This window comes from Flavobacterium sp. ZE23DGlu08, from assembly GCF_030505335.1.
GTDB lineage: Bacteria > Bacteroidota > Bacteroidia > Flavobacteriales > Flavobacteriaceae > Flavobacterium > Flavobacterium algoritolerans.
The window spans coordinates 115,343-230,685 of the sequence record NZ_CP130045.1; the positions used below are offsets into that span (position 1 = coordinate 115,343).

103 protein-coding genes, 1 tRNA gene and 1 other RNA gene (2 of these 105 running past the window's edge) are annotated in these 115,343 nt (G+C 33.5%); 71 read left to right on the forward strand and 34 right to left on the reverse strand.

Annotated elements, in window-relative coordinates; all coding sequences use genetic code 11:
• Positions 1-161: the 5' end (the start) of a nucleotidyl transferase AbiEii/AbiGii toxin family protein gene (locus Q1W72_RS00530; RefSeq protein ID WP_302136723.1), read on the reverse strand. 475 nt of this gene lie to the left of the window's left edge; only the first 161 of its 636 coding nucleotides appear in the window; the start codon lies at positions 159-161; its stop codon lies beyond the left edge, outside the window.
• Positions 162-431: 270 nt separating this feature from the next.
• Here Q1W72_RS00530 and mobA point away from each other — a divergent pair, with 270 nt between their 5' ends.
• From mobA to Q1W72_RS00550, 4 genes are all read left to right on the forward strand, one after another.
• On the forward strand, positions 432-863 hold the full coding sequence (mobA, locus tag Q1W72_RS00535) for a conjugal transfer protein MobA (RefSeq protein WP_302137964.1): 432 nt from the start codon (positions 432-434) through the stop codon (positions 861-863).
• Complete coding sequence (gene mobB, locus Q1W72_RS00540) at positions 860-2,149, forward strand: conjugal transfer protein MobB (protein WP_302136724.1); 1,290 nt, start codon at positions 860-862, stop codon at positions 2,147-2,149. The genes mobA and mobB overlap by 4 nt, the downstream gene beginning before the upstream one ends.
• Positions 2,150-2,428: 279 nt before the next feature.
• Positions 2,429-2,584, forward strand: a complete 156-nt coding sequence (locus tag Q1W72_RS00545; protein WP_158234581.1) for a hypothetical protein — start codon at positions 2,429-2,431, stop codon at positions 2,582-2,584.
• Positions 2,568-4,091 carry a recombinase family protein gene (locus Q1W72_RS00550; RefSeq protein ID WP_302136726.1) on the forward strand — a complete coding sequence of 508 codons (1,524 nt, stop codon included), beginning with the start codon at positions 2,568-2,570 and terminating at the stop codon, positions 4,089-4,091. Before Q1W72_RS00545 ends, Q1W72_RS00550 begins: the two co-directional genes overlap by 17 nt.
• Here Q1W72_RS00550 and Q1W72_RS00555 read toward each other — a convergent pair.
• Positions 4,082-4,156, reverse strand: a tRNA-Val gene (locus Q1W72_RS00555). The two genes, Q1W72_RS00550 and Q1W72_RS00555, sit on opposite strands and share 10 nt — an antisense overlap.
• A gap of 211 nt (positions 4,157-4,367) precedes the next feature.
• Between Q1W72_RS00555 and Q1W72_RS00560 the strand changes: the two genes are divergently transcribed.
• A complete protein-coding gene (locus Q1W72_RS00560) occupies positions 4,368-6,155 on the forward strand; it encodes an ABC transporter ATP-binding protein (protein WP_302136727.1) in 1,788 nt (595 codons plus the stop codon).
• Positions 6,156-6,254: 99 nt separating this feature from the next.
• Here Q1W72_RS00560 and Q1W72_RS00565 read toward each other — a convergent pair whose 3' ends face one another.
• Entirely contained in the window at positions 6,255-7,424 is a 1,170-nt protein-coding gene (locus Q1W72_RS00565) for a proline dehydrogenase family protein (RefSeq protein ID WP_099715596.1), read from the reverse strand.
• A gap of 92 nt (positions 7,425-7,516) precedes the next feature.
• Here Q1W72_RS00565 and aroB point away from each other — a divergent pair, with 92 nt between their 5' ends.
• From aroB to recQ, 5 genes are all read left to right on the forward strand, one after another.
• Positions 7,517-8,584, forward strand: a complete 1,068-nt coding sequence (gene aroB, locus Q1W72_RS00570; protein ID WP_099715597.1) for a 3-dehydroquinate synthase — start codon at positions 7,517-7,519, stop codon at positions 8,582-8,584.
• A 286-nt stretch (positions 8,585-8,870) separates the two neighbouring features.
• Positions 8,871-10,274: an arginine decarboxylase gene (locus Q1W72_RS00575; protein ID WP_099715599.1), complete on the forward strand. Its 1,404-nt coding sequence runs from the start codon at positions 8,871-8,873 to the stop codon at positions 10,272-10,274.
• A 93-nt stretch (positions 10,275-10,367) separates the two neighbouring features.
• Complete coding sequence (locus Q1W72_RS00580; RefSeq protein ID WP_099715600.1) at positions 10,368-11,339, forward strand: deoxyhypusine synthase family protein; 972 nt, start codon at positions 10,368-10,370, stop codon at positions 11,337-11,339.
• 9 nt (positions 11,340-11,348) lie between these two features.
• On the forward strand, positions 11,349-11,756 hold the full coding sequence (locus Q1W72_RS00585) for a DNA primase (protein WP_099715601.1): 408 nt from the start codon (positions 11,349-11,351) through the stop codon (positions 11,754-11,756).
• Between the two features lie 87 nt (positions 11,757-11,843).
• Complete coding sequence (gene recQ / locus Q1W72_RS00590) at positions 11,844-13,955, forward strand: DNA helicase RecQ (protein ID WP_099715602.1); 2,112 nt, start codon at positions 11,844-11,846, stop codon at positions 13,953-13,955.
• 24 nt (positions 13,956-13,979) lie between these two features.
• Here the strand turns inward: recQ and Q1W72_RS00595 are convergent, their stop codons facing one another.
• Positions 13,980-15,866: an IS1634 family transposase gene (locus Q1W72_RS00595; protein ID WP_302134830.1), complete on the reverse strand. Its 1,887-nt coding sequence runs from the start codon at positions 15,864-15,866 to the stop codon at positions 13,980-13,982.
• A gap of 197 nt (positions 15,867-16,063) precedes the next feature.
• On the opposite strand from Q1W72_RS00595, the gene Q1W72_RS00600 reads away from it, so the two are divergent.
• Complete coding sequence (locus Q1W72_RS00600; protein WP_099715603.1) at positions 16,064-16,537, forward strand: DNA-deoxyinosine glycosylase; 474 nt, start codon at positions 16,064-16,066, stop codon at positions 16,535-16,537.
• A 4-nt stretch (positions 16,538-16,541) separates the two neighbouring features.
• On the opposite strand, the gene Q1W72_RS00605 is transcribed toward Q1W72_RS00600, so the two are convergent.
• From Q1W72_RS00605 to Q1W72_RS00620, 4 genes are all read right to left on the reverse strand, one after another.
• Positions 16,542-17,057: a DinB family protein gene (locus Q1W72_RS00605; protein ID WP_099716347.1), complete on the reverse strand. Its 516-nt coding sequence runs from the start codon at positions 17,055-17,057 to the stop codon at positions 16,542-16,544.
• Positions 17,058-17,067: 10 nt separating this feature from the next.
• Positions 17,068-19,653: a phosphoenolpyruvate carboxylase gene (locus Q1W72_RS00610; protein WP_099715604.1), complete on the reverse strand. Its 2,586-nt coding sequence runs from the start codon at positions 19,651-19,653 to the stop codon at positions 17,068-17,070.
• A 96-nt stretch (positions 19,654-19,749) separates the two neighbouring features.
• A complete protein-coding gene (locus Q1W72_RS00615) occupies positions 19,750-20,229 on the reverse strand; it encodes an Lrp/AsnC family transcriptional regulator (RefSeq protein ID WP_072943262.1) in 480 nt (159 codons plus the stop codon).
• Between the two features lie 76 nt (positions 20,230-20,305).
• Complete coding sequence (locus Q1W72_RS00620) at positions 20,306-21,460, reverse strand: M14 metallopeptidase family protein (protein WP_099715605.1); 1,155 nt, start codon at positions 21,458-21,460, stop codon at positions 20,306-20,308.
• Between the two features lie 311 nt (positions 21,461-21,771).
• Between Q1W72_RS00620 and Q1W72_RS00625 the strand changes: the two genes are divergently transcribed.
• A complete protein-coding gene (locus Q1W72_RS00625) occupies positions 21,772-22,248 on the forward strand; it encodes a helix-turn-helix transcriptional regulator (RefSeq protein ID WP_099715606.1) in 477 nt (158 codons plus the stop codon).
• 254 nt (positions 22,249-22,502) lie between these two features.
• Here the strand turns inward: Q1W72_RS00625 and Q1W72_RS00630 are convergent, their stop codons facing one another.
• On the reverse strand, positions 22,503-23,054 hold the full coding sequence (locus Q1W72_RS00630; protein WP_099715607.1) for a 1-acyl-sn-glycerol-3-phosphate acyltransferase: 552 nt from the start codon (positions 23,052-23,054) through the stop codon (positions 22,503-22,505).
• 61 nt (positions 23,055-23,115) lie between these two features.
• Here Q1W72_RS00630 and Q1W72_RS00635 point away from each other — a divergent pair, with 61 nt between their 5' ends.
• On the forward strand, positions 23,116-23,781 hold the full coding sequence (locus Q1W72_RS00635; RefSeq protein WP_302136746.1) for a spermidine synthase: 666 nt from the start codon (positions 23,116-23,118) through the stop codon (positions 23,779-23,781).
• Positions 23,782-23,794: 13 nt separating this feature from the next.
• Here the strand turns inward: Q1W72_RS00635 and kdsB are convergent, their stop codons facing one another.
• From kdsB to Q1W72_RS00660, 5 genes are all read right to left on the reverse strand, one after another.
• Positions 23,795-24,523 carry a 3-deoxy-manno-octulosonate cytidylyltransferase gene (gene kdsB, locus Q1W72_RS00640; protein WP_302136748.1) on the reverse strand — a complete coding sequence of 243 codons (729 nt, stop codon included), beginning with the start codon at positions 24,521-24,523 and terminating at the stop codon, positions 23,795-23,797.
• 73 nt (positions 24,524-24,596) lie between these two features.
• Complete coding sequence (locus tag Q1W72_RS00645; RefSeq protein WP_302136749.1) at positions 24,597-25,277, reverse strand: GNAT family N-acetyltransferase; 681 nt, start codon at positions 25,275-25,277, stop codon at positions 24,597-24,599.
• A 43-nt stretch (positions 25,278-25,320) separates the two neighbouring features.
• Positions 25,321-25,821, reverse strand: coding sequence for a hypothetical protein (locus Q1W72_RS00650; RefSeq protein WP_143394898.1), 501 nt, complete (start codon positions 25,819-25,821; stop codon positions 25,321-25,323).
• Positions 25,822-25,901: 80 nt separating this feature from the next.
• The gene (gene ygiD / locus Q1W72_RS00655; protein ID WP_302136750.1) at positions 25,902-26,732 is read right to left on the reverse strand and encodes a 4,5-DOPA dioxygenase extradiol; all 831 of its coding nucleotides are present in this window, start codon (positions 26,730-26,732) and stop codon (positions 25,902-25,904) included.
• A 98-nt stretch (positions 26,733-26,830) separates the two neighbouring features.
• A complete protein-coding gene (locus Q1W72_RS00660; RefSeq protein ID WP_099715613.1) occupies positions 26,831-28,252 on the reverse strand; it encodes an ATP-dependent RecD-like DNA helicase in 1,422 nt (473 codons plus the stop codon).
• Between the two features lie 166 nt (positions 28,253-28,418).
• Between Q1W72_RS00660 and Q1W72_RS00665 the strand changes: the two genes are divergently transcribed.
• A complete protein-coding gene (locus Q1W72_RS00665) occupies positions 28,419-29,225 on the forward strand; it encodes a DUF3822 family protein (protein WP_099715614.1) in 807 nt (268 codons plus the stop codon).
• Positions 29,222-29,818 carry an RsmD family RNA methyltransferase gene (locus tag Q1W72_RS00670; RefSeq protein WP_302136751.1) on the forward strand — a complete coding sequence of 199 codons (597 nt, stop codon included), beginning with the start codon at positions 29,222-29,224 and terminating at the stop codon, positions 29,816-29,818. The genes Q1W72_RS00665 and Q1W72_RS00670 overlap by 4 nt, the downstream gene beginning before the upstream one ends.
• A gap of 76 nt (positions 29,819-29,894) precedes the next feature.
• Here the strand turns inward: Q1W72_RS00670 and Q1W72_RS00675 are convergent, their stop codons facing one another.
• The 3 genes from Q1W72_RS00675 to rnpB form a co-directional block, all read right to left on the reverse strand.
• Entirely contained in the window at positions 29,895-30,452 is a 558-nt protein-coding gene (locus tag Q1W72_RS00675; protein WP_302136752.1) for a hypothetical protein, read from the reverse strand.
• A 95-nt stretch (positions 30,453-30,547) separates the two neighbouring features.
• A complete protein-coding gene (locus Q1W72_RS00680) occupies positions 30,548-31,477 on the reverse strand; it encodes a ketopantoate reductase family protein (RefSeq protein WP_302136754.1) in 930 nt (309 codons plus the stop codon).
• Positions 31,478-31,604: 127 nt separating this feature from the next.
• An RNA gene (gene rnpB, locus Q1W72_RS00685) (RNase P RNA component class A) lies at positions 31,605-31,922 on the reverse strand.
• 121 nt (positions 31,923-32,043) lie between these two features.
• On the opposite strand from rnpB, the gene Q1W72_RS00690 reads away from it, so the two are divergent.
• The 3 genes from Q1W72_RS00690 to dnaX all read left to right on the forward strand — a co-directional run bounded on the left by Q1W72_RS00690 (position 32,044) and on the right by dnaX (position 34,836).
• Positions 32,044-32,352 (forward strand): hypothetical protein, encoded by a 309-nt coding sequence (locus tag Q1W72_RS00690; protein WP_282713065.1) that lies wholly within the window; start codon positions 32,044-32,046, stop codon positions 32,350-32,352.
• Positions 32,353-32,413: 61 nt separating this feature from the next.
• Positions 32,414-33,526, forward strand: coding sequence for a class I SAM-dependent methyltransferase (locus Q1W72_RS00695; RefSeq protein WP_302136755.1), 1,113 nt, complete (start codon positions 32,414-32,416; stop codon positions 33,524-33,526).
• A gap of 224 nt (positions 33,527-33,750) precedes the next feature.
• The gene (gene dnaX / locus Q1W72_RS00700) at positions 33,751-34,836 is read left to right on the forward strand and encodes a DNA polymerase III subunit gamma/tau (RefSeq protein ID WP_302136756.1); all 1,086 of its coding nucleotides are present in this window, start codon (positions 33,751-33,753) and stop codon (positions 34,834-34,836) included.
• A 97-nt stretch (positions 34,837-34,933) separates the two neighbouring features.
• Here dnaX and Q1W72_RS00705 read toward each other — a convergent pair whose 3' ends face one another.
• Positions 34,934-35,065 carry a hypothetical protein gene (locus tag Q1W72_RS00705; protein WP_302136758.1) on the reverse strand — a complete coding sequence of 44 codons (132 nt, stop codon included), beginning with the start codon at positions 35,063-35,065 and terminating at the stop codon, positions 34,934-34,936.
• Between the two features lie 7 nt (positions 35,066-35,072).
• Between Q1W72_RS00705 and Q1W72_RS00710 the strand changes: the two genes are divergently transcribed.
• The gene (locus Q1W72_RS00710; protein WP_233206906.1) at positions 35,073-35,489 is read left to right on the forward strand and encodes a DNA polymerase III subunit gamma/tau; all 417 of its coding nucleotides are present in this window, start codon (positions 35,073-35,075) and stop codon (positions 35,487-35,489) included.
• 21 nt (positions 35,490-35,510) lie between these two features.
• Here Q1W72_RS00710 and Q1W72_RS00715 read toward each other — a convergent pair whose 3' ends face one another.
• From Q1W72_RS00715 to Q1W72_RS00730, 4 genes are all read right to left on the reverse strand, one after another.
• Positions 35,511-36,092, reverse strand: coding sequence for a TMEM175 family protein (locus Q1W72_RS00715; protein WP_099715621.1), 582 nt, complete (start codon positions 36,090-36,092; stop codon positions 35,511-35,513).
• A gap of 9 nt (positions 36,093-36,101) precedes the next feature.
• On the reverse strand, positions 36,102-36,992 hold the full coding sequence (locus Q1W72_RS00720; protein WP_282713070.1) for a Ppx/GppA phosphatase family protein: 891 nt from the start codon (positions 36,990-36,992) through the stop codon (positions 36,102-36,104).
• Positions 36,993-37,093: 101 nt separating this feature from the next.
• The gene (gene ppk1, locus Q1W72_RS00725; RefSeq protein ID WP_099715623.1) at positions 37,094-39,181 is read right to left on the reverse strand and encodes a polyphosphate kinase 1; all 2,088 of its coding nucleotides are present in this window, start codon (positions 39,179-39,181) and stop codon (positions 37,094-37,096) included.
• Complete coding sequence (locus Q1W72_RS00730) at positions 39,178-39,663, reverse strand: histidine phosphatase family protein (protein ID WP_099715624.1); 486 nt, start codon at positions 39,661-39,663, stop codon at positions 39,178-39,180. Before Q1W72_RS00730 ends, ppk1 begins: the two co-directional genes overlap by 4 nt.
• 538 nt (positions 39,664-40,201) lie before the next feature.
• Between Q1W72_RS00730 and Q1W72_RS00735 the strand changes: the two genes are divergently transcribed.
• The 8 genes from Q1W72_RS00735 (at position 40,202) to Q1W72_RS00770 (ending at position 52,423) form a co-directional block, all read left to right on the forward strand.
• A complete protein-coding gene (locus tag Q1W72_RS00735; RefSeq protein ID WP_302136759.1) occupies positions 40,202-41,311 on the forward strand; it encodes a PKD domain-containing protein in 1,110 nt (369 codons plus the stop codon).
• Positions 41,312-41,424: 113 nt separating this feature from the next.
• Positions 41,425-42,972, forward strand: a complete 1,548-nt coding sequence (gene istA / locus Q1W72_RS00740; protein ID WP_158730039.1) for an IS21 family transposase — start codon at positions 41,425-41,427, stop codon at positions 42,970-42,972.
• Between the two features lie 17 nt (positions 42,973-42,989).
• On the forward strand, positions 42,990-43,727 hold the full coding sequence (gene istB, locus Q1W72_RS00745; RefSeq protein ID WP_113667236.1) for an IS21-like element helper ATPase IstB: 738 nt from the start codon (positions 42,990-42,992) through the stop codon (positions 43,725-43,727).
• Between the two features lie 187 nt (positions 43,728-43,914).
• A complete protein-coding gene (locus Q1W72_RS00750; RefSeq protein ID WP_302136762.1) occupies positions 43,915-45,069 on the forward strand; it encodes a hypothetical protein in 1,155 nt (384 codons plus the stop codon).
• 125 nt (positions 45,070-45,194) lie between these two features.
• The gene (locus tag Q1W72_RS00755) at positions 45,195-45,803 is read left to right on the forward strand and encodes a SatD family protein (RefSeq protein ID WP_302136764.1); all 609 of its coding nucleotides are present in this window, start codon (positions 45,195-45,197) and stop codon (positions 45,801-45,803) included.
• Positions 45,791-46,507, forward strand: a complete 717-nt coding sequence (locus tag Q1W72_RS00760) for a DUF3307 domain-containing protein (RefSeq protein WP_302136765.1) — start codon at positions 45,791-45,793, stop codon at positions 46,505-46,507. The genes Q1W72_RS00755 and Q1W72_RS00760 overlap by 13 nt, the downstream gene beginning before the upstream one ends.
• Before the next feature lie 6 nt (positions 46,508-46,513).
• Positions 46,514-49,702, forward strand: coding sequence for a type I restriction endonuclease subunit R (locus Q1W72_RS00765; protein ID WP_302136767.1), 3,189 nt, complete (start codon positions 46,514-46,516; stop codon positions 49,700-49,702).
• Positions 49,703-49,810: 108 nt separating this feature from the next.
• On the forward strand, positions 49,811-52,423 hold the full coding sequence (locus Q1W72_RS00770) for a DUF262 domain-containing protein (RefSeq protein WP_302136769.1): 2,613 nt from the start codon (positions 49,811-49,813) through the stop codon (positions 52,421-52,423).
• An 89-nt stretch (positions 52,424-52,512) separates the two neighbouring features.
• On the opposite strand, the gene Q1W72_RS00775 is transcribed toward Q1W72_RS00770, so the two are convergent.
• A complete protein-coding gene (locus Q1W72_RS00775; protein WP_302136771.1) occupies positions 52,513-53,277 on the reverse strand; it encodes a LexA family transcriptional regulator in 765 nt (254 codons plus the stop codon).
• A gap of 88 nt (positions 53,278-53,365) precedes the next feature.
• Between Q1W72_RS00775 and dinB the strand changes: the two genes are divergently transcribed.
• The 10 genes from dinB (at position 53,366) to Q1W72_RS00825 (ending at position 67,698) form a co-directional block, all read left to right on the forward strand.
• Entirely contained in the window at positions 53,366-54,547 is a 1,182-nt protein-coding gene (gene dinB / locus Q1W72_RS00780; protein ID WP_302136773.1) for a DNA polymerase IV, read from the forward strand.
• Between the two features lie 3 nt (positions 54,548-54,550).
• Positions 54,551-57,610, forward strand: coding sequence for a DNA polymerase III subunit alpha (locus Q1W72_RS00785; RefSeq protein ID WP_302136775.1), 3,060 nt, complete (start codon positions 54,551-54,553; stop codon positions 57,608-57,610).
• Positions 57,611-57,824: 214 nt separating this feature from the next.
• Positions 57,825-59,204: an exonuclease domain-containing protein gene (locus tag Q1W72_RS00790; protein ID WP_302136777.1), complete on the forward strand. Its 1,380-nt coding sequence runs from the start codon at positions 57,825-57,827 to the stop codon at positions 59,202-59,204.
• A 143-nt stretch (positions 59,205-59,347) separates the two neighbouring features.
• Positions 59,348-60,418: a hypothetical protein gene (locus tag Q1W72_RS00795; RefSeq protein WP_302136780.1), complete on the forward strand. Its 1,071-nt coding sequence runs from the start codon at positions 59,348-59,350 to the stop codon at positions 60,416-60,418.
• Positions 60,419-60,503: 85 nt separating this feature from the next.
• A complete protein-coding gene (locus Q1W72_RS00800; protein ID WP_302136781.1) occupies positions 60,504-61,715 on the forward strand; it encodes a site-specific integrase in 1,212 nt (403 codons plus the stop codon).
• 541 nt (positions 61,716-62,256) lie between these two features.
• On the forward strand, positions 62,257-63,153 hold the full coding sequence (locus Q1W72_RS00805) for a YafY family protein (protein WP_302136782.1): 897 nt from the start codon (positions 62,257-62,259) through the stop codon (positions 63,151-63,153).
• Positions 63,154-63,345: 192 nt separating this feature from the next.
• Positions 63,346-65,181: a DUF262 domain-containing protein gene (locus Q1W72_RS00810; RefSeq protein WP_302136784.1), complete on the forward strand. Its 1,836-nt coding sequence runs from the start codon at positions 63,346-63,348 to the stop codon at positions 65,179-65,181.
• A gap of 177 nt (positions 65,182-65,358) precedes the next feature.
• Positions 65,359-66,162: a hypothetical protein gene (locus Q1W72_RS00815; protein WP_121342187.1), complete on the forward strand. Its 804-nt coding sequence runs from the start codon at positions 65,359-65,361 to the stop codon at positions 66,160-66,162.
• Positions 66,163-66,317: 155 nt separating this feature from the next.
• Positions 66,318-67,238, forward strand: coding sequence for a hypothetical protein (locus Q1W72_RS00820; RefSeq protein ID WP_302136786.1), 921 nt, complete (start codon positions 66,318-66,320; stop codon positions 67,236-67,238).
• A 49-nt stretch (positions 67,239-67,287) separates the two neighbouring features.
• Positions 67,288-67,698 carry a hypothetical protein gene (locus Q1W72_RS00825; RefSeq protein WP_121342189.1) on the forward strand — a complete coding sequence of 137 codons (411 nt, stop codon included), beginning with the start codon at positions 67,288-67,290 and terminating at the stop codon, positions 67,696-67,698.
• A gap of 329 nt (positions 67,699-68,027) precedes the next feature.
• On the opposite strand, the gene Q1W72_RS00830 is transcribed toward Q1W72_RS00825, so the two are convergent.
• The gene (locus tag Q1W72_RS00830) at positions 68,028-68,234 is read right to left on the reverse strand and encodes a hypothetical protein (RefSeq protein WP_302136788.1); all 207 of its coding nucleotides are present in this window, start codon (positions 68,232-68,234) and stop codon (positions 68,028-68,030) included.
• 368 nt (positions 68,235-68,602) lie between these two features.
• Here Q1W72_RS00830 and Q1W72_RS00835 point away from each other — a divergent pair, with 368 nt between their 5' ends.
• Together Q1W72_RS00835 and Q1W72_RS00840 are read left to right on the forward strand one after the other, a co-directional pair.
• Positions 68,603-69,025: a hypothetical protein gene (locus Q1W72_RS00835; RefSeq protein WP_302136791.1), complete on the forward strand. Its 423-nt coding sequence runs from the start codon at positions 68,603-68,605 to the stop codon at positions 69,023-69,025.
• A 22-nt stretch (positions 69,026-69,047) separates the two neighbouring features.
• Entirely contained in the window at positions 69,048-69,227 is a 180-nt protein-coding gene (locus Q1W72_RS00840; protein ID WP_091169215.1) for a hypothetical protein, read from the forward strand.
• Between the two features lie 237 nt (positions 69,228-69,464).
• On the opposite strand, the gene Q1W72_RS00845 is transcribed toward Q1W72_RS00840, so the two are convergent.
• The 5 genes from Q1W72_RS00845 to Q1W72_RS00870 form a co-directional block, all read right to left on the reverse strand.
• Complete coding sequence (locus Q1W72_RS00845) at positions 69,465-69,689, reverse strand: hypothetical protein (RefSeq protein ID WP_302136796.1); 225 nt, start codon at positions 69,687-69,689, stop codon at positions 69,465-69,467.
• 10 nt (positions 69,690-69,699) lie between these two features.
• Positions 69,700-70,095, reverse strand: a complete 396-nt coding sequence (locus tag Q1W72_RS00850) for a DUF5675 family protein (protein WP_302136798.1) — start codon at positions 70,093-70,095, stop codon at positions 69,700-69,702.
• Positions 70,095-70,853 (reverse strand): hypothetical protein, encoded by a 759-nt coding sequence (locus tag Q1W72_RS00855; RefSeq protein WP_121342193.1) that lies wholly within the window; start codon positions 70,851-70,853, stop codon positions 70,095-70,097. The genes Q1W72_RS00850 and Q1W72_RS00855 overlap by 1 nt, the downstream gene beginning before the upstream one ends.
• 1,260 nt (positions 70,854-72,113) lie before the next feature.
• A complete protein-coding gene (locus tag Q1W72_RS00865; protein ID WP_302136801.1) occupies positions 72,114-72,803 on the reverse strand; it encodes an SIMPL domain-containing protein in 690 nt (229 codons plus the stop codon).
• 50 nt (positions 72,804-72,853) lie between these two features.
• Positions 72,854-73,492 carry a rhomboid family intramembrane serine protease gene (locus tag Q1W72_RS00870; RefSeq protein ID WP_302136804.1) on the reverse strand — a complete coding sequence of 213 codons (639 nt, stop codon included), beginning with the start codon at positions 73,490-73,492 and terminating at the stop codon, positions 72,854-72,856.
• A 115-nt stretch (positions 73,493-73,607) separates the two neighbouring features.
• Between Q1W72_RS00870 and Q1W72_RS00875 the strand changes: the two genes are divergently transcribed.
• Positions 73,608-74,477: a lysophospholipid acyltransferase family protein gene (locus Q1W72_RS00875; RefSeq protein ID WP_099715344.1), complete on the forward strand. Its 870-nt coding sequence runs from the start codon at positions 73,608-73,610 to the stop codon at positions 74,475-74,477.
• Positions 74,478-74,567: 90 nt separating this feature from the next.
• On the opposite strand, the gene Q1W72_RS00880 is transcribed toward Q1W72_RS00875, so the two are convergent.
• Positions 74,568-76,055, reverse strand: coding sequence for an aminotransferase class V-fold PLP-dependent enzyme (locus Q1W72_RS00880; RefSeq protein ID WP_099715343.1), 1,488 nt, complete (start codon positions 76,053-76,055; stop codon positions 74,568-74,570).
• A gap of 174 nt (positions 76,056-76,229) precedes the next feature.
• Here Q1W72_RS00880 and Q1W72_RS00885 point away from each other — a divergent pair, with 174 nt between their 5' ends.
• Both Q1W72_RS00885 and Q1W72_RS00890 read left to right on the forward strand, forming a co-directional pair.
• Positions 76,230-76,649: a DM13 domain-containing protein gene (locus tag Q1W72_RS00885; RefSeq protein ID WP_302136809.1), complete on the forward strand. Its 420-nt coding sequence runs from the start codon at positions 76,230-76,232 to the stop codon at positions 76,647-76,649.
• Positions 76,650-76,659: 10 nt separating this feature from the next.
• Positions 76,660-77,556 carry a hypothetical protein gene (locus tag Q1W72_RS00890; RefSeq protein WP_302136810.1) on the forward strand — a complete coding sequence of 299 codons (897 nt, stop codon included), beginning with the start codon at positions 76,660-76,662 and terminating at the stop codon, positions 77,554-77,556.
• 90 nt (positions 77,557-77,646) lie between these two features.
• Here Q1W72_RS00890 and Q1W72_RS00895 read toward each other — a convergent pair whose 3' ends face one another.
• The 3 genes from Q1W72_RS00895 to Q1W72_RS00905 all read right to left on the reverse strand — a co-directional run bounded on the left by Q1W72_RS00895 (position 77,647) and on the right by Q1W72_RS00905 (position 80,169).
• A complete protein-coding gene (locus tag Q1W72_RS00895) occupies positions 77,647-78,228 on the reverse strand; it encodes a porin family protein (RefSeq protein ID WP_302136811.1) in 582 nt (193 codons plus the stop codon).
• Positions 78,229-78,260: 32 nt separating this feature from the next.
• Complete coding sequence (locus Q1W72_RS00900) at positions 78,261-79,037, reverse strand: membrane metalloprotease (protein ID WP_302136813.1); 777 nt, start codon at positions 79,035-79,037, stop codon at positions 78,261-78,263.
• A gap of 88 nt (positions 79,038-79,125) precedes the next feature.
• Positions 79,126-80,169 carry a hypothetical protein gene (locus tag Q1W72_RS00905; RefSeq protein WP_099715339.1) on the reverse strand — a complete coding sequence of 348 codons (1,044 nt, stop codon included), beginning with the start codon at positions 80,167-80,169 and terminating at the stop codon, positions 79,126-79,128.
• Between the two features lie 258 nt (positions 80,170-80,427).
• Between Q1W72_RS00905 and Q1W72_RS00910 the strand changes: the two genes are divergently transcribed.
• The 3 genes from Q1W72_RS00910 to Q1W72_RS00920 all read left to right on the forward strand — a co-directional run bounded on the left by Q1W72_RS00910 (position 80,428) and on the right by Q1W72_RS00920 (position 84,440).
• The gene (locus Q1W72_RS00910; protein WP_302136816.1) at positions 80,428-80,943 is read left to right on the forward strand and encodes an RNA polymerase sigma factor; all 516 of its coding nucleotides are present in this window, start codon (positions 80,428-80,430) and stop codon (positions 80,941-80,943) included.
• Positions 80,944-81,004: 61 nt separating this feature from the next.
• Positions 81,005-81,919 carry a FecR family protein gene (locus tag Q1W72_RS00915; protein WP_302136818.1) on the forward strand — a complete coding sequence of 305 codons (915 nt, stop codon included), beginning with the start codon at positions 81,005-81,007 and terminating at the stop codon, positions 81,917-81,919.
• Complete coding sequence (locus Q1W72_RS00920) at positions 81,906-84,440, forward strand: carboxypeptidase-like regulatory domain-containing protein (RefSeq protein ID WP_302136820.1); 2,535 nt, start codon at positions 81,906-81,908, stop codon at positions 84,438-84,440. The genes Q1W72_RS00915 and Q1W72_RS00920 overlap by 14 nt, the downstream gene beginning before the upstream one ends.
• Positions 84,441-84,521: 81 nt before the next feature.
• On the opposite strand, the gene glmM is transcribed toward Q1W72_RS00920, so the two are convergent.
• Positions 84,522-85,910: a phosphoglucosamine mutase gene (gene glmM, locus Q1W72_RS00925; RefSeq protein ID WP_099715335.1), complete on the reverse strand. Its 1,389-nt coding sequence runs from the start codon at positions 85,908-85,910 to the stop codon at positions 84,522-84,524.
• 119 nt (positions 85,911-86,029) lie between these two features.
• On the opposite strand from glmM, the gene Q1W72_RS00930 reads away from it, so the two are divergent.
• The 26 genes from Q1W72_RS00930 to Q1W72_RS01055 form a co-directional block, all read left to right on the forward strand.
• Positions 86,030-86,614: an ACP phosphodiesterase gene (locus Q1W72_RS00930; RefSeq protein WP_302136824.1), complete on the forward strand. Its 585-nt coding sequence runs from the start codon at positions 86,030-86,032 to the stop codon at positions 86,612-86,614.
• Positions 86,611-88,296 (forward strand): gamma-glutamyltransferase, encoded by a 1,686-nt coding sequence (gene ggt / locus Q1W72_RS00935; RefSeq protein WP_099715333.1) that lies wholly within the window; start codon positions 86,611-86,613, stop codon positions 88,294-88,296. The genes Q1W72_RS00930 and ggt (Q1W72_RS00935) overlap by 4 nt, the downstream gene beginning before the upstream one ends.
• Positions 88,297-88,310: 14 nt before the next feature.
• Complete coding sequence (gene ggt / locus Q1W72_RS00940) at positions 88,311-89,996, forward strand: gamma-glutamyltransferase (RefSeq protein WP_099715332.1); 1,686 nt, start codon at positions 88,311-88,313, stop codon at positions 89,994-89,996.
• Between the two features lie 13 nt (positions 89,997-90,009).
• The gene (locus Q1W72_RS00945; RefSeq protein ID WP_099715331.1) at positions 90,010-90,678 is read left to right on the forward strand and encodes a DNA alkylation repair protein; all 669 of its coding nucleotides are present in this window, start codon (positions 90,010-90,012) and stop codon (positions 90,676-90,678) included.
• Positions 90,679-90,720: 42 nt separating this feature from the next.
• Positions 90,721-92,505 carry a chloride channel protein gene (locus tag Q1W72_RS00950; RefSeq protein WP_302136827.1) on the forward strand — a complete coding sequence of 595 codons (1,785 nt, stop codon included), beginning with the start codon at positions 90,721-90,723 and terminating at the stop codon, positions 92,503-92,505.
• 61 nt (positions 92,506-92,566) lie between these two features.
• Complete coding sequence (locus tag Q1W72_RS00955; RefSeq protein WP_302136829.1) at positions 92,567-93,520, forward strand: Fic family protein; 954 nt, start codon at positions 92,567-92,569, stop codon at positions 93,518-93,520.
• A gap of 100 nt (positions 93,521-93,620) precedes the next feature.
• Positions 93,621-96,452: an excinuclease ABC subunit UvrA gene (gene uvrA, locus Q1W72_RS00960; protein ID WP_099715328.1), complete on the forward strand. Its 2,832-nt coding sequence runs from the start codon at positions 93,621-93,623 to the stop codon at positions 96,450-96,452.
• 34 nt (positions 96,453-96,486) lie between these two features.
• Positions 96,487-96,846 (forward strand): cupin domain-containing protein, encoded by a 360-nt coding sequence (locus Q1W72_RS00965; RefSeq protein ID WP_099715327.1) that lies wholly within the window; start codon positions 96,487-96,489, stop codon positions 96,844-96,846.
• A gap of 112 nt (positions 96,847-96,958) precedes the next feature.
• Positions 96,959-97,687 carry a TIGR00730 family Rossman fold protein gene (locus Q1W72_RS00970; RefSeq protein ID WP_099715326.1) on the forward strand — a complete coding sequence of 243 codons (729 nt, stop codon included), beginning with the start codon at positions 96,959-96,961 and terminating at the stop codon, positions 97,685-97,687.
• A 190-nt stretch (positions 97,688-97,877) separates the two neighbouring features.
• The gene (locus Q1W72_RS00975; protein ID WP_302137908.1) at positions 97,878-100,625 is read left to right on the forward strand and encodes an aminopeptidase; all 2,748 of its coding nucleotides are present in this window, start codon (positions 97,878-97,880) and stop codon (positions 100,623-100,625) included.
• A 186-nt stretch (positions 100,626-100,811) separates the two neighbouring features.
• A complete protein-coding gene (locus tag Q1W72_RS00980) occupies positions 100,812-103,220 on the forward strand; it encodes a thiamine pyrophosphate-dependent enzyme (RefSeq protein ID WP_099715325.1) in 2,409 nt (802 codons plus the stop codon).
• A 140-nt stretch (positions 103,221-103,360) separates the two neighbouring features.
• Positions 103,361-103,618, forward strand: coding sequence for a hypothetical protein (locus tag Q1W72_RS00985; RefSeq protein WP_302136832.1), 258 nt, complete (start codon positions 103,361-103,363; stop codon positions 103,616-103,618).
• 165 nt (positions 103,619-103,783) lie between these two features.
• Positions 103,784-104,461 carry a peptidoglycan DD-metalloendopeptidase family protein gene (locus Q1W72_RS00990; RefSeq protein ID WP_302136834.1) on the forward strand — a complete coding sequence of 226 codons (678 nt, stop codon included), beginning with the start codon at positions 103,784-103,786 and terminating at the stop codon, positions 104,459-104,461.
• A gap of 2 nt (positions 104,462-104,463) precedes the next feature.
• Positions 104,464-104,940: a hypothetical protein gene (locus tag Q1W72_RS00995; protein WP_099715322.1), complete on the forward strand. Its 477-nt coding sequence runs from the start codon at positions 104,464-104,466 to the stop codon at positions 104,938-104,940.
• A gap of 284 nt (positions 104,941-105,224) precedes the next feature.
• A complete protein-coding gene (locus Q1W72_RS01000; protein ID WP_099715321.1) occupies positions 105,225-105,587 on the forward strand; it encodes a cupin domain-containing protein in 363 nt (120 codons plus the stop codon).
• Between the two features lie 217 nt (positions 105,588-105,804).
• Entirely contained in the window at positions 105,805-106,356 is a 552-nt protein-coding gene (locus Q1W72_RS01005) for an AraC family transcriptional regulator (RefSeq protein ID WP_099715320.1), read from the forward strand.
• Between the two features lie 86 nt (positions 106,357-106,442).
• Positions 106,443-109,244 carry an ATP-binding protein gene (locus Q1W72_RS01010; protein ID WP_302136836.1) on the forward strand — a complete coding sequence of 934 codons (2,802 nt, stop codon included), beginning with the start codon at positions 106,443-106,445 and terminating at the stop codon, positions 109,242-109,244.
• Complete coding sequence (locus tag Q1W72_RS01015) at positions 109,244-109,678, forward strand: response regulator (RefSeq protein WP_099715318.1); 435 nt, start codon at positions 109,244-109,246, stop codon at positions 109,676-109,678. The genes Q1W72_RS01010 and Q1W72_RS01015 overlap by 1 nt, the downstream gene beginning before the upstream one ends.
• 205 nt (positions 109,679-109,883) lie before the next feature.
• Complete coding sequence (locus Q1W72_RS01020; RefSeq protein ID WP_099716318.1) at positions 109,884-110,078, forward strand: hypothetical protein; 195 nt, start codon at positions 109,884-109,886, stop codon at positions 110,076-110,078.
• A 431-nt stretch (positions 110,079-110,509) separates the two neighbouring features.
• The gene (locus Q1W72_RS01025; protein WP_302136837.1) at positions 110,510-111,571 is read left to right on the forward strand and encodes a class I fructose-bisphosphate aldolase; all 1,062 of its coding nucleotides are present in this window, start codon (positions 110,510-110,512) and stop codon (positions 111,569-111,571) included.
• Positions 111,572-111,824: 253 nt separating this feature from the next.
• Positions 111,825-112,298 (forward strand): Dps family protein, encoded by a 474-nt coding sequence (locus Q1W72_RS01030; protein ID WP_099715316.1) that lies wholly within the window; start codon positions 111,825-111,827, stop codon positions 112,296-112,298.
• A 407-nt stretch (positions 112,299-112,705) separates the two neighbouring features.
• Positions 112,706-113,089, forward strand: coding sequence for a hypothetical protein (locus Q1W72_RS01035; RefSeq protein ID WP_099715315.1), 384 nt, complete (start codon positions 112,706-112,708; stop codon positions 113,087-113,089).
• Between the two features lie 44 nt (positions 113,090-113,133).
• Entirely contained in the window at positions 113,134-113,355 is a 222-nt protein-coding gene (locus Q1W72_RS01040; protein ID WP_099715314.1) for a hypothetical protein, read from the forward strand.
• Positions 113,356-113,520: 165 nt separating this feature from the next.
• On the forward strand, positions 113,521-113,976 hold the full coding sequence (locus Q1W72_RS01045; RefSeq protein ID WP_302136839.1) for a PA2169 family four-helix-bundle protein: 456 nt from the start codon (positions 113,521-113,523) through the stop codon (positions 113,974-113,976).
• Between the two features lie 102 nt (positions 113,977-114,078).
• On the forward strand, positions 114,079-114,837 hold the full coding sequence (locus tag Q1W72_RS01050; RefSeq protein WP_099716317.1) for an ABC transporter permease: 759 nt from the start codon (positions 114,079-114,081) through the stop codon (positions 114,835-114,837).
• A gap of 1 nt (position 114,838) precedes the next feature.
• A protein-coding gene (locus Q1W72_RS01055; protein ID WP_099715312.1) for an ABC transporter ATP-binding protein crosses the window boundary here: on the forward strand, positions 114,839-115,343 show its 5' portion. Its footprint extends 272 nt past the window's final position; only the first 505 of its 777 coding nucleotides appear in the window; its start codon is at positions 114,839-114,841; the stop codon falls past the right edge of the window.

Sequence of the window (115,343 nt, forward strand, 5' to 3'; positions counted from 1 at the left end):
TCATTTACATCGTAAGTGTCATGCAGATATTTGAGCATCATCTGCGAATTAAAAGTTTTTGTTGTAAAAAGATCTAGATCCACTGATAAGCGATGTCCCAGTCGTAAGGCTAACGCCGTACCGCCGACCAATATATAGTCTTTCAATTTTTCATCTTTCATAAGCCTTTGGAGAAGTTCCCACATCTCCTTGCTAACTGTTTCTTTGCAGAGCATAATTTCACGTTTCTCATGAAATTAATCCCGAAAGCGAGGCACTCTTAGAAAGGGTCCAGTCGTGGCTTTGTTTGACGGAAGTTGTCCTTAAGGCGAAAATCAACATGCGGAAATAGTAAGCCAAATGCTTCCATATTCTCCAATATCCAGAGGCCATTACCAATGATAAAGTATATTGGTTTTAAAATTCTTTAGACGAAACCAGTAAAAATGGTTATGGAAGACAACGGCAGAACCACCCCGCATAAAGGAGGCAGGCATCCCAAGAAAGATCCCGCCGTTCACCGCTATTCTATAAGCCTTAGTGCTGAGGAAAATGCACGATTCCTTTCTCTCTATGAAGCTTCACGAATGGATGTAATGGCCCATTTTATTACGGCATGTGTCTTCCAAAAAGGCATTAGAATCGTAACGGTTGACAAGGCAACCATGGATTACTATATGCGCCTGACTACCCTATTCGGACAGTTCAGGGCTGTAGGAACCAATTATAACCAAGTGGTAAAAATACTGTACCGCAATTTTTCTGAAAAGAAAGCCGCAGCCTATCTCTATAAATTGGAAAAACAGACAGCAGAAATGGCGGTATTGTGTCAAAAAATCATTCAGCTAACGGAGGATTTTGAAGCAAAATACCTAAAAAAATGATAGCGAAAATCGGAAGAGGAAACAATTTGTATGGCGCATTGGCATACAATCAGCTCAAAGTGGAAAAGGAAAATGGGCAGGTTTTGTATACCAATAAGATAATTGAAACTCCTGATGGCATTTACGCCACTAGTCAACTGTTGCGTTCTTTTGAACCGTACCTGCTGGCCAATCGAAAGACTGAAAAACCAATATTACATATCTCTCTCAATCCTGATCCGAAGGATAAAGTAAGTGATGAACAATTTGAAAAGCTGGCGCAAAAGTATATGCAGAAAATGGGTTACGCTGAACAGCCTTTTGTGGTATTCAAGCATACAGATATTGAGCGTACCCATATTCATATCGTATCAGTTTGTGTGGATGAAAATGGCAGGAAAATATCGGATAAATTTGAAAAAAGACATTCGATGAATGTCTGTCGGGAATTGGAAAAACAATTCTGCTTGATATCTGCTATCGAGAAAAAGCAAAATCCACAAAATCAAATATTCAAACCAGTTGATTATGAGGCTGGAGATATAAAGAGCCAGATGGCTTCGGTAATCCGTAATTTGCCAAAGTATTACAAATTTGAGGGTTTCGGCACCTACAATGCCCTGCTTTCCCTTTTCAATATTACCGCTGAAGAAGTCAAGGGTGAATTTAATGGAATCCCAAAACAAGGACTGGTATATTTTGCATTAAATGAAAAGGGAGAAAAAGCAAGCAATCCCTTTAAGGCTTCGCTGTTCGGTAAACAGGCAGGATATGTTCACCTTCAACAACGCTATGCCCAGTCCAAAGAGTTGTTGAAAAATGAGCCATCCAAAGCTTTGCTTAAGACAGCCATTGAGATGTGCTTGCAGACGGCATCGGATGAAAAAGAATTCAAAAAAAGGTTGTTGGAACGAGGTATTAATACCGTTGTAAGACGAAATATTGAAGGCAGAGTTTATGGAATAACTTTTGTTGACCATAGTTCAAAATCCGTGTGGAATGGTTCGCAATTAGGCAAAAACCTTTCGGCTAACGTATTCAATGACTGGTGGAATAATGGCACTAAAATGGAGCAGCCTGTGCAGGGAAATGGTGCCTCAAAGAAAAATGCGACTATAAATGAAGATATCAAACAATCACACAAGCTGTTTGACTTTTTGGTTAAGGAAGATCTGTGCAATAGCCACGAAGAAAACAACCTTATTGAAGTCTTTGGAGGCTTATTATCCAATGGAAAAGCAGAAGACTATGATGAAGAATTATTTGTCAACCAAATGAAAAAGAAAGCCAGACGCAAAAAAAGATAGTGCATACTATCAATTTTAATCGCCAGCCTTTTTGTTGATTCACGACAAAGGAGTGATTCATCAAATTGGCTGTACCAACTTTTTTTAAAAACAAAGACTGTCCCGACGATAAGGAGGGATTGTCTTTGTTTTTTTACAACTGTTTCTAATATTGCTTTGAGACTAATGCAGCCAAAGAGTTCCTCGGTGAGACTGTAATTACTCCTAAGCTGTCAGATGGTTTAAATTCATTGGCTCATTAAAAAATATTGTTTTACCAAAAGGCAAAGGAGGTACAAAATGAAGCAGGAATTTATCAAACAGACTGATGTAGAAGAATATATCTCAAAAAATTATGAAGATATAGAACGGGAAAAAGAACAAAAATTCGTAGATTTAATGATTGAAATTATTGTATCATTAACATTGAAAGAATTATATGAAGAGGGCGATTAGATATTTGAGATTTAGTCAATTAGGGCAAAGTAATGGCTCGATTGAAAGACAGGAATTGTATACCGATCAATACCTGCAATATAATAATATAAAGTTGGTGGATTCCTTCATTGACAGGGGTAAAAGTGCCAAGACTTTTGACCGTCCAGATTTTATAAAATTACAGGCATTCATTGCCAAGCATTATAAATCGGTGGATTACCTACTTGTAGACCAGCTTGACCGTTTCAGCAGGGATGCGGGTGAAGCTATGAGTTTGGTCAAACAATTTCAAAAAAAATACAGTATTCAAATTATCAGCGTGACTGAAGGGATCGTTTTTGATTATGATACACCGGGAAGCTTTTTCCGAGCAGGCTTACAATTGTTGCTAGCTGAAGAAGACAATATCAACAGGAGTATAAAAGTGCGTGGCGGACTCTATACAGCCCGTGCAAAAGAAGGTCGTTTCCTTACTAGAGAAAAACCTTTCGGCTACAGCAAGGTTGGAGAAGGAAAACAGCGCCATCTTGAAGTAAATGAGATAGAAGCTAAAATTGTCAAAACAATTTATGATATGTATCTGCGTGATGTGCCGTTATATAAAATCAAAGAAATAGCTTATCAATCAGGTTTTGACAGGAAAGGCAACATGGCTATTGATCGTGTGCTTGCAAATCCTGTTTATGCAGGGCTTGTAAGGGTTGAGCCGTTCAAAGATCTGCCGGGAGGTCTTTTTCCAGCCATTCATGAGCCAATAGTTGATAAGACAACATGGACAATGGTACAGTCCAAAATGAAGAAAGTTGATAAAGTAAAGGTAGTTATCGATGATGAAATACCGCTACGCGGCGTTGTAAAATGCCATTGTGGAACTCCGCTTACTGGTGCGCCTTCTCGTGGTAAATCTGGAAAATACTTCTACTATTATAAATGCAAGCATTCAAAGCATAACAACATTAGTGCTGTCAAAGCACATGAGCAATTCTTGAACGTCTGCGATTTCATGAGCGTTCCTGAAAGACAGATTAAAGAGATAAGAGATGGCAGTTACGCCTCAATTGAACAGGAAGTAAAGGCAAACAAGAAAAAAGTAGCAGACAAAAAACATGAGCTGGAGGAAGTACAGCAGCTATTAAATGCAGTAGAAGAAAAATGGTTTAGGGACGAGATAAACAAGGATACCTACGAAAGATGGTATTCTACTTACAGTGACCATATATTGACCATTACAGCAGCAATAGAAAGGCTTAGCCCAAATCAAGGGAAGGCCTTCGAGATTTTAGACCGTAATCTGGATTTATTGGGTGATATCAAACATGTCTACACAAAGTCAGATACTTTGCAAAAGCGTGAGTTTGTAAAGATGGTGTTCAATGGTAACTTATACTACCAAGAGGGTATATATCGAACACCTACAATTTTAGATATATTTTCTCATAATGCCAGTAAAATGGAGGAAAAAGGATGTCTTATATACAAAAAAAAGAGGGAAAACCTTTCGGTAATCCCTCACAGTGGGCGATGAGGGGTTCGAACCCCCGACCCCCTCGGTGTAAACGAGGTGCTCTGAACCAGCTGAGCTAATCGCCCTAAACAATGCAGTCATTTTTATTTCCTTATTGCGAGTGCAAATATACAGCTAGAAATCGTATCTGCAAGCAAAACTGTAAAAAAAATGAATAAAATATTGAGCCTATTTGCTTTCACGCTCTATCATAGTACTTTATGTTTCGCATGAAACACTACTATTTTTTTGTATTGATTCGTTATAGTCTTACATTTGTGACATAAACAATACATAATGGCAAGGTTCAAAGAAAATGATTTACCAAAATCAAAAATAACTGCAAGTTCTCTCAATAAAGCAATTCTAATATTTCAATATGCTGGAAATCATCGTTGGAAATTTTATGTAGGTTTAATTTTTTTATTATTTACCGGTGCTACTGCTTTAGCTTTTCCAAAATTGATGGGGATGCTTATCGATTGCGTGAAAAATAAGGATAACGATCAGGCAAACATGATTGCAGGAGGTTTAATAATAATCTTATTTCTTCAATCAATATTTTCGTTTTTCAGATTGTATTTATTTGTCAATTTCACTGAAAACACCTTAGCTAATCTTAGATTATCGCTTTACAGTAATTTGGTAAAACTACCCATGTCTTTCTTCTCGCAAAAGCGTGTTGGAGAATTAAACAGTAGAATCAGTTCTGATATAACACAAATACAAGACACTTTAACGTCTACAATTGCCGAATTCTTAAGACAATTTATTCTAATTATTGGAGGTGTTCTTTTATTAGCAAACGAAAGCATCAAACTGACTTTGTTGATGTTATCAGTAGTTCCGCTTGTGGCTGTTGCTGCCGTTATTTTTGGACGATTTATCAGGAAATATTCTAAAAAAGTACAAGATCAAGTTGCCGAAAGCCAGGTAATTGTTGAAGAAACCATGCAAGGAATCAGTATTGTTAAGGCTTTCGCCAATGAATGGTATGAAATTGCCCGCTATAATGGTAAAATTAAAGAAGTTGTAAAATTAGCTATCAAAGGTGGAAAATACCGAGGATACTTTGCTTCATTCATTATTTTCTGTCTTTTTGGAGCTATTGTAGCCGTAGTTTGGTTTGGTGTTCGATTGAGCATCAGTGGTGAAATGAGCGTGGGACAATTAATTTCTTTCGTATTGTATTCTACATTTGTAGGAGCTTCTTTTGGAGGAATCGCTGAACTTTATGCCCAAATCCAAAAAGCGATTGGTGCCACGGAAAGAGTTTTTGAATTATTGGATGAAACTCCTGAAAAAATTAATTCAGTTCAAGAGGCTGCTGAAACCCAGAAAATAAAAGGTAATGTTACGTTCAACAATGTAGCGTTCAGTTACCATTCCAGAAAAGAAATTAAAGTATTGAAAGACGTCAGTTTTACGGCTAATTTTGGCCAAAAAATTGCTATTGTAGGTCCAAGTGGAACTGGAAAATCGACTATTGCTTCCCTATTATTACGTTTTTATAATATTGATGAAGGAGAAATATTAGTTGACGGAAAAAATATTTATGGTTTTGATTTAGAAAACCTTCGCGGAAACATGAGTATTGTACCGCAAGATGTTATTCTATTTGGAGGAACCATCAGAGAAAATATTGCGTATGGTAAACCAAATGCAACCGAAGAAGAAATTCTTACAGCTGCAAAACAAGCAAATGCTTATAATTTTATCGAAAGTTTTCCTGAAAAATTTGAAACTATTGTGGGAGAAAGAGGAATTAAACTTTCCGGAGGACAAAGACAACGTATTGCAATTGCGAGAGCTTTATTGAAAAACCCAAGTATATTGATTCTGGATGAAGCCACATCATCATTAGACAGTGAAAGTGAAAAACTAGTTCAAGAAGCGTTGGAAATTTTGATGGAAGGAAGAACCAGCATCATTATAGCACACCGTCTTTCGACCATTCGAAGTGCCGATCAAATTTTGGTTTTGGATAAAGGAAAAATTACTGAACAAGGAACGCATCAAGAATTAATAGCTTTAGAAAATGGTATTTATAAAAATTTAAGCAATTTACAATTTAGCAATTCTTAAATTTTAATTCCAATAAAAAACTCCATTAATCAAAGGACTAATGGAGTTTTTTTATAGATTTTAATATAACCGAATACTAAAAACTGAACACTGAGAACTTTATTTCCCTTTTCTTCTGTTACGTTCTGTTTTAATTAATGTCAATTCTCGACTGGTTTGTCCCGCTACCGAAGTATTTTCTTCAGCACGACGAATCAAGTACGGCATCACATCTTTTACAGGACCAAAAGGCAGGTATTTAGCAACATTATAGCCATGAGCGGCCAAATTGTAGCTTATATTGTCACTCATTCCATACAATTGACCAAACCAAATTCTATCATCGTTTGTTTTAATCCCTTTTTGCTGCATCAATTCCATCAACGTATAGGTACTTAACTCATTGTGGGTTCCTGCAAAAATAGACATTGTATCTAAGTGTTCAATCATATAGCGAACTGCAGCGTCATAATTTTCATCGGTAGCTTCTTTTGAAGCGCATATTGGCGATGGATATCCTTTTTCTTCTGCACGTGCAATTTCTTTTTCCATGTAAGCACCACGAACTAATTTCATACCAATGAAGAATCCCTCTTTTTTGGCTTGCTCGTGTAATTTTTTCAGGTAATCCAAACGATCCCAGCGATACATTTGCAACGTATTGAAAACAATGGCTTTTTCTTTATTGTATTTGCGCATCATTTCGGTCACTAAATCATCCGCCGCATCTTGCATCCAACTTTCTTCACCATCAATGAGTAAGGCAACATTTTTTGCATGAGCATCTTTACAAACCAAATCAAAACGAGCCACTACTCTATTCCATTCTGCCTGCTCTTCAGGAGTTAACGTTTGTTTTTCGCCCAATTTCTCATACAATTCAAAACGACCGAAACCGGTTGGTTTAAAAACTGCAAAAGGAATTGCTTGACGTTCTTTGGCAAATTCAATGGTTTTTAAAGTCATTTCAAGTGCAGCATCAAACTGATCTTCTTCCTCTTTTCCTTCTACAGAATAATCCAAAACAGATGAAACTCCTTTAGTGTACATTTTATCAACAACCGAAAGACAGTCCACTTCGTTTACTCCGCCACAAAAATGGTCAAAAACCGTAGCACGTATCAAACCTTCCACAGGAAGATTCGCTTTTAGGGCAAAATTAGTAACCGCAGTTCCTATTCGAACTAGAGGTTGATTATCAATCATTTTGAAAAGAAAATAAGCTCTATCAAGTTCCGTATCACTTTTTAATGAAAAGGCAACTTGCGTATTATTGAATATTTTTTCCATTATTTGTTAAATTTTTGTACAAATATAGACAGAGTTTTGAATATTATTTAGCAAAAATTGCCTTATTTTGCGGTTCCAATTAATCAATACAGATGCAATCAATTCAAGCCAACAGTTATCCGATTCATTTCAACGAAAAAGGATATGAAGCCTTAAACCTTCATTTGACAGAAAATAAGTATTCCAAACTTTTTATTATTGTAGACAGTAATACAAATGAATTTTGCATACCAAAATTTCTCCCTTTTTTAGAAACGGATCTTACTATTGAAATCATTGAATTTGATGCCGGTGAAGAGAATAAAAATATTGAGACTTGCGTCCAAATTTGGAATGTATTAACAGAACTAGGTGCTGACAGAAAAAGTCTTGTAATTAATCTGGGTGGCGGTGTTGTTACTGATTTAGGCGGATTTGTTGCTTCAACATTCAAGCGAGGAGTTGATTTTATTCACATTCCTACCACGCTACTATCCATGGTTGATGCTTCTGTAGGCGGAAAAAATGGGGTTGATTTAGGAAATTTAAAAAACCAAATTGGTGTTATTAATGTTCCAATAATGGTGCTTATCGATACCCAATATCTTGAAACAGTACCACAAAACGAAATGCGTTCCGGTCTTGCCGAAATGCTAAAACACGGTTTAATATATGATAAGGAATATTGGGAGCAATTTTTAGATTTAAAATCTATAGATTTTGCTGATTTTGATGCATTAATTTACCGTTCTGTCGAAATAAAGAATGAAATTGTAATTCAAGATCCTACTGAGAAAAACATTCGGAAATCATTGAATTTTGGTCATACTTTAGGTCATGCCATTGAAAGTTATTTTCTAGAAAATGAAAATAAAACCACTTTATTGCACGGAGAAGCTATTGCCGTTGGGATGATATTGGAAAGCTACATTTCATTACATAAAAAACTCATCAGTCAAGAAGAGTATTTTCAGATAAAATCAAGCATAAAGTCTATATATGACGACATTATTTTTGATGAAAATGACATCGAACCTATCATGGAATTACTCATACACGACAAAAAAAACGAGTACGGAAACATACAGTTTGCTTTAATAGAAGGTATCGGAAAAATAAAAATCAATCAATCTGTTGAAAATGAATTAATTCTTGAAGCGTTTCAAGATTATAAATCTTAATTATTTTTTATAAAAAGGATTGCATTGCGTATATAATATTTTTTACATTTGCATCGATGAAAAAAAGTCAAAACAAGCGAAATTATAGTTCTAATAAAACCCGAAACAATATGTCTTTTCTAAGAATATTGAAACGGTTTTATTCTATTAAAGGAAACTTTAGTTTTGATATTTTCCAATACATGAAGGCAGAAAACGAGAAGCTTCAGATTGTTTATGCAAATATCAGAGTTTGAATTTTAGATTAAGTTATACACACTATTTTAATCTATAATTCTAAAATATAATGAATACAAAATATTCTGATTTAATCAATCAAACCTATTACTTTCCTCAAGAAGAATTTACTTTAAACAAAGATAATCTTCAGTTTCACAATATTGATTTGATGAAACTAGTAGAAAAATATGGTACGCCTTTAAAATTTACTTATTTACCTCAAATTTCCAATAATATCAACAAAGCCAAAAGCTGGTTTCGTAAATCAATGGAAAAAAATAAGTATGAGGCAAAATATTATTATTGCTATTGTACTAAAAGCTCTCATTTTGAATACATTATGAATGAGGCTTTCAAGAATAACATCCATATTGAAACATCGTCTGCTTTCGACATTAATATTGTTGAGAATTTATTGGCAAACGGAAAAATCAATAAAAGCACGTATGTAATTTGTAATGGTTTCAAAAGAGACCAATATATTGAGAATATAGCGCGACTTATTAATACTGGTCATAAAAACACAATTCCAATTATTGACAATTATGAAGAACTTGATTTACTTCAAGGTCAGATAAAAAACAAATTCAAGATTGGAATTAGAATTGCTGCAGAAGAAGAGCCTAAATTTGAGTTTTATACTTCTAGATTGGGAATTGGATACAAAAACATTGTTCCGTTTTACAAAAAGGAAATCAAAGAAAACAAGAAATTGGAACTGAAAATGTTGCACTTTTTTATCAATACAGGTATCAATGACAATGCCTATTACTGGAATGAATTAGTAAAATGTATCAAGGTTTACGTAGCATTAAAAAAGGAATGCCCTACTCTTGACGGATTAAATATTGGTGGAGGTTTTCCAATAAAAAACTCATTGGCATTTGAGTACGATTATCAATATATGATTGACGAAATCATCAATCAGATTAAAATAGCTTGTGATGAAGCCGAAGTCGATGTTCCAAATATTTTCACTGAATTTGGTTCGTATACTGTAGGTGAAAGTGGTGGAGCCATTTACCAGATATTGTATCAAAAACAACAAAATGACAGAGAAAAGTGGAACATGATTGATTCATCTTTCATCACTACTTTACCGGATACTTGGGCAATCAACAAACGTTTCATCATGCTGGCAGTCAATCGCTGGAATGATACATACGAAAGGGTTTTATTGGGTGGAATGACTTGTGACAGCGATGATTATTACAACTCAGAACAAAACATGAATGCCATCTATTTACCAAAATACAATAAAGAAAAACCATTATACATTGGATTCTTTAATACTGGAGCCTATCAGGAAACAATTGGGGGTTACGGCGGTTTACATCACTGTTTGATTCCACAGCCTAAACACATATTGATTGACAGAGACGAAAACGGATTTTTGGCAACTGAGGTATTCTCAGAGCAACAAACCTCTGAAGACGTTCTGAAAATATTAGGGTACGATAAGAAAAAATAAATTCACAATAATTCAATTAGTCAATTTAAAAATTCGTTAAATTTGAAATAGTATTTTTAACATAGTGATTTTTAAGTATTTAAATTTTAAAAAATGAGCAAAGGACCAATCAGTCAGTTTATTGAAAAGCATTATTTGCATTTTAATTCTGCATCTTTAGTTGACGCAGCTAAGGCTTACGAACAACAATTAGCCAATGGTGCAAAAATGATGGTGAGCATGGCTGGAGCTATGAGTACAGCAGAGATTGGAAAGATTTTTTCCGAAATAATTCGTCAGGACAAAGTGCAAATTATTTCTTGTACTGGTGCAAATCTTGAAGAAGATATCATGAATTTGGTAGCGCATTCTCACTACGAAAGAGTGCCTAATTATCGTGATTTGACTCCTCAAGACGAATGGGATTTACTGGAGAGAGGTTTAAATCGTGTTACAGATACTTGTATACCGGAGCACGAAGCATTCCGTCGTTTGCAAAAGCATATTTACAAGATCTGGAAAGATGCTGATGATAAAGGTGAAAGATACTTTCCGCATGAATTTATGTACAAAATGTTACTTTCAGGTGTTCTTGAAGAATATTACGAAATTGACTTAAAAGACAGTTGGATGTATGCAGCTGCTGAGAAAAATTTGCCTATTATTGTACCGGGTTGGGAAGACAGTACTATGGGAAATATATTTGCATCGTATGTAATTAAGGGAGATTTGAAAGCTTCTACAATGAAATCCGGTATCGAATATATGGTTTTCTTGTCAGACTGGTATCCAAAAAACAGTACAAACGGCGTAGGTTTCTTTCAAATTGGTGGTGGTATTGCTGGAGATTTTCCAATATGTGTTGTACCAATGTTATACCAAGATATGGAAATGCATGACATTCCGTTTTGGAGTTATTTCTGTCAGATTTCAGATTCAACGACCAGTTATGGTTCGTATTCTGGAGCGGTGCCAAATGAAAAAATTACTTGGGGTAAATTAGACATTAAAACTCCAAAGTTTATTATTGAGTCCGATGCTACCATTGTAGCACCTTTAATTTTCGCTTATTTATTAGACTTATAGAATATTTTTATGAAAAGAGTAATTGTTGATTACGCAAAACTTACCAATGAAATTTTAAACCTATTGGTGGATAAATTTCCAGATGGTTATGATGATTCAAACATTATTAGTTTTAGAAACGCTAAAAATGAATTAGTTGAAGCAGTTGAAGTACGAACTGAAGACACTATTTATTTAGTAAAAGTGAGCACTAAACTTGCTGATAGAATTGAAAATTATGATGAAGATGATGAAATAATCATAGACGATGTTGTTGAACCAATCAAAGGTTTAGATTTAGATGACGATATTGATGATGACGATGATGAAGATGCTATCGATAAACCAGATTCTGATTCAGGAGATGATGAAGACGATGACGATTCAGACGAAAAAGACTTTTCAGATGAAGATGATGACGAAGAAGATGAGGATTAATTAATCTCATTTTTAAAAATACATTTATAAAGGAACTCACCACGAGTTCCTTTTTTTATTACTTTAGACCTCTAAATACACGCCACAATGACCCATGAAATTTTACACGCCAAACTGAAAGAGAGCTTTGGTTTTGAAAAATTCAGACCCAATCAAGAAGACATTATAAATTGTATTCTTTCCGGCCAAGATACACTAGCGATTATGCCAACGGGTGGTGGAAAATCAATTTGCTTTCAATTGCCTGCACTGATTTTTTCAGGAATTACAATCGTAATTTCTCCGTTAATTGCTTTGATGAAAGATCAAGTCGATGGCTTGAAAGCAAACGGAATTGAAGCCTGTTACATCAACAGCAGCCAAACCGAAGAGGAACGACAGTTTTATTTGGAACGTTTAAAATCTAATACAATTAAGTTAGTTTACATTGCTCCCGAAAGTTTATCTTTTCTGGATTCTATCTTCAACAGTTTAAGCATAAGCCTTATTGCAATTGACGAAGCGCATTGTATTTCGTCTTGGGGACACGATTTTCGTCCAGCGTATACTAACTTGGGTTATCTAAAAAACCGCTTCCCTTCCACTCCAATTTTAGCTTTAACTGCCACAGCCGATAAAGCTACACGCAAAGACATTAGCGAACAATTAAATTTAAAAAACCCTAGATTATTTGTAGCTTCTTTTGATCGAAAAAATTTAAGTTTAGAAGTGCGTCCCGCTTTAGACAGAGTCAAACAAATTATAGATTTCATTCAAGAAAAACCAAATGAATCTGGAATTATTTACTGCTTAAGCAGAAAAACAACAGAAGAACTTGCAGATAAACTACAAAAAATTGGTATTAGTGCAAAAGCCTATCATGCTGGTTTAGACACTAAAATTCGCTCTAAAACACAAGACGAATTTATCAACGATGATTGTAAAGTGGTTTGTGCAACCATTGCTTTTGGAATGGGAATTGACAAATCAAATGTGCGCTGGGTCATTCATTATAATTTGCCGAAAAATATCGAAGGCTATTACCAGGAAATCGGTCGTGCCGGTCGAGATGGTTTGCCATCAGAAACAGTATTGTTTGAGAGTTATGGCGATGTGATTCAATTGCAGAAATTTGCCTCCGAAGGCTTAAATGCCGAAGTGCAACTGGCTAAACTGGAGCGAATGAAACAATATGCAGACGCCTTAAGTTGCCGCAGAAAGATATTACTTTCCTATTTTGGGGAACTCATTACTGAAAATTGCGGGAATTGTGATATTTGCAAAAATCCGCCGCTGTTTTTTGATGGAACGGTGATTGCTCAAAAAGCATTATCGGCAATTATTCGTTTGCAGGAAACGGAACCTTTACCTGTAATCATTGACTTTCTGCGCGGCTCAAAAAATGCCTATATCTACGAAAAACAGTATCAAAATCTAAAAACATACGGCGTTGGAGTTGATCTTTCGTGGTTTGATTGGAATCAATATCTAATCCAACTCATCAATCTGGGCTATTGCGAAATTGCTTTTCATAAACAAAACAAAATCAGATTAACGGCTCTTGCCAAAAAAGTATTGTTTGAAGGAGAAAAAGTACAACTAACCACGGTTCAGAAAATCAACATTGAGAAGCACGAAGTCAAAGAAACGAAAAGTAAATCGGTTGCAAATTCACTTTTTGAAACCTTACGAAAATTACGTTATGAGATTTCCAAAGAAGAAGAAGTTCCTGCTTATGTAATTTTTAGCGATGCGGCTTTACGCCAAATGGAAACTGAAAGACCAATGAGTGATACCGAATTATTAGCAATTGATGGCGTTGGTAGAGCAAAACTGGAAAAATATGGTGATGCTTTTATCAAAGCAATTATTGATTTTCAAAAATCTAAAGTTGTCAGAAAAAAGAAAGAAGCCACTACCTACAAAGAAACATTAGAACTTTATAAAAATGGATTATCAGTAGAGGAAATTGCTCAAAAAAGAAAATTAGGTTTAAGTACGATTATGTCCCATTTAGCGAAACTTTATGTTGATGGAGCTGAAGTAGATTTGAATCCGTTTATCTCAAAAAAAGAAGTTTCTCAAATTGCTGAAGCGCAAATAAAACTGGAATCGCCAAATGCCTTAAAACCTTATTTTGATTATTTAGAAGAAAAAATAGATTATGGAAAAATCCGTTTGGCATTAGCAATACTAGAAAAAGAAAATACAGCACTTTAAAAAACTTAACCCAACTTGCAGACTTTAGCTTGTAAACCTTTGTTTAAAAAGGAAATCTTGTTTTAGGATTTCAGATTTGGGGACTACAAATTTTTTCCTGGTAAAGGGACATTTTTTATAGTTTAGGGCTAAGTAAATTTCCTTTAGTTTAGGGCTTGGCTCTGAACATTTCTTAATTTCGATTGTGTTTTCAAGTACATCTTTTATCTCTGTTGTAACTAACTTTTGAGTATTTGCAATTCTCATAATTTCTTGCCAATCGTGATTTATTTTTTTTACTTTTAGTTGATATCTAATCGTATTTACGATCCAATAGGCTAACAATCCAAGGTTTAAATGTGCCATAGTTGACTCATCGTTCTGATGATAAATAGGTCGTAAATCCAAGTCTGTTTTTAACGTTCTAAAAGTACTTTCAATTTCTCGTATGCAATTGTATATTCTCCAAATTGTTTGCTCATCCCTTTCTTTTAGAGACGTTTTTATAAAATAAACGCCATGTTCTTTTTTCTGATTTATTTGACTTTCTTTGACCTCCCATTTCATAGAAGTTACCTTGCTCGTTTTTTGGTCAACCAATAAATCAATTTGGTAATGCTTGGCTATTGAGGGATATTTTTGTTGCAATCGCCCTATTTTTTGATTTATAATTTCTTGCTTTTTTATCCCCGATTTTTTGGCTAATCCATTGGCAAGTTTGGTTAATGTGTCTTCATAAAGGGTTTTAAATTTGCGATTCATTGAACGTTCTTTCATTGCTTTCATGTCGCTTTTCACCTTGAAAACACACTGATTTTGTTCTTCACCTTCAATTTCATTCAGCTCTATTTTCTGATTTTTTTTGTCATAAACTATTGTAGGGATTTCATTTTTTAAGGCATATTTTTTGGGTTTAGTACGGCTTACACATAAATAATCATATCCTTTTTCTGTCACCAATTTCAAGTTTTCGTCAGTGGCAATACCAGCATCCATAATCACCAAAGCCTTTTTTGTGGACTCACTCGTAGCCTCACGAAGGCTATCAATCATATCGGACAAGGTCTTGCAATCGGCCATATTCCCTTGGTAGATATTGGAATATTTCAAAAAGCCTTCTACATTTACAACAGCTGCCAAAACAACTAGTTTGGCATCGGTTCGCTTTTCCTTGCTACGTCCGTACTGAGCTAAATCACTGTTCTTTTTCTGACCTTCAAAATAGGTATTGGTTAGGTCATACAAATAAAATTTATCTTCAATATCAAATAATTCATTGGTCTTTTGAGACAAATATTTTTCCATCTCATCTTTAACTTGATACAAATTTAAGGCAGATTGATATAATTTATCCTTTGTTATTTTTTTGATAGGATAAGCGGTTAATTCACAAATAGCCGAATTTTCTTTTATCCATTTACTGGTTCTGTTTTCGCTCGCGGGATAAACGGCTCTGCTTATAATTTGAGTGAGTGCCAATTGAACTTGTTCTTCCGGCCAATTTTTATCCAATAAAAACTGGTCTATTTTTAGTTGCTTCAATGTTTGCAAACTCATCCATTCACCTCCTAGTTCACGTGCTTCAGTGTGTTTTAGTGTGTTCAAATCTACACTGTGAATGTCTTTTTGGGAAGAATGAGAATTATCTATTTTGTTTGATTTTAGTATTTTGGAATACAATTCATCAATATACTCCCAAAGATGTTCTTGAAAATCATCTTCAAACAAGCTGTTTTTTCCATTGAGTTTTTCAGTCAATTTTTTCTGGATATAATTCAATTCCTCAGCCGTTAAATGGTCTATAAATCCAGCAGTTACAATAGTTCTGTTTCTAACAATATCGTTTTGATCACGAAAACTCTCTACCAATCGGTAGTAGGATTCCATTTTGCCTGTTTCAGGATTTCGACGAAAAGTAGATTTGAAATACATTTAGTAAAAATCGGAAATATCCCCATTAAAGACAAGATTTGCTGGGGACTACAAAACGGAATTTACCTAAAAAACACCTGTTTTGAATACAAAAAATACCAATTTTTAAATAAAAACTTACAGAAATGATTGTTAAAATGATGTAATTAACAATTAATTAACTTTTATCGTCATTCAACCCTGCAAGTTGGGTTAAAATGATCAATTCATTCCCTCCTTTTGTAAATTCTCAAACCGAAATTTTGATTTTGGGAACAATGCCTGGAATCGCCTCTCTGGAAAAGCAGGAATATTATGCACATCAAAGAAATCATTTTTGGAAAATAATGTATACGCTATTGCATAATTTACCAATATCTGAAAAATTCGAGGAAAAAATACAATTACTCCAAGCGAATAAAATAGGACTTTGGGATGTTTTAGAAAATTGCGAAAGAAAAGGAAGTCTGGATATTCATATCAAAAATCAAAAGGAAAATGATTTTAAAACCTTGTTTAGAGAATTCCCAGGAATCACTAAAATCATTTTTAACGGAAAAGAAAGCCATAAATACTTTCTGAAAAAATTTGGACAAATAGAAGACATCACGTATTATGTGATGCCTTCCACTAGTCCTGCTAATACCATGTCATTTGAAAACAAGCTGAAAAATTGGTCAACTTGCTTCTAATAAATTATAAATATCTTTCTTGAAAAACTTTTTGATGGTGCTTTAAATGACCTATAATTATAAAAGCAATTGCACGAACTGAGACAACTGTATTAGATGCTGTTCCGGTTCTTTTCATTTGCTCTTCTGAAAAGCTTTTAAAAAGAAATAAATTAGAATGTCTAACCGCTGAGAATTCTGCTAATAAATCTTGAATATTTCTACTATTAGCGTCCGTATTATCTACATAATGATTCTCATCAAAACCCGGTAAAGGCGTTTCATCATTTCTGGAAATTCGCAATGCTCTATAGGCAAAAATGCGCTCTGTGTCTATGATGTGCTGAATAATATCTTTGATTGTCCATTTCCCTTCAGCATATCTATAATCAAATTTATCCATTGGAATATTTTGTACAAAACGAATAAAATCGTGAAGAGAAATTTCTAATTCTTCAATCATTTCAACATTTCCGGCAGCTTGAATATAAGTTGCATTAAAACTTGAATACTCGTTTACAGGCAATTGATATGTTTTCATTTTTTTATAATTAAGCTGAATTTCTACTGGCATTAGTGTTTCCAAAAAGAGAACGGGTAACGATTTTTTCGTATACTTTTATTAAAGCTTCATCTGGCTTATCCTCTTTGTTTAATTCATTTATACGAAGTAATGCATATTGTTGTATTGTCAACAATGGCAATACTATACGCTCTCTTATTTGTATTGATGCTTTACCGTCAGGATAATTTTCCATAAGCTCTTTATGACCTGCAATTTTCAAAAGTAATCTTTTTGTTTCTAAAAATTCGTCATAAATTATTTGCCAAAAAGCCCCAAATTGAGGATCTTTTTTCATGTAAGCCGTTAATGGAAAAAATGATTTTGCCAATGACATCATACTGTTTTCTAACAAGGTTTTAAAGAACAAAGAATTATCATATAAATCTTGAACTTTATTCCATTGATCCGTATCTTCAAAATGCTTTAAAGCAGTACCTACTCCAAAAAATCCGGGTACATTTTGCTTCAACTGACTCCAAGAACCCACAAAAGGAATCGCACGTAAATCAGCAAAATCTAAATGCTCCGATTTACTTCTTTTAGATGGGCGGCTTCCAATATTTGTTTTAGCATAATACTTCAACGTACTCATTTGCTCTAAATACGGAATGAATTTAGGATGATTTTTAAAACTCAAATACTTTTCATATCCTAAACCTGCTAATTGATCTAAAATATCTTTTTCATTAACAGTCAACTCATTTTGCCCTTTACTAAAGACCTGATTGGTTACACCAGCGCTTAACAAATTCTCCAAGTTATAACGACAAGAATCTAAAGTCCCAAAATTAGAACTAATCGTTTGTCCCTGTACCGTAACCTGAATCTCGTTGTTTTCAATGTTTGGACCTAATGAAGCATAGAATTTATGTGTTTTTCCACCACCACGAGCTGGCGGTCCACCACGACCATCAAAGAAAATTGCTTTTATACCATATTTTCTTGAGATTTCAGTAAGCTCCTCTTTTGCCTTGTAAATGCTCCAATTCGCCATTAAATACCCACCATCTTTAGTCCCATCAGAAAAACCAAGCATGATTGTTTGCTTGTTGTTTCTATTGGTCAAATGCTTCGCATAAGCAGGATTCGTATATAATTTCTCCATGATTTCATGCGCGTTTTGTAAATCATCAACAGATTCAAAAAGCGGAATAATATCAACGGATGGATTTTCCCAATTACTCAAACGGAATAACGCAAAAGTCTCCATCACATTAAGCGCACTTTCGTTATTACTTATTATATAACGGTTTGCACCAAATTCCCCATTGTTTTCTTGAATAGTTTTTATGGCTTGAATCGACTCAATTGTAGATCTTGTCATCTCATTTTCAAATACAATCGGGTCAAGATTACCTTTAACCTTAGACAATACTGAAAATTTCTCTTCTTCAGAAAGCTCATAATAATTTTTAGGAAAAACTAATGTATTCGAATTTGAATATAATCCTACTACGTCTTTAAAAACGGTATCGTGTATTTTGCTGTTTTGACGAATATCTAAAGACGCAAAGTGAAAACCAAACAGATTAACTTTTATCAAAAGCGCATCTAATTCATCCAGATATAAAGACTGGTGTTGGTCTATAACAATTTGTTTTATTTTATTCAATTGCGATTTAAATTCATTCAAAGTGATAAAAATTTCACCTTTAGAATAAAAAACAGACCTGTAAAGTTTTTGTTCCAATTCGGTCACCAAAGTATCTACACCTGAGAAAGTTAATTTTCTTTTTAAATTTCTCATTTCTACGTAATAGCACTTTAAAATAGACGTTCGCAAACGTTCCGCTACTTTCAAAGTTATCTCCGTTGTCACAAAAGGATTTCCATCACGATCACCACCTGGCCAAAATCCAAGCTTAATCAATGGATTTTTTATGGAGTCACCATTATATATATTCTTTTGAAGGTAATGCACCATCTCACCAGAAGTTTGATAAAACACATTTTCAAGATACCAGATTAAACTAACTGCTTCATCAAAAGGATTTGGTTTTTCGTTTTGAATAAAAGGCGTCTTACCTAATTGAGCCAACAATTGCTTAATATCCAGTAAGTTATTTTTTCGAATAGCTTCTGTCAAATCATTGATAATCCCAAGAACAGCACCAGGATAAAATTGCGTAGGATGCGCAGTCAAAACGGTTCTCACATTGAAATCTTCCAGAAAATCAATCAATTCTTCTTTCTTGTCTTTTGCATCTGACTTTTCCTTGATATCTCTCAACGAACCTCTTCCTTCCATGTTATTAACAACCGGAAAAGCAGCGTCCTCAATGGCATCAAACAATACAATTTGACGCTCGATATATTGAATAAATCGAAACATTAAATCAATTTTCTCTGTCTCTGAAGCACTTTGCAAATATCTTTTGGCAAAAAAATCGACAATTTCCTTAGGTGTTTCCTGTTTTTTGAAACCGATTTCACAAACATCTGTAAATAAAGGCAGCAAAACCCCAGTATTATCAATAGAATCAAAGGGTAATGTTATAAAAACACTATTATAAATGTGGTATTTAGAAAGAACGTCCTGATTGAAACGTTCAATTTTTGGTAGCGTGTACATAATCAGTTGTAGTTGGTTTAGTTAGTTAATTTGTCATAAAAAAACCCCAAGAATTAACTTGAGGTTATATTTATAATATAGCGTATTCAAGATTAATTACATATTTTTAAAAATAGTATGCATCAAGCGCTTCTTATCATTTATGCTTTCCTCAAGTGAGATCATAGTTTCAGTTCTGTAAACACCGTCAATATCATCAATCATAAAGATAACGTCCTTTGCATGCTTAGTATCTTTAGCTCTAATTTTACAAAAGATATTGAATTTCCCTGTAGTAACAGAAGCTACTGTCACAAAAGGAATCTCATTAATCCGCTCTAAAACAAATTTTGTTTGAGAGGTATTGTTTAGAAAAACACCAACATAAGCGATAAAAGAATATCCTAATTTATCATAATCAAGAACTAATGAAGATCCCATGATAATTCCGGCATCCTCCATTTTTTTTACTCTGACATGAACAGTTCCTGCAGAAATCAATAATTTTTTTGCAATATCCGTAAAAGGGACTCTTGTATTGTCTATCAACATATCTAAAATCTGGTGATCTACTTCATCTAAACGAAATTTACTCATAATTCTTAAATTAATATTATTAATTGCTATAACAAAGTATAAAAATATACATAAAAACAACAAAAAGACATAAATATTATATTTTTATCATTCCGTTAACAACTTTTATGTTATTATCTAAATAAAAATCAGCTTTTTGATTCAATTTAGGAATATTATCAAAATCATCTTTATATAAAGCTCCTTTAGCATCGTATTCAAAATGACCGAAATAATTTTCTAAATCCCCTATTTGTGAAACATAGGCATTAAAACAAACCCGATTTTCAATTAACTCCTCTTTGTATTGTGATGCAAAATTGGTGATTATTTCGATACCATCATAATTTATTTTGATGTTTTTATACATAAAATCATAAAAAACGACTTTATTTTGAGGAATATTCAAATATTTATTAATTCCGTTGCTAACTATAACGTTTTCGCAAAGTGACATAAAACTCGAAATTAGCGCCATAAAAACATATTTACGCGTTTCTTCTCTTTCATAATCATTTGCAAAATGTCCGGCTTCAAACAATAAAGTAGGCACTCCTAAATACTGAAACGTATCTCCAATACAGTTTATATTAAACGAATCATCAAAACGACCAATTTGATTTGGTAAATATTCCTGAAGTACTTCATTTATACTCGCAATCAAATTGATAGCTTTCAATCTAGACTCGTTTATTTCCCGTTCTTCATTATAAGAAGGCGCCAAAAACGACAATGTAGCAGGTTTACCCGTATCGCTTACACCAAAAATAGTACGCTGATCATGAAGATTAAAGCAATAATCCGGCTTAAAAGTCTCGAAAGTCTCTCTTAAAAGCTTGCTTTCTGGCTGCGTGAGATCTTGCGAATCGCGATTTAAATCTATTTTATTAGCATTCTCCCTTGTATATAATGTTGCGCCATCAGGATTCAACATAGGAATACTGCAAAAAGTAAATATATTTAGTAATTTTTGAGCCAATTCTGAACCACTATGCAATACATTTAAAAAGTCAAACAACGCTTTTGTAGTTGTACTTTCATTTCCATGCATTTGTGACCAAAGAAAAATTCTAGTTTTACCTGCTCCGATTTCATACGAATAAATAGATTTTCCAAGAACTGATTTTCCAATAATACTTAGTTGATTATTGGTGTTTAATTTTTGTAATAATGGCTCAATCGAATCTAAAGTTATGTAACGACCTCGAATAGATTCTTCTTTATATTGACTGAATAACTGTTCTAAATTCATGCTGTTTTATTTGATTTACAAAAGTAAACATCTTTGTATTTACATTTGTAAACTATTTATAATTCATAAATTTCAATGATGTAAACAGTATTTAGCGTTTAGCCGTAGTAAACCTAGTTCCTATAATTGACAATTGTTACCTGTTTTTAGAATATGAATTATGTATTTATTTATCAAATAGTTAAGCGCACTTATATCGATTTAAACTTTACATTATTTACTGTAATAAATACTATTTACACTTGTAATTTTGGTGTTTCAATCTATTTTGATTACATTTGTAAATAGTTAATTTTTAATATTAATTTACAATGGTAAACATAGAGGATTTTATAAAAAGATTAGAAATTATACTGGATTACTACAGTTTGAATGCTTCTTCTTTTGCTGATAAAATTGGCGTACAGCGTTCCAGTTTGTCTCACCTACTTTCAGGAAGAAACAAACCCAGCTTGGATTTTATACTTAAAATATTGGAGGTTTTCCCCGATGTGGATTTGTATTGGATTTTGAATGGAAAAGGAAACTTTCCCAAAAATTCAGAACAGTTTGATAAAAAAGAAAACAGCGTTGAGCAAATAGTAAAACAAAATATTGCTACTCCTCCGCTTACTGAAATAATTCCTGAGAATTTATTTTCGGAAATAAAAATTCCAAATCCAATTCCTGCATTGGAAACAAAAAAAATAGAAAATCAAAATAGCTCCAAAGAATCGCATTCTGATGAAATTGATAAAATCGTAATTTTTTATAAAAATGGAACTTTTAAAAGTTATATCCCCGATTAAAAAAATAACCCCAATTCAGATTTCCAAATTGGGGTCATTCAAAAAAAAACTAAATTGTAATTTTATTTTCTAAAAACAAAAAACTGAAATTCCACTAGCTTCAACTCTTACATATTATCGCACGAAGCGAAAAGCAACATCAAAAAAGCGCAACTAACAATAAACTTTTCGTGTGAATCATTTTTAGAATATAATTCTATATACGGAAAATTCAAAGTTTTGGTTTTAACCTTTTAATCCTATTATAACTTTTGCTAAAATAAATATCCTTTTTCTGGAATTTTACCTTCAACACCTATAAAATGTTTTTTCAAAATAGTCATATCGCTTTCGATATTGCCAGAAGGAAAAACTGGATTTCCTAAATTTACTTCTTTCTTACCAAAATTAAAAGCTACAGGAATAATAGGAACATTTGCTTTCAAAGCAATATAATAAAATCCGGTTTTTAGTTCCGTAACTTTTTCACGGGTTCCTTCCGGAGCAACAGCCAAACGAAAAATTTCCTTTCTTTGGAAAATTGCCGCAATAGAATCGACTTTGTTCAAACCTCCAGAACGATCCAATGGTTCGCCGCCCATATATCTAAAATAAAATCCGAAAGGAAAACGAAACAATTCCTTTTTACCAACCCAGTTCATTTCTAATCCAGTTATTCCTCTGGTAAAAATTCCCAAATAAAAATCATGCGCACTTGTATGCGGCATCACCATCATGACACATTTTTTGATATCCGCATCAATTGTCCCAACTATTTTCCAACCCATAAGCTTGAAAAATATCCATTTGTAAAATTGTTTCTTCATTCTTTATTATTTCGCACAAAATAAATAATTTAAATCTTATTTTTGAGTAAAACTGCCACCAATGATTAAAAAAATATTAAGTTATCTAATTCCAATAAAAATTTATGAGACCAAATCTTCGTTGAGTAAATCAATAGAGGTGACTTGGGCAAATGGGGAATTGGTTTTGGATTCTGAAAATGCAAATTATTCATATGGCAGTTTGCAGCGCATCTTAAGATTAGGATTAAAAAACATTGGCTATGAAAAAATAGTTCCAATGAATCATATTTTAGTTTTGGGAGTTGCCGGTGGAAGCGTTATAAAAACTTTGGTCGATGAAATAAAATATAAGGGGAAAATCACTGGAGTAGAAATTGACCCGGAAATAATAAATATAGCCAACACCTATTTTAAATTAAATAAAGTAAAAAATCTTGAAATTGTAATTGATGATGCTTTCGAATTTGTTTTAAAAACCAAAACCAAATACGATTTAATTATTATCGATATTTTTCAAGATACGACAATGCCTAATTTTCTATTTGAAACTTTTTTTATCAATAGAATTTGTTCTCTTTTAAAAAGTCGCGGTTTTATTCTTTTCAATACAATGTTATTGAACGAAAGCCAAAATCTAAGAAATAAAAAATACGTTTCTGAATTTTACAAAAACCAATTTAAAATAAGAACCATTCCTAGAGTTGAAGTTCATAATGAGTTGATTGTTATTGAAAAAATAGCCTGAAATAAAAGCCTTTTTATTTTATCATTCTCCTGGCTTTTTCTAAATCTTCCGGAGTATCAATTCCGATTCCGACATGAGTGGTTTCAATCATTTTGATTCTTTTTCCAAATTCCAGATAACGCAATTGTTCCAGTTTTTCGGATGCCTCCAAAGATTGCATTGGTAAACTATAAAAATCTAATAAAGCTTGTTTTCTAAAAGCATAAATCCCGATGTGTTGCATGTAGCGAACGCCCACATTTTTCTCTCTTGGATATGGAATTACCGAACGTGAAAAGTACAATGCAAATCCGTTTTGATCCACCACCACTTTTACATTATTAGGATTATTGATGTCGTCTTCATTTGTGATTTCGCGCATCAAAGAAGCTAAATCCACTTTTTTATCCAAATCATTTTTAAAAACTTCAATCACTTTTGCCAAAGGTTCCGCATCAATAAATGGTTCGTCACCTTGTACATTAATCACAATATCAACGTCCAGATTTTCGACTGCTTCCGCAATTCGATCACTCCCCGATTCATGTTCTTTGATGCTTCGAATGGCTTTTCCACCGTGAGAAACAATTTCTTCATAAATTAAATCGGAATCCGTTACCACAAAAACATCATCAAATAATTGCGTGTTTATAGCTGCTTCATAAGTTCTTAAAATGACCGTTTTACCTCCCAAATCCTGCATCAGTTTTGCGGGAAATCGTGTCGAAGCGTAACGGGCGGGAATGACTGCTATTATTTTCATTTTTATATGGAATTGCTAAAGCGCTAAGTTAGTATGTTTTTAGGATTTACAAAATTGTTCTCAATCCTTAAATTTACTTTGTGATATTCCAAAAACTAATTTTACGCCTGATTGTAAAACCCAATTTCTCGTACAATTGTATTGCACCTTTATTGTCTTCAATCACATGTAAATAAGGCGTTTTATTTTGCTTGAAAATTTCATTTACGGTATGGACAACTAATTGTTTGGCATATCCTTTTCCGGTATGATTGGGATGCGTGACTACTGCGCTGACTTCAATAAAGTCATTCATTTGCATGCGCTCACCAGTTACGGCAACAAGCTCCTCATTTTTGAAAATGCCGTAATAATTGCCTAATAAAGCGGTTTTCTTTTTAAAATATCCCGGTTGCACCAAGTTCACCAACTCATATAAAGCATCAATATGTTCGTCAGTCAATTTTACGATTGGATCATTAATGGCAATATCGATTGGATTATAAACAATCATTTGAAGACAAACCAATTCTTTGTTTAACTGCAATAGATTTGAAAGTTCTGGTTTTTCTCCAACAATAAAAAAACTATCAACCATCTCAGAATATTCATCGATAGATTTTTCAGTTGCATTGGCATTTTCAAAACCACCAAACGGACAATAATCAGGATGATAAAATTTTACACTGCCGTAATCTACCACAAAACTTTGATGCGTTTCCGATAACGAAAACAAAACCGGATTATCTAATTTTTTATCGTCTTGTGTTTTCACAATAATTGGTTTTGAGGATTTGTTTTAGTGTTAATAGGAGTATTTAGTTTATCATTTTTCTTTCATTCAATAATTTAATCATATTTTTTCCACAAGTAATTATTTGTTCATCGGAATAAGTAATTATTTTTTCTTTCTTAAAATTCTTTTTAATAAATATTTTAGGAGTAAAGTAAAACTCTTTTTTCTCTATAATTTTTTTTGTCTTAGATGTGTCAGTATTTGAATTATTATTCATAAATATATAATCTTCCAAATTCTCAATTTTTATTATTTTGTTGTTCTCAACATAATATTTATTTGTTATTGTTCCAGTCTCTCCACCATTTTGAGAAATTAAAAGTAGTAATTTGTTATTATAAAAATACCCTATTAAATTTCCACCGCAAGTTTTCATATCATCAATTCCTAAAATCTCTAATTTACTTTGTTGTTGTAATTTATCGATTTTCAAAATTTTAATTTCTATATCATTCGGTTTTATATTTTGACAGTAAGATATTTTCAAAGAGATTAGAAACAGTAAACAAATTATTTTCTTCATTTTATTTTTTTTAACTAACCACTAATTCATTATTATCATATCAGTAAATTAATACGTAAGATTTGTTTTAAAAAACAATCCTACATAATCTTCACCGAAGTCATACTCAAAGAACCCGCCAATAATTTATCATTAAACAAACTCAGTTCTTCGGATTTTCCTTTTAATCCCAAGGTATATAGTAAAGGTAAATAATGTTCCGGTGTAGGAATCGCTAATTGAAACGCTTTGCTTTGTTTCTCAAAATCAATCAAGGGTTGGAAATTTCCATCCAGTAAATAATTGTTTACTGATTCCCTAGCTTCAATTGCCCAATCGTAACCATAATTGTCTTTATCGAAATTGTGATAATCGACCAACCTTAAATTATGCACAATATTTCCGCTGCCTACAATCAGAATTCCTTTGGTACGCAACTCGCTTAGTTTTTGAGCCAACTCAAAATGGTATTGCCCTGATTTTGTATAATCAATACTCAACTGAATCACTGGAACATTCGCTTCGGGATATAAATGTTTAATGACACTCCAAGCACCGTGATCTAAACCCCAATGTTCGTCCAGCTCTACTTCTAGCGGAGTCAACAATTGTTTGGTTTCGATCGCTAGTTCCGGACTTCCTTTTGCAGGATATTGCACGTCAAACAATGCTTGCGGAAAACCGCCAAAGTCGTGAATCGTTCGTGGCATTTCCATTGCGGTAACCTTTGTCCCTTTGGTAAACCAATGCGCCGAAATACATAAAATGGCGTTTGGCTGTGGTAACGTTTTAGCCAAGTTTCGAAAGCCTGTCACAAACTGATTTTCTTCAATGGCGTTCATCGGGCTTCCATGTCCTAGAAACAACACTGGCATTCTTTCGGTATTCGAAAAAGAACCTGAAATTTTATGTAAGTCGTTTAAAGTTTTCATTACCAAACTATTTTAAAATTATTGAACCATATAAGTCATATAAGGTCATTTAAGTTTTTCTTTGATTTTAGCTTATATGACTTATATGTTTATCAAATTTACTCTACAAAATTCTCATCCTTAAATCCTATCAAATATAATTTATTTTTTGCTCGGGTCATTGCAGTGTACAACCAGCGAATGTAATCTCGATTGATGCCATCCGGCAAATACGGTTGTTCTATAAAAACAGTATTCCATTGCCCACCTTGTGATTTATGACAGGTTATGGCATACGAGAATTTCACTTGCAAGCCATTGAAATATTCGTTGGCTTTCACTTTCTGGAATTGTTTGTACTTCGTTTCACCTTCATAATCTTTCAATACTTCCTGATACAATCGATTGGATTCTTCATAGGTTAAAGATGGCGATTCACTTTTTATAGTATCCATTAACAATACCGTTTCAAATGGAATCTGATTGGGGTAATCAATCATTCGAATTTTTACTTTGGCAAACTTAAAACCGTACAATTCTTTGATATTGAAAATTTCTAATATTTCTATAATATCACCATTGGCAATAAAACCAGCTTCATCAGAATCTTTCAACCAAAAATAATTGTTTTTTACCACCATCAGAAAATCACCTGTGGAAAGTTCGCTTTCTTTATCGAGGATTTTAGTTCTGATTTGCTCATTATATTGATTCGCCCTTTTATTGGAACGAACAATAAACGCGGTGTCTTCTATACTATAATTACTGTAGGCGGAATTGATGGCATCTTGAATATCATACCCATCGGTCAACCGAACAATATCTTTGAATTTCTTGACATCAAATTTGAATTCATCTATAAAGGAATCCTTCAATAATTCCCGAAGTTCAGTTGCGTTATGCAAAATTCCGGAATTTTCTTCTTGACGCATGACTTCGTCCAATTCTATATGTTCTACTTCCTTATCATAATTCATTCCCAAAGTACGAATGTCCAAAGCCGGGCTGATATCTAAATTCACAGGAGGCAACTGAGCGGTATCTCCCAATAAAATCATTTTGCAATTGGTTCCTGAATATACATACGAAATCAAATCATCTAATAAGGAACCGTTTTCATATAACTTAGAATCGGAATTCGTATCCGAAATCATCGAAGCTTCATCGACTATGAAAATCGTATTCTTATGTTTGTTTTGTTGCAACGTAAACGAAACGCCACCACCGGAAGATTTCTTGGGGAAATATATTTTTTTATGAATTGTAAAAGCCGGTTTGTTCGAATAATTAGCAATTACTTTTGCCGCACGACCTGTCGGCGCCAGCAAAACATATTTTTTATTGATGTCCAATAAACTGTTTACAATCGTAGAAATTACGGTTGTTTTTCCCGTTCCTGCATATCCTTTTAATACGAAGATGGTTTTATTATCCGTTTCGGTTAAAAAAATAGCAATTTTTTGAAAAAAAATATCCTGTTTATACGTGGGTTGAAAAGGGAACTTTTTTTGTAAAAGACTATAAAACAGGGAGGAATTCATTTCGTATTATTTGACTGCAAAGTAAAGAATGTTTTTTCAATTTCAATGCCAATAGCAATTTCAATTTTCAATTACTACTATTGATTTTTGCCATTGCCATTGCAATTGATATTGTTATTGATTTTAAAATTTGTAAGTTTGCGTTGTTGAAAAAATCAATAGTATTATGAACATAGCCGAAAAAAAATATAAAAAACTTTCCATTCAAGTTTCCTTGACGGGACTTTCTTTTTGTTGTTTTGACACGCTAAATAATACAGTAACTTCCTTTAACGAAGTGCATTTTGAAACCTTCCACAAAGCCACAAAAATTGAAGATTTGTTTGCCGATGCTTTTAGAGATTATCCAGAATTAAAGGATTCATATGATGAAATTTTGGTAATTCACAATAACAACCTTTCTACTTTTGTTCCGGAACCGTTATTTGACGAAAACTTTTTAGGCAGTTATCTGCAATACAACACTAAAGTTTTTGAAACCGATTTTTTCGCTTTTGATGAAATTCCGAACTATCAAATGAATGCGGTTTATATTCCGTATGTGAATATCAATAATTTTTTCATTGACCAATTTGGTGCTTTCGATTACAAACATGCCAACAGTATTTTGGTTTCAAAACTTTTAATTGCTTCCAAAAATAAGGATGAGAAAAAAATGTTTGTACATATTAATACCGGTCATTTTGAAATCATTGTGGTTCAGAACCAAAAGTTATTACTTTTCAATTCTTTTGATTACAACACGCCGGAAGATTTCTTGTATTACATTTTATTTACTGCCGAACAATTGAATTTAAATCCCGAAAACTTCCCATTGGAACTAATCGGAAATATTGATACCGAAAGTGATTATTATAAAATCGCTTACAAATACATTCGTAACGTTTCCCTCATAGATGTGGAAGATTTGCGATGGAACAATTATTTTTCTGAGGCCGAAAACAGAAATCATTTTATACTTTTCAACTCATGAGAATCATTTCAGGAAAATACAAAGGAAGACGCATTTTTCCACCAAAAGGATTGCCCGTTCGTCCCACAACCGATATGTCTAAAGAAGCATTATTCAATGTTTTGAACAACCATTTCAGTTTTGAAGGACTTAAAATATTAGATTTATTCGCCGGAACCGGAAATATCAGTTACGAATTTGCCTCAAGAGGAAGCACGCCAATCACTTCTGTTGATGGTGATTTTGGTTGTGTAAAATTTATCAAGCAAGTCGCAGCCGAATATGATTTTAATATTGCCGCCACAAAAAGTGATGTTTTTACCTATTTAGAAAGATGCAAAACCTCGTACGATATTATTTTTGCAGATCCACCTTATGCTTTGGACCAAAAAACTTTCGAGAAAATTATCTTATTAGTTTTCGAAAAAGAATTGCTTAATGAAGAAGGAATGATGGTAATCGAGCATTCGAAATATACCAAACTGGATCACATGATTCACTTTTCGTTCCAAAAAAGTTACGGAGGTTCTATTTTTAGTTTCTTCGAAATAGGCTCTGGTGAAAAAGAAGATTCTGAAAACGAATCAGACCAAAACGATGGCGAAGAAGAATAATCTTGATAGAATATAAAACAGAAAAGCTCTTGTAAATTATAAGAGCTTTTCTGTTTTTAATAACCATTTAAAGCAACTATTTTCCAATTACCCAACCCAAAGTAAAGTTTAAAACTACAGCTAATTCACTGTCGTTTTTGTCAAAATTATAACCAACACCCATATTCAAATCAAGATTAAAATTGCCTTTGTACGTTCGTTGAAAACCCCAAACCGGCGCTACAGTAATCGATGCATTTTCAGGTAAAAAATTATCATTCGTCGAAATCGATCTGAAATTATATAAAGCGGCCATAGCAACAAATCCTCCGGAATTATGGGAAGTAACTTTTCCCTTTTCGGCCCTTTTCTCTAAATTATAATAATGACGAAACTGCTCATTAATATAAGGATAGAAGGTCCAGGTTTTCCCAAAACTATTAGATGTGTATCCGTACCCTGAACTCAATTCAGAGTAAAGTGTGTTTTTATCGCTTAAGCCATGTTCGTAAACAAATCCCGGAAGTAATACATTAATTTTAAATTGACTTTTTTCTACGGCTGGTTTTTCTTGTGCGTAAGTGTGTGAAATTGTTATTAAAATAAAAAGAGCTACAAGAGCTACTTTGCCATTTATAAATACTGATAATTGCATGTGTAATTATTATTAAGTTGTCGATATATCATTTGATTTATATCGGGAGCAAACATAATAATTAAATTCTAATTTGTCAGAATTTTATTTTAAAATTAAGCTTTATTTCTACTTAATTCATCTAAAATAATCTGATACATCGGAGTTGCAATACCATGTTTTACACCTGCTTTTACCACATATTCAGTCAAGGAAACTACTTCGGTATTTCTTCCTGCCAATAAATCTCTGTGCATAGATGAGGTAGCATCTTTTGGAGTTTTTTCGAGTTTGATAATTGTTTGAGCAACAATATCATTGGGCAACGCTAGCCCTTTTGCAAAAGCGACAGCAGTTATCTCGTTTAACAGTGAACTATAAACTGCTTTATTTTCAGGATGATTCAGAATCCCTCCTATGTTTTGGTTTAAATACGAAGTTGCTGAAGCCAAAGCGGAAATAAAAATGAACTTTTCCCAAACCGTTTCCTCTATATTTCCTACAAGATAACTTTCGATATTAGCATTTTCGAAAATGGATTGCAATTCATTCAACTTAGAAACCGGAGCATTTTTAGAACCAAAAAATAGTTTTTCGTAAAGGCCTATTTTCTTGATAATTCCCGGAGATTCAATCATCGAAACAATATACACACAACCTTGCAAAACCGTATTTTCAGGAAATAGTATTTGTATGCGTTCCGTGGCATCGACACCATTATATAAAGGTAGGATTATCGTGTTTTTGGTAATACAATTTTTTATGGATTCAAAACTGGTTTCGATATCATAGGTTTTAGTCGCACAAATAAGGTAATCGAGTTTCCCAATTTCATCTGGATTATTGGAAACCAAACTAGGGAAAACAATTAGTTCTTTAGTATCAGCAATAATTTTCAATCCATTTTGGGCTATTGCTTTTTGGGTTTCCCCACGAGCAATAAATACAATTTCAATAGCATCTGATTCAAAATAAGCTTTAGCCAATAATCCTCCAAAATAACCGCCTACTCCTCCGAGTCCTAAAATCCCAATTCTTGTTTTCATACCTGCTATTTAAAAATTAAACCATTAAGAAATTTAGAAAATTAAGCATTGCGACTTAATGAAACTTAATTTCTTAATGGTTCTCTTTTAGATTTCACAATCCTTACTTTTATTAAATGGTTTAATAAAAAAATGCAGACCTATAAGCCGGATTCTGTCTCCGATAAATCAGAGCCTTATCATTTATCTAGATCCCGAATTACTTCGGGACTCAAGCTATCTACCCTTCAGCAACGAACGAGACGCCCTTAAATGCTGATATACTTGATATTTCACCGCATAGAGTTTACCTGGTTTCACTACAGCATTACCTGTACATACTTTCTGTTGCACTTGTCCTAATCCGATTGCTCGAACCGACGGGAGTTACCCGCTATGCTTCCCTATGGTGTCCGGACTTTCCTCCCTTCTGATTGCTCAAAACGGCGATAAGGCGGTCTGCGGTGCGAAATTACAACAATTTTTCATGTATCTCAATTTTAGATTATTTACTTTAACAACCATTTCACAATGACTTAGTAATAAAATAGTTATCTTTATAAATAACCATTAATCTTCCATTAATCATGAAACCAACGTACCATTATACCACCGTTATAGAAGCTTTAGAAGATTTAAAAGAAAAAGGTTTTACCTATGATTTTAATATTCATCAGGATGATATTAAAGCAAATCCACATAAATTTGAAGTAAATCACGTATATCGCTATGAAGGAGATACTGACCCCGGAGAAGAATCTGTGGTTTATGGTATCAGTGCTGCTTCTGGAGAAAAAGGAGTTTTTGTAGCTGGTTTTTCCGCAAATTCAGATAATGAAGCTGCGCTTGTTCTGGAAAAATTATGCATTGAATCCAGTGGACAATGCAAACTCTAATTATCCTATAATTTCATATTTTAAGAAATAGAACTTCAAGAAATTTAATTATTTAAGTTCGATGCTACTTTCCGAAATCATAATAGAGCGGATCAAGAAAGAAGGACCAATCTCTTTTCGGGATTTTATGGAGATGGCATTGTATTACCCCGAATTAGGATATTATAATTCGGCCCAAAACAAGATTGGAGCAGATGGTGATTTTTACACCAGTGCAAATCTTACTGCTGATTTTGGCGCAATGATAGGACGCCAAATCGAAGAAATGTGGCAAAACTTAGAAAAAAAACCTTTTAAAATTATTGAATATGGTGCCGGAACCGGTTTATTGTGTCATGATATTTTAGATTATCTCGAAAATAATATTCCTTTATATGAGAACCTAACCTACTGCATTATCGAGAAAAGTACCAGTATGCGGGTGATTCAAAAGAAACATTTACGCAAAAAAGTAAACTGGTACAACTCCATTAAAGATATCCCTGAAATTAATGGCTGTGTGTTATCAAATGAATTGATTGATAATTTTTCTGTTCATCAGGTAATTATGGAAGAACAGCTTAAAGAAGTGTTCGTTGATTACAAAGAAGGTTTTATTGAAATTTTAAAACCTGCAAAGACTGAACTTATCCAATATTTCGAAACATTAAAAGTACAATTGCCTAAAGGATTTCGAACAGAAGTCAATTTGGAAGCCGTATCTTGGATAAAACAAGTTTCCCAATCTTTACAAAAAGGCTATGTAATCACCATCGATTATGGTTCATTATCGGCTGAATTATATAACAATCGGAGAAGTTTCGGGACACTCCTGTGTTATTATAAACATCATAAAAGCGATAATCCGTATCAGTTTATTGGCCAACAAGACATCACAACTCATATTAACTTTTCAGCTTTATCTCATTGGGGTTTACAATACGGGATAGAGCCTTGTGGAATTGTGAATCAAGCCGAATTTTTGTTGGCATTGGGTATAAAAGAATATCAAAATTCAATATTAAATAATAATCCAAATAATGTAGCATTAGCCATGCAAGAATCACTTATAAATTATAGATTATTGGTAGATATGGGAATGAAATTTAAAGTATTGATACAACAAAAAGGTGTACCAAAGCACCCACTTTTAGGATTGAAATTTTTGAATACCCAGGAAACTGTATATGCATGAAATTACAATTTATCAGGAGCAATTTATTCTTCCGTTCGCTTCGCTCTTGTCCAGCTATCCGTTACAATCTTATTCGCCGAACCACGACTCATAATGATTTCTACTTTTATCTGGGCTAGGAAATTTGGTATATAAAAACCATTTGAAAATTTATAAAATCTTTCAATCCTTAAATTTTTTCATCATTAAATTAAAACCTATATTTGCTTTCGAATAAAAATTCTATGGAACAATTTGTTGTATCGGCTCGTAAATATCGTCCTCAAACATTTAAAGATGTTGTAGGACAAAAAGCCATTACCAATACTTTATTGAATGCCATAGAAAGCAATCACTTAGCTTCGGCATTATTATTCACTGGACCTCGTGGCGTTGGTAAAACAACTTGCGCCCGTATTTTGGCTCGAAAGATAAATCAACCGGGATATGATGATCCAAATGAAGATTTTGCTTTTAATGTTTTCGAATTAGATGCTGCTTCAAACAATTCTGTTGATGATATCCGTAATCTAATTGACCAAGTTCGTATTCCGCCACAAACGGGACAATACAAAGTGTATATTATTGATGAGGTTCACATGTTGTCTTCGGCAGCTTTTAATGCTTTCTTGAAAACATTAGAAGAACCACCAAAACATGCCATTTTTATATTGGCTACGACCGAAAAACATAAAATTATTCCAACGATACTTTCTCGTTGCCAAATATTTGATTTCAAAAGAATTACTGTAAAAGATGCTAAAGAGCATCTTGCCGAAGTGGCCACCAGTCAAGGTGTGAACTTTGAAGATGACGCTTTGCATATCATAGCTCAAAAAGCTGATGGTGCGATGCGAGATGCTTTGTCTATTTTTGACCGAGTAGTTTCTTTTTGTGGAAAAGATTTAACACGTCAGGCCGTTACGGAAAACTTGAATGTGTTGGATTATGAAACATATATTAATACCACCGATTTGATTCTGGAAAACAAAATTCCAGATTTACTAATCGCTTTCAACGATATTCTTGCCAAAGGATTTGATGCTCATCATTTTGTAACCGGATTGGCTTCGCATTTTAGAGATTTATTAGTTTCTAAAACGCCCGCAACTTTATCTTTATTAGAAGTTGGGGAACAAGCACAACAAATGTATGGCGTGCAAGCGCAAAAATGCAGTCAAGACTTTCTTTTGAAAGGAATTGAAATTGCAAATGATTGTGATTTAAAGTATAAACTCAGCCAAAATCAACGACTTCTTGTTGAACTTTGCCTGATGCAACTTGCCTCTATCACTTTTGATGGAGAAAAAAAAAAGTTGAGCAATATATAATTCCACCTACTTATTTTAGAAAGAGCGATTACTCAATTGTAGAAAGTCCAAAAGCTAAAATAGAAAGTATTGCAAACACTCCAATTGCAGCGACAGTTCAAGAAAAAGAACCGGAAGCTATAGTTAGTGCTCCTTCAATTCCTGTTTCAACTCCTACAGTAAAAATCGAGATTCCACAATCTAACGAACCTAAGGTTTCTGCGTTTTCATTATCGAGTATCCGTGCCAAAAAAGCATTGGAAGAAAGTACTAGAGGAATTGTAAAAGAAGTGGCACATTTGCCAACAGAATCTTTTACTGAAACAGAAATGTTACTGCATTGGAACAAATATGCCCAACGTTTAGGAGATAAAGGTTATAAAATTATGGAGTCGTTATTGCTTATTAACGATCCTAAACTAAATGGAACTGCTATCACAATTGAATTGCCAAATGAAGGTTCTAAATTAGATTTTGAAAAAGAATTGAATGGACTTTTAGGACATTTAAAAGGGCATTTGCACAATCACGACATCACAATTGAGGTTATTGTGAATGAAAGTATTGAAAGTAAAAGGAGCTTTAACGACCAAGATCGCTACAACAGACTTCATGAAATAAATCCAAATATTGAACTTTTACGAACAACATTTGGATTAGATTTAGATGCTTAATTTATAAAATAAGGATTGTAATTATTCTTTAGAGTTAATCACTTTTTCAATTCTTTTATCAGGTACAAGCCAAATTATTGCAACGATAATATAAATTGCCGCTGCTATGAATTCATAGAAAAAAGAAATAACTATTCCGATTAAGTATAAAAGATTCGATATTTTCCCTTTAAAATTGTTTCCAAGCGCTTTTGCCAATATAGATTTTTGTCCTTCACTGGCAATAATTATATTTTGCAATAACCAGAAAGCTATTGCTGAAAAAAACAGAATAACTCCATAAAAAGTAATCGTGGCTTTAGCAAAATTGTGTTCTCCCATCCATCCCGATGATAGCGGAATTAATGACAACCAAAATAACAAATGAAGATTTGCCCAAAGAATTTTACCATTTACTTTAGTTACACTTTGAAGCATATGATGGTGATTATTCCAATAAATTCCCACGTAAACAAAACTTAATATGTAGCTTAAAAATTTAGGAGCAAGCATCATTAAATCACTGAAATTTGCTCCTTCCGGAACTTTTATTTCAAGTATCATTATAGTAATTATGATAGCCAAAACTCCATCGCTAAATGCTTCAAGTCTGTTTTTGTTCATATCTATAAATTATATTTTACCGTAATACATCGCTTTTACAATACCATCAGAAAGTCCAATTTTAGGAACATAAATATTTCTTGCTCCACTCCATTTCATGGCATTCAGATAAATTCTTGTAGCAGGAATAATAACATCGGCACGATCCGGATTCAAACCTAATTCTGAGATTCTTTGTTCATACGAAAGTGAATTCAAGAAAGCGTATTGAGAATTCATATAAATATACGACAATGGTTTTTCTTGTATTTTTCCGGACATCTTGAACAGCTTATTAATATTTCCGCCAGATCCTATTAAAATAACTTCATCGTATTCTTCTGTATTTGTCTTAATCCATTTTTCAATTTCATCCCATACAACATCACAAACCATATCATTTAGTAAACGTACGGTTCCTGCTTTGAATGATCTTGAATTTATCATTTTACCATTAGAAAATAAGGTAAACTCTGTACTTCCACCACCAACATCTACAAAAAGATAAGTCTGGTCCGTTTTTAATAAATGATGCAAATCAGTTGAAGCAATTATTGCTGCTTCTTTTTTACCATCTATAATTTCTATTTTTATATCGGCTTTTTTCTTAATCAGTGCTACAACTTCCTTACCATTATAAGCTTCACGCATAGCTGAGGTTGCAAATGCCATATAACGTTCCACTTTATGCACCTTCATCAAAAGATTAAAAGCTTTCATAGCATCACACATTCTTTCTAAATTCTCTTCAGAAATTTCACCTACAGTAAAGGCATCTTGGCCAAGACGAATTGGAACACGCACTAATGAACTTTTATTAAACTGCGGCTCTTTTCCTTCTTGTTCTACAATATTCACAATCAATAAACGCATGGCATTAGAGCCAATATCGATTGCTGCATATTTTTTTATTTTAATCATTTTGGATTTGATTCGTTTATTCTTTTAGTAATTAATTAGTCTATTTATTAATTCTAAAATCAAAAAATTATTGAAATATTAAACTAAACTTGAATAAATAATTATACTATTTTTTCCGTTTTTGACTCTAATTCAACTTTACTCTGATAGTATTTGTAAGTTTCTAATTGCGCTCTAAAAACAGGATTATGATTTCGGACTCTGTATTTATTATCTAATTTATAAGAATGAAAACGGGCTTTTACATTGCCTTTCCAACCTATATCGAAGTTGTCAATTAACTCATTTTTTATTTCCTGATCGTATATTGGACAGGTAACTTCAACACGCCCATCGAGATTTCTGGTCATAAAATCAGCTGAAGAAATGTAAACTTCAGTTTGTCCTGCATTACCAAAAATATAAATCCTAGAATGTTCTAAATAATTATCTACTATACTTATAGCTTCAATATTATCGCTCATTCCTGGAATTCCTGGTATCAAAGAACAAATTCCTCTGACTTCAAGTTGAATTTTCACTCCTGCTCTACTCGCTTCGTACAGTTTATCTATCATTTCAAAATCAGATAAACTATTCATTTTTAGCTTTATATGTGTTTTTCTTCCTGCTAATGCATGCGTAATCTCTCTATCAATTAATTTTATAAATCGGCTTCTGGTGTAATGCGGGGAAACAATAAGATGTTTGTAGCGATGCACTCTATAATTGATGTCAAAAAACTCAAATATTCGCATGATATCTTTCAGAATTTGTTGATGACTCGTAAAAAGAGTTACGTCAGTATACACTTTTGCAGTAGATTCATTGAAATTCCCTGTCGAAATAAAGCCGTATCGTCTTATTTTATTATTCTCATTTCTTTCAATAACACATATTTTACTGTGTACTTTTAGTCCTTTTATTCCAAAAATTAACTCGATGCCTTCTGTTTGCATTTGCTCAGCATACGAAATATTGGAAGCTTCATCAAAACGAGCTTGCAATTCGATTTGAACGGTTACTTTTTTTCCGTTTTTGGCTGCATTTATAAGAGAACTAATGATTTGAGAATTTTTGGCCAATCGATACAAAGTAATTTTAATTGAAGTTACTTTTGGGTCTAATGCCGCTTCACGCAAAAACTTTGTCAGATATGAAAAGGATTGATATGGAGCATTTAGCAAATAATCTCTTTCGCTTATTTTTTCTAACATACTGCCTTCAAGACTCAATCCAGGAATTGGCAAAGGATCATTGGTTTTGTATAATAAATCGAATCTACCCAGATTTGGAAAATTCATGTAATCGCGTCTGTTATGGTATCTTCCGCCAGGAATAATACTGTCAGTAGAAACGATTTTCATTTTATCAAGAAAAAATTGCAAGGTATCTTCTTCTATTAATTGGTCGTAAATAAAGCGAACCGGTTCACCAATTCTACGATCTTTAACACTCAATGATATTTTTTCAATCATACTTTTGCTTAAATCACTATCGATGTCTAATTGAGCATCTCTGGTAATTTTTATCATGTGTGCAGAAACACTTTTGTAGTCAAAAATATTGAAAATACTACTCAAATTATGTCTAATTACATCATCCAGAAGTATGATATAATGCTTTTCATTATTGGATGGTAAAACAACAAAACGGTTAATTGTTTTTGGAATTTCGATTACGGCATAACGAACTTCAGAATTTTTATTCATAACCAGTTTAATGGCTAAATATCCCGAAGTGTCTTTCAACACGGGAAATTCTGCTAAATCATTCAAAATTATGGTTACTAATTCAGGACTTAGTTTTTGAATAAAAAAGTCTTTCAAAAAGATTTCCTGCTCAATTGTAATATCATTTTCAGTAATAATAAATATATTTTCAGTCTCAAGTTCAGCTTCAATAATATTTAATATTCGTAAACTTTCTGATTGTTGTTGGATTACAATTTCAGTTATATCTTTTACTAATTGCTGAGCAGAAATCCCTCCGAGATACTTTTCTCCAGTGATTCCTGTAAGACTTAATCGTCTTATAGCGGCGAAACGAACTCTGAAAAATTCATCTAAATTATTCGAAAATATACCTAAAAATCGTAGTCTGTCTAATAGTGGAACTGAATTATCACCAGCTTCTTGAAGTACTCTGGCATTGAAAGCTAACCAACTTTTTTCTCTATCAATGTATTTATATTCTAATACTTTATTCATCTTAAATCTTTGGGAAATATTGTTTTTTTTATTTTACCTTTTTTAATTTTTTTCCAATCATCGGTATCAAACTTCAAGGATACAAAACCGCTTGTAGGAATATTATCAAAATAATCATCCCCAAATTTATTAACAAAATTTGTAATGGCACCATTATGTCCGAAAACAATAACACTTTCGAAAAGATTACTGCATGATTTAATAATTTCCTCCAGTTTTTTTTCATCAAAGGTATAAAGGTCGTCTTTGTAAACGATACTTTCAATAGGATAGGCCAAATTTTGAGCAAAAATTAACGCTGTGTCTGTTGCTCTTTTTGCAGAACTGGCCCAAATAATATACGTTTTGGGGATAAAATCTTTAGCATGAGCAGAAACAAGATGCGCATCTTTCATTCCCTGACAAGTCAAACCACGATCTTTATCATGCATTGGGACTTCCCAACTTGATTTTGCATGCCGAACTAAAATTAGATTTTTCATACTATCAATATTTATTTATCAATGGCATTGTTTCAATTTATTTGAGCTTACAAATTACAAAAATAAATTTTAAATGCAATTGCTTATTTAAATTCAAATGATGAAAATTAAATTTTATGAATTATTTTTCTTTTATAAATAAAAACACATTTATACAGAAACTATTCTTACAAAGAAAAGAGATAGTATTCGTAAATTATTAAGTTTTATCTTGTTTTTTATTTCATAACAAGAATTGCAATAAAAATTTAAAAATGTTAAAAAGATGAAAAAAAACATTAACAAACATAGTAAACAAGTGCTTTTATTTAATATTTAATTAACAAGAAATGTCGTTTCAACGAGTATTTAGGTAGTTGATAGGAAAAAAAATTAGAATTAAATCATTCTAATTAGTTTAGCATAGAAATCAAGGATTTGAATAAGAAAAAGAATCATTTAAATTAATTCAGTTGTGATTAAAATGATAATTTTTATAAAAATGCCCATAATCTATCAATAAAATTAATTACAAACAGCATATAAAAAATTTGATTGTATGAAAACAAAAATTACCCTTCTTTTACTGGCTTTGTTTATGTTTGCTGGTAATATATATTCACAAATTGATGCTCAACATCCAGATTTAAGATCATGTAATTATTCATGCCCATCCGGAAATGTAACTGCCAAAAATGTTTATCTAAGCGCAACTATTAATGACGGGACTCCTTTAGAAGATGTTTATCCTACTTGCATCGCTGGTGTAGACACTTATAGCGTAACTATTTGGCTAAATTATACCCAAAATCAAAATAATGACATTCCAAATACAAGAGTATTTGCTACATTATCAATAGGTGGCGGTACACCAATGCAGATTAATACATATGTTGGGACTTTAGCCTCAACAAAAGGAACATCTGGGGGGAAAATTAAATTGACAACAGTTCCAGTAAACTGGGTTTGCGGTCAAACCTTATCGTTTACTAACGTATTGGTGGTTTGGAAACCTGGTAATGGAGATTCTGAACTTAACGCAAACAGTACTTATGATTGTCAAACCTATTCGAACTCGCAATGTGAATTTGGCACAACTACAGTTTTTACAGCTCCTTTAGCTGTTCAATATGATTATTCTACCTCTTGTGCAACTAATAGTGGTGTAGCTGTGCAATTTTCTAATAAAACAAATGGTGGAAAAGCTCCATTCACATATTTATGGAATTTTGGAGACGGAACAACCTCTACAGCTATAAGTCCACTTCATAATTACACTACCACTGGAGTAAATGTTACTGCCACATTAACTGTTACTGATTCAAGAACACCAATACCAGCCACTAATACAGTATCTAAAACTATAAATCTTCCTAACAAACTTATTACTTCTATTTCTCAACAAACTAATGTATCTTGTAACGGAGGAAATAACGGATCTTTAACTACTATGCCATCAGGCGGAACATTACCTTATACCTATTTATGGAATAGTACTCCCATTCAGACTTCAGCAACAGCTACTGGTCTTGCCTCTGGAACTTATACAATTACAGTTACAGATGCAAAGGGTTGTATTACAACTTCGTCAGCAACTATAATGGAAAAACCAGTCAAATTGACCATCCTATTCCAGTGCAAATTGACCACCAGTTTCGGAGCAAACTGACCACCACTTTCCAGTTCAAATTGACCACCTAATTTTGGGGTACAATTGATCATCAAAAACTACTTACTTTTTCATGTTGTTAGCACCATACATTCGTTAAAAAAAGACGGATTATGGCAAACAAAATAACAGACATGAGTAAAATTAGAAAAGCAATTAAGTTCTACTGTAACGGAAAAAGTAAGTTATTCATAAGTAAGTACTTATCTCTTTCTAGAAATACGGTAAAGAAGTATATTTCTTTATTTGAAGTGCTAGGATTAAGTTTTGAAGTAATTAGTGAAAAAACTGATGCTGAGTTAGAACTTTTGTTCTCACACACTACCGTGGAATCAATCAGTCCCAAACTGCAGCTTCTTTATGATTTTTTTCCTAAAATGGAACGCGAACTAAAAAAAGTTGGCGTTACCATACAGCACATGTGGGAGCAATATATTGTCCTAAATCCTAATGGTTACCGAAGCTCGCAATTTGGACATCATTATAAAATATGGAGCAAACGAGTCAATCCAGTGATGCACATGAATCACAAAGCGGGTGATAAAATGTATGTGGATTATGCTGGAAAAACACTCTCCATCATTGATAAAGACACGGGAGAAATTAAAGAAGTACAATTTTTTGTAGCCATATTAGGAGCCAGTCAATACACCTATGCCGAAGCTTCCATGAGCCAACAAAAGGAAGATTTTGTTACATCGGTAGAAAATGCTATGCGTTTTTTTGAAGGTACTCCTGCGGCAATTGTTCCGGATAATTTAAAATCTGCAGTGATAAAAAGCAGTCGTTTTGAACCCACCATTAATGAAACCTTGGCTGATTTAGCCGAACATTACCAAACTACAATCTTGCCTGCCAGGGCTTATAAACCCCGAGACAAATCATTGGTTGAAGGAGCTGTTAAGATCTTGTATCGAAGGATTTATGTAAATCTAAAAGAAACTAAATTCTTTTCTCTGGAAGAATTAAACCAGCAAATATGGGATTTATTGGATGCTCATAACAGTCGAAAACTCACAGGACGTCCGTACTCTCGGATAGAATTATTTTTAGAAGATGAACAACAAAAACTAAGTCCATTACCACAAGAACGTTTTGAAATCAAATACCAATCCTTTGCAACAGTAATGCAAAATGGGCATGTTCAATTAAGTCAGGACAAAAATTACTATAGCGTTCCGTATCAATATGTCAAGAAAAAAGCGAAACTATTGTATACCAAATCAACGGTAGAGATCTATCACAAATACAATCGAATAGCCATCCATCCAAGGAATTACAAACCTTATATCTATACCACAATCCCGGAACATATGGCTAGCACGCATCAATTTGTAGCTCAGTGGAGTGCTGCCCGCTTCATTGATTGGGCCAGTAGTATTGACGAGTCAGTAGCAGAATATATTATGCAAATAATTGAAAGTAGAAACCATCCTGAACAGGCTTATAAAAGTTGTTTGGGAATATTAAACTTCGAGAAAAAGGTAGGGAAAGAGCGATTAATAAATGCCTGTAAGCGGGCACTTGATTTTAAAATTTACAATTTTAAGACCATTCAAAATATTTTAGAAAACAACTTAGATCATATCGAATTTGAACAAGAACCTGAGCAGGAACTTCCAATTCACGCTAACATAAGAGGAAAACAGTATTATAATTAAATTAAAACACAGTAATCATGAATGAATCCACAGTAACAAAAATGAAACAAATGAAGCTTTACGGCATGCACAATGCTTTTAAAACAGCCATTGAAAGCGGAAAAACAGACCATTACACGCTCGATCAGTTTGTATCGATGCTTATTGATGCCGAATGGGATGAAAGGCACAATCGGCGTATTGCCCGCAGTATCACCAACGCCCGATTCCATTACAAATCAAATATTGAAAGTATCAATTTTGACCAAACCCGTAATCTGGATCGAAATACCATACTGCGTCTGGCAGAATGTGAATTTGTCGAAAAAAATGAAAACATTTTAATAACGGGAAGCACTGGTGTAGGCAAAAGTTATTTAGGCACAGCATTAGGTTATCAAGCCTGTATCCAAGGTTTTAAAGTAAGTTATTTTAATACTTCGAAGCTGTTTGCTAAATTAAAAATGGCCAAAGCAGATGGTTCTTACCTGAGAGAATTGGCCAAAATAGAACGGCAAGATGTTATTATATTAGACGATTTTGGACTCCAAGCTTTGGATAGCAGTAACCGAATTACCCTTTTAGAGATCATTGAAGACAGGCATAATAACGGTTCTATCATTGTAACCTCACAAATCCCAGTGCAAGGCTGGTATGACATCATTGGAGAAAAAACCATAGCTGATGCAATTTTGGATAGGCTGATACATCAATCTCATCGACTCGAATTACATGGAGAATCTATGAGAAAAAAAAGAGGGATAAACAAAGGATAATATTTAAGTATATTTGAACACTAATTAACAGATGAAAAAGAGTAGTTTTTAATGAAAAATGGGGTGGTCATTTTGCCCCGGAATTGGGTGGTCATTTTGAATTGGAATCAGGTGCTCACTTTAAATTGGAATTGGGTGGTCAATATCACTGGAATTTGCAGTTGTATTGAGTAACGCCGATTTTGTAATGTCTAAAATCGCTTCCGATGAAAAATATGGCGGCAACACCATGCGCAAAATGGTGGATTACTTTTGCCGTTTGTTAGTCGATAAAGGATTCATTAAACACATACAAGACAACGACAATACTTTTACACATACTGATTACTACAAAGAGATCAAATGGATGGCTACAGGCAGCGATGATTTGTACGTGCCTGATTATATCGATATGTTACGAGTTGCTTTTACATATAAATTCAGCAGAGGAAAGTTTAGTGATTTAGTAGCCTTATTATCGGGTCGTAATTTTGAAACAAGAAGTTACGAAGGTAGTATTGCCGAAGCAAGTTATGCTAAACTATCCGAAGGTTTATCTGCCTTTGTTAATAAGACTAATTACCAGCGCTTTGTAATGATTATTAAATCTACGGGTTTAATCAGCAAGAAATTAATATCCTCTCAAAACAGTTTGAATTTTGCCTATGCATTGTATTTAAAATTGCGTGAAGATGGTATGGGTGAAGCGGAAACACAAGGATATGTTAAGCGTTGGCTGGTCATGAGTATGTTCATTGGTCGTTATTCCGGTTCAGCAGAATCAAAAATAGATGAGGACATTAAACAAATCAATGAAAAAGGAATAGCAGCTTACTTAATCCAAATGGAACAGGCAAATTTGGGTGCCGGTTTTTGGGATTTCGGAATCATAAACGATTTGGAATCTTCCAGTGTCAATAACAATGCATACAACTTATATTTAGCGGCACAAGTAAACAATAATTCGGTAGCTTTTTTATCTAAAAGTATGAAAATTAGTAGCCTGATAGAACAGCGTGGTGATGTACACCATATTTTTCCAAAAAAATACTTGATGAATAATGGTTACCCTCAAAAGGCATACAATCAGGTAGCCAATTTTGTATTCACAGAACAAGCTACCAATATAAAAGTGGGTATGCTAACGCCTAAAGATTATTTGGATAAGGTAAAAGCTCAAATACAAGCAGGTACTAATGGAATAAGTACTTTAGATTCTGAAAGTAGCCTGCAAGAAAACTTGATTAATAATGACATTCCAAGTATTCTAGAGGAAGCAAATCATTTGGTATATGAGGGATTTTTAGAAGAACGCAGAAGATTGATGTCGAATAAATTAAAAGTGTATTACGCGCAGTTATAAAAACAATAGTAGAATATGCATTCAGTTTTATATGACAAAAAGCATATATTTTAAATTATATGATAAAAAGCATATATTATGATTTATATGACAAAAAGCATATATTTACATAAAAAGTAAGAAATATGGAAGCTGTAATTACTGCCGATATAATCAATTCAAGAGAAGTATCTCCTGATATATGGCTCAATTTGTTAAAAGACACTTTGCAAAACATAGGTGCGGAATATAGTACTTGGGAGCTGTATCGTGGTGATAGTATACAGTTAATCACCAGTCCAATAAATGCATTGCGCTTAGGAATATTATTAAAAGCGGTTACCAAACAAGTTCCTAATTTAGATATTAGAATGGCTATAGGGATAGGAGAAATAACATACCGTTCGGAAAAAGTATCTTCTTCAAATGGTCCGGCATTTATCAATTCTGGAGAGGCATTTGATGCGCTGAATAAAAACACCTTAGCTATCAAAACCCCTTGGAAAGAATTTGACGAGATATTGAATATCATGTTAGATTTAGCCACATTAACTATGGATAATTGGAAACCTGCAATGGCTGAAATTTTTAAAAAGCAATTAGAAAACCCCAATTTAAAACAGGTAGAAATTGCAGAATCATTAAATAAAAAACAAAGCAACGTAAGTTATAGCTTGAAAAAGGCCGGCTATGATGAAATTATGAACTGTGTAGAATACTACAAACGAGAAATAGAAAAACTATGTTATTCATAAAATTATTGTTAGCTCATTTTATAGGTGATTTTGTAATGCAATCCAACAAATGGGTAAAGCATAAAGAGAAAAACAAGTTTAAATCCAAATACCTATATATCCACACCTTAATTCATGCGGTTTTATTGCTGGTAGTGTTAGGTTTTAAAAAACAATATTTATTACCCATAGCTTTTATAACCATTACGCATTTCGTAATAGATGGAGTAAAACTTTTAAAACCTATAAAGAATGACAGAATATTATTTTTCTTAGACCAATTAGCACATATAGCAATACTATTTTGGGTAGCTAATGACTGGAGTTTAAACTTAGATATTCAAACATATGTTACAGAAAAAAACCTACTATTTCTATTAGCAATTGTACTCTTAACTTCGGTTACCTCCATCGTATTAAAAGTTATTTTTAGCATTTGGAAAAAAGAAATAGAAGAAATAAGTAAAAAAGACAGTTCGTTAGAAAATGCAGGTAAATATATCGGAATGTTGGAACGATTATTAGTGTTTTCATTTATTTTATTAAATCAATGGGAAGCCATAGGTTTTTTGCTCGCAGCAAAATCAGTCTTTAGATTTGGAGATTTAACCAACGCAAAAGATCGCCAACTCACAGAATACATATTAATTGGAACATTACTAAGTTTTGGTATTGCCATAATAATTGGTTTAACATACCTAAAACTACTATCCTTTTTTGCTTAAAAACTTATGAAATTCACCGAAGCACAATTAGAACAGGCCTTTATCAGCTTACTTCAAGAAGAGGAAATGACTTATCTTGTAGGAAGTGAAGTCCGTAAAATAGAATTCAAAGGAATGGCTGAACCACCATCCACTTACGGACATATAGTAAGTGAAAAAGTACTGCTTACTGATGACTTGAAAAACTATTTGCGATCTAATTATGCATCAGTAAACATTTCTGAAAGTGAAATTGAGTCTATTGTTAGAGATTTAGAACGCTTGCCTTCTTCAGATTTGTATGAAAGTAACAAAGCGATCATGAAAATGGTGTCTGATGGATTTTTGATAAAAAGAGAAGACCGTAAACAAAAAGACTTTTATGTCCAATTAATTGACTATTCAGAAGAAGATAATAATACGTATAAAATTGTCAATCAACTAGCGATCAAAGGATACGAAATGCGTATTCCAGATTTGATTTTATACATCAACGGATTGCCTTTAGTAGTATTTGAATTCAAAACCGCTATTCAGGAAAATACAACCATTCATGATGCCTATGTACAATTAACTACTCGATATAAAAGAGACATTCCGGATTTGTTCAAATACAATGCCTTTTGTGTCATTAGCGACGGAGTGAATACCAAAGCAGGCTCATTCTTTGGGCCCTATGAATTCTTTTATGCCTGGCGAAAAATTGAAGGAATGATAAAAGAAGTAGATGGAATAGATGCGATGTTTACCTTAATCAAAGGAATGTTTAACAAGAATCGTTTACGAGATATTATTCAAAACTTCATCTATTTACCGGATAGCACTAAGAAAAATGAAAAAATTGTATGCCGCTACCCGCAATATTATGCTGCAACAAAACTTTTTGAAAACATAAAAATCCACCAACGTCCAGAAGGTGATGGTAAAGGAGGAACTTATTTTGGAACCACTGGTTGTGGTAAAAGCTATACCATGCTATTCTTGAGCCGCTTATTGATGAAAAGCACTCATTTTGGTAGCCCAACAATTATACTTATTACAGACAGAACAGATCTAGACGACCAATTATCAGGACAATTTACAAATGCCAAAGGTTTTGTAGGTGATGATACTATTGTCAGTGTAGAAAGTCGATCTAATCTCCGTGAACTAGTTCAGGGAAGAAACAGTGGCGGCGTATTCTTAACTACCATTCATAAGTTTACTGAAGACACTAAACTTTTAACCACTAGGAATAATGTGATTTGTATTTCAGATGAAGCACATCGGAGCCAAACGAATTTAGATCAAAAAGTAAAAGTGACTGAAAAAGGCGTGGTTAAAACTTTTGGTTTTGCTAAATACCTTCACGATTCATTACCAAATGCAACTTACGTAGGCTTTACAGGAACCCCAATTGATGCTACGATTGATGTTTTTGGAGATATTGTTGATGCCTACACAATGAAAGAATCAGTTATAGATGAAATTACGGTGCGAATCGTTTATGAAGGACGTGCTGCTAAAGTTTTATTGAACAACAGCAAATTGCATGAAATTGAAAACTATTACAATTTATGTGCAGAAGAAGGCAGTAATGAACATCAAATAGAAGAGAGTAAAAAAGCGATGGCGCAAATGAACGCTATAATTGGTGATCCAAAGCGATTAAAAGATTTAGCTCAGGACTTTGTGACTCATTATGAAAATAGAATAACAGAAGGGGCTACCGTAAAAGGGAAAGCCATGTTTGTTTGTAGCAGCAGGCCCATTGCCTATGAATTTTATAAAAATGTTCTGGAACTAAGACCAGAATGGGGTGAAATAAAAGTTTGTGATGATGGAGTTTTCCTGACTGATAAAGAGAAAAAGGAAATCAAACCGATGGAGCGCATGAAAATGGTCATGACTCGGGGAAAAGATGATCCAGAGGACATGTATTATTTATTAGGCACAAAAGACGATCGAAAAGAAATGGACCGTCAATTCAAAAACGAAAAATCTAATTTCAAAATAGCTATAGTCGTTGATATGTGGCTAACAGGTTTCGATGTTCCATTTCTCGATACCATGTATATTGATAAACCTATCCAGCGCCACAATCTAATTCAAACCATTTCGAGAGTGAATCGAAAATTCGAAGGAAAAAACAAAGGTTTGATTGTGGATTATATTGGTATAAAAAAGCAAATGAATTTAGCTTTAGCCCATTATAACAAAAAGGATTCTGACATTTTTGAAGATATCGAGCAATCTATTTTAGTAGTAAAAGACCAATTGGATTTACTACATAAACTGTTTCATAAATTTGATAATAGTAAGTATTTCAATGGGACACCTCTGGAACAACTGAACACTTTAAATAAAGGCGCTGAATTTGCCCAAATAACACAAGATATAGAAAAACGTTTTATGTACATCGTAAAGCGTTTAAAAGCGGCCTATGATATTTGTTCTGGTAGTGATGCTTTCACGAATCACGTTAGAGATGAAATTCATTTCTTCTTGGCGGTCAGATCAATCGTATTTAAACTAACTAAAGGTGTAGCACCTGATACAGCCCAAATGAACAATAAGGTTCGAAATATGATTCAGGAAGCAATTGAGAGTGAAGGGATAGAAGAAATCTTTAAGTTAGGAGAGACAGGTGAGAAAGAGGTTGACATATTCTCAGAAGATTATTTGGCAAAACTGGATAAGATTAAACTTCCTAATACCAAAATTAAATTACTGCAAAAATTGCTAGCAAAAGCCATTGAAGACGTACAAAAAATCAATAAAATTATGGGAATTGATTTTTCAAAACGCCTGCAATTTATTGTAGACAAATACAATGAAAGGAAAGAAAGCGATGTATTAAACAGTATTGTATTAGAAGATTTTACCGATGAAATTATTGATTTATATTTTGCCTTAAAAAAAGAGAAAGACTCCTTCAAAGATTTAGGAATAGATATAGAAGAAAAAGCCTTTTACGATATTTTAAAAGCATTGGCAATTAAGTATGATTTTGATTATCCCGAAGACAAACTTATTATTCTTGCACAAAAAGTCAAAGAAGTAGTTGATGACAAAGCTAAATATACCGACTGGAGTAAACGAGAAGACATTAAAGCCGAATTGAAAGTTGGATTGATTATCCTATTAGCTGACAATGGGTATCCACCAGTTGATAGAGACGAAGTTTACAAAGAAATCTTTGAGCAAGCGGAGAACTTTAAGAAGTACAGAGCGTAAAATTAGAATTAGAATTAGAATTAGTATCTATAAATATTTACTAGGCTCTATGAAACGGTTTAGATTTATAAAGGTTAAAAAATAGTGCTTAAATAACATAATAAACAAATGCTAAACAAACCCATTTATACCTTACAAGAAGTCGCCGATTGGGCAGAAACAAATCAGGTTTCATTACCTACAGTACAGCGAGGTTTTGTGTGGAGACCCAATCAAATTGAAAATTTGTGGGATTCACTCCTACGTGGCTATCCTGTAGGTGCTTTTGTATTGGCAAATAATGGAGCATTAGGCTGCGAAATTTTAGACGGCCAACAAAGAGCTACTGCCATTTGTTTGGGTTTTTCTAAAGATACCTTTAGAGATTCACAAGACCATATCAAAGTATTCATCGATTTAGAAAAACCGGGAGCTGAAGACAATAGAAAATTTATTTTTAGAGTAATCACACGCTCACATCCTTGGGGGTATCGTAAAAGCGAAAACAACAAAACCTTAACTTCTGATAATATCCGCAAAGCAATGGATTTGTACGATACAACCGACCCTTTGATTACAGACTTATCACACTTTTTCCCATTTGATGCAGATTTTCCGTTGCCGTTCCATTTCTTTATCAACGAAGTTTTAAATTATGGAGATTTAGATCAATTATATACAAAATTGAAAACCTGGGAACATTGGAATAAAATTCTTAACAATTGGAAAAGCAAAACTGCAAACGCAGATATAAAGGAAGAAGATATTGAAGCAGTTATTAAACAAAAAATAGAAGTTATTTTTAAGGCTGTTTTCGAAATGTTGGATGATGAAACAGGACAAAGAATTCCTGCCTTATACATGGAATTAAATAAATTCAACAAAGACGAAGAAAACCAAAAAGAAGAAACAGCAGACGAAATAGAAAATTTGTTTGTCCGTCTTAATTCAGGAGGAACGCAACTTTCAGGAGAGGAATTGAACTACTCCATTTTAAAAGCGCACCTTAGCCGGGAAACACAAGATATTATTGAAAATGCCTGTAAAGTTTTGTTCAGACCGTCACGTTTCATAACAGTGGCATACAGACTTTTTCAGCAAACGCAAAAAAGCGATCAGCAATCAGATGCGCTATCCATGCGCATCAAACCAAAACAATTTCAACGTAGCATTGCCAAACAAGAACAAGTTCAAGATTTTGAAAAATTCTTAATAGAAATTTCAACTGATAAACTATATAATAAAAAAACATTATTAGAATATACCAAAGAAGTACTCGCGTATGATGACAAAAATAATAGCTTCGGTTTACCTTTCGTAATATATTCCAAAATCGCCAATGGTGCGCCAGAAGTGATGTTTCTATTAATGTTCCGCATACTTATTAAAAAGGACACATTTTCAAACATAACAGTTCCGGAAATAGAACTACATAAAAAAGCATTGGGTATAATCACCCTTTTTTATTGGTTCGGTAAAGGAGAAAATTATAAAGACCATTCCAAATTATTAAACAACATTTGGGCAGCGGCATCCAGATTAAATTCGCAACGGTTTTGGTCATCAGAAACGATTGAAAGAGCTCATATCAACAAAGCCTTACTTCCTTTTCCATTGTATTTCAGTAATTCTAATAATTTAGGTATAGATACAATTGTTAAATACAAAATCACTGACACAACAAATATTATGGACAAATTTGCATCAGAGGTCGGACAAGAATACCGCCCTTTTTTACAAAAAATAATTAAAGACAGCGATTTGATTTTATTTGCACAACGAAACTTTTTAGAAAATTACTTTAAACAAGTGCAATACCGTTTAGAGGACACGAGTGTGCCTTTTGATTGGGATCATATCTCACCAAATAATTGGATAAAAAACAGAAATAATATACCAAAAATTTTAAAAGATTGGTACCAATCCAACGGCAATTTTAGAGCTTGGCCGTATGCATTAAACAGAATGGATAGTGACAACAGTCCTGGTCACAAATTAAAACCTTTAATTGCAAAAAATTATAACAATCCAGAACATTTCAATGCTAAAAAAGAAAAATGGGAAACTTTCATTAATTCAAATATGCATCTGATTTCAAATACCGATGAAGTAAATACGAAATTACTACAATGGTCTTTTTGCGATCCCAAATGGGGAAATTGTAATATAAGTGATATTAAAAAAGAATGGAAACCAGTTACCGAACTTATTGTAAAACGAAATTGTTCAATTATAGAAGAGTGGTACACAGAATTATTAATTGAAAATCTCAAAGGACAATCACAGTTTTCTTTTCATGACATTCTTTTAAAAAGCAAATGGAATTTAATACCAATAAATAATGATGAAATTGATGAAACATTCAATTCAGATTCTTTAGTAACTTGGATAAGTAATCCATTCCAGATTAGAAATGCTAAACTGAGATTTTATTTTTATTATTTTAATCAGGATTTTGCCTGTTTTCAGGAAAATGGATTGCGTTTTGGTATTTATGAAAAACAAGGTGATGACTTTATTATACATATGAAAGATTCTAAAACGGAATATATGGATGCTGTAAATTTTACGTGGATAGAAAAAGCATTTACCTTGATATCAAGCAATAAAGAGGCTATAAATTCTTTAATTAATGAAGTTTTGTTATGGTTAAATCAATTGAATTATAGTGATATTGAAAAAGAACTGTTGTGCAATAATTTGAATGAAATGATTCAAAAAAAATACAGAATATATAGTTAAATAGAGAAATACATTACTTGTAGTGTCCCAGCTCCCCAGCTCCACAAAATCTCCTGACTTCGATATTCCTTTATAACAATTGCTTAAATCTAAAGCTTAATTTTCAAATCGTTAATATCTCTTTTTAACTCCAAAAACATATCTTTTACACTTGCAGTTTCAGAGATTTCCGGCTTTCTGTCATTTCTCCCGATATTACACTCGTATTCCCAAATTTCAAGTATAGCGGAAACCTTGACTTCATAAGGAGGATAAAAACTGTTGTCTGACGCTACAACGAGTGCATTCATTTTGTTTTTATTCAATCGCTTGTACACCATACCTTCATTCTTAGTGATCAGTATGTAGGTCTTGCCATCCTTGACATCTCCCAACTTTTCAATGTACTTCCCTACGATGATACTGCCATCCTCATGCGGTGGCATAGAATCTCCTTCCACCGGAAACCCCCTGTGCTTTCCGGGTCCCAAAAACGGCAATGAAATTTGCTGAAGACTTTCAATATATTCAGGATCGGCATACCCATTCAAATAACCTGCTTTTACTTTTTGTGTAACAACTTCTATAAAGTTATCTCCTTTATTATCTACCGTAATTGGTAACACCAATCTGTTATTTTCCAATTGCAACAAATCATCTACCGGTATTTTTCGAACATCCACAGATAACAACAAGTCTATACTGATATGGTAATAATACGCAATTTTCTTCAGAATTTCATACGGGGCTTCCGAGGTTCCATCTTCATATTTGACGTACCTGCCCCTAGTTATCCCTAAGGATTCCGCCAGCTTTTCTTGCGAAATTTTATGTTGCACCCTAAGGTTCCTGATGTTGTCGGAAAATAAAGACATAAGTATTTTGTTATAATTTGTAACAACAAATATAATAAAATTTGTTACTACCTGTACTAATTTTGTAAAGTATAAATACGAGAGGAAAATGGAAAGAGCAATTGTACACATGGATTTAGATACTTTTTTTGTGTCCTGTGAAAGACTGGGGAATTCAAAACTGGAAGGAATCCCTTTGATTATTGGTGGTGGAGACCGTGGTGTCGTGGCTTCTTGTTCTTATGAAGCCCGCACCTTCGGAGTACGTTCCGCCATGCCTATTAAAATGGCACTCCGCCTCTGCCCTCAAGCTAAAGTGATGAAGGGCAATATGGAATTGTATTCCAAATTATCGCATGATGTAACCGAAGTGATCCAAGAAAAAGCACCAATTGTAGAAAAAGCCAGCATCGATGAATTTTACCTCGATATTACCGGTATGGATAAATTCTATGGGGGGTACAAATGGACCAACGAGCTGGCAAATTGCGTTACTAAAGAAACTGGACTACCAATAAGTTTTGCTTTATCGGTCAATAAAACCGTTTCTAAAATTGGTACTGGTGAAGCAAAACCCAAAGGAAACTTAGAAATCCCAGAGAATCAAGTGCGCTCGTTCTTAAATCCACTTTCTATTCAAAAAATACCCATGGTGGGCGATGTGACGTTTCAGCTGTTATCCCGAATTGGAATCCGTACAATCCAGACACTTTCAGAAATGCCTGCCGAAGTTTTGCAACGAATGATCGGCAAGAATGGTATTGACATTTGGAAGAAAGCCAATGGTATCGATAACAACCCTGTAGAACCTTATACGGAACGAAAATCCATTTCGACGGAACATACTTTTACTCAAGATACCATTGACATTCCAAAATTAAAATCAATACTGATTGGAATGGTAGAGAAATTAGCCTTCCAGTTGCGGTCCGAAGAATGGCTGACGTCCACAGTGGTGATCAAAATTAGATATTCCAATTTTGATACGGAAACTAAGCAATGCAAAATTGCCTATACCTCAGCCGATCACATGCTAACCAAAACAGTTACTGATTTATTTGATAAAGTGTACCAACGTCGCATGCGATTAAGACTAATTGGAATTCGTTTTAGTGGGTTGGTTCGTGGCACCTATCAAATTAACTTGTTTGAAGATACCGAAGAAATGTTGTCGTTGTACCAAGCCATGGACAAAATGAAAAGCCGCTATGGATTTGATGCGGTAATGCGGTGCGCCGGAGCCACCTTTAAACCCAATAACAAATCGGAAATTTTAAAACGTAAAACATAATCCATGTACCTCAACTGTCATTCTTTTCATTCCTTGCGCTATGGTACCATTCCGCTGTTGGATCTTATCCAGCAAGCTGTTGTTTGTGGGGTAAAAACAATGGCATTAACGGACATCAACACGGTTACTGGTATCTATGATTTTACAAAGGCCTGTAACGAAGTTGGGATTAAACCAATCGTCGGAATAGAATTTCGCTGCAACCATCAATTGCGGTACATCGGTCTGGCTAAAAATGCTAATGGGCTCGCCGAAATGAACCGCTTTCTGACCCACCATAATTTTGAAGGTACTTCCTTGCCTTTGACTGCTCCTTCATTTAATAACGTCTGTATTATTTATCCTTTCGAAAATAAGCCAACAGAATTAAAAGACCATGAATTTATAGGGATTGCTCCCGATCAACTTCCCAAATTGTTTCTTCAAGAATGGAATTCTTGGCTTAGCAAAATGGTGATTTTACAATCTGTTACCTTTCGAACTAAAAGAGAATTCAACCTGCATAAAATTCTTCGAGCTATTGATACCAATGTGATTTTGTCCAAATTGACTGTGGACGATTATTGCAAGACCTTAGAAGTAATGATTCCTTTGGAAGAACTGCTTTCGAAATTTGAAGAGTATCCACAGATTATCGAAAACACACAAAAGCTGATGGATCAGTGTCATTTTGAATTTGACTTCAAAACGCCCAAAAACAAAAAATACTATTCCGGAAGTAAGGAAAGCGACATGGAACTTCTAACGAAGTTAGCACACGAAGGATTAATCAAAAAGTACGGTGCCGATAATCCGCAAGCGTTAGCAAGAGTCGAAAAGGAATTAAAGGTGATTGATCAATTGGAATTCAGTGGCTATTTCCTGATTACGTGGGATATCATTCAATACAGCATGAGTCAGGGATTTTTACATATCGGTCGAGGTAGCGGTGCCAACAGTATCGTGAGTTATTGTCTAGGAATAACGGACATCTGCCCTATTGAATTGGATTTGTATTTTGAACGGTTCCTCAATGTGAACCGCAAGAGTCCTCCCGATTTTGACATTGACTGGTCCTGGAAAGAACGCGATACCATTCTCCGATATATTTTTGATACTTATGGTGCCGATCATGTGGCTTTTTGTGGAACTAATGTGGAATTTAAGTACCGCTCCATATTTCGGGAAGTGGGTAAGGTTTTCGGTTTGCCAAAGGAAGAATTAGATGCATTGGCTAAAAACCCAATGGCGTTACATGATAAAAACCAAATCGTAAAGCTAGTGCAGGAATACGGCATGTTACTCGAAAAATACCCCAACCAACGCAGCATGCATTCTTGTGGTATCTTGATTTCAGAAGAACCTATTACCAATTACACACCATTAGAAATGCCGCCAAAAGGGTTTCCAATAGTGTTGTTCGATATGCACATTGCAGAGGATATTGGTTTTGAAAAGTTTGATATCCTAAGCCAGCGAGGGATTGGTCATATCGATGACAGTGTGAAGTTGATTGAGAAAAATCAGGGGATTAAAGTCGATATCCGAGATACCGCTATATCAAAAAATGAGGCGAAGGCGAATCATTTTCTAAGCCACGGAAAAACCATTGGATGCTTTTATATCGAAAGCCCCGCCATGCGTGGCTTGTTGCGCCGACTGAAATGTGATAATTATAAGACTCTCGTAGCTGCCTCATCCATAATCCGTCCGGGTGTCGCCCAATCGGGTATGATGAAAGAATACATTTTCAGGCACAACCATCCTGATCGTTTTGAATATTTTCATGACGTTTTTAAGGAACAACTCGGAGAAACATATGGGGTGATGGTCTATCAGGAAGACGTAATCAAGATTGCTTTGCATTATGCAGGACTTCCCGCAGCCGATGGTGATATTCTGCGACGTGCCATGAGTGGGAAAGGACGCTCCAAAGCAGCATTGCAAAAAGTAAAAGACAATTACTTTGCCTGCTGTGCCCAAAAAGGACATCCGGTAAAGTTGAGCGAAGAAATATACAGACAAATCGAATCTTTCGCTGGCTACTCTTTTTGTAAGGCGCACTCCGCTTCTTACGCTGTCGAGAGTTATCAAAGCCTTTACCTAAAGGTCTACTACCCTATTGAATTCATGGTAGCCGTGATCAATAATCAAGGTGGTTTTTACCGTACCGAAGTATATGTTCATGAAGCCAAAATGTCGGGTGCAACCATTCAGAATCCTTGTGTCAATAAGAGCGATTATGAAACTACGGTATACGGTATCGACGTCTATCTCGGTTTCATGCATTTGGAAGGGTTGGAAAGTAGACTAGCGCATTTTATAGTTAAAGAACGTCAGGAACGGGGCGAATTCATCTCGTTGGAAGATTTTATCAACCGCATTCCAATAGGTATTGAAGGGATACAGATTTTGATTTTTATCGGAGCATTCCGCTTTACAGCGAAAACAAAAAATCAATTGCTGGTGATTGCCAGACTTATTCTGGTCAACTTCAAACCCGAAAACAGAAACCTAATGCTGATACAAGAACCAATCAAGGAATATACGTTACCAGTATTGGAACGCTCTCCTTTTGAAGATGCTTTTGATGAAATCGAACTACTGAGTTTTCCGGTTTCCTGTACTCCTTTCGATTTATTGCAGACAAAATATCGAGGGGACGTAATGGCGAAAGATTTATTAAAGCACCATAAAAAAACGGTGAAGATGCTCGCCTATCTCATTTCCAGAAAGCACGTGCCCACCAAAATGGGTGCCATGTATTTTGGAACTTGGGTCGACATCGAAGGCGAATATTTTGACACGGCGCATTTTACTAAAAGTTTGGAGAAATATCCGTTCCAAGGCGGTGGCTGTTATTTGCTATTAGGAACTGTAGAAGTGGACTACCACTTTCCTACTATTACCATTTCCAAAATGGCTAAAATGCCATTCATCCCCGATCCAAGATATTCCAACACTTCTGACCGGCAGTATAAAGTACACGAACAGATTCGGGAAGATGTCAGCATGACACATCGAGCACCGTATCCTCAGGAGCATGAAATTAATTTACCAAGAAATAAGATGATCAATGACTAACAAAATGGTATTAGAATGTTTTCAGGCCTTAAATCAAAAGTGTTAGAAAACAACGAAGAAGCATAGTGGCAGCGCTCCACGAGTTGAGCCTGCAAGGCGAACGGCTTGGGGCGCGGAACGACGCTTCAAGGTAGTTTTCAAGCTTTTGATTTGCCAGCCTTGACTTTTTGCTTCTTTTGTGTCAAGACAAAAGAAGATAAATTATATAAATCACATGAAAAATCAGGAATACGCAATAGTAGATATAGAAACCACAGGCGGTAATGCTAGTGGCAGCTGCATTACAGAAATTGCCATAATTATCCATAACGGAACTAGAATAATCGACCGTTGGGAAACGCTCGTCAACCCAGAAAAGGAAATACCGCTTGCCATTTTTTCGCTAACCGGAATTAACAATGAAATGGTACGGGACGCACCCATTTTTGATGCCATTTCTGAAAAAGTTTTAGAAATGCTTACCGGACGTATTTTCGTTGCCCATAATGTGAACTTTGATTATTCGTTTGTTCGGCACCAACTCGAAGCAAGCGGATTCAAATGGACTGCACCAAAATTGTGTACCGTTCGCGCCGCTAGAAAGATTAAGTCCGGACTAGCTTCATACAGCTTAGGCAGACTTTGCCAATCCTTAGATATTCCTTTGACAAACCAACACCGGGCAGGCGGTGATGCAGATGCCACAGCCATCCTATTTTCTCGTTTGCTGGAATGGGACGTTGAAGGAGTAATTGAAAAAATGATGAAAAAAACTTCTCAAGACCAACGCTTGCCTCCCAACCTACCGCCTGCTGATTTTGAGCAGTTACCGGAAAAAGCAGGGGTATATTATTTTTACGATCAGACAAGAAAAGTCATTTACGTAGGAAAGGCAATCAACTTAAAAAAACGGGTCGCTTCACATTTCAGTGGTCATAATATCACGCCACAAAGGCAAAACTTTCTGAGAGACATACATGGTATTTCCTTTGAAGTCTGTGCTACCGAATTAATGGCGCTATTGCTGGAATGTACTGAAATTAAGAAACTGTGGCCCACCTACAACAGGGCATTAAAACGCTTTGACCCTAAATATGGACTGTATGAGTATGAAGCCCGCAGCGGTTACCGATATTTGGCCATTGGAAAGCTGGGCAAATTTCAGACGTGCATTGAATCTTTCAATAGTTTATACAAAGGCATCAATGTATTGCGCAGCTTATCCGAACAATTTGGTATTGATAATCGATTCTGCAATTACGGCATGGACGACCATGGAGAATTTATCCCTAAACCGGACCGGAACGATTTACCTGACATGGAACAACACAACGAACAAGTCGAAAACGCTATTGATTTTTTAGTAAAAAACAGACCCAGCTTTGCCATTATAGACAAAGGAAGATCTCCCGAAGAACGCAGTTGCATTTGGGTAGAAAACGGTCACTTTTATGGCATGGGATATATTGCTTCGGATGTTGGAATTACAGATCCCTCTGAGATAAAAGATCATGTCACTACTCATAAAAGCAATCAATACAGTGTGGATTTAATCCTTGCGTATGCAGAGAAATATCCCGGTAAAGTACTTTTTAAACAGAACCAGAAGGAATGATAGTTTATCGCAACTGCATCTAAATATTTACGAGAAGTGGTGGTAGCGGAAAAAAATTTATTGACATTCCGGAAACGAAACTTGCACTGTTTTTTACTCAACATATTGTATCTTTAATTGTAATTTTTAAAGAAGTATATTTTATGGAAACCATCGAATTAACTAGAAAAGAATTATACGATATAGTATGGTCAACAACACTTACAAAGTTGACACAGCAATATGCATATACGAATGACGGAATAAAGAAATTGTGCAAACAATTTGAAATCCCAATGCCTGATGCTAGTTACTGGTCCAAACTCAAATTCAATAAAAAGTTCAAAAAAGAAAAACTGAATCCAGTCTTTGGTGGAGTTGATAAAATCGTTTTAACGATAAGGAAAGAAGGTAATCCAATTAATGTGGACCAAACACCGTTAACCGTAAGAACCAAAGAAATTGAGAATGATCCTAATGCACCTTTAATTGTTGCTGATAAAATCATAAAACCAGATATTCTGACCATACAAACCAAACAATATTGGCAAGGCAAAATTTCTTTCACTTCATATCGCGAGGACAATCGAATTACATACCCAATTAGAGTTGAAAAAAACAATAGAGAAAGAGCGTTGAGGTTTATGGATACTCTTACCAAATTGCTTCGGTATAGAGGACATACTTTATCAAAACAGTACGGTTATGATTGTGTACTTATAGATAATATTTATATCGAAATTGATTTAAGGGAAGCATCAAAACGAATCCCGCCAACAACCAAATATGGTTCCTCAGAATACATTCCAACTGGCGAATTTATTTTTAAAGTAGGTAAATATTCAGGAGAAAGAGAATGGCGTGATGGAAAGGTTAAATTAGAAGGTATGTTAGCCAGAATAGTGGCCAAACTAGAAATCATAGCACAAAGAGAAAAAGAGTGGGAAGAGCGTTCTCGAATAGCGAATTTAAAACGAGAAGAAGAGGAAAAACATAAAGCAGAAATTAAAAAACGCAGGGACAAAGAAGTGGAAAAATTTAATAGATTAGTTAAACTTTCAGAACAATATGAAAAAACCCTTATAATTAGACAATATATTGAAGCTGCAAAACAAAAGGCAATCAATACCAATAATCTAACTCCTGAAAAACTAGAATGGATTAATTGGGCCACTAACAAAGCTGATTGGATTGATCCCTTGATAAATAAACCTGATGATATTTTAGATTCTTAAATTTCGTATTACAAATAAACGTGTTGTATTCCAATATTTTAATATTTATAAGTAAACAAATACTTTAACTTAAATCAATTGGAATATGAACCGGGAAAAAATTACAATTCTGTTTGTAATAAATACAAACAAAACCAATCAAAAGCGATTATGTCCACTCAGTTGCAGAATAACACTCAACAGAGTACGAAAACAATTTGCTACTGGACTTTTTGTAAATCCAAGTTACTGGGAAAGTAAACTACAAAAAGTAACTGTTCAAGATTCAAATCACAAATATATAAATACTCAATTAGAGCGAATTCAAGTCAAGATTTATAATATTGCTTTGGTATTTCAACTGCAGGGAATAGAATTAAAAATAGAAAATATCTTTAATGAATACAAAGGAATACCACTCAAAAAAGAAGAATATATATTATCCTGTTACCGGAAATATGTTTCAAGAATCCACAAACTGGTAGGCATAGAAATAAAACAAAACACTTATGAAAAATTCGTTTATGTTGGAAACCATTTAGAAACTTTTATAAAGTGGAAGTTTAAAAAATCAGATTTCCCTTTAAAGGAATTAAACTTGCGGTTTCTGGATGATTTTGACTATTATCTGAAGACAGAAAAAAACATAAAGCAAATCACTATTAATAAAATCATCCAAAGGCTTAGAACCCCCATAAAACAAGCTATTTCAGAAGGTTATTTAGACAGAGACCCATTTATATTATATAAATCAAAAAAGGTACTTAAAGAAGTCATATTCCTCACTACAGAAGAACTTAAAATTATTGAAGAATCCACTTTCCAATTAAAAAGATTAAGCATAGTCCAAGACTTATTCATTTTCTGTTGTTACACAGGATTAGCCTATAATGAAATGGCGAATCTCAAAATAAAAAATATTCAAGTAGGTTTCGACAATATGAACTGGATTCAGATGAAGCGAGAAAAAACCCAACGTCAAATCTCCATACCAGTGCTTCCAAAAGCACAAGAAATCATCGATAAATATTCATTGGCTAGTAATAACATATTCCCTGCCGTAAGCAATCAAAAATTCAATGCCTACCTAAAAGAAATTGCCATAATTACAGAAATAGATAAAAGAATTACACACCACACGGCCAGAAAAACATTTGCCTCCACTGTTTTACTATATAATGATGTCCCAATGGAAATCGTGTCAGAATTATTAGGTCATTCCAACATGACAATCACTCAAGAAAGCTATGGAAAAGTGGTCCAAAAGAAAGTAAGCGAGGAAATGCAAAAATTAAAATTAAGAATAGATAACGTTTAAAAATATTTTCGCTGCTAAACAAAGGATAAAAACACTGTTACGAAATAATCTTTTTTTGGAGTAAAATAGTAAAATGATTGGTGTCCATATATTACTAAAATTCACCATCTAATTCTTAATGTGAGGTTTCATCGCCTCTCAGCATGTAATAAACTAACAGTCTGATGTTTCATACTCACTTCTTATCTAATAACACAGTTGATTTTGAGAACTACTTAAGTACTTATAATTCCGCTTTTAAGTTATTTTCACCCTTTACGGTTTCCCGTAAGGATTTAATTTGACAACCTATTAATTTTACGTCTTTATGTAACATTATATTCTGTAAACAAAGTATTAATTTACTGTTGATTATTTTAGAAATAACAAAAGATAAAAAATGGACACCAATAAGTACATTTGATTATTGTGGAAGTAATGTTAATCTGCTTCCTTAATATTTATATCAGAATAGGCATAAAATAAAAAGTATATCGATTTTTTTATCCGTCACATTTTGTCGGACTAAAATAATACTTTAGCATAATTAAAAAATAAACCTATGGCAAAAGTAATATTTTACAAACGCTATCTATACATCGTTGATCGATTAAAATCGGTTCCTAGCAATTTTCAGGATTTACATAAACTGGTGATGACTAAACTTGAAAATGAGGATTTGAGTGCTAATTTTGAATTTTCAGCTCGTACTTTCGATAGAGATAAAAAAGACATACTGGATTTGTTCGGTATTCTTATCCAGTACAATCGAAAAGATAAGGTGTATTATATAGATGAAGACGTTGAAGATCCTTCAGTATCAAGAATGATGGAGGCATTTTCCATTCATCAGGCACTTAAAGAAGGAAATAAAATCGCGCCAAGTATTTATTTGGAAAACAGAAAATCTTCAGGAACTCACCTTATAAATGGCATTTTACATGCTATTCAAAACAATTTACAAATCACATTTACCCATACCAAATTTTGGGAAATGGAAATCAGCAAAAGAACGGTAAAACCGATAGCGATAAAAGAATCCCAACACCGCTGGTACCTGATAGCGGAGGACAATAGAGATGACAGAGTGAAAAATTTCGGATTTGACCGAATTTCGGATTTAAAAATTTTGGATGACAAATTTAAACCCATCGTTTTCAACGTGGAAAAAGATTACCAGCACGCCTTCGGGATTGAAACGTATGAGCCGGCGCAAAAAGTGATTTTAGAATTTTCTTGGCAACAGGGCAATTACATCAAATCGTTTCCGCTACATGCTTCACAAAAAATCATTTCTGATACAGATGATGCCTTGAAAATTGAATTGTACATCCACCCTACCACTGATATTGTCATGGAGTTGATGAAATATGGTTCAGAAGTTAAAATTTTAGAACCCAAATCGCTTCAAAAGAAAATTAAAGACCGAATAGTAGAAATGACACAACTATATCAATAATAATGGAATCTCAACTCCGACTTACAATAACTTTCACACATATAATATTTGTAAAACAAATTTTATTAACCTGTGCCAAGAACATAGTATTCCACTGAATCACTACATGCCGTGAGCCTACGCCAAGACTTATGCTGAGGAGATTATAAAAAAAAGATCAGTTTAAAAAATATTTATAAAAAACAAAAACCTATGGAACAACAAAAAACATTTGGAGAGATTATCAAACCTTATTCGTTTACAATTCCTGATTATCAAAGAGCTTACTCGTGGGGTGAAAAGCAACTTATCCCTTTTATGAATGACATTTTAGAGTATTATGATAGAACTGACGATGATAAATCAGATGACAAAAACTATTATCTCGGTCATTATATTTTAGAAGGAAAAATTGGATCCAATGAATATGAAATAATAGACGGGCAACAGCGTATCAGTACTGTTTATTTATTTTTGTTAGTATGTAAACATCTGAAAAAAGATTGTGAATACTACAAACAGATTAATTTATCACCTGTCTCTTATGACAAAGAGGGATTAAATATTATTATTAATATTCTAGAAGCAAGTGGTGGAAATATAAATAAAAAGCTAACAGAATTATTAGACAATACGAGCACAAAGACAATGTCTTTCATAAGAATGATAGAAGCTGTCAAGTTATTTATTGATGCTTTTTCGGGAGAAAAAAAGTTACCAAAATTGGAAATTGATAAGATTGATAAATACATAGATGTAATAGACAAAGCTCATTGTTCTGTTGCATGCTACAATGACAAAGCGGTCGCTTCTCAGATTTTTGAATTACATAATACGCGAGGGATAGCACTTTCTGAGACAGAAAAAGTAAAAGCTCTGTTAATGAAGAATGTTTATATTAATTCAGAAAATCCTAATGCAGAAATCGAAAAGATTCAAAATGCTTTTGCAGGCATTTTTGAAATGGAAGAAAAAGCAAGTGATGTATGGCTACGTGGTGACTTATCATTAGACAATATTTTAATGTATCATTTACAAGCTGTTGAAGACGGTTATAAAAATGAAAATTTTAGTTTACCACAATGGGGGGCTGGAGATAATGGTTCTTTTGAATATGTTAAAAAAGCTTTATTAGAAAAAAGGGACAAGAGTGAAATTGTTAATTATGCAATAAATGTTGCTGAGCAATTTGAGAAATCAATGGATATCCTTGTAAATAAAATACCAAAAGCTGATTCAGAAAACCATCTAATTGGTGATGTTTTGCTATTAGATAAAAGCCGAAGTATTATATTCTTGCTTCGAGCTTTCAGATCTGGAAATCCAATTGAAAATAAACTAATCGAGCGTTGGGAAAATTTTCTAATTTGTTATGAAATAATATATTGGAATGGTTATTATTACAATGCAAAAGCATACCGAAGTAAATTTCAAAGTATTTATAAATCAATTGAAAACGGTTTAAACTTGACTAAATGCAACGATTTGCTATCTCGCTTTTATAAGGGAGAAAAAAACTTTTCATATCATTGGGAGCATTTAGGAAATAATACAAATAAGTTGTTTGAAGTAGAGAAAAAGAAATGGATTAAACATGCATATGGTTGGAACAAAACTGCCTATTTTTTATATAAATATGAAATAGAACATGGAGCAAATTACGAAATTATAAGAAAGAAAATTTATAAAAATGATTCTATTTCAATAGACCATATCGTTGCTAGAAGTATCGAATGGAAAGATCTAGGGATTGAAAATTATTCTGAAAACAAAGAACAAGCGGATGTAATATGGAAAGAAATTACGAGTGTTATTAATGGCATCGGAAATCTATCTTTATCTACATCAAGTGCCAATTCGTCTGATTCAAATGGATTGCCAAGTAAGCATTTAAATTCTTTCGAAAAATTTGGGTTGGTCAAAACTGTTGAACAAGTGAAATTTTGGAATAAACCGGAAGAATTTGCTTCTAAAATTTCAGAAAGAAGTGAATCCATTCGAACTTTTATTAACGATAAAATCATAAACAAAAAAGATATTTGGAATTAGATTTTTCAACACTTTTTAAATTCATTTCTAAAAAACCTTTGTCAAAGTTCAAACTTTCACAAAGGTTTTTTTATGTCTTTTCTCAAGCTAAAAACTAAGAATGAAAACTTTTTCCACGGCCGTCTTTTGGCACTCTCCCCATTTAGATTTGCGATTAACAATCAAAACAAAATTAGTATGAAAATTTTATTTTTGGGCAGTACAGATACAGGATTTGCAAACGCTATTAGAAGCTCGAAACCGATTTTATTGTTGTTTTTTATTTTTATTATAGGTTGCAAGAACAAACCAGCAAATAAAACGATTCAAATTGAATTTGCGAAACCAGTGAATGGCTTTAGGGCTAAAATTTATTGGACACCACAGTACATCATAACTAATCTTGACGAAAAAGAAAGGAAATGGGTAGTTGGGAAAGCAATTTTAGAATTAGAAAGAATTGCAGATAAAGTGAAGTATAGAATAGATTATAATCTTTCGATAGGCACTCTCGTTGATTCTGATTTTAAAAAATCTGTTTATGAAAGTTTTATGAATCACGATCTTCCGGGAGTTATAACTGTCCAAAATAAAACAGAAAAAGGAATTATAAATAAAGAGGATGCTCTCTTTTATGAAAGAAATGAAGCGTTCTTTTTCTTTAAGGATGTGAATTTTGATGGCAAAGATGATTTATTGATTGTTGAAGAAAGCTTAGAAGCTAATGATAAAAACAAAGTACATCGTGTTTATGAATTTCAAGATAACGAACTAGTAGAATTTCAATATTTTCCTTCTCTTGTTTTTACTTACAGCAGAAATTATATCGGAAAAATCGATTATAGTAAAAAAGAAATTAGTGTTAGTTCGTATTACTCTTGTTGTGAGTACGATATTGATTTTTATAGACTTGATGGCAATACCACGAATAAGTTTATTCTTTATAAAAAAGAAAAAATCAATTTGAACAAACCGATTATCACAAAATATTACAAAGAGTAATTCTATCGTCAGTCAGGCGGAATTCGATACTGATTTTATTTCCACCGCCGTCTTTTGGCACACTCTCCATTTAGATTTGCGCTATAAATGATTTACTTAAAAAAATTTCAGTGATGAAAATTTTCAAACCTTAACTATAAATAATCAAATAAAAAATGAATTCAAACGAAATTAAAATTATCGGAGTTGGTGGAGGCGCACATAATGTATTGATTTCTATTTCGTTAAATGCTATCGAAAATGTAGATTACATCGATTGCAATACAGATAACAATAGTTTGAAAAATAGTCAACTGGAAAATAAACTACAGATAGGAGTTGCGATGACTAAGGGCATCGGAGCTAACGGAAATGTTGAACTAGGAAGGCTTTCGGCAATAGAAAGTAAAGATCAAATAGAACAATTGTTTGACAAAAATTCAAAAACGGCAATTTTTATTGCTGCTTTGGGAGGCGGAACTGGAACTGGAGCAACTCCGGTAATGGTAGAAATAGCTAAAGAAAGAGGATTATTTACAATAGTTATTACTCTTATTCCATTCGAATTCGAAGGTGAAACACGATACAAAACAGCGCAAAAAGCAGTTGCTGCACTCCAAAAAAAAGCTGATTTTATTTTGGTAATTGATAATAATAAAATCCGTCAAGCCTTTGGGAACTTTGGTCTTAAATCAGGATTCGGAAAAGCGGATAGGGCAATTGGACAATTTATTAAAATGTTGATACCAACATATTCATCGCAAATTGGTAGCATTGGAATAAAAAACATACTAGGAAAAATACAACAAGGTAGCTCTGTTTTTTTTGGATTTGGAGAAGCGGAAGGCAAATTTAGGGATCGAAAAGCAATTGAAGATGTTTTGAAAAACGCTTTATCTGACAGAGAAGACATTGATGGAGTTCAGCATGTGTTTTTGCATATTAGTTTTGGTGATACCTTAATCTCAAATGATGAGATTGCACAAATCAATAATTCTGTTTTACAAAATGCTGGTAGTAATGCCACGATTATAATATCGTCTGACTACAATAGTAGCCTTGGCGACTCACTTTCAGTTGTACTTATCGCTTACTGATGTTTAAAACTACGTAACTAATTTAATTGTAACAATCAAAACTAATATTATGGATAATGTATTTTATGAGAAAAAAGAGCACCAAATCTTGTTTTGGTTATTGAGCAATGCTGAGTTCACCGCTATTTTGATCTATTTGATAACCCGCAAAGAACATCAAAATTTGCAGGTAATAAACTATAACCAATCAATTGAGATTTGGAATGATCACTTGACAATTGTTATTCTATTATCTGTAGGAATTCAAAACAGAGAATATCTGGATATTCGGAACAACCGGAATTTGCATTTCATTACATTTTCGGGCTTCTATGCAGATGAATCTATATTTAAAGATGTTTACATCAAGATTATCGATCTAAAAGAATGGTTTAATGAAATAATGAAACGCTCGAAAAACGAAGAGATAAAAAGATTGTATGAATTGAGTAAATTGAAAATTAGTATGGTTCAGGAATAACAGATTGAATAACTAAGAGAAAACTGCGAACGTAAACTTGAAAATATTTAAATACCACAATACATTCGTCATCACGTGCAATCAAGCGGTCTCTCTCCGGTCGTTCTCTTTGTTCCGTTCGGCAGCTCCAGTCAGTAAACCTTACCTTTTCATAAGAACCTTTTAGTAAATAAGCAATTTATTATTTCAGTTCATTAGTTAGGTTTCCCTCCATTCCGCAGACACTTCACAGCACTAAAAAAAACAGTAGCTTGAAAATAAGCAGCTGTTTTTTTGCACTGTTGCGTTCCTCATCTTCACACGTTCACTTCCTGCGTTCGACAGGGCTATTACATCCACAATACCGCTTCATTCCGTTGCACTCCGCAGGCTCTGTTCCACTGCATTCCAGCAGTATCATGTCTGTCGCCCTTTACTTTTTCAGCGGTTGCTCCTTCGCACAGCCATCGGGGTTGGCGCCGTTCCGTAAAAACGTCACTTTGCCCTAAATCAAGGAACGCCTTCGGCTGTCTTATGTTTTTTCCCCGCCGTTTCACGCTCTTTCTCCTTCATTTTGCGTCTCGTACCTCGCCAGCTGCAATTCTCGGCTTCAGGTGGCTGTTCGATTGCCGCAACCCCGCCACTGCGCTCCTCGTCTTGTCCGAAAAGGACAAGACTGCGGTGCTTGGGGGTGTTTGATTGCCGTTTTCATAATAACGTCCCCCGAAGAACCTCAGCAAGACGATGGTGCAATTTCTTGAAAAGAAAAAGAAAAAAATCCAGCAAACATAGCATCCATTCCTCACTTTCAGTCGGTCGATCCTCCCTCCATTTTCGTTCGTCATTTCTGCTGTTTTAGTGGCTTTCTTTTTTTCTCTTTTTTCTTTTCAAAAAATTAATGTTTAATTTTTAATACCAATCCACCATGCCGAATTTCATTATTAAAACACACCAAAAAAATGCAGTTTACAGAGCAAACCAAATCTTTATACTCAATAAAGGGATGAATAGCGGAAAGCCTCAAAAAGAACCTTTTACAAATAGTTTTGTAATCCTTTTTCAAGACGAAAAAGATGCTGAAACAGTGTATTGGTTAGCTTATAGTTTGTGGAAATCTAAATTTTGGCACCAATCTTTAGTTGGGTCCGTAATTCCATTTTTACGACTTCCTGATTTCAGAAACGAGTTCTATATAAAAGCGAGATTGATGATGCAAGAACATGATGAACATATTAAAAATGTTGCAGCTCTTAAAATTTTAGAGCAAAAAGAAAAGCAATCTCACGAAAACATAAATCTTATAAATGAATTACGTAGAGTCATTTTACACCGGTATTGCATTAAATAATTTAAACTTAAAGCCATTAAAAATGAAACTTTTTATTTTATATCAAACCGATAATTGGAAAAGCAAAGCTTCTAGAATATGCTTTGGAGTTTTTGACACTAGAGCTAAAGCGAATGAAAGCGCAAAATGGCAGGAGCTTTCCAACTCCAATTCTAAAGTTGTTGTTCTGGAGATAACATTGAATATTTTTGAAGAAATTTAAAACCAAAAAAGCCCATTCCTTTCGGACTGGGCTCAGTATGATCTAATTCAAAGGTCACCACAACGAGAATTAGACTATTTTTTGTGCTTCTTAATGAAAAATTTGAGAATCAAAGATATTGTAAAACTAACAAACGCACCAACAGAAGCTAGTACAACCGTTTTTAAAACATCTTCCGAATGCAAATTCGGTAATACACTTAAAAATGTACCGCCAGCGGTCCCCATTAATGTATGATTACTTGCTTGCATTACTTTTTTCCTCCGTTGTAGTCAATTGGCTAACTGCCGATATCACACCTCCTGCTACAGCTAAATAACCTCCTGCCGTGGTTATCAGAATTGGCAATGCAATTGGTGCAGCTAAAATAGTTCCGCCGACAGCGACCAGTGCCAAACCAATATTTCGAAGCACTTTGAAAAATTTTGGTGTTGGAGTCTTCACTCTTTTTATAATATTCATAATTTGATTTTTAAGATAAAACAATCAATCCTATACTTTCTCTGGTCTCCAATGATCTATACACAAGGTCTTTTAACTTTTTAAAAGCTTTTCGAGACATCAAACCTAAACCAGGTCCAGAAATTTTAGTTACGGTAGCAATACATCCATTTAATTCTTTTTGAGCATTGTTGGCGGGATGAAATAAAATCAAACTTCTATTTTTTACATCCAAAATCTCCAAATGCCATTGGAATTTTTTGCTGTATCGCTTTTTTATAAAATATTTCCCTTCCGGAATGCAGGAAACCTTCGTTTCGTTATCCTTCCAAGGTAATTCAATGGTATTACAGATGAATTTACCCTCGCATTCGAGTTTACCATTAGTTCCATCGGGGAAATAAGTTCTGGTTATCGTGATAACCATTATACGCCACTATCTACCTTCACAATTGATAATGGGTTGTAAGAGCCATTTTTTAATGGATACATTTGCCCATTTACCTCTTGGTAAAACTCAATACCCAAAGCCAAAAACAAAGGCTTTGTACTTGCCGGAGTAACCGGATTGGAATGGTTTATAGCTTCCGACGGGTTTATATCCCAAGGTACAATGTCACTTTCTGAATTTGAAACTACAAAAGTTTCTGCTTCAAAATCAATTTCTGCCCCAGCTGAAATGACTTTAAAATGGGTAGTTCCACTTGGTGCAGCAATCATTTTCGATGGGATAAATGAAACTAAATCAACAATAATATCACCAGCAACACGATCAATTGATGCAACAAAAGGAGCAAATAAACTGGTACCCAATTTACCTCGAATGTTAAATTCAAACCCCGCTAAAAGTTCCGCTTCACCATCAAGAACATTTCGCAATCCTCTTACACTTACAGCGTCAGCTTGAATAACTTTAATCATTTGTTGCGTCAATCGACTTACCATTCTTCCATCAGCTGAATTTATTAAAACAGCTCTCAATGCCGTTCTTAAAATTTTACCGGCCTTCCCTGCTCTACCAAATTCGGATCCGTTCTCACGCGTTCTTTGAAACGCTGGATCATTGGCAATTCTATTGGCGTCAATACCGCCTTTTTCTCTTGCCAAATGACCATCTTGCGTTTTGTAAAAAGTAATATCTCCGATTGTACCTTTTAATTTGATTATGCCTTTCTGTCTTGCCATAATTCCTTAACTTTTTTGATTAATAATCGTTTTCATATTTCACTTTCATTTCGATAATCGTTGCAACTAAATCCCAAATGATTTAAACAAAGTTTCAGGTATTAAAATCACAATTCAAACACAAGACATTAGAAACCAAATAAAAACATATAAAATCGACTAAAATAACATGCGATATTTATCAGAAATTATTTAGATTTGTAATAACTCCCAAAGGTTAGGCAAACCCTAGTCAAAGGCATAGTTAAAGCATTAAAACTTAAAAAAGTGATACCAAGCAACACGAGGGTATGTATATATCCAAAAGACGTGCAGCGCATCATGGGAAAAGAATATGCTCAGGCAAGATTATATTTATTGAAGATAAAAAAACATCTAAATAAAGAACCTTATCAGTTAATCGCGATAGAGGAATTTTGTGAGTATACAGGGCTTAAAATCGAACATGTGGTGCGATGTATAGTTGGATAACAATTGAACAGCTAAAAGTCTGTAATCCCTTCGAAACCAATCAAAACTAGTTCAAAATTTAGTATGATTTTCAAGGTAATAATTTGGTAACATTCTCAATAATCATTAAATTTACATCATAAGATTAGATGTTTTTTGCAGTTCAGATGCAAAATCGAGACCCTGTTTTTCAAAATAACACAATGCGTTATATATCAACGGATTAGCAAGATGGTTCGAATCCTGCTCTCCCCACTAAAACGTTTCAAGCAATTGAAACGTTTTTTTTTGCAAACAATTTAGCAGGTTCTCCCGAAGCTTCGGGACTGCTCTCCCCACTAAAACGTTTCAAGCAATTGAAACGTTTTTTTTGCAAACAATTTAGCAGGTTCTCCCGAAGCTTCGGGACTGCTCTCCCCACTAAAACGTTTCAAGCAATTGAAACGTTTTTTTTGCAAACAATTTAGCAGGTTCTCCCGAAGCTTCGGGACTGCTCTCCCCACTAAAACGTTTCAAGCAATTGAAACGTTTTTTTTTGCAAACAATTTAGCAGGTTCTCCCGAAGCTTCGGGACTGCTCTCCCCACTAAAACGTTTCAAGCAATTGAAACGTTTTTTTTGCAAACAATTTAGCAGGTTCTCCCGAAGCTTCGGGACTGCTCTCCCCACTAAAACGTTTCAAGCAATTGAAAAGTTTTTTTATTTACACTAATTGATACTCTTATCACACTTAGGATATAGTTAATTCAAAAAAAAATCCCATCTCATTTTTATCTGAGATGGGATTTCTAAAATATAATTTTTAGCTTCTTTATTCTAAAATAAAACTCACTGTCACATTAGCCGTAATATTGATTTCTCCTACCGCTAACGTTTCTCTAGGAGCACTAGCATCACTACTTTCCATTGTTTTCATTGCTGCATACATCGGTTGCGGATAATAGGTTTGTGAATTATCAGATATAGTCATGGCACGCCCTACTTTTTGTCCTAAAACAGAAACATAATCTTCGGCTTTCAATTTTGCATCTTTCATCGCTAATTTTCTAGCTTCAGATTGATATTGTGCTAATTTTGAAGATTGGAAAGTAACATTATCAATTCTATTAATTCCTTGGTCTACCAAACCTTCCATCAATTCATCATATTTAGATAAATCTCTCAATAGAATTTCAATTGTTTGAGTGGCATTATAACTGTGTTTCTTTTTTTCATAATCGTATTGTGGATTCAATGAAACACGTTGTGTCTTATAATCTGCCGGCGCCAAATTCATTTTTTTGATAAACTTTAGAACAGCATCTATCTTTTCATCATTTTGTTTTTTTACATCTTTGGTATTATTCCCTTTTGTTTCAACTGTTACTGCTATTGTAGCCTGATCCGGAATAACTTTTACTTTTCCTTCTCCACTTACATTTATTTGAGGAACTTGCTTAACTTCTTGTCCATAAGACATCGAAATAAATAGAACAGACAGAATTAATAGTGCTTTTTTCATTTTTATATAATTTAATTGTTTGTACTAATTCCTTTTCAAAAGTTGTGCCATTATAGTTTTCCCATTTTTTCCATCACGAAAAGAATGACTATTGGAATAGCTAATAATATCACCATTAAAGTATGATCTACTAACAAAGTAGGTTCTTTTAGTAAAGTAATCAAATAACCTCCTACAGCGCCTCCAAAATGGGCAGTATGACCAATATTATCATTCTTAGCCTTCATTCCGTAAATAGAATACAATAAATAAAGGATTCCAAAAATGTATGCAGGCATTGGAATAACAAAAAAGATTCCCAACATCATGTCTGGCTGCAATAATATTGCCGAATATAAAACTCCCGTTACTGCTCCAGATGCTCCTACAGCTCTGTAACCATAATCATTTTTATGAAAAACCATCGTTAGTAAACTTCCAAAAATCAAACTCCCTAAATAAACCAATATAAAGGAAAAATCACCCAAATAACTTATGACAACCGGAGCAAAAAACCAAAGTGTCAGCATATTAAAAATCAAATGGGTCATATCTGCATGAAGAAAACCAGAGGATAACATCCTAATTTGTTCTCCGGAACGAATACTTCCAACATGGAATTCATATTTTCTAAAAAAAGAAAGGTCATTAAACCCTTTGTAACTAATTAAAACATTTACTACAATTATTGCTATTAAAACGGTATTCATAAAGTATATTTATTGTGAATTGTAAAGATAGTCATTCTCAAATACCGATACAGTAAGCTGTCAAAATTTATATCAGTCTATATTTTTGGCTTATATTTGCAAGAAAAATAACGGCATGCAATTTCTTGTTTTTATCTTAACTTTTCCGTTTTTATGGGTTATTTCCATTCTTCCATTCCGGATTTTCTATTGGTTTTCTGACTTCATCTATGTAATTGTTTATTATATCATTGGCTACCGCAAAAAAACTGTAAAGGAAAATTTAGCTCTGGCATTACCTCATCTTAGTGATAAGGAACGTCTTGTAATCGAGAAAAAATCGTACCACCATTTGTGTGATATGTTTTTGGAAATGATTAAAACGATGACTATTTCTGCTGATGAGATGAATAAAAGATTTGTGATTACCAATATCGAATTGGTAAAAGAATTCGAGAATAAAAACAAAAGCACCGTTTTATTAGCCTCTCATTATGCGAGTTGGGAGTGGCTATTATCTTTCAATGCAAAAACAAATTTTAAAGGAATTGGCGTTTATAAAAAAATTGCCAATAAATATTTTGATAAACTAATACGAGACATTCGATCCAAATACAACGCTGAATTAGTAGAAACTAAAAAAGCGATTCCGTTGATGGCCGAAAACCAAAAAAATGGAATTCTCAGCATGTACGGACTTGCCAGTGATCAATCTCCTAAATTAAACAGAGCTTTTCATTGGGATAAATTCATGGGTGTAGAAGTTCCCGTTCATACAGGTGCTGAAATGCTTGCCAAAAAATACGATTTGACTGTTCTTTTTGTAAAAGTAAAAAAAGTAAAAAGAGGTTTTTATGAAGCTACTTTTGTTCCCATTACAGATAATCCCAGATCAATTCCTGATTTTGAAATTACCAACACCTTTTTACGAGAAGTAGAAAAACAAATTCTGGAAGCTCCTGAATATTATTTCTGGACGCATAAAAGATGGAAGCACAGAAGATAATATTAGTGTTTAGTAAAAATAAAAATCCCACATTATAAATGCTATTGTTTATAATGTGGGATTTTTTAGTTTATTAAAATATCAACTCTCTTATACAGAAAACCAGTTTTTCACCAATTCATCCTCTAAAGGTTGCGCGTTCTTATTTACAAATTCATTAGTCGCCGAATTATAATCATAATCCAAAGCCCATGTTTTATGGTTTTCAGCCAATGCTTTTATTCCGTTACAAACAAATTCAATTTCAGCATTTGTAGTTGTAGGATGAATCGACATTCTAATCCAACCCGGTTTTCTGATTAGATCTCCAAGACTAATTTCATCAATTAATTTATGGGATGTTTCTTGATCTACGTGTAATAAAAAGTGACCGTAAGTTCCAGCACAACTGCAACCGCCACGAGTTTGAATTCCGAATTTATCATTCAGTAATTTCACGCCTAAGTTAAAATGCAAATCTTCCACAAAGAAAGAAATCACTCCTAACCTATCATGATGTTGTCCGGCAAGAATTTTAATATTGGAAATAGTTCCTAATTCTGAGAAAATATAATCCACTATTTCGTGCTCTCTTTTCAAGATATTTTCAATTCCCATTTGCTCTTTCAACTGAATCGCCAATGCTGTTTTAATTACCTGAAGAAAACCCGGAGTACCGCCATCTTCCCTATCTTCGATATTATCAATGTATTTATGTTCTCCCCAAGGATTCGTCCAACTCACCGTTCCTCCCCCCGGATTATCAGGAACTAAATTTTGATATAATTTTTTATTAAAGACCAAAACGCCACAAGTCCCGGGTCCGCCAAGGAATTTATGCGGTGAAAAGAAAATGGCATCCAAATAACTTTCGGCATCTTCAGGATGCATATCAATTTTTACATAAGGGCCTGAACAAGCAAAGTCTACGAAACAAAGTCCGTTGTTTTGATGCATTATTTTTGCCACTTCATGATACGGAGTTCTAATTCCCGTAACATTCGAACACGATGTAATCGAAGCAATTTTAAAAGGTCTTTCTTTATATTTTTCCAATAATAATTCCAGATTTTCTATGCTGAACAATCCGTCTTCAGAAGAAGGAATAACCTCAACATCGGCAATAGTTTCTAGCCAAGATGTTTGATTAGAATGGTGTTCCATGTGCGAAATAAAAACAATTGGTTTCTTTTCGGCTGGAATAGTGATGAAATTTTTTAAGTTTTCGGGTACTTTTAAACCTAAGATTCGTTGGAATTTATTGACAACGCCTGTCATTCCAGTACCATCGGTAATCAGAACATCGTCAGCACTTGCATTCACATGATGTTTAATAATATGACGCGCCTGATGATACGCTTTAGTCATTGCAGTACCAGAGACTGTAGTTTCAGTATGGGTATTGGCCACAAAAGGACCAAATTGATTCATTAATTTTTCTTCAATAGGACGATACAAACGACCACTGGCTGTCCAATCCGTGTAAATAATTTGTTTATGACCGTAAGGAGATTCAAACCCTTGATCTATTCCGATTATGTTATCGCGAAACTGCTGAAAGTATTGCTCTAATTGTGTTGGCGCTTCTTTGGTAATCATTGTATGTCTAATTTGAGTTCAAAGATATTGATTTTTACTAAATAGTCTTTTTCAAATTTTGTTAATACTGATTTTTAAATAAATTTATAAACATGGTCCAAATGTAAAGTAGCTGACAAACTGTGATTTTCATTCGGTTTATATTTGATTAACGAATTAAAAAACATTTTAGCCATGAAAAAAATTGTTTTTCTACTACCTGTTTTATTGCTTTTTATTTCTTGTGAAGTTGAAGGTGATTTGACCCGTGATGCTGAGTTAAGCACCCCAATTCCTGAAAATACTCCTCCTGTGGCTACCGGTAATTTCATGCCAACCTCAGGAATTAAAGTTACCGGTTCTGCTAAAATTTATTTGAATGGAAATCAAAATGAAGTTCGATTAGAAAACTTTAGTGTTTCCAGTGGTCCCGATTTGAAAGTATACCTGTCGAAAAATGCCACCCCTACAGATTTTGTAAATCTGGGAAATTTGACATCTTCCACAGTGTATGCAATTCCAACTCAGGTTAATGTTTCTGCCTATAAATATGTACTGATTCACTGCCAACAATACAGTCATCTTTTTGCAGTGGCACAATTATCTCAAAATTAAAATCTGATTTATGAAAAAACTACTGCTAATCATCGCTATTGGAATATGCTCTAACTCGTTTGCACAAGGCTGCAGCGATGCCGGAATTTGTTCCATAGGAAACGGTTTTCAAACTACTGATAAGGAATTAAAAAACGGAATTGAAGTAGGAAGTATTTTTGGTGCAGGTGAAGCTGATGTCACTTATTTTTCACCTTACATCACCTATACCAGAACTATAAACGAACGATTGTCGTTAAGTTCTAAAATCACATATTCCGTTGCTAGTGGAAGCTTTGGCCAACGAGGTGCTTTTGGTGATGCCTATTTGATAGGAAATTACAATTGGAAACCAAAAACAAATACACAATGGAGTTCACTTGTGGGTTTTAAAATACCTTTTACGAGTTCAAATCTTAAAATAAATGAGTTTTCTCTTCCTTTAGACTATCAATCCAGTTTGGGAACTTTTGATTTGATTGCAGGATTGAATCTTAACTATAAAAAATGGGATTTTAATACGGCAGTCCAAATTCCCGTTTTCAATAACAATAAAAATTCGTATTTTAAGGAGTTTTCTGATACGGATGATTTTCCTTCCACTAATTTATTCGAAAGAAAATCAGATGCTTTGTTTCGAACAACATATACGTTTCAAACCGCTAATAAAAAATTCACTTTTAAACCCAATGTATTATTCATTTATCATCTAGGAGAAGATAGTTTTGAAAATGCTTTTGGAAATAGAGAAACGATAAAAAACTCTGATGGATTGACCATTAATGGAAATATAATTGGCGCGTATGCCATTAATACTAAAAACAGCATCGAATTATCTTTAGCCACACCGTTTGTAGTTCGAGAAGTTTGTCCAGACGGATTAACCCGGGAATTCACCGCAGGAATAATTTACAAAGTGTCTTTTTAAAAGATAAATCAGAAATTTCACTTTCGAAAACACATAAAAAAATGCCCAAGAAAATTTCTTGGGCATTCTGCTTTTGATAACTATTTACGATTATAAATCAAATCCTAATGAGAATTGCAGCACTCTATTTTGAGCTTTGCCTTCATCGTATAAATCTCCTAAACCTAAATGATAGCGCACTCCAAAGCTGATACCGGAATCCGTTTTAAATCCTCCTCCAAAGTTCATTCCCCAATCAAAATTATTAGGATCATATTCTTGTGAACCGCTAAAAAGTCCATCGTATTCTTCTTTGTGTGAAACTGCTAATCCAATTTGTGGACCCGCTTCCAAAAAGAAATTTTTAGAAGGATAGGCTTTAAGCATTAATGGCAAGTTTATGTAATCTAATTTTTGGGTAAAAGTCCCACTGCTATTTGTTATTTCGTATCCTTGTTGTGAATACATTAATTCAGGTTGAATAGAAAAGCTATCGCTAATAAAGGATTCGCCATAAACTCCTATATGAAAACCATGTCGTTGCTCCGTTTCTCCATCTCCGTCAAAACTTACGGCTGCTAAATTATAACCTCCTTTTATTCCTCCACTCGATTTAGGAATAGTATTGTCCTGTGCATTCATTGATGTTATTACACCAAAGAGTAAAGCTATTGTTATCTGTTTTATTTTCATCCTTTTTGTTTTTGATTAATCAAATTCTACTTTTATTTCCCTCCATTGGCACGAAGATCTGCAATACATTGCGCATCTAATTGTGGAGCTGCACCGCCTGAAACCATATTAGAAATACCGCCTCCTGTTTCTGAAGACCAATACATTAAACATGTTTTTTCAATACAATGTTTTGGATGTTCTGCATCTTCGTGATTGCTTTGCAAGGCTGTACCAAGATTTGTCAACCCTAATATATGTCCAAATTCATGGGTAATTACTGTTGTTTCTAATAAACTTCTGTTTGGTTCAAATGGACTGTCACTCAAACTATGAATAGTTTGTTCGTAAATAACAAAAGAAGTATTTCTATAAGCCGTTCCAAGAATAACTGATGTATCAGTGTCTTTTGAAGATTTCCCATCTGTAAAAAAAGCCCAAACCGCTATTTGATCCGAAGTATTGTATTTTGTTCTGTTCGCATCTTCAATACTTACAATCTCCTCATTCGTATAAGGCGAAACTCCTGGAGATGGTATGGAACGTTTTATAACACTAATGCCGTTTGGTTTATACGTTCTTGCTGTAAGAAAGTTTACAAAATTATTGATAGCAGTACTGCTTGGCTCAAAACCCGCTACATACACCACTTCAATAACCATACTTTTGAACTTTTTATCAGATAACAAATCGTTCGAAGAACTTCCCGTTTGCTGTTTATTAGTGTTGGGGTTTACTGCAACTGAATTATCTAAAGGATCATCTTCTTTTGAACAGGATGCTACTGAGAGGAACAAACCAATCGTTAGTAGAGAAATTACTTTTTTCATTATTATATTTATTATTAAGTTTATTTATATAAGAACAGCTACACTATTTTAGGCAGCTGTTCTTACTAAACTACCAACTTAAATCCAGCTATATTTGTTTCAATACTAATGTTACTGCTGCATTAGTAGAACTTTGTAATGTGATTGTCGAAGCAGTAAAACTTGTTACTTTCCATGAATTATTCAATAAAGTAAATGAAGCATTACCTGAAAAATTTAGTTTTAGAAAAACATCTAATTCCGAGCTTACCGCATAAGTTCCATTTACAGTTGTATTCACTAGATTCACAGCAGTTATCGATAAATTATTTGCAAAATCAATCGTAAAATCTTTATAACTCGTTGCTGAATTTACTCCTGCATTTATATAGGAATCTACCTTAAACTTTCCGTTAACTAAAATAGTTTCCAACTTTTTTCCGTTTTGAACAGCTGCTGCTATCGCTGCTTCTGTTTTTAAAGATGCACTGATGGCTGCTTGCAATTCAGCGTCACTGGAAATCGTCATTTTTGTTCCGTCCGCAATTGTCACTGAAATTGGATAGTTTACTGAAAATAATTCCGTGCTGCTTACATTAGACATATACGCATATAATTGTTGTTCGGATGTGATGACAACACTTCCTGTTTGTTGTAAACTTAAATTATACGTTAAAATTGTAATTGGGAAGCTGATATTTACTGAAGAAATAGCATCTTGACTAGAAGCTTCTGCTGATGTACATGCATTAAGAATCGCATTATACTCCGTTTGATTATTAACAGTCACCTCTGTATAATTACTTAATTTAACTTTTAAAGGAAATTGTAATACAACAGTATCTTGATCATTGTTAAGCTGTCCAAAAATAGAAATAACTTGTTGATAGTCTAATTGACTTAGAATAGAAACCTGAACACCGTTAACTTTTGCAGTAGCTGGCAATACAATAGAGGAACAAGATGCTCCATCCAAGAAATCATCAAATGAACCATCGTACATCGAAGTACGTTTCAAGTTAGTTGTTGTAGTTGAATTAGCCGAATTCGTATTTGGATTTTCTCCTTGTACGTCATCAATTTCACTTTGGCATGATGTAAAACCTAAGATAGCCATCAATGCAATTCCTGTAACAATTTTTAATTTTTTCATAATTTTCAAATTTAATGTATTTTTATATTTACAAGCGATGTTTTTAGCGCCTTTCTATTAGTAAGACAACTACGCTTATTTTTACCCTACGGAAATTTTAAAAAAAATATAAAATTTTACAAATTAGTTTATAAAATACTACAAATCAATAAATTAAAATTTAAAATATTTTTCATAAAAAAGCAATTATAATTAACACAACTGCTTTTTGAAAAAATAATTTACATTTACAACCTACAAAAAATGAATTAACACTCCATGAGCGACGAAAAAAGTACCCTTTGCGAAGAAAATCACTTTAGAGACTTTTACTTAAAGCACGTGCAATCAGCAAATAATTTTGCGTATTACAAATGTGGTGATGATGAAGCTGCATTAGATTTGGTGCAAGATGCGTTTACCAAAATTTGGGAGAATTGTTCCAAAATTGACTTTAGTAAAGTCAAAACGTATTTGTTTACCAGCATTAATAATTTATTCCTGAATAATATAAAGCATCAAAAAGTGGTATTGAGGTATGCTAAAGATGCGCCTAACTTAGATACAAATAATCAAAGTCCCGAATATTTATTTGAAGAAGATGAATTCAAACAAAAACTAACAAAAGCAATCGCATCATTAAGCGAAGTGCAACGGGAAGTCTTTTTATTGAATCGAATAGAGGGAAAAAAGTACCGGGAAATAGCTGAATTACTCGATATTTCTCAAAAGACGGTAGAAAAACGAATGTCTGGAGCACTCCAAGTTTTAAAAGCTCAAATAGAAAATATATAATTAATCATTTAGCTGTAGGGTAATTTAAAAGTTAGTTGTCTTATAAACATAGAGATATAAAATGAAAAACGAAAAAGAGATATTAAAATGGTTAAATAATGAGCTTTCAAGCCAAGAAATTGAAGATTTAAAACAATCTGAAGATTTGCAAACACTTGAAAAAATTGCTCATTATGCATCACAATTGGAAGCTCCAAAAGTAGATGCACACGCTGCTTTGGAAGCTTTTAAAGCCCGAAACCATTCTAAAAAGAAAACAAAAGTAAGAACTTTAAACTTCAAAACATTTTATAGAGTAGCCGCAGTTCTTGCAGTCATGTTAACCTCTGCTTATTTCTTGTTTTTTAATAACATTACCTCTTTTGAAACCCAAATAGCGCAAACAAAATCAGTAACGTTACCAGACAATTCTGAAGTGATATTAAACTCCGCTTCAAAATTAAGTTTTAATGAAAAAAAATGGGCGGACAAAAGAGCTTTAACGTTAGAAGGAGAAGCTTTTTTCAAAGTGCAGAAAGGGCAAACTTTTAGTGTAAACACAACTGCGGGAGTCGTTACCGTTTTAGGGACGCAATTTAACGTAAAAGAACGCAAAAACTATTTTGAAGTAAATTGTTACGAAGGTTTAGTGAGTGTAACATATAATAACGAAACCATTAAATTACCTCCCGGAAAAACCTTCCGAGTTATAAATGGAATTATCGAAAATGTTGAAGATTTTAACGCCCAAAATCCTTCGTGGATTCAACAAGAATCAAGCTTTAATAAGATTCCTTTGGATCAGGTTATTGCAGAATTAGAACGTCAATACGATATAAAAATTAAAGTGGAAGGTGTTGATACTTCAAAATTGTTTACGGGAAGTTTTACACATACTGATAAAGAAATAGCACTTCAAGCAGTAACAATTCCGCTTAAATTAAGTTACAAGATTCAAGGCAAAACCATTATATTTTACAACTATGGTGTTAAATAAATGGCTGATTTCTCTATTACTTTGTATTGGCAGTATTTGTTACGGACAAAATACAACTAAAAAAACACCTTTGACTGAGGTTATCATTTCCCTCGAAAAACAATTTAACATTAAGTTTTCGTACGCAGTTGAAGATGTAGCCACAATTAAAATTGACAAACCGAATACTACTTTTACATTACAAGAAACAATTGATTATCTAAACTCGAAAACACTTTTAAATTTCAAAGCTTTAGACGATCGATATGTTACCGTTTCTGTGCTAAACAAAACAATATCGGTTTGCGGAATTGTTTTATCCGATGAAAAAAAATCTCGTTTAGTTGGCGCTTCTGTACTGGTAAACAACATTGGAAGAAGCGCAATCACAGATGAAAATGGTAAATTTAGCTTCACAAATATTCCAATAAATGCAACGCTTACTGTTTCTTATGTGGGTTTTGAGTCCAGACAGTTTTCGGCTAACGAATTGTTTTCTGCACAAAATAATTGCAAAGAAATTGTCCTTTCTACAAAAAATGAAGAGTTGAATCAGGTTTTGATAAATGTTTATTTAACGCCCGGATTACAAAAATACCTGGATGGAAGCACCGTTTTAAACACTAAAAAATTCGGTATTCTTCCTGGATTAATCGAACCCGATATTTTGCAATCTGTTCAAGCGCTTCCCGGTGTGGAAAGTACCAATGAAAGCATTGCTAATATCAACGTGCGCGGCGGAACTAACGATCAGAATTTAGTCCTTTGGGATAATATCAAAATGTACCATTCCGGTCATTTCTTCGGGCTAATATCTGCTTACAATCCTAATCTTACCAATAAAGTTATCGTCAGTAAAAACGGGACAAGTGCTGAATACAGCGATGGCGTTTCCAGTACGATTAATATGTACACGAAAGATTTGGTTACCAATACCTTTTCTGGTGGCGCAGGAATTAACTCCATTAGCGCCGATGCTTTTTTAGAAATTCCAATAACTAAAAAATTAGAACTTCATATTTCAGGACGCCGTTCGATTACTGATTTATTTAAATCGCCTACGTACACAAAATATTTTGACCGTAGTTTTCAAGACACTGAAATCAATGCGGATAGCGATCAGCACGATACGTCTTCTGATTTTTATTTTTATGATTATACCGCTAAATTACTTTTTGATTTGAATGAAAAACATCAATTTAGAGTAAATATTATTGGTATCAATAACGCTTTGGATTATTCGGAACGTCTCACAAATTCAAACGAAACCCAATCCAAAACCAGTACTTTATCCCAGAAAAACATGGGTTACGGCGGAAATTGGAAAGCACAATGGAATTCAAAATTAAGTTCAAACTTCATCACTTACTTTTCCAGATACAATATTGATGCTAACGATTACAGGGTAGAAACGGATCAGCGCTTGACAGAAGCTAATGAAGTACAGGAAACTGGAGTGAAATTAAATACCTATTACAAAACAAATGACAACCTAAATTTCTTGTTTGGATACCAATTCAATGAAACTGGGATGTTAAACCAAACCACCGTTAGCGCTCCGTTTTATTCCAGTACTAAAAAAGATGTTTTATTGAATCACGCCTTATTTTCAGAAGTGGAATACAATAAAAACAATACGTATTTAAGAGTTGGATTGCGTTTGAATTATTTTCAAAAATTCGAAAAGCTTTTGGTCGAGCCAAGAATAAACATTCGACAAAAATTATCAGATCAATTTGCTTTAAAATTAGAAGGAGAATTCAAAAATCAATCCACTACGCAAATCGTGGATTTTGAAGATGATTTTTTAGGTGTCGAAAAAAGACGTTGGGTTTTAGTAAACGATAAAGACATTCCGATTGCGACGAGTAAACAAGGTTCTTTTGGTGTCGAATTCAATAAAAATAAACTAAATATTGAAGCTACAGGATTTTATAAGATAGTTGACGGCATCACAGCTTCCAATCAGGGTTTCTACAACAGCTTTCAGTTTAATAATGCGAATGGAAGTTACACCGCCAAAGGTTTAGAATTTTTAGCCAATAAAACAGCGCGTCAATACAGCGTTTGGGTAAGTTATACGTTTAGCACAAATGACTATGAATTTGATACTTTTACGCCTTCTACTTTTCCAAATAATGTAGATATAAGACATTCTGTATCGCTCGGTTTTTATTACGACATTCTTAAAAACCTAAAAATAGCGGTTGGTGGTATTTGGAGAAATGGTCAGCCGTATACAAAACCAATCGATGGAAATGAAACCGTTCAAAACGGGAATAATACCATGGTAAATTATGATTCACCAAACAGTGAAAACCTTGATAATTTCATGCGATTGGATGCTTCTTTGAATTATAATTTCAATCTGTCGGAATCTATTAAAGCTTCGTTTACTGCCGGAGTAATTAACGCTACCAATCAAGATAATGATATCAATCGCTATTATAAAGTCAATCCAAATGACTCTAATGATGCTATTCAAGTAGATAATAAATCGCTGGGCTTAACGCCAAATGTAAGCTTTAGAGTGAATTTTTAATTCCAATTTTACTGTATTCTAAAAAATAAAACCCTTTCAAAATAGAATTTGAAAGGGTTATTTTTATATATGAATACGAAATTATATTCCGGCAATTGCTTTTATTTCGTCAATGATTCGTAATGCCAAAGCATCTGCTTTTTCTTGTGAAGCCGCTTCGGTATAAATACGAATAATAGGTTCTGTATTTGATTTTCTAAGATGAACCCAATTTTCAGCAAAATCAATTTTCACACCGTCAATAGTGGTTATATCTTCATTTTTGTATTTCTCCGTCATGGCAACAAGAATCGCATCCACATCAATTTGTGGTGTCAATTCGATTTTGTTTTTGCTCATATAATATTCCGGATACGAAGCACGCAAAGCAGAAACAGTCATTTTTTTGTTGGCTAAATGCGTTAAAAACAACGCCACTCCTACCAAACTATCACGTCCGTAATGCAATTCAGGATAAATGATTCCGCCGTTTCCTTCACCACCTATTATAGCATTATTTTTTTTCATTAATTCCACTACATTCACCTCACCTACGGCACTGGCTTCATAGCTTCCGTTATGCATATTAGTCACATCACGCAAAGCACGGGAAGACGACATATTCGAAACGGTGTTTCCTGGCGTTTTACTCAATACATAATCGGCGCAAGCCACCAAAGTGTATTCTTCTCCAAACATTTCTCCGTCTTCGCAAATGAAAGCCAAACGATCTACATCTGGATCCACAACGATTCCTAAGTGTGCTTTTTCTTTTACAACCAATTCTGAAATATCAGTCAAATGTTCTTTTAAAGGTTCTGGATTATGAGGAAAATGTCCGTTTGGTTCACAATATAATTCTACTACTTCAACGCCCATTAATTCCAATAATCTTGGGATAATAATTCCTCCTGAAGAGTTTACACCATCAACAACCACTTTAAATTTAGCTGCTTTTACTGCATCAACATCTACCAAAGGCAAATTCAATACTTCATCAATATGAATATCCATATAAGCATCGTTAATCATAATGGCCCCTAAATCATCTACATCCGAGAAATCGAAAGCTTCCGCTTCAGCAATTTCAAGAATTTTAAGTCCTTCTTCACCATTCAGGAATTCTCCTTTTTCGTTCAATAATTTCAAGGCATTCCATTGTTTTGGATTATGGGAAGCAGTAAGGATAATTCCTCCTTCGGCATTTTCTAACGGAACGGCCACTTCAACAGTTGGCGTTGTCGAAAGCCCCAAATCAATCACATCAATTCCTAAACCAATTAAAGTATTTACCACCAAATTGTGAATCATTGGTCCCGAAATACGGGCGTCACGACCTACAACAACAGTGATTTTTTCTTTTCCAATATATTTTTTCAACCAAGTTCCATACGCCGAAGCAAATTTAACTGCATCAACTGGTGTCAGGTTATCCCCAACTTTACCTCCTATTGTTCCACGAATTCCCGATATTGATTTTATTAAAGTCATTGATTATTATTTTAATTTTTGAATTATAAATTTTAAATTGCTCACAAATATAATAATTGACGGTTTATAAAAGTCATTTAGAATTCAAAATTCATCATTTAAATTCCTAAATTAGGCGAATGAATTTTCTAGCACACATCTATCTTTCCGGTGACAATGATTTAATCAAAATTGGCAATTTTATGGCCGATGGAATTCGTGGAAAACATTTTGAAAGTTATCCTTTAGAAATTCAAAAAGGAATCATTCTGCACCGCGCCATTGATACTTTTACCGATACTCATCCCATTTTTAGAAAAAGTACCAAACGCCTTCATGAAAAATACCATCATTACGCAGGTGTAATAGTGGATGTTTTTTATGATCATTTTTTGGCTAAAAACTGGAACACATATTCTGATGAAAAACTGGATGATTTTGTAGCACGATTTTATCAATCCCTGCACGATAACCATATTAATCTTTCGGAAAGAACCAAGGGAATGATGCCTTACATGATTGAACACAACTGGCTGGTGAGTTATGAAACCGTTGAAGGAATTAACCGGATTTTGACGCAAATGGATCAACGTACCAAAAACGAATCTAAAATGCGATTTGCCACTAATGAACTTTCTGAATTTTATCCTGAATTTGAAGAGGAATTCACCAATTTCTTTCAAGAATTAATCCTATTTTCGAATACTAAAATAATCACTTTATGAAAAAAATACTTTTTCTGCTTGCCTTTGCCGTTTTGGGTTGTAAATCGAATGAAAAAACTGTTGAACCAACTGGTTTAGTAACTTCAAAAGCTATGGTAGTTTCAGCTCGTGAAGAAGCTTCTCAAATTGGAGTTGAAATCATGAAAAAAGGCGGAAACGCTTTTGATGCTATGGTTGCCACAGAACTAGCATTAGCGGTTTCACATCCACAGGCAGGAAATATTGGCGGTGGTGGTTTCATGGTTTTCAGAAAAGCCAATGGCGAAACTGGAGCAATCGATTACAGAGAAAAAGCACCTTTAGCAGCGTCTAAAGATATGTTTTTGGATGAAAAAGGAAATGTTATAGAAGGTAAAAGTAGAGAAACCGCTTTGGCCTCCGGAATTCCGGGTACCATTGCAGGAATATTTGAAGTGCATAAAAAATACGGTTCTTTACCCATAAGCGAAATTCTGAAACCTGTAATTGCATTGGCCGAAAGAGGTGTCGTTGTCACTAAATTTCAAGCCGAAAGTTTGGCTTATTACAGAGCTTCCTTTATCAAAAGCAATGGTAAGAACAGTTTGTTTTCTAAAGCATATAAAGAGAATGACACTATAAAATATACAGCATTAGCAGCAACATTAAAACGAATTGCACAAAACGGTCGAGATGAATTTTACAAAGGAGAAACAGCTCAAAAGTTAGTTGCTTTTCTGGCTAAAAAAGGCGGAAATACAACATTAGAAGATTTAAACAGTTATAATGCCAAATGGAGAACTTCAATTACTTTTCAGTATAAAAATTTAAAAATCACTTCGATGTCACCTCCCAGCAGTGGCGGAATTTGTTTGAATCAAATCATGAAAATGATTGAGCCTTTCAACCTTTCACAAATGGGACACAACAGCTTGAAAACGATTCAAGTAATTACAGAAGCTGAACGAAGAGCATATGCTGACAGAAATTATTTCTTGGGTGATCCAGATTTTGTAAAACTTCCTATAAAAGAATTACTAAGTCCATCCTATTTAGAAAAAAGAATGAGTGATTTTTCATTCGATACAGCTTCAAAATCCTCGGATATTGCCCATGGAACAATCAAAGGATATGAAAGCAACCAAACTACGCATTATTCTATTGTTGATTCAAAAGGAAATGCAGTTTCGGCAACGACTACTTTAAATGATAATTATGGTTCTAAAATATATTGCGATGAATTGGGTTTCTTTTTGAATAATCAAATGGACGATTTTAGTGCCAAACCAGGAGTTCCAAACTTATACGGATTAACTGGAAGCGAAGCTAACAGTATTGCTCCTGGAAAAAGAATGTTGAGTTCCATGACACCAACGATTGTTGAAAAAGACAACAAACTGTTCATGGTTGTAGGTACGCCGGGAGGTTCCACCATTATCACATCGGTTTTACAAACGATATTGAATGTGTATGAATTTGATATGAGTATGCAAGAAGCGGTAAATGCCCCACGTTTTCATCATCAGTGGTTACCTGATGAGATTACTTTTGAACCGAATTCTTTCGATAAAGAATTATTAACCAATTTGAAGAAAAAAGGATATTTAATCAATGAAAAAAACAAAGAAATCATTGGCGAAGTCGATGCGGTTTTGATTCTTCCAAATGGAAAATTGGAAGGTGGCGCAGACAAAAGAGGTGATAACAAAGCCGTTGGTTTTTAAATTTTACTATTCGAATGAAAAAAATTATTATTCTATTGAGTGTTCTTTCTATTGGTTGTAAAACCCAAAATGTAATGGTTCAACCCACTGGAGTTGTTGCCAATGAAGCAATGGTTGTTTCGGCACGTGAAGAAGCTTCAAAAATTGGAGTTGAAATCATGAAAAAAGGCGGAAATGCTTTTGATGCGATGGTCGCAACTGAATTGGCTTTGGCTGTAGCCTATCCGTTTGCAGGAAATCTTGGCGGCGGTGGTTTTATGGTGTATCGAAAAGCAAATGGAGAAATTGGTTCTTTGGATTACCGTGAAAAAGCACCATTGGCAGCCACAAAAGATATGTTTCTGGATGAAAAAGGAAATGTTATAAAAGGAAAAAGTACCGAATCTTCTCTTGCTATTGGAGTTCCCGGAACGATTGCCGGTGTTTTTGCAGTACATGAAAAATTGGGTTCCTTGCCGATTGAAGAAATTCTGAAACCTGTAATTGAACTGGCAGAAAGAGGTGTCATTGTTACCAAAAAACAAGAAGACCGATTGACTGCTTATCGAGCCAAAATCATAAAAATAAATGGTGACAAAACATTATTTGCAACTGCATTTAAAGAAAATGATGTTATAAAATATCCTGCGCTGGCAGCTACATTGAAAAGGATTTCAAAAAATGGCAGAGATGAATTTTACAAAGGCGAAACAGCTAAAATATTAGTTAAATATCTTCAGGAAAAAGGAGCAATAATCACATTAGAAGATTTGGCAAAATACGAAGCCAAATGGAGAACACCACTCACATTTGATTACAAAGATTTAAAGGTTATTTCTATGCCTCCACCCAGCAGTGGCGGAATATGTCTGGCTGAAATTTTCAAAATGATAGCACCTTTCGATCTGGCTAAAATGGGACATAACTCAACAGAAGCTATTCAAGTTATCGTAGAAGCCGAAAAAAGAGCCTATGCAGACAGAAGTTATTATCTGGGCGATCCTGATTTTGTAAAAATCCCTTTGAAAGCCTTAATGGATGATGATTATTTGAAACAAAGAATGTCAAATTTTAGTTTTGAAAAAGCCACTTTATCATCGGATATAAAGGAAGGAAAAGTAAATTATAATGAAAGTACCGAGACCACCCATTATTCAATTGTGGATCAGTTTGGCAATGCGGTTTCGTCAACTACTACGTTAAACGACGGGTATGGTTCTAAATATTATTGTGATGAATTAGGCTTTTTCCTCAACAATGAAATGGATGATTTCAGTGCCAAACCAGGTGAACCAAATATGTTTGGATTAGTGGGAAATGAAGCCAACAGTATTGCGCCACAAAAACGAATGTTGAGTTCCATGACGCCAACTATTGTAGAGAAAAACGGGAAATTATTTATGGTTGTGGGTTCTCCGGGCGGTTCTACAATTATCACATCGGTATTACAAACAATATTAAATGTTTACGAATATCGTTTGAGTATGCAAGAAGCGGTAAATGCACCACGTTTTCACCACCAATGGTTACCGGATTTAATCACTTTTGAACCCAATACTTTCGATACAAAAACCTTTGAAACCCTGAAATCAAAAGGATATCTTATCAATGAAAAAACAACACCCGTAATAGGAAAAGTAGATGCCATTTTGGTTTTACCAAATAAAAAACTCGAAGGTGGCGCAGATTTTAGAGGGGATGACAAAGCAGTTGGATTTTAAGAAATACTAATTTATGAACTTTATACTTGCGTTAGAAACCGCTTTTGCAGTAAATAAAAACCCTGAAAATGCTTTTGCGATGGCAAAATACATGAAGAATAACTTTCCGTTTTTTGGAATAAAAACCGAGGAACGAAGACGTATTTTTAAGGAAATTTGGAAAGAAAACAAAAACGAGGTTTCAGCAAACGCAAGAGTAATTGCACTAGATTTATATTCAATACAAGAGCGGGAATTTCATTATTGTGCGATTGAAATCTTGATAAAAGAACTCAAAGGAAATTATAAAAAAGAAGATATTCAACTGATTGAAAAACTAATTCTGAACAATTCTTGGTGGGACAGCGTCGATACGATTGCTAAGTACATTTTGGGAGAATATCTTTTGGAATTTCCATTAGAAACCAAAAATGTAATAGAACGATTTTCAAATTCAGAGAATATGTGGTTGAACCGGAGCGCTATTTTATTTCAATTGGGTTACAAACAAAAAACGAATACTGATTTTTTATTTTCAGAATGTCTTAAACTAGCTTATTCTAAGGAATTTTTTATTCAAAAAGCAATTGGCTGGGCGTTACGGGAATATGCAAAGTCAAATCCCGAAATTGTGAGACAGTTTGTAGAAAACAGTAATTTAAAACCATTAAGCACAAAAGAAGCGTTGAAAAATATTTGTTGAAATTAAAATAATAGTAGTTTTGCACCCCTTTTAAAAATTATCATGTTCAAAAAATATATTTCGAAATTAGAAACCATAATAGCTTTTGCGCAATCTATGTTGACGCCAAAGCAGTTTATATTTTTATCGGCGGTTTTGGTTGGTATTTCGGCTGCATTTGCTGTTATCGTTTTAAAAACTTTTGCGCACTGGGTCTTTTCTTTTGCTACCTATGTCAGTGGAATTTTAAAATTGGGATTCATCAATAGTATTTTGCCGATAATTGGTATTCTGCTTACTGTTTTTGTTGTCAAAAGAGTTTTGGGAGGAACTATCCAAAAAGGAACTTCACAAATTTTATATGCTGTTGCAAAAAAAGCGAGTATTATCCCAAAAAAACAAATGTATGCTCAAATCGTCACAAGTTCCCTGACAGTTGGTTTAGGAGGTTCTGCAGGTTTAGAAAGCCCGATTGTAATTACTGGTGCTGCTTTTGGTTCGAATTATGCCCAAAAATATAAATTAAGTTATAAAGACCGAACGCTACTTATCGGTTGTGGTGTAGCCGCTGGTATCGCTGCTGCTTTTAATGCGCCAATTGCCGGAGTTTTATTTGCAATCGAAGTGCTGTTGGTTGATGTTAGTATTGCAGCATTTACACCCATTATGATTGCAGCTGCAACAGGTGCTTTAGTTTCAGTAATTGCATTAGATGAAGAAATTTTGCTTTCGTTCAAACAACAACAAAGTTTCGATTATCATAACATTATTTTCTATGTTCTCTTAGGTTTGTTTACCGGATTTATTTCGGTTTATTATTCCCGTAATTTTCAGAAAGTAGAACATTTTTTCGCGAGACTCAAATTATCACCTTATAAAAAAGCGTTGTTTGGTTCTTCGATTTTAGCCATTCTCATTTTTATTTTTCCGACGCTTTTTGGTGAAGGTTACGAAAGTATTAAAACATTATCTGACAATGATCCCGGGAAATTATTGGAAAACACATTATTTAGTGGTTTCCGAGACAATAGTTGGGCTTTATTGGTATTTGTAGGTTTGACCATGATGCTGAAAGTTTTTGCAACTGGAATTACTCTGGGAAGTGGAGGGAATGGAGGGAATTTTGCTCCTTCCCTATTTTTAGGGTCTTATGTTGGCTTCTTTTTTTCTAAATTTTTAAATCTGACAGGACTTACTAAATTACCTGTCAGTAATTTTACTTTGGTTGGAATGGCCGGAATTTTAAGTGGTTTGTTTCATGCTCCTTTGACTGCGATATTCTTAATTGCTGAAATTACAGGAGGATATAACTTGATGATTCCTTTGATGATTGTGGCTTCCATTAGTTTTGCGATTTCAAAACGATTTGAAAAACATTCTATGGATGTTAAGAATTTAGCCAAAAAAGGACATGCATTTACGAGCAATAAAGACACTAATATCCTTTCGACTTTAGAGACGACTTCCATAATTCAAACGGATTATTTAACGGTTTCGCCTGATGAGAATTTAGAAAGACTGGTAGATTTAATTTCCCATTCCAATCAAGTGATTTTTGCAGTGGTAGATACTGAAAAAAACTTATTGGGTATTGTTCATTTTAATGATATTCGAGAAATAATATTCAATACGTACCGAGTAAAATATACTTTGGTTAGAGAAATAATGATAGAACCTACAGAAATCATTTCTCCTGATGATAGTATGGAAATGGTCATGAATAAGTTCGAAAAATCGAAAAAAGCCTTCTTGCCTGTTCTCAAAGAAGGGAAATACTATGGATTTATTTCTAAATCTGTGGCGCTGGAAGCCTATAGAACAAAACTAAAATCGATGACGATAGAATAATTTTAATATCGGATAGTGTTAAATTGTAAAATATCCGATAATAAGAAGTATCTTTGTGGTTATGTGGAAGATAGACCTAAACTATAGAGAAGAATTTCAAACAACTTTTGAAAGATTGTATGAAAAAAAGCAAGTTCTGCAAACCAGCAGACCATTGCCAAATATCGCTTTGCATAAAATCAGAGAAAGCCTTTCCATTGAATGGACCTATAACTCTAATAGTATTGAAGGAAATACAATGAGCCTTCGGGAGACACAAATGGTCATTCAAGAAGGTATTACCATTAAAGGTAAATCGCTTAGAGAACATTTTGAAACTCACAATCATGATAAAGCCATTGACTATTTATATTCTATTGTAAATGAAGATTATAATTTAAGGAGTATAGATATTTTGTCTTTGCATGGTTTCGTTTTACGTTCTATAGAAGATGACTTTGCGGGACGCATTCGTAATGGAGGTGTACGCATTACTGGCGCTAATTTCACACCGCCAAATGCAAATAAAGTTTCGGATTTATTGGATGAACTAATTGATTTTATCAATACAAATCCATTAGAGCTTAATGATATTGAACTAGCAACCGTCTTTCATCATAAATTAGTTTGGATACATCCTTTCTTTGATGGAAATGGTCGTACGGTTCGATTGGCAATGAATTTATTACTGATGCGTTCCGGTTTTCCACCTGCTATAATTTTAAAAAATGACAGAAAGAAATACTACGAAGCATTGAATCAAGCAAATGGTGGTAATTATCAAAAATTAACCCTGCTGATGTGCCAATCTCTTGAGAGAACACTGAATATTTACATTAATGCATTGCCAGGAAATGACAAAGAATATGTAGCAATTTCAAATTTAGTTCAAGAACCTAATATGCCTTACGGCCAAGAATACATAAGTTTATTGGCTAGAACAGGAAAGATTGATGCCTACAAAGAAGGTCGGAACTGGCTTACAACCAGAGAGGCCGTCGAGGATTACATGGCAACCAGAAAAAGAAAACGCTAACTACAATTAGCGTTTTTTATATCCTAATTTAACATAAACTTCTAAAGTGTTCTATTGAAAGAATAAATCAAAATGGTAACTTTGCTTTTTTGCAAAAATTATGCTAGACAAAGACAATACCATTGAAGTTCAAGGCGCTCGCGTTCATAACTTAAAAAACATAGATATTTCCATTCCTCGTGAAAAACTGGTTGTAATTACCGGTCTTTCGGGTTCTGGGAAATCCTCCTTAGCTTTCGATACGATTTATGCCGAAGGGCAACGCCGTTATGTAGAAACATTTTCTGCTTATGCGCGTCAATTTTTGGGCGGTTTGGAACGTCCCGATGTGGATAAAATCGACGGACTTTCCCCAGTAATTGCTATTGAGCAAAAAACGACCAGTAAAAGTCCGCGTTCCACAGTGGGAACTATCACTGAGATTTATGATTTCCTGCGTTTGTTATACGCTCGTGGTGCTGATGCATACAGTTACAATACAGGTGAAAAAATGGTTTCCTATTCTGATGAGCAAATCAAGGATTTGATTATTCATGATTTTAAAGGAAAACGCATTAATATTTTAGCGCCAGTTATACGTGCTCGAAAAGGACATTATGCTGAGCTTTTCCAACAAATTGCCAAGCAAGGTTTCCTAAAAGTTCGCGTAAACGGCGATGTGCTGGATATTACTTTAGGGATGAAATTAGATCGTTATAAAACCCACGATATAGAAATTGTTGTGGATCGAATGGTGATTGAAGATACGCCAGATAACGAAAAACGTTTGACTGAAAGTATCAATACAGCCATGCATCACGGAGAGAATGTATTGATGGTTTTAGACCAAGATTCTAATGAAGTGCGTTTTTTTAGCCGGAATTTGATGTGTCCTTCTACCGGAATTTCATACCAGAATCCCGAACCGAATTTATTCTCTTTCAACTCTCCAAAAGGAGCTTGTGATCATTGCAACGGTTTAGGGATGGTAAACGAAATCAACACCAAAAAGATAATTCCAAACCCGAAATTATCGATAAAAGCGGGTGGTTTTGCTCCTTTGGGCGAATACAAATCCTCTTGGATTTTTAAGCAATTGGAAATTATTGGAGAAAAATATGGTTTCAAATTGACAGATGCTGTGGAAACTATTCCAGCGGAAGCAATGGAAATGATTTTGAATGGTGGAAAAGAAAAATTCACCATCAACTCCAAAGATTTAGGCGTTGCCAGAGAATACAAAATTGATTTTGAAGGGATTTCGCATTTCATAAAAAACCAACATGACGAAAGCGGTTCTACAACCATAAAACGTTGGGCAAAGGAATTCATGGACGAAATAAAATGTCCTGTTTGCGAAGGTTCTCGTTTGAAAAAAGAGGCGCTATTCTTTAAAATCAATGAAAAAAATATTACCGAATTGTGCGATATGGACATTTCGGATTTAACCGCTTGGTTTTTGGATTTAGAAAATCATTTATCTGACAAACAAAAGATTATCGCTACTGAAGTAATCAAAGAGATTAAGGACCGATTGAACTTTTTGATGAATGTAGGTTTGGATTATTTGGCTTTAAGCCGAAGCTCCAAATCACTTTCGGGTGGTGAAGCACAACGTATTCGTTTGGCTACCCAAATTGGTTCACAGTTGGTTGGTGTTTTGTATATTTTGGATGAGCCAAGTATTGGTTTGCACCAAAGAGACAACGATAAACTGATTCATTCTCTGGAACAATTACGAGATATTGGAAACTCTGTAATTGTGGTGGAACACGATAAAGACATGATTGAACGTGCGGATTATGTGATTGATATTGGACCAAAAGCAGGAAAATATGGAGGCGAAATCATCAGCAAAGGAACGCCTGCCGAAATTCTGAAACATCATACTATTACAGCGATGTATATGAACGGCGAAATGAAAATCGAGGTTCCTGCAAAGCGCCGTGAGGGAAATGGGAAGTTTTTAAAACTGACTGGTGCAACAGGAAATAACTTGAAAAATGTTTCGATAGAATTACCTTTGGGTAAAATGATTTGTGTGACCGGAGTTTCGGGAAGTGGAAAATCGACATTGATTAATGAAACGCTCTACCCTATTTTGAACGCGTATTATTTCAACGGTGTCAAGAAACCGCAACCGTATAAAAAAATAGAAGGATTGGAACATATCGATAAAGTGATTGATATTGACCAAAGCCCGATTGGGAGAACACCACGTTCAAATCCGGCAACTTATACCGAAGTTTTCACCGAAATCAGAAATCTGTTTACGATGACTTCTGAAAGTATGATTCGCGGATATAAAGCGGGACGATTTAGTTTTAATGTAAAAGGCGGACGTTGCGAAACCTGTGAAGGTTCTGGTGTGCGAACGATTGAAATGAACTTTTTGCCAGACGTTTATGTAGAATGTGAAACCTGTCAAGGAAAGCGTTTTAACAGAGAAACACTGGAGATTCGATACAAAGGGAAATCCATTTCGGATGTGTTGAATATGACGGTGGATGAAGCGGTTCCGTTTTTTGAAATGATTCCGAAAATTTACAGAAAAGTAAAAACCATTCAGGATGTTGGTTTGGGCTATATAACTCTTGGCCAACAAAGCACTACACTTTCCGGTGGTGAAGCACAACGTATTAAACTGGCCGGAGAATTATCTAAAAAAGATACCGGAAATACGTTTTACATTTTGGACGAACCTACAACAGGATTGCATTTTGAAGACATCAGAGTGTTGATGGAAGTGATTAATAAACTGGTTGATAAAGGAAATACGATATTGATTATCGAGCATAATATGGATGTGATTAAACTGGCCGATTACATTATAGACATTGGACCTGAAGGAGGAAAAGGCGGCGGACAACTTATTGCCAAAGGAACTCCCGAAGAAATTATAAAAATTAAGAAGAGCTATACGGCGCAGTTTTTGAAAAAAGAGTTACTTTAGTATCTATAAATATAAAAAATAATTTCGTTAAGTTATGAATTTAAAAAAAGCGTTCAGTAGTGTCGAAAACTACTTTTCACCTAAAATAATTGGCGAAGTTAATGATCAATTTATCAAAGTAGCTAAAATTAAGGGCCAAGATCTGCCATGGCATAATCACGAAAATGAAGATGAATTATTTTATATTGTAGAAGGCGAGCTTTTAATGGAAATTGAAAACGAGCCAAAATTATCTATGAAAAAAGGAGATTTATTTGTGGTGAAAAAAGGTATTAACCATAGAGTTTCATCAACTGACGAATGTTTAATAATGCTTATAGAATCAAAAACTACCGAACATACAGGTAAAGTTATATCCAAAATAACTAAATCAATTGAAGAACAAACGTATTAAATTTACTTAGCCCTGATAGTAATGAAAATCCTTTATTGTTTTTTAAACAATAAAGATTGAAAAGGATAGCAGGAATTAGCTCCAAAAAAAATAAGATTATAAAATAGAGAATATGAGATTAGAAGATTTTGATAATGATGAGGATAAAGTAATCCAAGACCGGTTAAAAAGAAAGACTTGGAACGAGATTAGAACCAATGATAGTTGGGCGATTTTTAAAATTATGGCCGAGTTTGTAAACGGTTATGAAAGTATGGGACGCATTGGTCCGTGTGTGAGTATTTTTGGATCTGCCAGAACGAAACCCGAAGATCCTAATTATTTATTGGCAGAAAAAATTGCCTACAAAATAAGTAAAGCCGGCTACGGTGTGATTACCGGTGGTGGACCGGGAATTATGGAAGCGGGAAATAAAGGAGCGCATTTAGGTGGAGGAACATCGGTAGGGTTGAATATTGAATTGCCTTTTGAGCAACATTTCAACCCGTATATTGACAGCGATAAAAACTTGAATTTTGATTATTTCTTCGTTCGAAAAGTAATGTTTGTTAAATATTCCCAAGGATTTGTGGTGATGCCAGGAGGTTTTGGAACCATGGATGAGTTGTTTGAAGCGATTACTTTGATTCAAACAAAAAAAATTGCAAAATTCCCTATTATATTGGTTGGAACCAGCTTTTGGTCGGGATTAATTGAATGGATAAAAACAGTTTTAATAGAAAAAGAACATACCGTAAGTGCCGAAGATTTGAATTTATTCAAAATTGTGGATACTGAAGATGAAGTGGTTGATGTGCTGGATAAGTTCTATAAAAAATACGATTTAACCCCTAATTTTTAACAAAAAAGCTGTCTAATCAACAGCTTTTTTTATGTTAATTAGACTGTTTTTATAGTGTTTTATTCTAAAAAAAAGTATATTTATTTTTTTAATAAATTAATATCTGAATTTGAACTCATTCTTTAAAATTACGTTTTATGCTCTTGTTTTATTACTTTCTGTAAAGCAATATGCACAACATCATTCTGATATAACGGCTGAGTTAAATACGGAGAATAAAACGTTGAATATTCAACAACAAATTACTTTTTTTAATCAGTCAAACGATACGTTAACCTCGATTGTACTGAACGATTGGAATAATGCTTTTTCTACTAAAAATACTCCTTTAGCCAAACGTTTTTCTGATGAGTTTTATAGAGGTTTTCACTTAGCGAAAGAAGAAGAGCGCGGAAGCACGAAAAATGTAATCATTTTAGATGCAAATAAATTGGTTTTATCATGGGAAAGACCAGATAGAAATCCTGATTTGATTGAAATTAAATTAAGCCAAAATTTACTTCCGAATCAAAAAATTGTTTTGCAGCTGACTTATCTAACTAAAATTCCAAGCGATAAATTCACAAAATACGGATACAATAATAACGGAATTATACACCTTAAAAACTGGTTTCTTACGCCAGCCCGTTATGAAAATCATGATTTTATACGCTACAGTAATACCAATTTAGATGATATTGCCAATGCTTATTCAAGTTTTGAAATTGATTTAAAAACACCTAAAAATTTCGAAGCTATTTCTGATTTAAAAAGCAGTAAATCAAGTGTTAATGACCCTTTTATAAATTATAAATTATCGGGAAATAACAGGGCCGATTTCAATCTTATCATAGAGCCAAAAACCCATTTTGAAAGTTATACAAATAGTGCTATTGAAGTACTGACCGATTTAAGAAACAATAAATTAGATAATATTCAAAAAGCGATTGTAATCGATCGAATTGTGAATTTTGCAAACGATTTAATTGGAAAATATCCACATGAAAAGATTATTGTTTCTCAAACGGATTATGAGAGAAATCCTTTTTATGGCTTGAATCAGCTTCCTTCTTTTATAAGTCCCTTTTCAGATGAATTTCTTTTTGAAATTAAATTTCTGAAAACCTATCTGAATGAATATTTAAAAACAAGTTTACAATTAGATCCCAGAAAAGACAACTGGATATATGATGGTTTGCAGGTTTATGCCATGATGAAATATATGGATGAAAATCACCCAAATACTAAAATGATGGGAAGTGTATCTAACCTCCGACTATTGAAGAGTTATAATATTGCCAATATTGGTTTTAATGATCAGTATAGTTATTTCTATATGCTGATGGCTCGAAAAAATCTGGATCAAGCGCTTGGAGATCCAAAAAACACATTGATAAAATTCAATGAACAAATTGCCAGTAAATATCGTTCCGGATTAAGCATTCGATTTTTAGATGATTATTTACAAAATGATGCTGTACCTGCCAGTATCAAACAATTTTACAATCAAAATCAGATCAAACAAGTTTCCAGAACTGATTTTGAAACTATATTAAAATCAAATACTGAGAAAGACATTAATTGGTTTTTCAATACCATTATTAACTCCAGAGCTATTATTGACTATAAATTTTCCAGCGTTAAAAAAACCAAAGACAGCATCACTTTTTCAGTAATAAACAAGACAGAAACTCCTATTCCCATCCCTGTTTATGGTACAAAAAAAGGTGCAGTAGTTTTTAAACAATGGCTGGATATTGAAGAATGCGACAGCACTTTTACGTTTCCGAGAAATGGTGCAGATAAAATTATTTTAAATTTAAAGAATGAAGTCCCTGAATATAATTTAAGAAATAACTGGAAAAAACTAGATGGTTTTTTTCCGAATAACCGTCCGGTTAAGTTTGTATTTTTAAAAGATTTAGAAGATCCTTATTACAATCAAGTTTTATATGTTCCGTCTATATATTATAATTTATACGACGGAATAACTCCCGGAATACGATTGCATAATAAAACTATTTTGGACAAGCCATTCACATTTGACATCAATCCATCCTACTCTACTAAATCTAATAATTTATCTGGATTAGTTTCATTTGCAGTCAATCAGAATTATCGAAACAGCACGCTTTATAATGTAAAATATTCTGTTAGCGGTTCTTACTTTCATTATGCGCAAGATGCTTCTTACCTGAGAATAAATCCTATGGTTCAATTGCGAATTCGGGAGCCTAATTTCAGAGATAACAGAAAACAACTGATTCTTTTGCGACAAGTTATCGTAAACAAGGAAAAAAGTGCTTTTACAATGGACAATGCCCCATCTAATTATTCCATTTTTGATGCACGCTATGTCAATACAAAAACCGAAGTAACGAATCATTTCAATTTTAGTTCTGATATCCAGATTTCGGGGAAATTTGGAAAAGTAAACGGAGAAATAGAATATCGAAAGCTTTTTGAGAACAATCGTCAAATTAATTTGCGATTCTATGCGGGAAGTTTTTTATATAACAAAACCGAATCTGATTTTTTTAGTTTCGCATCAGACCGACCTACTGATTATTTGTTTGATTATAATTATTTTGGACGATCAGAAAGCACTGGTTTTTACAGTCAACAATTCATAATGGCAGAAGGCGGTTTTAAATCAAAAATGGATACTCCGTATGCTAATAGATGGATTACCAGCTTAAACGCAAGTGTGAGCATATGGAACTGGATAGAAATTTATGGAGATGTAGGTTTTATTAAAAATAAAAACCAAAATGCAAAGTTTTTATACGACAGCGGGATTCGCTTGAACCTTGTAACAGATTACTTTGAGCTGTATTTTCCTGTATATTCGAATAATGGATGGGAAATAGCGCAAAATAATTATAACGAAAAAGTACGATTTATAGTTACTTTTTCGCCTAAAACATTAATCAATCTTTTTAATCGAAAATGGTTCTAATCCAATATAATTTTCATTATTCATTAAACTATTCTCATTAAAACGAATTTAAAATTACATATAACAAAAAAATAAAGTTCTTTTTATTAGAATAAATTGCAATAATTAAATTATATTTTTTTTAATGAATTATGAAAATAGCTAGTTTTTAAGTAAATTTGCCCCACAAAGTTATACTTTTCAATTATGATAAAAGAAAAAACCAATACTACATTGACATTTGAAGATTTCAAAATCGAGGTACTGAATGACTATAAGTTAGCTATAATCAGTAGAGAATGCAGTCTTTTAGGACGTAAAGAAGTATTGACTGGAAAGGCTAAATTTGGCATTTTTGGTGATGGAAAAGAAGTACCACAATTAGCCATGGCAAAAGCCTTTAAAAATGGTGACTTCCGTTCCGGGTATTATCGTGATCAAACTTTTATGATGGCTATTGGAGAATTAACCGTGCAACAATTTTTTGCAGGTTTATATGGTCATACAGATGTTGAACAAGAGCCAATGTCAGCAGGAAGACAAATGGGCGGTCACTTTGCCACTCATAGTTTAAACGAAGACGGAACTTGGAAAAACTTAACAAAACAAAAAAACTCAAGTGCTGATATTTCTCCAACGGCTGGACAAATGCCAAGATTATTAGGACTTGCTCAAGCTTCAAAAATATACAGACAAGTTTCTGGAATACCAAATGCGGCTAATTTTTCTAATGAAGGAAATGAGATTGCATGGGGAACAATAGGAAATGCAAGTACCTCTGAAGGTTTATTTTTTGAAACCATAAATGCTGCAGGAGTATTACAAGTGCCTATGGTTATGAGCGTTTGGGACGATGAGTATGGAATTTCTGTACATGCAAAACACCAAACTACCAAAGAAAATATCTCAGAGATTTTAAAAGGATACCAAAGAGAAAATGGCAGTAATGGCTATGAAATACTGAAAGTAAAAGGTTGGGATTATGCTGACTTAATTGCTACTTACGAAAAAGCTGCTGATATTGCCCGTGAAAACCACATTCCTGTTTTAATTCACGTAAATGAATTGACACAACCACAAGGACATTCCAGTTCAGGTTCTCATGAAAGATATAAAGATGCAAATCGTTTGGCATGGGAAAGAGATTTTGATTGTATCCGCCAAATGAAATTATGGATGATTGCCATCAATATTGCCTCACCAGAAGAAATTGATGCTATTGATGCTCAAGCCAAAAAAGATGTTTTAGAAGGTAAAAAAGCAGCTTGGAATGCATTTATTGAACCTATTATTGAAGAGCAAAAACAACTGGTGGGATTATTAGAAAAAATAGCTGAAACCAGTAAAAATAAAGATAGAATTTTACAATTCACATCTGATTTAAATAGTATTAAATCACCGTTGAAAAAGGAAATTCTAGTTACAGCACGTAAAGTTTTACGCTTAATCCTAAATGAAAACGGTAAAGAAGAATTGTCACAATGGATCAGTTCTTATACTAAAACTACGCAGGAAAAATTTAGCAGTAACTTATTTTCAGAAACAGATTTAAATGTCTTTTCTGTAGAAAAAGTACTTCCGGTATATCCAGAAAATGCCAAAGAAGACACGGATGGTCGCATGATTTTACGTGATAACTTTGATGCTATTTTTACAAAATATCCTGAAACATTGATTTTTGGTGAAGATGCCGGAAATATTGGTGACGTAAATCAAGGTTTAGAAGGAATGCAGGAAAAATATGGAGAATTACGTGTTGCCGATGTGGGAATTCGTGAAGCTACCATATTAGGTCAAGGAATTGGAATGGCATTAAGAGGCTTACGCCCAATTGCTGAAATTCAATATTTAGATTATTTATTGTACGCAATACAAATCATGAGTGATGATTTAGCAACACTAAGATACCGTACTGTTGGAAAACAAAAAGCGCCATTAATCATTCGTACCCGTGGTCATCGTTTAGAAGGAATCTGGCATTCCGGTTCTCCTATGGGAATGATCATTAATGCCATACGAGGAATTCATGTATTAGTTCCAAGAAACATGACTCAAGCAGCAGGATTTTATAACAGTTTGTTAGAATGTGATGAACCCGCTTTAGTAATCGAATGCCTAAATGGCTACCGATTGAAAGAAAAAATGCCGTTAAACTATGGCGAATTCAAAACTCCAATAGGTGTTGTGGAAACGTTGAAAGAAGGTGCTGATATTACATTAGTTTCATACGGTTCAACATTGCGTTTAGTGCAACAAGCAGCAAATGAGCTTCTTGAAGTAGGCATTGATTGTGAGATTATCGATTTACAGTCTTTACTACCATTTGACATCAACCAAGATGTGGTAAAAAGTATTGCTAAAACAAATCGCTTACTAGTTATTGACGAAGATGTTCCAGGCGGAGCTTCAGCTTATATTTTACAACAAATAATTGAGCAACAAGACGCCTATAACTATTTAGACAGTAAACCGCAAACCTTAACTGCAAAAGCACACAGACCTGCTTATGGAACAGACGGAGACTATTTCTCAAAACCTTCTGCAGAGGATATTTTTGAAAAAGTCTATGCAATGATGAATGAAGTTAATCCTTCTAAATATCCAAATTTGTATTAAGAACTAATATTATAAATTAAAATCCCAATCTTTACGATTGGGATTTTTTTTAAAAAATAATAAACCAATTTTCTCTTTTAAAGATTTAAAACAGTAAATTGTAAATCAATTAATTGGCTAATAACCATAAAACATAAAATATGAAAAAAGCATCATTGTTTTTAGGAATCCTATCACTACTTGCGATTGTTTCCTGCAAGAAAAAAGAAGAAACTCCAGTTCCAGCAACACAAACAGAAACTTCAAGTGAGTCAACTACAACTGTCACTACCGAAGCGAAAGATAGCACATCTATAAAAGTAGCTACCGATGGTGTAAGTGTGACTACAAAAGATGGAAAAACTAAAACCAGCGTAGAACTTTCCGGTGGTGAAGCAAAAGTGGAGATCAAAAAGTAATATCCCATTATTATGTCGACAAAGTATTAGAATGCCAATATGAAATTTCATATTGGCATTTTTTTTAGAAACATTTTTCACAATTAAAAGTTATAATACTACCTAAATTTTTATGTTGCCATTTTTTATTTTAAATTTAAGAATTATAAAAAATTAATATAAATTATGACCGCACTGGAAACTATCTTAAAAGACATCCAAAATGTAAAAGTGATAGACAAATCAATAGATTACGACCAATACATCCCACTGGATTTATCGATACAAAATGAAAACTTTACAAAACAGACTATTGAAACTGCAAATGATTTTGAAAAATATATCGAAAACTATTTAGACGAAAACAATGCAAAAGTTGCTTTTGGTGGTTATAATGAAATTAGAAATCTGTACAAGCGCAGTGATATTTTCAACGATTCTAAAACTGAAGAACGAAATATTCATATCGGTTTAGATTTATGGATTAAAGCTGGAACTCCAGTATTAGCGGCACTTGATGGATTTATTCATAGTTTTAATTACAATACTGGTGTAGGAGATTATGGTCCAACGATTATCTTAGAGCATAAAATAGAAAATCAGCGTTTTTATACTTTATACGGCCATCTTTCGTTAGAAAGTATCAGCGATATTGAAATTGGTGATATTTTCGAAAAAGGACAACAAATAGCGACTTTAGGAGATGCTTCCGTGAATGGAGATTATGCACCCCATTTACATTTTCAGATTATAGAAGAAATTTCACAAACATTTGGTGATTATCCTGGAGTTTGTAGTGAAAATGACTTGAAGCATTATTTAAAGAACTGTCCAGATCCGAATATCTTATTAAAAATTATATAAATATGAAAAAAATAATTATTGTATTCAGTATTCTTCTGCTCATTGGATGTAAATCAAAAAAAGTGGTTACAACTGCTGAACCGGAGAAAGCTAAAATTGAAAAACTTGGTTTATCCGAAGTTAATGAAAGCCAAAAAAACAAAGCCTATGAATTAGGAAAGAGAGTTTTAATGACTTGTAACACCTCTAAATTCAAGCCTTTCAACCAAAGTGAAGCAACAGAATCTGTCATCAAGAATACAACAGAGGAAAGATTGACAAAAACCTGTACCAGATTCCGTCAGTATTATGGAACTTTTATTGATCTTCAATTAGTTGAGATTTACAAAAACAATTTTGACGGAACAACAATTTTTCGCTACAAAGCATTGTATTCAAAGAAAGTAGCCAATAAAGAACTTCGTGTTTCAATGAATCAAGAAAATAAAGTTTCCTCAATTAAATCATTGGATTGGGTCACTCCTTTTTCGATGAATTAATTTTTTGATAAAAACAAATCCCGAGTATAAACCCTTTTATGCCCCAGAAAGCCTCTTTAATCTAAGTTTAGATTAAAGAGGCTTTACTAATTTGTCCCACACTGATTTATTATAAAAAAGATTCTGTTTATCATCATCTTTGATAATGTAAACAAACTAGCTATCTCATTATTGACTCTTTTCGACCAAAATCAACTCTTTTATACGATTATATAGCGTAATTGGGTTTAAAGCGACTACCTTCACAAAATCTCAACTTATCGAAGAGCAATTAAATAGTCAATATGCAATATAAAAATAAACCTATAGATAACCGTGAGTTAACAAAATCCCAATCACACATCATAGTTGAAATTATACAGTATATACCAAATGCTGTTTTAAGCAGAACCATAATTAAAAAAACTACCGGAAACATAACTGCTTTATCATTTGATGCTGGCGAAGAATTATCGGAAAGAACATCACCTTTTGATAATTATGTGCAAATAATTGACGGAACAGCCGAGATTTTTATCAATGAAATAAAACACCTACTTAAATTAGGAGAAGGAATAATAATTCCGGCTCACTCCACACATTCGTTTAATGCAAATGTGCAATTCAAAATGATTTCAACAACTATAAAAAGTGGGTACGAAAATTAATTATGCTTTATGAAAGCACAGCTTATTTATGTCATCCAAAAAAAATAATACGCTATTTTTCACTGTTTTAATATTTAAAACTACGATTTAAGAGAATAATAGATGGATATCCTTCTAATAAATTATTCATTAGAATATATAATGTAACTTTAACCTGAAAAAAAAATAATTTTTCTAAACTGTAAACGAAATATCTTTGAAACTATACATAAAATACATGGTAAGTAATCGCTGTAAGATGGCGGTAAAAGAAGAGTTAAAAAAACTTGGACTACACTTCATGGTTGTAGATTTAGGTGAAGTTGAAATCATGGAAAATATCTCTATGGACCAGAGGCAACTTTTAAAAAGAGCACTTTTGGACTCCGGACTCGAATTAATGGATGATAAAAAATCCATGCTAATCGAAAAGATAAAAAATGTAATTATCCAGATGGTTCACCATTCAACAGAGAATATAAAAATTAATTTTTCTGATTATCTGAGTCAACAATTAAATCACGACTATACCTACCTCTCCAACTTATTTTCGGAAGTGCAAGGAACTACAATCGAGCAATTTATAATTTCACACAAAACTGAACGTATAAAAGAACTGATTATTTATGGTGAATTAAACATCACTGAAATAGCCTGGAAAATGAACTACAGCAGTGTGGCACATTTATCCAGTCAATTTAAAAAAGTTACCGGCCTCTCACCTTCCCATTTTAAACAATTGAAAGATAAAAGACGCAACCCAATTGAAGAAATTGGTAATTTAAAATAGAAAAAATCAAGTCAATTTTATAAATAAATATAGAAACTATAAAAACTCAAGAATCACAATACGCCAGAAGTCTTATTGAAGCTAGTTTGGACCCGTTAATTACAATAAATCCTGAAGGAAAAATTACGGATGTAAATGAAGCTACAGTAAATATTACGGGGCTGAATCGCGATCATTTAATTAATTCTGATTTTTTCAATTATTTCACCGAAAAGCAAAAAGCACGTGAAGTGTATCAGGAAGTGTATGAAAAAGGTTCTGTTTCAGATTCCCCGCTTACACTGAAGCATAAAGACGGAAAATTGACAGATGTATTATTCAATGGTTCTGTTTATAAAGATGATCTGGGAAGTGTATTAGGAGTCGTAATTGTTGCCCGCGATATAGCTGAGCAAAAATGGGCTTTAGATTTACGGGTTGCCAATAAAGAGCTTGCTTTTCAAAACGATGAAAAAGAAAAAAGGGCAGCTGAACTGGTAATTGCCAATAAAGAGCTCGCTTTTCAAAATGATGAGAAAGAAAAAAGAGCTAATGAATTAATCATTGCTAATAAAGAGCTTCTATTTCAAAATGATGAGAAAGAGAAACGAGCGGCTGAACTTGCAATTGCCAATAAAGAGCTTGCTTTCCAAAATGATGAGAAAGAAAAAAGAGCTAATGAATTAATCATTGCTAATAAAGAGCTTCTATTTCAAAATGATGAAAAAGACAACCGTGAAGCTGAATTAGTTGTAGCCAATAAAGAGCTTGCTTTTCAAAATGATGAAAAAGAAAAACGAGCGGCTGAATTAGTGATTGCCAATAAAGAACTTCTATTTCAAAACCAAGAAAAGGAAAAACAACAAATTGCCAATAAAAAACTGGAAGAACTTAGTTACGCAGCAAAATTAGCTTCGCAATATTCTCTCAGTTTGATTGAAGCTAGTCGGGATCCATTGGTCACTATAAATACCAAAGGTAAAATTACGGATATGAATGAGGCATTGGTAAACATTACGGGTATGACGCGTAATGAACTTACAGATTCTGATTTTTTCGATTATTTTACGGAGCAACAAAAAGCCCGTGAAGTATATCAAGAAGTATTCGAGAAAGGTTCCGTAGCTGATTCTCCGCTTACACTTCGCCACAAAGATGGCAAGCTGACGGATGTATTATTCAATGGTTCCGTTTATAAAGATGATAAAGGAGATGTACTTGGAGTTGTCATTGTTGCCAGAGATGTAACAGAACAAAAAAGAATTGCTACAGAGCTGGTAGAAGCACGGGTTTTTGCTGAATTAGCCACCGAAATTGCACAAGAAGCCAAAATAAATGCCGAAAGTGCTACCATTATAGCGGAAAATGCAGTAAAAGCAAAGCAGCAATTTTTGTCTAATATGAGCCATGAAATTCGTACACCAATGAATGCAATCATCGGATTTACTAAAGTGGTTTTAAAAACAGAATTGACGCCTAAACAAAAAGAATATTTAAACGCAATTAAAATGAGTGGCGATGCCTTAATCGTACTTATTAATGATATCCTTGATTTAGCAAAAGTTGATGCCGGTAAGATGACATTTGAGAAAACACCATTCAAAATGAAATCTTCCATATTAGCGATGCTTCATTTGTTTGAAACAAAAATTCAAGAAAAAAATTTAAAATTAATTACAGAATATGACAGTAAAATTCCTGATGTTCTTGTAGGTGACCCCGTTCGTTTACACCAAATTATTTTAAACTTGGTGAGTAATGCCGTGAAATTTACCTCTAAAGGAAAGATTACGGTAAGTGTTCATTTATTGCATGAGGATGATGATAAAGTAATTATTGAATTTGCGGTAATTGACACAGGAATAGGCATTCCGGAAGAAAAAATTGGAAAAATATTTGAAAATTTTCAACAAGCGTCCAGTGGTACTTCAAGATTATATGGCGGAACAGGATTAGGACTTGCTATAGTGAAACAATTAGTGGAACCACAAGGAGGAAGTATTCGTGTAAGAAGTACTGTTAATGAAGGATCTACGTTTAGTTTTACATTGAGTTTTCAAAAAACAAATGCTGACGCTGAATTAGAGAATGAACTGCTAGAATTAGATACTGAAATAAAAAACATAAAAGTATTAGTTGTTGAGGATATTCCTCTTAATCAACTATTAATGAAAACATTATTGGATGATTTTGGATTTTCCAGAGACATTGCTGAAAATGGTAAAATAGCCATCGAGAAATTAAAAGAAAACGAATACGATATCATTCTAATGGACTTACAAATGCCAGAAATGAATGGATTTGAAGCTACAGAATACATTCGTAAAACAATGAATTCTAAAATTCCTATAATCGCTTTAACTGCTGACGTTACAACCGTAGATTTGGCTAAATGCAAAGCAGTAGGAATGAATGATTATCTGGCAAAACCCGTTAATGAAAGGCTGTTGTACAGTAAGATTGTTGGAATATTAAAAAAACCAAAACTTGAAAAACTTAGTGCTAAGCTTAATGAGAATATAGAAGAGAATAGCGTGAAGGAGGAAAAAATTAAATGTATTGATTTGATTTATTTAAATCAACGAACAAAATCAAATCCAGCATTAATGATGGAAATGATTTCATTGTATTTAACACAAACTCCACCGTTAATTAATACCATTAAACAAAGTTTAGAAGATAAAAACTGGCAATTATTGGGTGCTGCAGCGCATAAAATGATTCCGTCTTTTGCCATAATGGGCATGAATCCAAACTTTGAAAATATGGCAAAAAAAATTCAGGAATTTGCAATTGCGCACGAAAAAATGGAAGGAATAGATGACTTAGTCCTGCAACTTGAAGAAATTTGTTTACAAGCATGCCAAGAATTACAAGAAGAACTTAATATAATCAAAAATACCATATAATGAAAAATGATACTAAAATAAAGATATTCCTAGTAGATGATGATGCCTTGTTTTTAAAATCTTTAGAAATTGAATTTTTAGAAAATGCTGATTTTACAGTGGAAACTTATTCTACTGGAGAGCTGTGCATCGCTAATATAAATAACAATCCAGATGTAGTAATTTTAGATTATCAACTTGATGGTATAGTTGCAAATGCAATGAACGGAATTGAAACATTAGATAAAATAAAAGCTTTCAATCCAGAAATTCCAGTAATAATGTTGTCCTCCCAAGATAAAATTGAAGTTGCCATAAACTGTATGCATCATAAAGCTGTGGACTATGTGGTGAAAAGCGAAACTGCTTTTGTTCGCTTACAAAAAATAATCACTTCTGTTTTTAAATATCAAAAAATGGAAAAGCAATTAAATTGGTATATGGATAGAATGTAGTATTTTTTAAAGTGTGAATGATATAACTTTTATTGACAATTATGTAACACTTTTAGAGTCAAACAGAAATACATTTGCTTTGTAATTAATTCAAGTACAAATACTTGAATTAATAAAACCTCAAAGTATTTCTATTTTTATCAAGTAGACTTTGAAAGTTAAACATAAAAATAAATTACAATATCAATCTTTAAAAAATAAAATTATGAATCTTAAAAGAATCTTTGGAGCATTACTTACCGCACTTGGAATAGGTGGTCTTATTTATACTGCAATAGTATTTGCTGGAACATCTGGCGATATGACAGATGTTAAATCATTAATTATTTACGGCGTACTGGGTATTATTTTCTTCGTTTCTGGAATCAGTTTGGTTCGTACAACAAAAGACGAATCATAAAAATATACTAGTACTTAGTTCATTTTAATTGAAATCCAATTTTAGCGGATCTCTATTAAATTATTGGTTACACTAAAATACCTGTATCTTTATACAATGTGAAGCTATTTTATAGCCAAACAAAACAGTCAAATTTGTTTTAAAGGTCCAATACACTATATAACTTTCCTTGTTTTTTCGGATTCAAAGAAAGTTATTTTTCGTTTTACTTGGTCACAAATAAGTAATTTTCAAATTCTTTGACCTTTTTTAAACGTTATTTTTTCCTTGTTAGAAACATTAATTCATCCATTTTAAAACTCACAAACACTTCATTTCATAGCCATTAATTTAATTTTTAATCATTTACAAGATTTAAATTATTAAATATAACTATCTTTATATCAGTATTTTAAAATGGAACAACTGTTGTAAATCTAGACTGTTTCAAGATGAAAAATATAGCGCAATTACTAGCTTTATTAGGCAGTGAAAAAGACTTTTTACTGAATCATATCTGTAAAACAATTTCGAAAGATCAAATTCATTTACCCAATCCTTCGCATATAGATACCGTTTTTTTACCAAGCAATCGAAACGCACAAACGATTAGAAGTTTGACACAATTGTACCATCATGGCCGACTTTCGGATACTGGTTATATTTCGATTTTACCCGTAGACCAAGGAATTGAACATACTGCGGGAAGTTCTTTTTCTCCAAATCCTATTTATTTTGACCCCGAAAACATCGTGAAACTTGCCATTGAAGCGGGCTGTAATGCGGTGGCTTCCACAATGGGAGGACTGGCAATGTTATCCAGAAAATATGCGCATAAAATTCCGTTTGTTGTAAAAATCAATCACAATGAACTCCTAACCTATCCCAATAAATACGATCAAATCATGTTTGGGAGTGTTCGAGATGCCTGGAATATGGGAGCTGTAGCTGTGGGCGCAACTGTTTACTTTGGCTCAGCCGAATCAGACAGGCAAATTATAGAAGTGGCAAAAGCTTTTGAAGAAGCGCATAATTTAGGTATGGCAACTATTCTTTGGTGTTACGCAAGAAATGATGTATTTATTAAAAACGGTGTCGATTATAATACCGCTGCTGATATTACCGGTCAAGCCAATTACTTGGGGGTTTCTATCCAGGCAGATATTATTAAACAAAAGCTACCTACTAATAACGGTGGTTTAACGACAATACAATTTGCCAAAACAAATCCAGATATGTATACAAAATTAGCCTCAGATCATCCTATAGATTTATGCCGCTATCAGGTAATGAACTGTTTCTCCGGTCGAATCAGCATGATTAATTCCGGAGGAGAATCTAAAGGTGAAACTGATTTAGCCGAAGCCATAAAAACTGCCGTCATAAACAAACGAGCTGGTGGTAGCGGAATGATTATGGGTCGAAAAGCTTTCCAACGCCCCTTTGGTGAAGGTGTAAAACTGATACAAGCTGTTCAGGAAATTTATCTGGCTAAAGAAGTTTCTATTGCTTAAACATAGATTAATCAATTGATTAAAACTTCAATACTAAATCAAAAAACACTGATTACATAGCTTTTATACTCCCATAAGGTGTGAATCATGTAACTTATTTTTACAATCTTATAATACTTTTAGAGCGAAATCAAATGACCTTTGTACTATAATGATACTTTATTAATTGTTGCACACCGTTTGAATGATTTAAAAAAAACGTGTACAAAGTCTTAAAAAAAGTAGCGGCAATTAAATATTAAATATAGAAAATATGAAACCACAAATTGGAATTACACAAGAACATTTAAAAAATAGCATTTCTATCCTATCGTCAATTTTAGCGAATGAAATGACACTGTATATTAAATTAAGAAAATTTCATTGGAATGTTTCTGGCGAAAGTTTTATGGAATTTCACAAATTATTTGAAGGTCAATATACACAACTGGAAGCTTCAATAGATGAAATTGCTGAACGCATCAGCAAATTAGGAGGAAAAACTATTGGAACAATGAAAGAGTTTTCAGATTTAAGCATCATCAAAGAATCGCCTAATCATTATCCATCTCAAAAAGAAATGGTTAAAGAATTACTGGAAGATCATGAAACAGTTATTGTTCATCTTCGAAAAGATGTTGATACAAGTGCTGAAGAAAATAAAGATGCCGGAACTGGTGATTTCCTTACAGGTTTGATGGAAGCACACGAAACAATGGCTTGGACACTAAGAAGATATTTAGAATAATAAAAATATAAAAAACATGGAAAATTCAGAAAATGAAGTTTATTCAGCTTCAAAAAGTCATTGCAGAGTTGGTAAAATAACTCCTAAAAAAATAGAAGAAGATAAATCTACCACAACAGTAGATTCATAAAAATAGTAAGGTTAGGTTGGTTTTTTTTAGGTTTGGTTAAGGGCTATTGTTTTTACAATAGCCCTTTTTGGTATTATAATTATTGCTTTTCTAAGCAGGAATTATTTCAATTTTCATTCAAATTGTTAGGATTAAAAACCCTACTTAAAACATGTAAATTATATAATCTTTACCTAAAGTAATGTAATATTTTTTTAGATTAAATAACTGAACTTTAAATAATTGTAATTCATTAATTATAATAACAGTTACATCCCATAACGCTAAAAAAACAATTATGAAAACAACAAAGAAATTAGGCATTTGGATGGATCATTCCATGGCCCATTTAATGGAATTTACTTCCAAGCATTTTGAAATTGAAACTATTGAATCAGAACTTAGCAATCAGGAAAAAATTGCAAGTTTAGCAAAATCCGAAAACTCAAATTTTAGTAAAGAGAGAAAACAACTTTTTGAGTACTATAAAAAAATTGGCGAAGCCATAAAAAATTATAAACGCGTAATTCTCTTTGGACCTACTGATGCAAAAATAGAACTCTTTGATCTTTTGAGTGAAGACACCCGTTTTATAAAAATTAAATTCGAGATTAAAGACACTGATAAAATGGACGTAAATCAGCAACATAATTTTGTTAAAGAATACTTTTCAAGAGCATAATTCAACCTTTATACCATTATATATCAACTTAAAAACTTTTAAAAATGAAAACAAGAACTATAGGAATCGTTATGATTATTTTAGGAATAATTATGTTGTTGTATACTAGTTTTAATTATGTAACAACTGAAAAAGTAGTTGACATAGGTCCAATTCAAATTAACAAAGAAGTTAATCATCCCATAAAATGGTCTCCAATTATAGGAATTATACTTGCTGTAGGCGGTGTTGTCTTGATAGTTGCAGGTACTAAAAAAGAAGCTTAATTCTGATGCTAAAATTTCAATTTATTGAATGTGTGAATAATGCAACTTTAAATAATAGTTATATAACACATTTTTTGGCATTGATAATGACCTTTGCAAAGCAGACAATCTTAAATAAATGTAGTACAGTATAATCTAGTTTAATCACTGTTAAAATAGAATAAGATGAATAAAGAGAAATCAATTGTGGTATTAAATAATCTTATTGAAATCAATAATGATAGAATTCAGGTTTATGAAACTGCAACAATAGTAACAGAAGAAAGTGATTTGAAAAATTTGTTTTCTGAATTCCAAAAAACAAGTGAAATTTTTAAATCAGAACTGGTAGAAGAAGTTCAAAAAATGGGCGGAATTCCTGTGGATGTGATTAAAAAAAACAACTTTTTTGTGAAGCTTTGGATGAATTTCAAGGCAAAACTTGTCGATAAAGACAGAGAAGATATTTTAAACACTCTTGAATATAAAGAATTTGTAGCTATAAAAAGTTATAAAGAAACCTTGACCGATAATATTGATCATCTTACCGTTGAGCTTCTTATTATCCTTAAATCACAACAACTTTTATTAACTGCACATCATGATAAGGTGAAAAAGTTAGGAGATTTAATGTTGTCTTAAAGCAAACCATTTTTTCTGATTCACTTTAAGTCAATACTTAATTCGCATTTATAAAAAACACAATGACCAATGAATAGTATAATAACAGCCAGAAAAGAAAGCATAATAACGTACTTGAAAGAAACTTTCAATGATGTGGGCAACATTACATTATTTGCAGCGCGTTTTTTCAAAGAAGTGATTAAACCTCCTTATGAAATCAAGGAGTTCATGAAACAATGTTACGTTATTGGGTATAAATCTTTGCCATTAGTAACCATCACAGGATTTATAATGGGCTTAGTGCTTACACTGCAATCGAGACCTACATTGGCTAAATTTGGCGCAGAATCCTGGTTGCCAAGTATGGTTGCTCTTTCTTTAATACGGGAAATAGCGCCCGTAATTACCGCTTTGATTTGTGCCGGTAAAGTTTCATCTGGTATTGGTGCTGAATTAGGCTCTATGAAAGTGACGGAACAAATAGATGCGATGGAAGTTTCAGCAATAAATCCGTATAAATATTTAGTCGTTACAAGGATTTTAGCCACTACACTTATGATTCCGCTTTTAGTGATTTATGCAGATGGTATTGGGATTATTGGAGGATATGTGGGAATAAATATTCATAGTGATGTTAATTTATACCGTTACATCTCACAAGTTTTAGAATCCATTACATTTTTAGATATTTTTCCGGCGACTATGAAAACTTTTTTCTTTGGTTTCTTTATTGGAATGATTGGCTGTTATAAAGGATTTAATGCGGCTAATGGAACTGAAAGTGTTGGGAAAGCGGCTAATTCTGCCGTAGTGACTGCTTCGCTAACAATATTTATTATTGATATGCTTGCCGTACAATTAACCGATTTATTTTTCTAAAATGATACAAGAAACAACAACAATAGCTCCTGCTCCTATTTCTAAAACGAATAGTCCAGTTATAGAAATAAAAGAACTTTATAAATCCTTCGGCAAAAACGAGGTTTTAAAAGGAGTTACTTTCTCTGTAAATAAAGGTGAAAATTTAGTAGTCTTAGGAAAATCAGGTTCCGGGAAATCAATAACCATAAAATGTTTAGTTGGTTTAGTGGTTGCTGATGAAGGCGAAATAAATGTATTTGGTACCGATATCACAAAAATAGATATCGCTGAACTAAATGAAATCAGAGTTCGCATCGGTTTTCTTTTTCAAAATGCAGCGCTGTATGATTCCATGAGTGTTCGAGAAAATCTAGGATTTACATTGAAACGACACGCCAAAGATTTATCTGCAGAAGAATTAGAAAATCAAATAAAAGACGTTTTAGAAAGCGTAGGCTTGGCTGAGGCAATTGATAAAATGCCTTCGGAATTATCAGGAGGAATGCGAAAAAGAATTGGTCTTG

What these genes read in the sequence shown, in the direction of transcription:
- mobA (WP_302137964.1), top strand. Translation starts at nt 432, where the DNA reads ATGGAAGACAACGGCAGAACCACCCCGCATAAAGGAGGCAGGCATCCC.
- mobB (WP_302136724.1), top strand. Translation starts at nt 860, where the DNA reads ATGATAGCGAAAATCGGAAGAGGAAACAATTTGTATGGCGCATTGGCA.
- Q1W72_RS00545 (WP_158234581.1), top strand. Translation starts at nt 2,429, where the DNA reads ATGAAGCAGGAATTTATCAAACAGACTGATGTAGAAGAATATATCTCA.
- Q1W72_RS00550 (WP_302136726.1), top strand. Translation starts at nt 2,568, where the DNA reads ATGAAGAGGGCGATTAGATATTTGAGATTTAGTCAATTAGGGCAAAGT.
- Q1W72_RS00560 (WP_302136727.1), top strand. Translation starts at nt 4,368, where the DNA reads ATGGCAAGGTTCAAAGAAAATGATTTACCAAAATCAAAAATAACTGCA.
- Q1W72_RS00565 (WP_099715596.1), bottom strand. Translation starts at nt 7,424, where the DNA reads ATGGAAAAAATATTCAATAATACGCAAGTTGCCTTTTCATTAAAAAGT.
- aroB (WP_099715597.1), top strand. Translation starts at nt 7,517, where the DNA reads ATGCAATCAATTCAAGCCAACAGTTATCCGATTCATTTCAACGAAAAA.
- Q1W72_RS00575 (WP_099715599.1), top strand. Translation starts at nt 8,871, where the DNA reads ATGAATACAAAATATTCTGATTTAATCAATCAAACCTATTACTTTCCT.
- Q1W72_RS00580 (WP_099715600.1), top strand. Translation starts at nt 10,368, where the DNA reads ATGAGCAAAGGACCAATCAGTCAGTTTATTGAAAAGCATTATTTGCAT.
- Q1W72_RS00585 (WP_099715601.1), top strand. Translation starts at nt 11,349, where the DNA reads ATGAAAAGAGTAATTGTTGATTACGCAAAACTTACCAATGAAATTTTA.
- recQ (WP_099715602.1), top strand. Translation starts at nt 11,844, where the DNA reads ATGACCCATGAAATTTTACACGCCAAACTGAAAGAGAGCTTTGGTTTT.
- Q1W72_RS00595 (WP_302134830.1), bottom strand. Translation starts at nt 15,866, where the DNA reads ATGTATTTCAAATCTACTTTTCGTCGAAATCCTGAAACAGGCAAAATG.
- Q1W72_RS00600 (WP_099715603.1), top strand. Translation starts at nt 16,064, where the DNA reads ATGATCAATTCATTCCCTCCTTTTGTAAATTCTCAAACCGAAATTTTG.
- Q1W72_RS00605 (WP_099716347.1), bottom strand. Translation starts at nt 17,057, where the DNA reads ATGAAAACATATCAATTGCCTGTAAACGAGTATTCAAGTTTTAATGCA.
- Q1W72_RS00610 (WP_099715604.1), bottom strand. Translation starts at nt 19,653, where the DNA reads ATGTACACGCTACCAAAAATTGAACGTTTCAATCAGGACGTTCTTTCT.
- Q1W72_RS00615 (WP_072943262.1), bottom strand. Translation starts at nt 20,229, where the DNA reads ATGAGTAAATTTCGTTTAGATGAAGTAGATCACCAGATTTTAGATATG.
- Q1W72_RS00620 (WP_099715605.1), bottom strand. Translation starts at nt 21,460, where the DNA reads ATGAATTTAGAACAGTTATTCAGTCAATATAAAGAAGAATCTATTCGA.
- Q1W72_RS00625 (WP_099715606.1), top strand. Translation starts at nt 21,772, where the DNA reads ATGGTAAACATAGAGGATTTTATAAAAAGATTAGAAATTATACTGGAT.
- Q1W72_RS00630 (WP_099715607.1), bottom strand. Translation starts at nt 23,054, where the DNA reads ATGAAGAAACAATTTTACAAATGGATATTTTTCAAGCTTATGGGTTGG.
- Q1W72_RS00635 (WP_302136746.1), top strand. Translation starts at nt 23,116, where the DNA reads ATGATTAAAAAAATATTAAGTTATCTAATTCCAATAAAAATTTATGAG.
- kdsB (WP_302136748.1), bottom strand. Translation starts at nt 24,523, where the DNA reads ATGAAAATAATAGCAGTCATTCCCGCCCGTTACGCTTCGACACGATTT.
- Q1W72_RS00650 (WP_143394898.1), bottom strand. Translation starts at nt 25,821, where the DNA reads ATGAAGAAAATAATTTGTTTACTGTTTCTAATCTCTTTGAAAATATCT.
- ygiD (WP_302136750.1), bottom strand. Translation starts at nt 26,732, where the DNA reads ATGAAAACTTTAAACGACTTACATAAAATTTCAGGTTCTTTTTCGAAT.
- Q1W72_RS00660 (WP_099715613.1), bottom strand. Translation starts at nt 28,252, where the DNA reads ATGAATTCCTCCCTGTTTTATAGTCTTTTACAAAAAAAGTTCCCTTTT.
- Q1W72_RS00665 (WP_099715614.1), top strand. Translation starts at nt 28,419, where the DNA reads ATGAACATAGCCGAAAAAAAATATAAAAAACTTTCCATTCAAGTTTCC.
- Q1W72_RS00670 (WP_302136751.1), top strand. Translation starts at nt 29,222, where the DNA reads ATGAGAATCATTTCAGGAAAATACAAAGGAAGACGCATTTTTCCACCA.
- Q1W72_RS00675 (WP_302136752.1), bottom strand. Translation starts at nt 30,452, where the DNA reads ATGCAATTATCAGTATTTATAAATGGCAAAGTAGCTCTTGTAGCTCTT.
- Q1W72_RS00680 (WP_302136754.1), bottom strand. Translation starts at nt 31,477, where the DNA reads ATGAAAACAAGAATTGGGATTTTAGGACTCGGAGGAGTAGGCGGTTAT.
- Q1W72_RS00690 (WP_282713065.1), top strand. Translation starts at nt 32,044, where the DNA reads ATGAAACCAACGTACCATTATACCACCGTTATAGAAGCTTTAGAAGAT.
- Q1W72_RS00695 (WP_302136755.1), top strand. Translation starts at nt 32,414, where the DNA reads ATGCTACTTTCCGAAATCATAATAGAGCGGATCAAGAAAGAAGGACCA.
- dnaX (WP_302136756.1), top strand. Translation starts at nt 33,751, where the DNA reads ATGGAACAATTTGTTGTATCGGCTCGTAAATATCGTCCTCAAACATTT.
- Q1W72_RS00715 (WP_099715621.1), bottom strand. Translation starts at nt 36,092, where the DNA reads ATGAACAAAAACAGACTTGAAGCATTTAGCGATGGAGTTTTGGCTATC.
- Q1W72_RS00720 (WP_282713070.1), bottom strand. Translation starts at nt 36,992, where the DNA reads ATGATTAAAATAAAAAAATATGCAGCAATCGATATTGGCTCTAATGCC.
- ppk1 (WP_099715623.1), bottom strand. Translation starts at nt 39,181, where the DNA reads ATGAATAAAGTATTAGAATATAAATACATTGATAGAGAAAAAAGTTGG.
- Q1W72_RS00730 (WP_099715624.1), bottom strand. Translation starts at nt 39,663, where the DNA reads ATGAAAAATCTAATTTTAGTTCGGCATGCAAAATCAAGTTGGGAAGTC.
- Q1W72_RS00735 (WP_302136759.1), top strand. Translation starts at nt 40,202, where the DNA reads ATGAAAACAAAAATTACCCTTCTTTTACTGGCTTTGTTTATGTTTGCT.
- istA (WP_158730039.1), top strand. Translation starts at nt 41,425, where the DNA reads ATGGCAAACAAAATAACAGACATGAGTAAAATTAGAAAAGCAATTAAG.
- istB (WP_113667236.1), top strand. Translation starts at nt 42,990, where the DNA reads ATGAATGAATCCACAGTAACAAAAATGAAACAAATGAAGCTTTACGGC.
- Q1W72_RS00750 (WP_302136762.1), top strand. Translation starts at nt 43,915, where the DNA reads ATGTCTAAAATCGCTTCCGATGAAAAATATGGCGGCAACACCATGCGC.
- Q1W72_RS00755 (WP_302136764.1), top strand. Translation starts at nt 45,195, where the DNA reads ATGGAAGCTGTAATTACTGCCGATATAATCAATTCAAGAGAAGTATCT.
- Q1W72_RS00760 (WP_302136765.1), top strand. Translation starts at nt 45,791, where the DNA reads ATGTTATTCATAAAATTATTGTTAGCTCATTTTATAGGTGATTTTGTA.
- Q1W72_RS00765 (WP_302136767.1), top strand. Translation starts at nt 46,514, where the DNA reads ATGAAATTCACCGAAGCACAATTAGAACAGGCCTTTATCAGCTTACTT.
- Q1W72_RS00770 (WP_302136769.1), top strand. Translation starts at nt 49,811, where the DNA reads ATGCTAAACAAACCCATTTATACCTTACAAGAAGTCGCCGATTGGGCA.
- Q1W72_RS00775 (WP_302136771.1), bottom strand. Translation starts at nt 53,277, where the DNA reads ATGTCTTTATTTTCCGACAACATCAGGAACCTTAGGGTGCAACATAAA.
- dinB (WP_302136773.1), top strand. Translation starts at nt 53,366, where the DNA reads ATGGAAAGAGCAATTGTACACATGGATTTAGATACTTTTTTTGTGTCC.
- Q1W72_RS00785 (WP_302136775.1), top strand. Translation starts at nt 54,551, where the DNA reads ATGTACCTCAACTGTCATTCTTTTCATTCCTTGCGCTATGGTACCATT.
- Q1W72_RS00790 (WP_302136777.1), top strand. Translation starts at nt 57,825, where the DNA reads ATGAAAAATCAGGAATACGCAATAGTAGATATAGAAACCACAGGCGGT.
- Q1W72_RS00795 (WP_302136780.1), top strand. Translation starts at nt 59,348, where the DNA reads ATGGAAACCATCGAATTAACTAGAAAAGAATTATACGATATAGTATGG.
- Q1W72_RS00800 (WP_302136781.1), top strand. Translation starts at nt 60,504, where the DNA reads ATGAACCGGGAAAAAATTACAATTCTGTTTGTAATAAATACAAACAAA.
- Q1W72_RS00805 (WP_302136782.1), top strand. Translation starts at nt 62,257, where the DNA reads ATGGCAAAAGTAATATTTTACAAACGCTATCTATACATCGTTGATCGA.
- Q1W72_RS00810 (WP_302136784.1), top strand. Translation starts at nt 63,346, where the DNA reads ATGGAACAACAAAAAACATTTGGAGAGATTATCAAACCTTATTCGTTT.
- Q1W72_RS00815 (WP_121342187.1), top strand. Translation starts at nt 65,359, where the DNA reads ATGAAAATTTTATTTTTGGGCAGTACAGATACAGGATTTGCAAACGCT.
- Q1W72_RS00820 (WP_302136786.1), top strand. Translation starts at nt 66,318, where the DNA reads ATGAATTCAAACGAAATTAAAATTATCGGAGTTGGTGGAGGCGCACAT.
- Q1W72_RS00825 (WP_121342189.1), top strand. Translation starts at nt 67,288, where the DNA reads ATGGATAATGTATTTTATGAGAAAAAAGAGCACCAAATCTTGTTTTGG.
- Q1W72_RS00835 (WP_302136791.1), top strand. Translation starts at nt 68,603, where the DNA reads ATGCCGAATTTCATTATTAAAACACACCAAAAAAATGCAGTTTACAGA.
- Q1W72_RS00840 (WP_091169215.1), top strand. Translation starts at nt 69,048, where the DNA reads ATGAAACTTTTTATTTTATATCAAACCGATAATTGGAAAAGCAAAGCT.
- Q1W72_RS00845 (WP_302136796.1), bottom strand. Translation starts at nt 69,689, where the DNA reads ATGAATATTATAAAAAGAGTGAAGACTCCAACACCAAAATTTTTCAAA.
- Q1W72_RS00850 (WP_302136798.1), bottom strand. Translation starts at nt 70,095, where the DNA reads ATGGTTATCACGATAACCAGAACTTATTTCCCCGATGGAACTAATGGT.
- Q1W72_RS00855 (WP_121342193.1), bottom strand. Translation starts at nt 70,853, where the DNA reads ATGGCAAGACAGAAAGGCATAATCAAATTAAAAGGTACAATCGGAGAT.
- Q1W72_RS00865 (WP_302136801.1), bottom strand. Translation starts at nt 72,803, where the DNA reads ATGAAAAAAGCACTATTAATTCTGTCTGTTCTATTTATTTCGATGTCT.
- Q1W72_RS00870 (WP_302136804.1), bottom strand. Translation starts at nt 73,492, where the DNA reads ATGAATACCGTTTTAATAGCAATAATTGTAGTAAATGTTTTAATTAGT.
- Q1W72_RS00875 (WP_099715344.1), top strand. Translation starts at nt 73,608, where the DNA reads ATGCAATTTCTTGTTTTTATCTTAACTTTTCCGTTTTTATGGGTTATT.
- Q1W72_RS00880 (WP_099715343.1), bottom strand. Translation starts at nt 76,055, where the DNA reads ATGATTACCAAAGAAGCGCCAACACAATTAGAGCAATACTTTCAGCAG.
- Q1W72_RS00885 (WP_302136809.1), top strand. Translation starts at nt 76,230, where the DNA reads ATGAAAAAAATTGTTTTTCTACTACCTGTTTTATTGCTTTTTATTTCT.
- Q1W72_RS00890 (WP_302136810.1), top strand. Translation starts at nt 76,660, where the DNA reads ATGAAAAAACTACTGCTAATCATCGCTATTGGAATATGCTCTAACTCG.
- Q1W72_RS00895 (WP_302136811.1), bottom strand. Translation starts at nt 78,228, where the DNA reads ATGAAAATAAAACAGATAACAATAGCTTTACTCTTTGGTGTAATAACA.
- Q1W72_RS00900 (WP_302136813.1), bottom strand. Translation starts at nt 79,037, where the DNA reads ATGAAAAAAGTAATTTCTCTACTAACGATTGGTTTGTTCCTCTCAGTA.
- Q1W72_RS00905 (WP_099715339.1), bottom strand. Translation starts at nt 80,169, where the DNA reads ATGAAAAAATTAAAAATTGTTACAGGAATTGCATTGATGGCTATCTTA.
- Q1W72_RS00910 (WP_302136816.1), top strand. Translation starts at nt 80,428, where the DNA reads ATGAGCGACGAAAAAAGTACCCTTTGCGAAGAAAATCACTTTAGAGAC.
- Q1W72_RS00915 (WP_302136818.1), top strand. Translation starts at nt 81,005, where the DNA reads ATGAAAAACGAAAAAGAGATATTAAAATGGTTAAATAATGAGCTTTCA.
- Q1W72_RS00920 (WP_302136820.1), top strand. Translation starts at nt 81,906, where the DNA reads ATGGTGTTAAATAAATGGCTGATTTCTCTATTACTTTGTATTGGCAGT.
- glmM (WP_099715335.1), bottom strand. Translation starts at nt 85,910, where the DNA reads ATGACTTTAATAAAATCAATATCGGGAATTCGTGGAACAATAGGAGGT.
- Q1W72_RS00930 (WP_302136824.1), top strand. Translation starts at nt 86,030, where the DNA reads ATGAATTTTCTAGCACACATCTATCTTTCCGGTGACAATGATTTAATC.
- ggt (WP_099715333.1), top strand. Translation starts at nt 86,611, where the DNA reads ATGAAAAAAATACTTTTTCTGCTTGCCTTTGCCGTTTTGGGTTGTAAA.
- ggt (WP_099715332.1), top strand. Translation starts at nt 88,311, where the DNA reads ATGAAAAAAATTATTATTCTATTGAGTGTTCTTTCTATTGGTTGTAAA.
- Q1W72_RS00945 (WP_099715331.1), top strand. Translation starts at nt 90,010, where the DNA reads ATGAACTTTATACTTGCGTTAGAAACCGCTTTTGCAGTAAATAAAAAC.
- Q1W72_RS00950 (WP_302136827.1), top strand. Translation starts at nt 90,721, where the DNA reads ATGTTCAAAAAATATATTTCGAAATTAGAAACCATAATAGCTTTTGCG.
- Q1W72_RS00955 (WP_302136829.1), top strand. Translation starts at nt 92,567, where the DNA reads ATGTGGAAGATAGACCTAAACTATAGAGAAGAATTTCAAACAACTTTT.
- uvrA (WP_099715328.1), top strand. Translation starts at nt 93,621, where the DNA reads ATGCTAGACAAAGACAATACCATTGAAGTTCAAGGCGCTCGCGTTCAT.
- Q1W72_RS00965 (WP_099715327.1), top strand. Translation starts at nt 96,487, where the DNA reads ATGAATTTAAAAAAAGCGTTCAGTAGTGTCGAAAACTACTTTTCACCT.
- Q1W72_RS00970 (WP_099715326.1), top strand. Translation starts at nt 96,959, where the DNA reads ATGAGATTAGAAGATTTTGATAATGATGAGGATAAAGTAATCCAAGAC.
- Q1W72_RS00980 (WP_099715325.1), top strand. Translation starts at nt 100,812, where the DNA reads ATGATAAAAGAAAAAACCAATACTACATTGACATTTGAAGATTTCAAA.
- Q1W72_RS00985 (WP_302136832.1), top strand. Translation starts at nt 103,361, where the DNA reads ATGAAAAAAGCATCATTGTTTTTAGGAATCCTATCACTACTTGCGATT.
- Q1W72_RS00990 (WP_302136834.1), top strand. Translation starts at nt 103,784, where the DNA reads ATGACCGCACTGGAAACTATCTTAAAAGACATCCAAAATGTAAAAGTG.
- Q1W72_RS00995 (WP_099715322.1), top strand. Translation starts at nt 104,464, where the DNA reads ATGAAAAAAATAATTATTGTATTCAGTATTCTTCTGCTCATTGGATGT.
- Q1W72_RS01000 (WP_099715321.1), top strand. Translation starts at nt 105,225, where the DNA reads ATGCAATATAAAAATAAACCTATAGATAACCGTGAGTTAACAAAATCC.
- Q1W72_RS01005 (WP_099715320.1), top strand. Translation starts at nt 105,805, where the DNA reads ATGGTAAGTAATCGCTGTAAGATGGCGGTAAAAGAAGAGTTAAAAAAA.
- Q1W72_RS01015 (WP_099715318.1), top strand. Translation starts at nt 109,244, where the DNA reads ATGAAAAATGATACTAAAATAAAGATATTCCTAGTAGATGATGATGCC.
- Q1W72_RS01020 (WP_099716318.1), top strand. Translation starts at nt 109,884, where the DNA reads ATGAATCTTAAAAGAATCTTTGGAGCATTACTTACCGCACTTGGAATA.
- Q1W72_RS01025 (WP_302136837.1), top strand. Translation starts at nt 110,510, where the DNA reads ATGAAAAATATAGCGCAATTACTAGCTTTATTAGGCAGTGAAAAAGAC.
- Q1W72_RS01030 (WP_099715316.1), top strand. Translation starts at nt 111,825, where the DNA reads ATGAAACCACAAATTGGAATTACACAAGAACATTTAAAAAATAGCATT.
- Q1W72_RS01035 (WP_099715315.1), top strand. Translation starts at nt 112,706, where the DNA reads ATGAAAACAACAAAGAAATTAGGCATTTGGATGGATCATTCCATGGCC.
- Q1W72_RS01040 (WP_099715314.1), top strand. Translation starts at nt 113,134, where the DNA reads ATGAAAACAAGAACTATAGGAATCGTTATGATTATTTTAGGAATAATT.
- Q1W72_RS01045 (WP_302136839.1), top strand. Translation starts at nt 113,521, where the DNA reads ATGAATAAAGAGAAATCAATTGTGGTATTAAATAATCTTATTGAAATC.